The organism is Streptomyces sp. NBC_01268, assembly GCF_036240795.1.
GTDB lineage: Bacteria > Actinomycetota > Actinomycetes > Streptomycetales > Streptomycetaceae > Streptomyces.
Window position 1 is genome coordinate 7,212,755 of sequence record NZ_CP108454.1, and the last position, 112,167, is coordinate 7,324,921.

The following is a 112,167-nucleotide window of genomic DNA, read 5'->3' on the forward strand; positions in this document are numbered from 1 at the left end:
GCCGAGCACGACGGCATCGAGCTGAAGTTCACCATCCAGGAGTGGACCGGCATCGGGAAGAAGGTCACGGAGGCCATCAAGGGCTCCGGCGGACCCGACGTCATCGAGGTCGGCAACACCCAGGTCGCGCAGTACGCCGACACCGAGAAGCTCTACGACCTCACCCTGGAGTCGGTCCGCGACCTCGGCAGCCAGGACTGGCTCCCCGGTCTCGCCGAACCCGGCTCCATCGGCGGCGCCCAGTACGGCATCCCCTGGTACGCGGCCAACCGCATCGTCATCTACAACAAGGACCTCTTCGCGCAGGGCGGCGTCACCAAGCCGCCCGCCACCCGCGCCCAGTGGCTCGACGACACCGAGAAGCTCAACCGTGCCGACACCCAGGGCATCTACCTCGCGGGCCAGGACTGGTACACCCTGTCCGGCTTCATCTGGGACGAGGGCGGCGAACTCGCCGTCGACAAGGGCGGCCAGTGGACCGGCGCCCTCGACAGCGCCGCCGCCCTGCGGGGCATGGAGTTCTACAAGGACCTCCAGTCCCACGGCCAGGGCCCCAAGGACGCCGACGAGCAGAACCCGCCGCAGGCCGAGGTCTTCGCCACGGGCAAGGTCGCCCAGATCATCGCCACGCCCAGCGCCATCCCCGTCATCACCAAGGCCAACCCCGGCCTCAAGGACAAGCTGGGCTTCTTCCCGATACCGGGCAAGAAGGCGGGCCAGCCGTGCGCCGTCTTCACCGGCGGCTCCGACCTGATCATCCCGGAGAACGCCCCCGAGCGCGCCGCCGCCCTCGACGTCGTCAAGGCCCTGGCCGGCGAGAAGTGGCAGACCGACCTCGCCCGCGCGATGAACTACGTCCCCAACAAGGCCTCCCTGGCCTCCGCCGTCGAGGACCAGGAGGCCACCGCCACCATGGCCGTCGGCGCCGCCCGCGGCCGGGCCACCCCCAACTCCCCGCAGTGGGCCGACATCGAGGGCTCCAACCCCATCAAGCCGTACATGACGGCCGTCCTCCAGGGCGGCGACCCCCGGCAGGCCGCCAAGGACGCCTCCGAGCAGATCACGAGCGGTCTCGCGGAGTAGCCCGCCCGCCGAACAGCATTCAGCGCCTCCACACCAACCGGCCCCCGCACGGTCACGTCGAATCCAGCCGGTCACGGAAGAAACAAGGAGCCGGACCACCGCTCGCTCGGTCCGGCTCCCACCGTCCCTTCCGTATCGCCGGAGGAGCCCGACATGGCCGCAGTACCCGTCGCCCAGCACGTCGCCGCACCGGTCGTGGCCGTACCGGCCCAGCCGCAGCCGGGGGGCGAGCCACAGCCCCGCTACGTCGTCGGCCTCGCCCGCGACCAGGAGGACGTGCGCGCCGCCCAGCGGCTGCGCCACCAGGTCTTCGCGGGCGAGATGGGCGCCGTCCTGGACGGGCCGGAACCCGGCCTCGACAGTGACGCCTTCGACGCCTACTGCGACCACCTCCTCGTACGGGTCGAGGACACCGGCGAGGTCGTCGGCACCTACCGGGTGCTGCCGCCCGAGCGCGCCGCCGTCGCGGGCCGGCTCTACTCGGAGAGCGAGTTCGACCTCACCCGGCTCGCCCCCATCCGCCACGACCTGGTCGAGGTCGGGCGCTCCTGCGTCCACCCCGCCCACCGCAACGGCGCCGTCATCGCGCTCATCTGGGCCGGACTCGCCCGCTACATGACCCGCACCGGACACGAGTGGCTGGCCGGCTGCTGCTCCGTCCCGCTCGCCGACGGCGGCACCCTGGCCGCCGCCACCTGGGAGACCGTCAAGGCCAAGCACCTCGCGCCCGAGGAGTTCTGGGTCACCCCGCACCGCCTCTGGACCCCCGAGGGCGTCACCCCCGCGCAGGGCCGCACCGAGCTGCCCGCGCTGCTGCGCGGCTACCTCCGGCTCGGCGCCTGGGTGTGCGGCGCCCCCGCCCACGACCCCGACTTCGGCGTCGCCGACCTGTACGTCCTGCTGTCGCTGCGCCGCACCAACCCCCGCTACCTGCGCCACTTCCTCTCGCTCGCCCCGGTCCGGTGAGCGCCCCCACGGCACCCTCGCCGTGGCTCCCCACGGCGCCCTGCACCCCGGGCCGGTGCGCCGCCCATCCCGGGCCCGACGCACCGCGCGCGACGGCGGCCCGGGGTGCGCTCCGGCTCGCCACCGGACTCACGACCGTGCTCCTCGGCGTGCTGCTCGCCCCGCTCGCGGCCCCGCTCCCGCCCGCCTGGCGCCTGCTCCTGGTCCGCTGCTGGTGCCGGGCGGTGGTGCGCGCCTTCGGGGTGCGCATCCGGGTCCACGGCCGGGCCGTGCCCCCGGCCGGGCCGCTCCTGGTGGTGGCGAACCACGTCTCCTGGCTGGACGTCCCGCTGCTCGCCGCCGTCCTGCCCGGCCGGATGGTCGCCAAGCGCGAGGTGCGCGGCTGGCCCCTGCTCGGCCGCCTCGCCGCCTTCGGCGGCACCCTCTTCATCGACCGCGACCGGCTCAGGAGCCTGCCCGGCACCGTGGGCGCCATGAGCTGCGTCCTGGCGGGAGGCGGCCGGGTGGTCGTCTTCCCCGAGGGGTCGACATGGTGCGGACGGGGCGGCGGCGCCTTCCGGCCGGCGGCGTTCCAGGCCGCCGTGGACACGGGATCCGACGTCCAGCCCGTACGGATCGCCTACCGGCCCGTCGGCCCGGCGGCGTTCGTCGGGGACGACACCCTGGGGGCGTCCCTGTGGCGGATCGCGACGGCGCGGCGGCTCGTCGCCGACCTATGGATATCGGATCCCCTGTCCAGTACCCACCATCCGGACCGCCGGGCCCTCGCCCGTGCCGCCGAGACCGCCGTCCACCCCCACCGCCAGGTCCACCCGCACCGGCCCCGGCTCCTGCCGGCCGTCCCCCGTCAGCCGACCGTGGCCAGCGACAGCGCGAACCGTCCCTCCTCGTCCGTCCACCAGCGCGCCAGCGTCAGCCCCGCCTCGGCCAGCTCCTTGCGCACCCCCTCCTGACGGAACTTCGCCGACACCTCCGTGCGCAGCTCCTCACCCGCCTCGAACGGCACCACCAGATCCAGCTCGGGGATCTTCACCGTGAGCGCGTGGCGCGCCCGCAGCCGCATCTCGATCCACTCGTGCTCGCGGTCCCACAGCGCCACGTGCTCGAAGTCCTCCGGGTGGGCGTCCGCCCCCAGTTCCCGGCCGATGACCGCGAGCACGTTCTTGTTGAACGCGGCCGTCACCCCGGCCGCGTCGTCGTAGGCCGCGACCAGGGTCGCCTCGTCCTTCACCAGGTCGGTGCCGAGGAGCAGCGCGTCGCCGGGCGTCAGCATCGCCCGTACGGCGCGCAGGAACTCCCGCCGTTCCTCGGGCAGGAGATTGCCGATCGTGCCGCCGAGGAACGCCACCAGGCGCGGCCCCGGGGCGTCCGGCAGGTCGAGCCCGTGGGTGAAGTCGGCCACCAGGGCGTGCACCCGCAGCCCCGGCCGTTCGGCGAGCAGCGCCTCGCCCGCGCCCTTCAGCGCGGACTCGCTCACGTCCACCGGCACGTAGGCGTCGAGCGCGGGCAGCAGCGCGTCGATCAGATGGCGCGTCTTGTCGGAGGAGCCGGAACCGAGCTCCACCAGCGTCCGCGCCCCGGTCGCCGCCGCGATCTCCCCGGAGCGGGCGACGAGGATCTCCCGTTCGGCGCGCGTCGGGTAGTACTCGGGGAGCCGGGTGATCTCCTCGAACAGGTCACTGCCGCGGGCGTCGTAGAACCACTTCGGCGGCAGTTCCTTGGGGGTGCGGGTGAGGCCGTGCAGGACGTCGGCGCGCAGCGCGGCGCCCGTGGCGTCCTCGGCGAGGGTGCGGGTCAGTTGGAACGGGCTCACGGGGAGGGCTCCTTGAGCGGGGTGAGGACGACGCCGGACCGGGTCGCGGTGAGGACCGTGTGGTCCGGCACCGCGCTCCAGCGCGGGTCGTCGTCGTACGGTTCGGAGGCCACGACCGTGCGGTCGGGACCGGTGAGACAGCTGAGCGAGTTCCCCCAGGCCGTGGCCGTGATCGTCGATCCGTCGGTGAGCAGCAGGTTGAGCCGGGCCCCGGGGGCGGCCTCCGCCACCTCCCGTACGGTCTCGGCGACCGCCCGGTCGGGTGCGTCCCCGGCCCGCAGCCGGTGCAGCACGAGCGCCCACACGAGGGCCGAGTCGGTCCTCGCCTCCAGGGCGAGCAGTTCCGCGGCGGGCAGCGTCGCCGCCAGGGAGGTCAGGGACCCCGGCCAGCCCGGGACGGCCCCGTTGAGGCTGAACAGCCACCGGTCCGCGGCGAAGGGCGCGGCCGCGGCCTCGCCGTCCGCCCCCGGCAGGGTCGCGCCCCGTACGGCGGCGAGCAGCGCCCCGGTCCGGACCACGCGGGCCAGGTCGGCGAAGGAGGGATCGCCCCAGATCGGCACCGCCCGCCGGTAGCGGGCGGGCACCGGGTCGTCCTCGGCCCACCAGCCGACCCCGAAGCCGTCGGCGTTCACCACCCCGCTGGTCTGCGACCGCGGCTCCCAGGACTGGTGCTCCAGGGAGTGCGGCGGCCGCAGCAGCAGTTCGCCGAGCGCCACCGGTTCGCCGAGGAAGGCGAGGTGCCGGCACATCAGACCGGCTCCGCGTCGCGCGCGGTCCGGAAGCCGGAGAAGATCTGCCGCCGCACCGGCAGGTCCCAGTTGCGGAACGTGCCCCGGCAGGCCACCGGGTCGACGGCGAAGGACCCGCCCCGCAGCACCTTGTGCTCGGGCCCGAAGAACACCTCCGAGTACTCCTTGTACGGGAAGGCCCGGAAGCCCGGGTACGGCAGGAAGTCGCTCGCCGTCCACTCCCACACGTCGCCGATCAGCTGGCGCACCCCGAGCGGGGACGCCCCCTCGGGATAGCTCCCGGCGGGCGCCGGCCCCAGGTGCCGCTGCCCCAGATTGGCGTGTACGGGCTCGGGGTCGGCGTCCCCCCACGGATAGCGGCGCGAGCGGCCGGCCGCCGGGTCGTGACGGGCGGCCTTCTCCCACTCCGCCTCGGTGGGGAGCCTGCGGCCGGCCCAGCGGGCGTAGGCGTCCGCCTCGTACCAGCTGACGTGCAGCACCGGCTCCTCCTCGGGCACCGGTTCGGTCACGCCGAACCTGCGGCGCAGCCACCGCCCGCCGTCCTGGTACCAGAACAGCGGTGCCTCGACGGAGTGTTCGCGGATCTGCGCCCATCCCTCGGGCCGCCACCAGCGCTCCTCGCGGTACCCGCCGTCGGCCATGAACGCCTGGTAGGCGCCGTTGGTCACGGGGACGGTGTCGATGAAGAAGGCGGGGACGATCACGGTGTGCGCGGGCCGCTCGTTGTCCAGGGCCCATGGCTCGTCGGAGGTGCCCATCGTGAACGGGCCGCCCGGCACCAGCACCTCGCGCACCACGGGTCCCGAGGTGTGCGTCCGCGGCGGGGCGGGCGCGGAGAGCGCGGCCGGGCCCCTCCGCAGCTGATGGGTGATCAGCATGGTCTCGTCGTGCTGCTGTTCGTGCTGGGCGATCATCCCGAAGGCGAAGCCCGCGTCGACCAGCGGGCGGCCCTCCAGGCGGGTGGTGCCCAGGACGTCCAGGACCCGGCCGCGGACGTCCGCCGCGTACGCCCGGGCCTCCGCCGGGGCCAGCAGCGGCAGCGACGGCCGGGCGGCGCGCGGGTGCCGGAACGCGTCGTACAGCGGGTCGATCTCGGGCCGCAGGGCCTCCCGGCCGGCGACGGCCCGCCACAGCCACTGCTCCTCCTGGTTGCCGATGTGCGCCAGGTCCCACACCAGGGGCGACATCAACGGCGAGTGCTGTGCGGTGAGTTCGGAGTCCTCCACGCAGGAGGTGAGCAGCGCGGTCCGCTCCCGCGCCGTGGTCAGCGCCGTCACGGCCCGCAGCCGCAGCGCCTCCGTGTCCTGCCCGGTCATGACACCGCCTCCTGAAGCCCGTCGGCCGGGCAGCCGCCCGGCACCACGTACCGCTCGCGGAACGCTCCGACCGCGCCCACCACGCGGGATGACGCCCCGATCCGCGGCAGCGCCTCCACGGCCGCGTCGAACGAGGCCAGCGCGGCGGCGTGCAGCGCCGGGTCGGTGAGGCCGTTGCGGGCCGCCGCGAGCCAGAGCGGATTGCGCGGCGCGGGACCGCTCGCCGCGCGCGCCGCCAGCGGCAGCGTCGCCCGGTAGGCCGCCTCGGCGGCCTTCGGGTCCTCGAACAGCGCGGTGGTCACGGCCACCGGCACCATCCACCCGTCGGCGCCGGACTGCGCGTCGATCATCCGCAGCTCCAGATGCCCGCGCGGCCGCACCGGCGGGAAGAGGGTGGTGACGTGGTAGCGCAGATCGTCCATCACGGGCGGACGCGGCTCGCCCGTGCGCAGCCACTCCCGGAAGGTCAGCCCCTCCGGCACCGCCCACGGTCCCTCCGGCGTCCGCACGCACAGCACGGGGGTGTCCAGGACGTGCGCCGCCCACTCGGCCCGCGGCTCGCCGTCGGCCGGCGGGGCGAGGGCCCGTGCCGGGTCGAGATCGGCCCACAGCAGCTGCCGGGTGGAGCGCCAGCCCGTCCTGCGGCCCCCGTGCACGGGGGAGTTGGCGAAGGCGGCCACCAGCACCGGTCCCAGCAGATGGGCCAGTTCCCAGCGCCGCCGGTAGCCGAGCGGCCCCGGGCCCTCCACCCCGGCGTCCAGGCAGACCTGCACCGAGGCGGACTCGCACATCATGGCCCGGCCCGAGGGCCCGGTCCTGCCGAGGGCGATCTCCATCGCGTCGTACCGCGGCTCGTGCAGCACGCGCGCGCGGGGCGCGTGCCACGGGTCGACGCCGTAGCCGCTGAGCCCGAGCCCGAGCGGGGCGAGCGCCCCGCGCACCGCCTTCAGGTCGGCGGCGAGCGAGTCCAGGCACTCCATGAGGGAGGCGGCGGGCGCCGAGCTGAGCTCCAGCTGCCCGCCGGGTTCGAAGGTGAGGGCCGAGACCAGCGGCAGGGCCCGTACGGTGTCGATGGCCGCCGCCAGCCGGGGCGGCGGGACGGGCAGCCGGGGGTCACGCAGATCGTGGACGAGCCACTCCAGCTCGGCCCCGACCGTGCGGGGCGGTCCGGTCTTGAAGCAGATACATCGCAGCAGGTCCTCGGCTTCCGCCTCGCTGAGCGAGGAACCGCCCCGGGGTATGCCGCTCGTCGGCGACGTGGGCATCGTTGCACCTCCTGGGAAAGCGCTGATTCCACCTAAAGCCACCTCCGGTGGGTGTGCAAGAGCGCCTCCCGCGGCGTGGCCGGTAAAACCCGTTGCCGCCCGGAACGCGGGTCGATCATGCTTTCGGGCCATGAGCGCACGACTTCGGGCCCTCGCCCACGAGACCGAGGAGATCGTGGCGGCCGGCCGCTACACGGCACCGGACGGCCGGACCGTCTCCCTCGCCGAGGAGCTGGCGGCGGCCCTGGCCGGAACCAGCCTCCACGGCCCCGGACCCGTCCCCGTCACCCCCGGAACCGGCCGTACGACCCTGATCGAGGTCACCGGCGAGAGCAGCCTCGTCGCCGCCCGGCGGATGACCCGCGCGGACGCCACCGCCCCCGTCGCGGTCCTCAACTTCGCCTCCGCCCGCAACCCCGGCGGCGGCTACCTCAACGGCGCCCAGGCCCAGGAGGAGGCCCTGTGCCGCTCCTCCGCCCTGTACGCCACCCTGCTGCGCGCCCCCGCCTACTACGAGCACCACCGCGCGGAGCGCGACCCCTTCTACACCGATCGGGTCATCCACTCACCCGGCGTGCCCGTCTTCCGCACCGACCGCGGCGTCCTGCTCACCGAACCCTTCACCGTCGGCTTCCTCACCTCGCCCGCGCCGAACGCCGGAGTCGTCCGCCGCCAGAGTCCCGAGCGCGCCGGCCGCCTCCCCGCGGCGCTCGCCGCCCGGGCCGAACGGGTCCTGGAGACCGCCGCCGCCCACGGCTACCGCAGGCTGGTGCTGGGCGCCTGGGGCTGCGGCGTCTTCCAGAACGACCCCGTCGACGTCGCCGGTGCCTTCAAGGAGTTGATCACCCGCGACGGGCGGTTCGCCGGCCACTTCGACGAGATCGTCTTCGGCATCCTCGACCGGAGCCGGGACCGCGCCACCCTGGACGCGTTCCGCCGGACCTTCGGTCAGGACCAGCCGTAACGCTCGATCAGCCGCTCCACCACACGGTCGAAGCGCGGCCGGTCCAGCGCGCACGCCTCGCGCCGCATGCCCGAGTCGCGTACCCGCAGCACCCGGTCCAGATCCACCCAGGACTCGCGCCGCTCCGCGTCCCACGACCCCGCGCCGATCGGCACCCACTCGCGGTCGTGGTCGTGCCGCTTGCTCGACAGCTGCACGGCCAGCAGCGTCCCCGCCTCCTCCCGTGCCACCACCAGCACCGGGCGGTCCTTGCCGCGCCCGTCGTTCTCCTCGTACGGCACCCAGGTCCACACGATCTCCCCGGGATCGGGATCGCCGTCGTGGTCGGGCGCGTAGGAGGTGCGGACCGCCCCGATGGAGTAGGGGTCGGCCTCGGTCGTGGAGTACAGGGGAGTCGTCATCCCCCGCACGCTAGCGCCTGAACGGCCCAGCACGTCGCGCGTGTCGCGCGGAGGATCCGCAGGCTCGTGGCCATGCGCCTCGCCCTCCTCACCGCCGCCGTCCTGCTGCTGCCCCTCGCCCCGGCCACCGCGGCCGCGGACGGGTCCGCCGACGCCGACACGCCGCCCGCCCGCCGCACCGTCTCCGGCTGGCTCCCGTACTGGGACCAGGAGGCCGCCTACCTCCAGGCCCTGCGCCACGCCGACCAGCTCCACACCGTCAGCCCCTTCTGGTACGAGGCCAAGGCCGACGGCACCGTCACGGACCACCCCGGCGCGGGGGAGCGGCTCATCGTCGACGGACTGCACCGCGCCGGGATCAAGGTCGTGCCCACCGTCATGGAGTCCATGCCCGAGGGAGCCCTCGCCGCCCTCGTCACCGACCCCGCCCGGCGCGCCGCCCACGCGGACGCCCTCCTCGCCACCGCCGCCAAGGGCGCCTACGACGGACTCGACCTCGACTACGAGACCATCGCCACCACCGGCGACGCCACGTACCCGGCCGTACGCGACGGGTACGCGGCCCTCGTCACCGACGTGTGCGCCCGGCTGCGCGCCCGCGCCAAGAGCTGTGTCGTCACCCTCATGCCGAAGACCGCCGTCAGCGGCCGTGTCTGGGACTACGCCGCCCTCGGCAGGGCGGCCGACCGGATCCGGATCATGGGCTACAACCTGCACTGGGCGGGCGGCGCGCCCGGCCCCCTCGCGAGCACCGCCTGGTACGACGAGGTGCTGCGCACCGCCACGGCCCTCGTCCCCGCCGAGCGCCTCGAACTCGCCCTGCCCGCCTACGGCTGGGACTGGGCCACCCACGCCGACGGCACCCGCGCCGGGAAGACCGCGCACGTCACCTGGAAGGAGGCCGAGGCCCTGCGGCGCGCCAAGCACGCCCCGTACCGGTGGGATCCCACCTCCAGCACCCCGTACTTCACCTACCAGGACGGCGCGCACACCCGTCACGTCTGGTACCAGGACGCCCGCGGCGTCTTGGGCCACCTGCCCGTCCTGCGCCGCCACGGCGTCACCCACACCGCCCTGTGGGCCCTCGGATTCGAGGACCCCGCACTCTGGCCCGTGCTCGCTCAGGGGACCCCGGTCGCCTGACATGCGGCTTTCGTGCCCCCATGCGAGTCTGGGAGGAAGATTCACGACGGGAGGCACGATCGTGGGCAAGAAACAGACCCGGGTCAACAAGGGCGCTCGTACGGGCGGCCACGAGCATCGGACGGCGGCCGCGGAGAAGGAGAGCCCGCGCTCGGCGGCGTCCGACGCGCCACGCCCGATCCTCGACACCCCGTCCCACCGCAAGGAACGCAAGTTCGGGCACAACTGATAGGTGCGTGTACACGTCAGGGGCGGAGCGTGGATGATGGTCCCCCGTTCACGCTCGTCCCAGGGGGGAACATGCGCACCACCCGTCTCGTCGCGGCGCTCGCCGGAGCTCTGCTCGTCGCAGGCCTCACCGCCTGCACGGCGTCCCCCGCACCGGACGCGGGCCCCGAGACGCCCACCCCGGGAATCACCGACCCCCCACAGGCCGCCAAGGGCTCCATGCCCGACCTCATCGGCGGCAGCGTCGCCGGAGCGATGGCCCAGCTGTCGGGGTCGATGCTCGTCGAGGACGTCTCCGGCAAGGGACGGACCGTGCCCATGAACGCCGAGGGCTGGAAGATCTGCACCCAGGAGCCCGGGCCCGGCGCCGCCCTCGACGGGACGCGGATCCACCTCGGCGCCGTCAAGAAGGACGAGAACTGCTGACGACGCCGCACCCCACGCACACGGGGCCCGGCACCGCACAGGTGCTGCCGGGCCCCGTCGCCGTCGGACGCCCCCAGGGCGGGTCCGGACCCGCCCCAGGGCGGGTCCGGAGAGTCCCGCAGGACCTTCGGACAGACGGCGCTACGCTCCGGACGCGGCCCCGTCCCCGTCGCCGACCGTGATCTCCTCCGAACGCGGCGCGGGTACCGCGTCCGCCGGCCCCGCTGCCCCGCCGCCGCTCCCGGCCGCGTCCGGGCCCATGGTGGCGAGCAGCCTGCGGGCGACCCCGAGACCCGTCCCGCCCATGGTCAGGGCCTTGGCGAACATGTCCGCCATGCCGTCCGCACCGTTCAGCAGCACCATCTGATCCACGTTGCCGAACGCCGAAGCGCCCGCCTCCACGATCTCCGGCCACCGCTCGGCCAGTTGCTGCGCGACCACCGCCTCCTGGTTCTCGGCGAGCGCCGCCGCCCGCGCCTTGATCGCCTCGGCCTCCGCGAGACCCTTCGCCCGCGTCGCCTCGGCCACCGCCAGACCCTTCGCGTGCGCCGCCGCGGCCTCCGCCTCACCCGTCACCCGGGTGGCCGTCGCCGTCGCCGCGCTCGCCAGCTCGGTCTCCTTCGCGTCGGCCTCGGCCGCCGAGATCCGCGCGTCCCGCTCGGCCGCGGCCAGCGTCCGCTTCTCGTACGCCAGGGCGTCCGCCGGCTTGCGCACGTCCGTCTGCAGCTGTTGCTCCGTACGGTGCGACTCCAGTTCGGCGACCCGGGTCTCCTGGACCACGACCTCCTGACGCGCCGCCGCGTCGGCCAGCGGACCGGCCTGACGGGCCTTCGCCGACGCCTGGTCGCGCTCGGCCTGGTAGCCCGCCTGGAGGATCTCGCTGTCCCTGGTCGCCTCCGACATGCGCGCCGCGGCCTGCTGCTCCGCCTCGGTCGCCCGCCGGTTGGCCTCGGCCTGCGCGATCCGCGCGTCCCGCTGGACCGCGGCCGCGTGCGGCGCCGCCAGGTTCTTGATGTACCCGGTCGGATCCTCGATCTCGTGGATCTGCAGCGAGTCCACGATCAGACCCAGCTTCTCCATCTCCGTGCCACAGGCCGAACGCGCCTGTCCGGTCAGCTTCTCCCGGTCACGGATCATGTCCTCCACCGTCAACCCGCCGACGATGGCGCGGAGATGACCGGCGAAGACGATGTGCACCCGCTCGGACATCAGCTTCTGCTGGTCGAGGAAACGCCGGGCGGCGTTGGCGATCGACACGAAGTCGTCGCCCACCTTGAAGATCACCACACCCCGCACCTTCAGCGGGATGCCCTGGTGCGTGACGCACTCCACCGAGAGCTGGGTCTCGTTGAGGTCGAGCGAGAGCTTCCGCACCGCCTGGACTCCCGGCATCACCAGCGTGCCGCGTCCGGTGACGATCCGGAACCCCATGCCTTCGCCGAGCCCCTCCATCTTGTGGTTGGAACCGGAGATGATCAACGCCTCGTTGGGCTCAGCGACGCGCCACATCATTTTGAACAGAGCGATCAGAACGGCCAGCGCGCCGACGACGGCGCCCGCCAGGATCCCGAGGCTCATGGGCAGGTCCCCCTTCACCGGAGCCGTGCGGTTCCGGTGAAGGGAGTGTGCGCCCGGTGCGACCGCCGATCAATGGATCGGTCAACTGCCGTACGCGGCTGTGACATAGACGGTGCGCGGCGGTAGATGTTCCACGACCGTCACGACGGTTCCGGTCTCGATCCGCTCCGCGGGGGAGGCCGGATAGGCGAGGAAATGCTCGGCACCACCCCGGATGCGGACGATCACCTCACCGACGAGGCCGGGTCCGACAGTGCCGGTCACCCGGCCGAGCAGTCCCACCATCGAAGCGTCGTCCATGCACAGACGGTACGTCAGATCCATCCGTCCAGGGCGGACATGAACCCGTCGAAGTCGTCCCGCTGGATCGTGTGGCCCGCCCCGGCCACGGTGCGGACGTGGAAGCCGCGCTCCTGGAAGACCCGGGCCCGCTCCGGGGAGACCAGCATGCTCGGGTCGGCCAGCATCAGCAGCGAGGGCACCACCGGGTGCCCCGGCGCCAGGTCCTTGCCGGCGAACGGGCTCAGACCGTGCGCCGAGCGCTCGTCCCAGAGGCGTACGGAATCGAGCTCGATGTCCAGGTCCTCCTCGGCCCAGCGCGGGTTGAACTCCCTCACGTGCTCCCGGGTCAGCGACTTGGCCTGGGTGAACAGCTCGGCCCGGAAGCCGCTGCGGCCCGACGGCAGGTACCAGGCCGGGTCCACGTACACGGCCCGGCGCGGGGCGAGCCGCTCCACCGCGGTCGCCAGGGTGAGGCCGCCGAGCGAGTGGCCGATCGCCAACTCGGCCCCGGCGGGCAGGGTTTCGACCAGGTCGTCGGCGTAGTCCTGCGGCCCGTACCCCGAGGGCCCGCCGGCCCGCCCGCTGGCACCGTGGCCGCGCAGGTCGACGGCCACCACCCGGTAGCCGCGCTCGGCGAGCGCGGGTCCGACCCGCCGCCAGGTGCGGTGGTCGGCCATGATCCCGTGGACCAGGAGCGCGACGCGCTCGCCGGTTCCCCACGTGGTGGTGTGCAACTGCACGGCGGTGCCTCTCTGCGGGGTGCGCGGGCGGTGTCTAGCGCACGGTACGGATCGGGCGCACGGCGAGTGCGCCGAGCACCGACAGTACGGCGGCGACGATGAAGAGCGCGGTGTATCCGCCACTGAGCGAGACGATCAGCGAGGCGACGAAGGGCGCCACGATCTGCGGACCGGCGTTCGCGACGTTCAGCACACCCATGTCGCGGGCGGCGTCCTCGGCCTTGGGCAGCACCATCGTCACCAGGGCGGTGTCCACGGCCATGTAGCAGCCGAAGCCGAGGCCGTTGACGACGGAGAAGGCGAGCATCGCGGTCCAGCCGGCCGAGACGGCCGGGATGACCAGGGCGACGGCGGCCAGCGCCGCCGAGGCGCCGACGAACAGCTTGCGCCGGTCGTAGCGGTCGGACAGCCAGCCGCCGAGCACCGTGGAGACCACCATGGCGACCGAGTTGAGCGGCATCAGGACGGCCACGGCCTCCTCGGCGCTGAGCCCGGCCGGCAGGTCGGTGTGGTCCTTGAGGATGTAGAGCTGGAAACCGGCGACGGCGAAGTAGCCGAGGACGAGCAGGGCCCGTCCGATGAACGCCCAGCGGAAGTCGTGGTCCTTCAGCGCGCTGCCGAACGCCGCCACCTGCTCCTTGACCGGCAGCGGCGCCTTGGCCGGCATGCGCTCCTCGCGCGCGCAGGAGGTGAACAGGACGGCGGTCAGGGCGACGATCGCGCCGAACACGAGGTAGCCGGTGCGGTAGTTCTCCGAGAAGGCGGCACCGACCAGGGCGCCGATGGTGGATCCGATCGGCAGGCCGAGACCGACGGCGGCCGAGGCCTTGCCGCGCGAGGCGAGCGGCACGCGGTCGGGCACCACGGAGGTGAGGGCGGCCTGGTAGATGTTCATCACGGCCTGGCCGAGACACCAGGCGATCATCACCAGCAGGATCGTGTGCACGCTGCCGAGCAGCAGCATCACCGGCACGGCGAGCAGACCGCCCGCGAGGATCCACGGGTTGCGGCGCCCCGAGCGGTCGGAGAGCGCGCCCGCCACCGGGTTGAAGATCGTCGCGAAGATCGCGGAGACACCCGAGACCAGCCCGAAGTTGGCCACCTTCGACGCCGGGTCGATGTCCTCGATCTGGAGCGCGAGGAGCATGCCGGGGACGCCGATGTAGAGCGCGTACATCGCGGTGTTGCCGGTCAGCAGAAGGGGGAGCAGCCCGCGCGTGGGCCGGGGGGAGCCGGGGGAGGCGGCGCCTGCGGTGCCGGTGTCCGGAGAGGTTCCGGGGGAGGAAAGGGCCACGATGCCCTCCTGAGGTGAAGACGCCCGTGCGGGGCGGGAGCGGAAGGGGGAGAGGGGGGTGACACGCTGGTGGTTACACGTGTCAGTGACGCGTGTAACCCCTGTGTAGCACTCGAATCCGGCCATCCGCCAGACCTGAGTCCGGATCGTTCTGGAAAGATGCCGAAGCGATGAGCCAGTCACCCAAGCAGTCCGCCGGACGCACCGTCCCCACCAGCGCCGATGTCGCGCGGCTGGCGGGCGTCTCCCGGGCCACCGTCAGCTACGTCCTGAACAACACCGCGGCCGTACGGATCAGCGAGCCCACCCGCCGCAAGGTCCGCGAGGCGGCCGAGGAACTCGGCTACGTCCCGCACGCCGCCGCCCGCAGCCTGCGGGCCGGGCACAGCCGGATGGTCCTGCTGCCCACCGCCCACGTCCCGATCGGCCCGCTGTACAGCCGCTTCTTCAACGAGCTCCAGTGGGCGCTGCGCCGCCTCGACTACACCGTCGTCCAGTACGGCAGCGTGGGCCTCGACCCGGACGAGGCCGCCCGCGCCTGGGCCGAGCTGCGCCCGGTCGCCGTCGTCTCGCTCGGCGAGGTGGAGCTCACCCCGCAGGGCGTCGACCTGCTCAAGCGCTCCGGCGCCAAGGCCGTGATCACCGTCGGCCCGCAGCGGGTCGAGGGCACCCACGCGCTCGTCATGGACCAGTCCCAGGTCGGTCGGGCCGCCGCCGCCCACCTCGTCGAGCGCGGCTGCCGGACCATCGGCGTCGTGATGCCCGAGGAGCCGGGCCTGGAGATGTTCTCCGTGCCGCGCTTCGAGGGCGTACGGAGCGTGGCGGAGGCGGCGGGCGCGGAGGTCGTGCCGCTGCCGCTCCGCTACGAGGAGGAGCCGGCCGGAGCCCTCGCCGCCCGCTGGCGCGAGCTGCGTCTCGACGGCGTGTTCGCCTACAACGACGAGTACGCCATGCTGCTGATGCGCGCGCTCCAGGACGCCGGGATCGCGATCCCCGGGGAGACCGCCGTGGTCGGCTCGGACGACCTGGTCCTCGGCCGGCTGCTGCGCCCGCGCCTGAGCACGGTCCACATCGACATGGTCCTGGGGCGCGAGCTCGCCGAGCTCGTCGACCGGGTGGTCCGCGACCCGGAGTCGGCGCCGGAGCGGCAGGAGATGCTGGACGCCCGGGTGGTGCGGCGGGAGTCGAGCTGAGGGGCGGGGTGCGGGCTCCCGGCGGCTCCCGGCGGCGCCGGACGGCCGGGCGGCTTAGCGTCGGTTCATGAGCACTCACCCGAAGCGTTTCGAGATCCTGCTGGTGTCCTCCCACGTGGAGGACCGCGGCAGCGCCTCCGTGGAGGACAGTGCCGTCCGCTCGGCGGTCGTCGAGGCGACCGGGCGCACCGGGGAGACGGGCTACCCGATCTACGAGGGCCACGGCCTGGTCGCGGACATCGATCCCGAGACGCGCACGGTGGAGGCGCTGCTCGTCGACGGCAGGGAGCTCGACTACGGTCTGACGGCGCTGATCAGGGGGCCGGGTACGGCCTGAGGGGGCGTTGACAGGAGCCGTGGACGGGCGGAGACTCGGGCCCGCGGGGACGAAGAAAACTTCACCAGGCGAACGCCGGGTGGTCTCCCCGCGCCGTTGTCCGTACGCGAAGGTCACGTGGGAGAGAAACCGATGAGCATCCGCGACGTCTACATCGTCGACGCCGTCCGCACCCCGATCGGCAAGTTCGGCGGTGCCCTCTCCTCCGTCCGCCCGGACGACCTCGCCGCCCACGTCGTCAAGGCGCTCGTGGAGCGCACCCCGGACCTGGACCCGGCCCGCATCGACGACGTGTACTTCGGCGACGCCAACGGCGCGGGCGAGGACAACCGCGACGTGGCCCGGATGGCCGTCCTGCTCGCCGGACTGCCCACCTCGGTGCCCGGCGTGACCGTCAACCGGCTGTGCGGCTCCGGTCTGGAAGCCGTCATCCAGGCCGCCCGCGCCGTCGCCCTGGGCGATGCCTCCGTCGCCATCGCGGGCGGCGTCGAGTCCATGTCGCGCGCCCCCTGGGTGCTGCAGAAGCCCGAGCGCGCCTTCCCGGCCGGCCACCAGCAGCTGCACTCCACGACCCTCGGCTGGCGCATGACCAACCCGAGGATGCCCGCCGAGTGGACCGTCGCCCTCGGAGAGGGCGCAGAACTCGTCGCCGACAAGCACGCCCTCACCCGCGAGGCCCAGGACGCCTTCGCGCTCGCCAGCCACCAGAAGGCGGCCGAGGCCTGGGCCAAGGGCCTGTACGACGGCGAGGTCGTCCCGTACCCGGGCGCCGAGCTCGTACGGGACGAGTGCATCCGCGACAACACGTCGCCGGAGGCGCTGGCCCGGCTCAAGCCCTCGTTCCGCCCCGACGGCGGCACGGTCACCGCGGGCAACGCCTCCCCGCTCAACGACGGCGCCGCCGCCCTGCTCCTCGTCGACGAGGAGGGGCTGCGGGCGACCGGCCGCGAACCGCTCGCGCGCATCCGCGCCTCCGCCGTCACCGGCATCGAGCCGCAGCTCTTCGGGCTCGGCCCCGTGGAGGCCGTGCGCAAGGCGCTCGACAAGGCGGGCCGCGGCTTCGGGGACCTCACCACGTTCGAGCTGAACGAGGCCTTCGCCGCCCAGTCCCTCGGCTGCCTCGCCGAATGGCCGGAACTCGACCCCGCCGTGGTCAACCCGCGCGGCGGCGCCATCGCCATCGGTCACCCGCTGGGCGCCTCCGGCGCGCGCCTCGCCGGCGCCGTCGCCCACCAGCTCGCCGCGGCCGGCTCCGGCACCGGCCTCGCCGCGCTGTGCATCGGCGTCGGCCAGGGCCTCGCGCTCGTCCTGGAGCGCTGACCCCCGCGCCACGGCACGCGAAAGGGGGTGGGCCGGAGACCCTCCGGACCACCCCTCACCGCACGCGGGTCACTGCCCCTGCTGCGCCTGCGCCTCCGCGATGGACTTGCGCACCTCGTCCATGTCCAGACCGCGTGCCTGGCCGATGACGTCCTCCAGGGCGGCCTCCGGCAGCGCGCCGGGCTGGGCGAAGACGGCGACCTTGTCGCGGACGATCATCAGCGTCGGGATCGAGCGGATCTCGAAGGCCGCCGCGAGCTCCTGCTGGGCCTCGGTGTCCACCTTCGCGAACACGAGGTCCTCGTGCCGCTGGGAGGCCGCCTCGAAGACCGGCCCGAACTGACGGCACGGGCCGCACCAGGAAGCCCAGAAGTCGATGAGAACGAACTCGTTCTCGCTCACGATCTGGTCGAAGTTGTCCTTGGTGAGCTCGACAGTGCTCATGCTTCCTACCTCTCCGGGGCCGGCGTCCTTGGCGCGCCTTCCTCACGGTCCCCTCGGGACCCGCCCCGCACAACGGCGTATCGAGCCGCGCTATTCCACGCACCTGCCCGGCAGACTGTCTGTCATGACACGAACGGCGCGCAACGAGCACGAGCACGAGTACGACGTGGTGGTCCTGGGAGCGGGGCCGGTCGGCGAGAACGTGGTGGACCGGGTGCGTGCCGCCGGGCTCAGCGCCGCGGTCGTGGAGGCCGAACTGGTCGGCGGCGAGTGCTCGTACTGGGCCTGCATGCCCAGCAAGGCGCTGCTCAGGCCCGCCATCGCCCGTTCGGAGGCCCGCAGGGTGCCCGGACTGCGCGGTCACGCCTACGGCCCGCTCGACGCCCGCGACGTCCTCGCCCACCGGGACGCCGTCGTCGGCGACTGGAAGGACGACGGCCAGGTGGCGTGGGTGGAGTCCACCGGCGCCCGCCTCTTCCGGGGCCACGGCCGGCTCCTCGGACCCCGCCGGGTCGTGGTGGAGGGCCCCGAGGGCGACCGCCATGTGCTCGCCGCGCGGCACGCCGTCGCGGTGTGCACCGGCAGCCGCGCCGTCCTGCCCGACCTGCCCGGACTTCACGGGGCCGGGCCCTGGACGAGCCGCGAGGCGACCAGCTCGTCGCAGGTTCCCGGGCGGCTCGTGGTGGTCGGCGGTGGTGTGGTCGGCGTGGAGATGGCGACGGCCTGGCAGGCCCTCGGCTCGCGCGTGACGCTGCTCGTACGGGGCGGGGGAGTGCTGCCGAGGATGGAACCGTTCGTCGGCGAGCACGTCGTCACCGCCCTCGCCGAACGCGGCGCCGACGTCCGTACGGGTGTCACCGTCGCCGCGGTCGTGCGGGACGGGCGCACCGGCCCCGTCAGCGTCGTCCTGGAGGGCGGCGACCGGGTCGAGGGCGACGAGGTGCTGTTCGCGACCGGCCGCCGGCCGCGGACCGAGGACATCGGCCTGGAGACGGTCGGACTGGAGCCGGGGGCCTGGCTCCCGGTGGACGACAGCCTGCGCGTGGCGGGCCACGACTGGCTGTACGCCGTGGGGGACGTCAACCACCGGGCGCTGATGACCCACCAGGGCAAGTACCAGGCGAGGATCGCGGGGGCCGCCATCGCGGCCCGGGCGGCGGGTACCGGCGCCCTGGACACCGCCGCCTGGGGCCCGCACGCCGCGACCGCCGATCACACGGCCGTCCCCCAGGTGGTGTTCACCGACCCCGAGGCGGCCTCCGTGGGCCTCACCCTCGCCGCCGCCGAGGCGGCCGGACACCGGGCGCGCGCCGTGGACGTCGACATGGCGTCGGTCGCCGGGGCCGGTCTGTACGCCCCGGGCTACCGGGGGCACGCGCGCCTGGTCGTCGACCTGGACCGCGAGACCGTCCTCGGTGCCGCCTTCGTCGGCCAGGGCATCGGTGAACTCCTCCACGCGGCCACCGTCGCCGTCACCGGCGAGGTCCCGATCGGGCGCCTCTGGCACGCGGTACCCGCCTACCCGACCCTCAGCGAGATCTGGCTCAGGCTCCTGGAGGCGTACCGGGACGGGGCGGACACGCCGTGAGCGGCGGGGAGCGCGTCAACGCGTACGACGCCTCCTGCGCGGACTGCGGCGGGCCGGTCCCCGCGGGCGCCGGCCTGCTGCGGCACGGGGCCAGGGGCTGGGAGGTCTTCCACCCCGGACACGCCCCGGAGCCGGGGCCGCCGCCACGCGGCACCCATCCGGGGTGGCACCGGCGACGGCTGTGGGCCTTGGACATCGGATCCACCGGCCACCGGCCGGGTGTCGACCGGATCCGGTCGGCGGCCCTGCGGGGCAGCGACGGGACGGCGCACGACTGGATCCTGGACATCGGATCCGACATCCAGGATCCGACCGCCGCGCTCCCCGACACCCACGCCGACGCCCTCCCCGGCACCGTCGTCGACGCCCTTCCCGAGCCCCTCCCCCCACCGCTCGCCCTGGAGGAGCTCGCCACCCTCCTCACCGCCCACCTCACCGCCGGGGAACTGCTCGTCGTCTGGTTCGCCCCGCACGTCCTGAGCACCCTGCACGCCGAGCTCCTCCGCCACGGCCTGCCCCCGCTCGTCGAGCGGCTGCCCGCCGGGGTGGCGCCCGTGTGCGACCCCCTGGTCCTCGACCGGCACGCCGACCGCTACCGTCCCGGCAGCCGGTCGCTGCGGGCGGTCGCCGAGTGGTACGGCGTCCCGCACGCCACGCCGGGCGATCCGGCCTCGGACGCCGCGGCGAGCCTGCTCGTGGCCCAGGCCGTCGCGGCCTGCCATCCGCCGCTGGCCCGGCTCTCCCGGCCGGCCCTGCACACCGAGCAGGTCATCTGGTACGCGGAGCAGACGAGCCGTCATCCCGACGCGCTCGCCTGGCCGTTCACCCCGGTCGAGCCGCTGCCCTGGCAACCCGCGCCGGAAGACTGAGCTCAGGCGGGCGGGATCAGCAGCGCGGCCGCCGCGCGGGCGGCGTCCAGGGCGGGCCGGGAGTCCCGGCCCGACTCCTGGCCGAGGACCACGCGGGTGCTCAACCCGTCCAGCAGGGCGAGGAGTTCGGAGGCCCGGGCGGGCGCGTCCAGCGGGGCGTAGTGGGACCGTTCGACGCCCTTGACGAGCAGCGCCTCCAGATCCTCCTGCCAGCCCCGGTCCAGTTCGCGCTGGGCCTCGCCCAGCTCGGCGTTGGCCGGGGTGCGGGCCCACAGCTCGATCCAGAGCGTCCAGCGCGGGTCGCGCGGTCCGCGCGGCAGGTAGAGCCGCAGGAAGAGGTCGAGCCGGCGCGGCACCGGGATCCGGCGGGCGAGCAGGAGGCGCCGCTCCTCGGCCAGGGCGGCCTCGCTCCAGCGCAGCGCGGCGAGCAGGAGCAGGTCCTTGCTGCCGAAGTAGTACAGGATGTGGCCGCCGCTGGTGCCGAGGCGCTCGGCCAGCGCGGACATGGTGAGCGCGGCCAGCCCGTCCTCGGCGATGGCGGTCATGGCCTCCTCCAGCATCCGCTCCCGCGTGATGCTGCCGTCCCGCCGCCGTCCCGCCCGCGCTGCGCCTGCCACCGCTCCCGGCCCCGTTTCCGTTCGCTCGTCCTCGTGCCGTCCGGCACGTCCCTGCGGGGTCGACCCTAACTGCTTTCCGCCGGGGTCTTGACGTGGCCGGAACTCATCGCACATCTTGAATGCCATTCAAAGAGTTAGAACGCCATTCAAGAAGCGGTGTCCCTAACCGGACACGACAGGACACGACAGGAGCACGCTGTGCCCGGACACGAGACGCCGCCCGTGACAGCGGGCCGGGACGAGGTCTTCCAGGTCGAGGAACACGGCATCGACCCCATCCCCGACACCGAACGCCACGGCGGGGCCAAGGACCTCTTCTGGCTCTGGTTCGGCTCGAACCTCACCTTCACCTACGTCATCAACGGCGCCCTCGCCGTCGCCTTCGGTCTCTCCTTCTGGCAGGCCACCGCCGTCGTCGTGCTCGGCGGACTCTCCTTCTTCGCCATCAGCGCCGCCGGCCTCAGCGGGGTGCGCACCGGCACGGCCACGCTCGTCATCTCCCGCGCCGCCTTCGGCGTCCGCGGCAACTGGCCCGCCGGACTGCTCAACTGGGTCGTCAGCATCGGCTACACGATCGTCAACACCGTCGTCGGCACCCTCGCCCTCGAGGCCTTCCTCGCCGACCTCGGCTGGAGCGGCGGCCCGCTCCCGCGCGCCCTCGCGCTCGCCGTCACCCTCGCCCTGACCTTCGCCGTCGCCCTGTGGGGGCACGCCACCGTCCAGTGGGCCGAACGCTGGATGGCCTACGTCCTCGCCGTCGGCTTCGGCGTCCTCATCGCCCTCGTCCTGCCCGGCACCGACACCACCGCCCCCGCCGCCGGGCCCGGCGCGTCCGGCTGGAGCCTGGCCCTCGTCGTCATGTTCGCGGGCCCCTTCTCGTACGTCCCGATGCCCGCCGACTACACCCGCTACCTGCCGCGCACCACCTCCCTCAAGGCGCTCACCTGGAGCGGCGGCCTCGGCGGTCTGCTCTCCTCCGTGGCGCTCGGCGTCGCGGGCGTCGCCGCCGCGACCCAGGCCGACATGACCGACGCGGTCGCCGGTACGGAGGGTCTGCTGCCCGGGTGGTTCCAGCCGGTCTTCCTCGCGCTGGTCCTCGGCGGCTCCGTCACCAACTCGATCATCACGCTCTACTCCTCCAGCCTGAACCTCCAGGTCCTCGGCATCCCCTGGACCCGTGCCCGCGCGATCCTCGTCAGCGCGGGCGTGACCGCCGCGGGCTCGCTCGGCGCGCTGTTCCTCGTCGACTTCACCACCTCGCTGCTCTCCTTCCTCTCCCTCCTGATCATCGTGTTCGCCCCCTGGGGCGGCGTCTTCCTCGCCGACATGGTGCTGCGGCGCTGCACGTACGACGCCCAGGCCCTGCACCACGCGGGAGACGGCCCCTACCGGTACCGGTCCGGCTGGCACCCGGCCGGTCTGGTCGCGCTCCTCGCCGGAATGCTGTTCGCGGCGCTGACCTGCGACTCCGAGCTGTGGACCGGCCCTCTCGTCGCCCCGCTGGGCGGCGCCGACCTCACCCTGCTCGGCTCGGTCGTCTCGGCCCTCGTCTACGTCCTCCTGGCCCGCCGCACCGTGCGGCCCGTCGCGGCCTGACCCGGCCGCCCCCGAGCCGAGCCCCGCCCGACCCCCCTCCCCTCAAGGGAACCCGACCCCCCTCCCCTCAAGGGAACCCGACCCCCCTCCCCTCAAGAGAAGAAGACCCCGAATGAACCGCCCCGCCCCCGCCGACCTCCTCCTCACCCGCGCCCGCGTCCACACCGTCGACCCCGCGCGGCCCGAGGCCCAGGCCCTCGCCGTCCGGGACGGCCGGATCGTGTGGGTCGGCAGCGACGCCGAGGCCGGCGCCTGGGCCGGCCCGCACACCCGCGTCCTCGACGCGGGCGGCCGGCTCGTCCTGCCCGGCTTCGTCGACGCCCACAACCACGTGCGCCTCGGCTCCGACGACGCCTGCGTCCAGCTGGCCGGCGCCCGTGACCTCGACGCCGTGCACGCCCGTATCCGCGCCTGGCACGCGGCGCACCCCGACGCGTCCTGGATCGAGGCCGAGGCCTTCGACTACTCCGTGATCCCCGACGGACGGATGCCCACCGCCGTCGACCTGGACCCCGCGACCGGCGACACCCCCGCGCTCGTCCTCAGCTACGACGTCCACACCGCCTGGCTCAACACCGCCGCCCTGCGCCGCCTCGGCGTCCGCGCGGGCCACACCGAGCTGCCGTTCGGCACCGCCGTGACCGATCCGGCCACCGGCGAACCCACCGGATTCGTCAAGGACTTCGCCGTCAAGGGCCTCTCCCGCGACGGACACCGCGCCCTGCGCGAGCTCGGGGTCCCGTGGGCCTCGCCGGACCGGCAGTACGGGCGCCTCGCCAAGAGCCTGGACGACGCCGCCCGTTACGGCATCACCACGGTCGTCGAACCCCAGAACTCCCTCGACGACCTCGCCCTCTTCCAGCGCGCCCGCACCGAGGGCCGGCTCCGTTCCCGGATCGTCGCCGCGCTCTTCCACCCGCGCGGCACCACCGAGGCGGACCTCGACGCGTTCGAGGCGGCGGCCGAGGAGTTCGCCGACGACCGGCTGCGCGTCGGGCCGCTGAAGCTGTACATCGACGACGTCGTCGAGCCCCGTACCGCCGCCCTCCTCGAACCGTACGCGGGCTGCGGCCACCACCGGGGCGACACCTTCTACCCGCCCGAGGAGTTCGCCGAGCTCCTCACGCGCCTCGACGCGCGCGGCTTCCAGTGCTTCGTGCACGCCACCGGCGACCGGGGCATCCGTACCGTGCTCGACGCCGTCGAGCGGGCCCGCGCCGTCAACGGGCCCCGCGACGCCCGCCACCAGATCGTGCACGTCGAATGCCTCGACCCCGCCGACACCCCGCGCTTCGCCGCCCTCGGCGTCACCGCCTGCATGCAGCCCCGGCACGCCGCCCCCGACATCGCGGGCCCCGGTCAGGACTGGGCCGAGAACATCGGCCCCGAGCGCTGGCACAAGGCCTGGCCGCTGCGCAGCCTGCACCGCGCGGGCGCGCTGCTCGCCCTGTCCAGCGACTGGAACGTCGCCGAGATGGACCCCATGATCGGCATCCACGCCGCCGTCACCCGCCGCCCGCCCGGCGGCGGCGAGGCCTGGACCGCCGGGGAGGCGATCGACGTCGCCACCGCCGTCGAGGGCTACACGATGGGCTCGGCGCGCGCCAACTTCCTGGAGCACGAGCGCGGTTCGCTGACCGTCGGCAAGCTGGCCGACTTCGTCGTCCTGTCCCGGGACATCCTCCGCGTCGACCCCGACGCCATCCCCGGAACGGTCGCGGAGACGGTCGTCGTGGGCGGGGAGGTCGTGCACAGCCTCGGCTAGGTCGTGTTTTAGAACTCGCTGACCTGCTTGGTTGGCCGTCCGGGGAAGTCGCGGGCGGCCATCCAGATGGTGAGGTCGCGGGCGATGTTGCTGATGCTGGTCGCCGTGGTGACCTCGTGCTCGTCGCGGGAGGTGTCACGGCGGACGATCTCGTAACCGCCTTCATCGAGGACGGCCACGGAGGCGAACCAGACGGGGTCGTCCTCGTCGGGCTGGACGACGACGAAGGTGTTGTCGGAGTTGTTGAGGTCGCTGATCATCATGAACAGCGCGTCCTCGGAGGGGTCGTCGATGCGGTCGCCGTTCTCGCTGTCGGCGCCGTAGTACTGAGCCCCCATCGCTGTCTCTCCCTCACCCTGTCGATCCTGGTCGCGGTCAGCATTGCATGAGGAACCGACAGCTCAGACCGGTCATAACCATTCGCCGATCGCGGCGATCAGGACGGTGGCTTCGAAGCGGACGGCGAGTTTGTCGAACCTGGTGGCGACCGCACGGTTGCGCTTGAGCCGGTTGATCCCGCACTCGACCGCGTGCCGGGCCTTGTAGTCCTCGCGGTCGAACGCCGGAGGCCGCCCGCCGGCCTTCCCCCGCCGCTTGCGGTTGGCCACCTGGTCGGCAGGCTCGGGGATCGTGCACCGGATTCCCCGCTTTCGCAGGTAGGCCCGGTTGGCCTGGGACGAATACGCCTTGTCGCCCCGCACTCGCAGGGGACGGACACGGGGACGGCCCGGTCCGGTGCGGGGGACCCGGATGCCTTCCAGGACGGCGGCGAACTGAGGACTGTCACCACTCTGACCTGCGGTGACCAGTAGAGACAGCGGCCGCTGGCCTTGCTCGCAGGCCAGGTGGATCTTGGTGGTGAAGCCTCCCCGGGACCGGCCCAGGCCGTGGTCGTCGGGTTCGCTGCGGGTGCCGCCCGGCGGTTCCTTCTGGGCCTGTCCGTCGCGGCGGGCGCCTGCAGCGTGCTGATGGGCCCGGCAGATCGTGGAGTCGACGTTGACCTCCCACGTGATCAGCCCGCCCGCGTCCGCCCGGGCCTGCAGTCCGGTCAGCAATTCGGGCCAGGTGCCATCACGTTGCCAGCGGCGGAAGAGTCCGTAGACCGTTTGCCACGGCCCGTACTCCGACGGCAGATCCCGCCACGGAGCACCGGTACGAACCCGCCACCGGATCCCATCGATCAGCCTCCTCCGCCCCACCGCCGGCCTGCCCCGCATCGCGACCGGCAGCATCGGCTCGAGCACGGCCCACTGCTCGTCAGAAAGATCCCCTCGCCCCACACCGCGATCATCACGGCGCAGGGCGAACGGCGAAGCCCACTTCTAAAACACGGCCTAGCGCCTGTCGTCAAACTCCCGTCGTCGCCCGAAGGGCGGCCCCGCGCGGGAGTTTGACGACAGGCCCTAGGTCGGGTCCGACGCCTCCCGCCGGACCAGACCCTGGCGGGCAGGCCGGAGGAGGGTGTTGAGCCGGGCCGCCTGCCGGGTCAGGTGCTCGCGCTCGGCGAGGTCGGTGGCCCGGTGGGCCGCCTCCGCGTACAGGCGGGCCGCCGTCGTGAGGTCGCCGTCGCGCTCGTGGAGGTACGCGGCCACCGCGGAGTGGCGGGGGAGCGAGTCGTCCAGTTCCGCGAGGGCCGCGAGCCCGGCGCGCGGGCCGTCGGCCTCGCCCACCGCGACCGCGCGGTTGAGCCGGACGACCGGGCTGTCGGTGAGGCGTACGAGCTCGTCGTACCACTCGACGATCTGCACCCAGTCGGTCTCCCCGGCGGTGGGCGCGTCCGCGTGGAGCGCCGCGACGGCGGCCTGCGCCTGGAACTCGCCCAGCCGGTCGCGGGCGAGGGCCGCCTGCAGGATGTCGACGCCCTCGGCGATCAGCGCGGTGTCCCACCGGCCGCGGTCCTGCTCGGCGAGCGGCACCAGGCCGCCGTCGGGCGTCGTCCGGGCGGCCCGCCGGGCGTGGTGCAGCAGCATGAGGGCCAGCAGCCCTGCCACCTCAGGGTGGTCGATGCGGGCGGCGAGCTGCCGGGTGAGCCGGATGGCCTCGGCGGAGAGGTCGACGTCGCCGGAGTAGCCCTCGTTGAAGACCAGGTACAGGACGCGCAGCACGGTGGCGACGTCGCCCGGCCGGTCGAGGCGCACGCCGGAGACGGTGCGTTTGGCCCGGCTGATGCGCTGCGCCATCGTCGCCTCCGGCACCAGATAGGCCGCCGCGATCTGGCGGGTGGTGAGCCCGCCGACGGCGCGCAGCGTCAGCGCGACCGCCGACGCCGGGGTCAGCGACGGGTGCGCGCACAGGAAGTAGAGCCGCAGCGTGTCGTCCACCGCGGGCGCCGGACCCGGCGCCGGTTCCTCGGCGGCACGGTCCTCGCGCCGGCGCCGGGCGGCGTCGGCGCGGCTCGCGTCGAGGAACTTGCGCCAGGCCACGGTGACCAGCCAGCCCTTCGGGTCGCGCGGCCGGTCGCCCGCCACCCCGCCCCGGAGCGCCTCGACCAGGGCCTCCTGTACGGCGTCCTCGGCCGCCGCGAAGTCGGCTCCGCGGCGGACGAGGACACCGATCACGCTCGGGGTGAGGCTCCTGAGCAGGACCTCGTCCATGGGGGAGGTCACTCCGTGACGGTGGGAGGCGCGGTCAGGAAGGGGCGCACCTCCAGCCACTCGTGGATCGGCTCGCCGCCCGCCCCGGGGGCGGCGGACAGCTCCCCGGCCAGCTCGACGGCGCGCTCGTAATCGGCCACGTCGATGATCATCCAGCCGGCGATGAGGTCCTTCGTCTCCGCGAACGGGCCGTCGGTGACCGGCGGGCGCCCCTCCCCGTCGTAGCGGACCCAGGCGCCCTCGGGGGCGAGCGCCTGACCGTCGACGAACTCGCCGGTCTTCTCCAGCCGCGCCGCGAAGTCGTTCATGTACCGCACGTGGTCCGTGATCTCGTCCGGGGTCCACCGGGCCATCGGGACGTCGTTGACCGCGGCCGGGGCGCCTCGGTAGTGCTTCAGCAGCAGGTACTTGGCCATGATGTCTCTCCTCGGTCTCCTGCGACCCATAGTGGCCGCGTTCACCCCTGGGACGGAGCCGGACGCGCGATCTCGACATCGCCGCCGGATTTTCCTTCCACGGATGTCACGGCCGGGGTCCGCGCGCCGAAACGGTGGTGTCCGCCGCCGAGAACGGGGACGCCAAGGGTGTGCGAAACGGAATGGCGTGCTCGGATTTCAAGATCGTAAAGTTGCCGCCATGACCGAGAAGACGCCCTCCGAGTCCGCCGCCGTCGCTCCCTTCCCGCCCGTCCTGACCCGGCACGCCGAGGCCGAGACCTGCGCCGACCCGAGCAGCGTCATGACGCTGCTCGCCGACTCGCACCAGACGGCCGACGGCTTCACCAGCTACCGCTCCACCTTCGCCAAGGGGGCCGTGGGCGCGCCCGCGCACTTCCACACCAAGGCCACCGAGCTGTTCTTCGTCATCAGCGGCTCCCTCCAGGTCCTGGTCGACGAGGAGATCACCGTCCTGGGCGCCGGCGACTTCCTCGCCGTCCCGCCGCACACCCCGCACGCCTTCGCCGCCGCGCCGGGCTGCGAGGCCGACGTCCTGTTCGTCTTCACCCCGGGCATGGGCCGCTTCGACTACCTGCGCCTCCTCGGCCGGGTCATGCGCGGCGAGGCCGACTTCCAGGAGATCGCGGACTCGGCCGAGCGGTACGACAACCACTACGTCGACAGCCCGGTCTGGCGCGCCGCCCTGGAGGCCTCGGCCTGACGGCCCGGCCTGCCGGGGACGGCCTGACGGGCGCGGCTTCGATGGGCATCCCGCCCACCAGGGCTGACCCCCCGTCACCACCCGTGCACCCCGCGCCCGGTCGGGCGGACCGCCACCAGGACGCGGCCGGACCACCCGACCAGGTGAAGTGGGCCGAGTCCCCCACGTCGCGGAGTCCGCGTGCGGCAGGCTCACTCCACCATGGCTGCATCATGGCCACGGCGGGCCGCGCACACACCGGCTCGCCGCCGCTGCGCGCATGTGAAGGTGGACGCGATGACCGGCAGACGCAGGGTGCTCGCCAGGATGCTGACGATGTGTCTGATCCTGGGCGCGGGAGGGTGGTCGGGGCCCGGCGCGGCCGGCGCGGACCGCACACCGCCCGCACCGGTCCCCGTCGGACGGGGTGTCGCCGCCGACCAGACCACCGTCTCGCACGACGACTTCCGCACCGGCTGGGACCAGGACGAACCCGGCCTCGCCCCCGACCAGGTGTCCAGCTCCGACTTCGGCCAGCAGTTCTCGACCGCCGTCGACGGCCAGGTCTACGCGCAGCCCCTCGTCGTCGGCGACACCCTCGTCGTCGCCACCGAGAACAACAAGGTCTACGGACTCGACGCCGCCTCCGGGGCCGTTACGTGGACCCGCGACCTGGGCCCCGCGTGGCCCGCCGCCGCCATCAGCTGCGGCGACCTGGTGCCGAACATCGGCGTCACCTCGACCCCCGTGTACGACCCCACGAGCAACGCCCTCTACCTCACCTCCAAGGTGAACGACGGGGCCGACGACCAGCACCCCAACTGGTACGTGCACGCCGTCGACCCCGCGACCGGCGCCGAGCGCAGCGGCTGGCCCGTCAAGGTCGCCGGCTCGCCCTCCAACGACCCGGGGCGCGCCTTCAACCCGTACACCGCCGCACAGCGTCCCGGGCTGCTCCTCATGGGCGGCTCCGTCTACGCGGCCTTCGCCTCGCACTGCGACCACGGTCCGTACGTCGGTTACGTCCTCGGCGTCAACACCTCGACCCGCAAGACGACCCTGTGGGCCAGCGAGGACTCCTCCGCCAACGGCATGGCGGGCATCTGGATGAGCGGCGGCGGCCTCGTCTCCGACGGGCCCGGCCGGATCATCCTCAGCACCGGCAACGGCGTCACCCCCGCCCCCGGCCCCGGCGGCATGCCGCCCGGGCAGCTGTCGGAATCCGTCGTCCGGCTCGGCGTCAACAGCGACGGCACCCTGTCCGCGCAGGACTTCTTCAGCCCGTCCAACGCCAACCAGCTCGACCTCAACGACACCGACCTGGGCTCCGGCGGCCCCGTCGCCCTCCCCGGCACCCCCTTCGGCACCAGCAGCCACCCCAAACTGCTCGCGCAGATCGGCAAGGACGGCCGGCTCTTCCTCCTCGACCGCGACGACCTGGGCGGGCGCTCCCAAGGCCCCGGCGGCACCGACAAGGTCCTCGGCACCTTCGGACCGTACGAGGGCGTGTGGGGTCACCCGGGGGTGTACGGCGGACAGGGCGGCTACGTCTACACGATCGGCTCCCGCGGCCCGCTGCGCGCCTTCGCGTACGGCCTCACCGGCTCCGGCCAACCCGCGCTCACCAACACCGGGAGCAGCACGGAGAGCTTCGGCTACACCTCCGGCTCGCCCGTGATCACCTCCACCGGCACCAACCCCGGCTCCGCGCTCGTCTGGGCCATCCACGCGGACGGCTCCAACGGCGCCAACGGCCGGCTGCGCGCGTACGACGCCGTCCCCGTGAACGGCGCGCTGAAGCTGCGCTGGTCCGCGCCGATCGGGACCGCCGCCAAGTTCACGGTGCCCGCCACCGACGGCGGCCGGATCTACGTCGGCACCCGCGACGGGCACGTCCTCGCCTTCGGCCGCCCCGCCAACACCGCCCTCACCGCCGCCCCCGTCGACTTCGGCAAGGTCGCCGTCGGCTCGACCGGCGGCGCGACGGCGACGGTCACCGCCACCCGCGACGTGACCGTCAGCGCCGTCACCACCCCGTCCGGAGGCGCCTTCACCGCGAGCCCCACCGGGCTGCCCCGCACCCTGCACAACGGCGACACCTTCTCCGTGCCGGTGTCCTTCACGCCGACCGCGCCAGGACCGGACAGCTCGGTCCTCACCTTCGCCACCGACCTCGGCGACAGCGCCCTCGGCCTCACCGGATACGGCACCCGGCCCGGCCTCGTCGCCGCGCCGACGACGCTCGACTTCGGCACCGTGCCCACCACCACCGAGAAGTCCCTCGGCGTCACCTTCACCAACACCGGCACCCAGCCCGAGACGGTCTCCGCGACCGCCTCGCCCGGCGCCCCGTTCAGCGCCGCGGGCCTGCCGGCCGACGGCACCGTCGTCCAGCCCCAGCAGTCCGTCTCCGTCCAGGTCGCGTACGCCCCCACCAGCAGCGGCAACGACACCGGCACCCTCTCCGTGACCGGCCAGAACGGCACCGCGACCGTGGACCTCACGGGCAGCGCCGTCACCGGCGAGGCCCGCCTGACCATCACCCCCACCTCGACGGCGTTCGGGTCGGTGAAGGTCGGTCAGTCCGTGACCAAGACCTTCGACATCAGCAACACCGGCAACATCCCGCTCACCATCACCAAGGCCAAGCCGCCCGCCGCCCCCTTCCACGTCACCAACCCCCTCAGCGAGGGCCAGGTCCTCGGTCCCGAGGACGTCGTCCACCAGGCCGTCACCTTCTCGCCGACCTCCCTCGGCACCGTCCAGGCCGCCTACGCCCTCACCTCCGACGACGGACACGGCGCCCTGGACGAGAGCCTCTCCGGCACCGGAGCCGCCGGCAGCGGCGTCACCGTCCCCGGGCCCGACGCCGGCGGCTGGAAGCTCAACGGCAACGCCCTGATCTCCGGCGGCGACCTCCAGCTCACCCAGGCCACCCCCGGCCAGCGCGGCACCGCCGTGTGGCCCGTGCCCGTGCTCACCGACGGCCTCAAGGCCACCTTCACCACCGTCATCGGCGGCGGCGACGGCGCCGACGGACTCTCCTTCGCCCTCCTCGACCCGGCCAGGACCACCCCGGGCGCCCTGGGCGCCGGGGGCGGCGGACTCGGCTACTCCGGCCTGCCGGGCACGGCCGTCACCTTCGACACCTACGACAACGGCACGAACGACCCCTCGGCCAACTTCGTCGGCATCGCCACCTCGGGCAGCGGCGACGCCCTCACCTACGCCTCGACCACGACGAGCGTGCCCAACCTCCGCTCGGGCGGCCACACCGTGGACGTGGCGGTCACCGGACGCACCCTCACCGTCTCCGTCGACGGCACCCAGCGGCTCAGCACCAGCGTGGCCTCGCTGCCGCCCACCGCCTTCCTCGCCTTCACCGGATCCACCGGCGGCAGGACCGACATCCACGCCGTCCGCCGGGCCACGATCACCGCCCCGGCGTACGCGGTGCCGCCGCCCGGCCCCAACGGATGGACGTACAACAGCAGCGCCAAGCTGTCCGGCACCACCCTCGAACTCACCCCCGTCCAGACCTACCAGCGCGGCTCCGCCCTCCAGGCAACCGCCGTGCCCTCGGCCCAGCTGAAGGCCCGGTTCACCGCCACCATCGGCGGCGGCACCGGCGCCGACGGACTCGCGCTGCTCCTGCTCGACGCGAGCCGCGCCACCCCCAAGGCGCTGGCCGTCAACAGCGGCGGCAGCCTCGGCTTCGCCGGACTGCCGGGCGTCGCCGTCACGCTCGACACCTTCGACAACGGCGCCAACGACCCCTCGGCGAACTTCGTCGCGGTCGCCACCGGAGGCAGCGGCACCACCCTCACCTACGCGGCCACCGCGACGAACGTCCCCAACCTGCGCACCGGCAGCCACACCGTCGACGCCGTCGTCACCTCCACCGGCCGCCTCCAGGTGAGTGTCGACGGCGCCCGGGTCATCGACGTGGCCGTGACCCTCCCGAAGAACGTCCTCGTCGGCTTCAGCGGCACCACCGGCGGCCGCACCGACCGGCACGCCGTCACCGGCGTGCGGATCGGCTACTGAGCGGGGGGACGGGCGCCCGTCCCCCCGCACGGGCGGCGGTGGTCCTCAGTGGCCGTCGCCGCCCGACGTCACCGCCATCCGACGGGTGAACGACTTCCCGCCGTCCACCGACTCGTACACCCCGTCCCGGGTCGCCGCGAGGACCCGGCGCCCGTCCACGGCGGTCAGCGCCTGCGGCGCGCCGCCCGGCACGGTGGACACCCGGCTCCAGGTGGCGCCCGCGTCCGCGCTGCGCAGCAGCACCCCCTCGGGGTCGACGCCGAACAGTGCGTCCGGGGCGCCCCACGACACGTAGGCGACGAGCTGCCCGGAGAGCGGCCTGCCGAAGGTGCGCCCGCCGTCGGTGCTGCGGACCACGCCCCGCTCGGTGGTGGCGAGCACGGTGCCGGGGGTGGCGGGAGCGACGGCGATGTCCAGGACCTCCAACTCGGCGCGATCCTCCCAGGCGAGCCCGTCGCGGCTGACCCGCAGCCGCCCGTTGCTGCTGTCGTAGCCGTAGACGGTCGCGTCGGCGGAGGTGTCGAGGGAGTGGAAGTCGACCTCGCCGGCGAGCGACCTGGTGGTCCAGGAGGTGCCCTTGTCGGTGGAGGAGATCAGGCCGAGGTTCGACGGGCCGTCCGTGCCGGGGGCCGGGTGGCCGCTGGCGAGGAAAGAGCCCTCCGGGGTCACCGTGAACCCCATGAAATCGTCCTTCCGGTCACCTACCAGCGCGGGCCGCCCGTCGGCTCCGGGCGTGTAGACGCCCTCGTGGGTGGCGACGTACAGCTTGCCGCCGGCGGTACCGACGCCATGGATGTGGCTGAGCGCCGTGGAGGCGTCGGAGCCCGCCTCCGAGCCGGGCGCCTCGTCGGAGCCGCAGGCGGTCAGGGCGAGGGCGAGCGCCGTGGTGAGCGCGGCGGCGAGTGCGGCGCGGTGCTTCTTCATGTGTCTGTGGTCCCAGGGGTACGGGGGAGGGGCGGCCCCGCACCGGGGTGCGGGGCCGCCTGGGGAAGGGCAGAGGAGGGTGGGTTGGATCCAGGACTTCGGATCCAGGATCCTGGTCCTGTCTTTCGGATCCTGGATCCAACCCGGCTGAGCCGTTCGTCAGAGCCGTTCGTCAGAGCCGTTCGAGGATCTTCTTCAGCTGCGCGATCTCGGCGGCCTGGGTCCGGACCACGTCGTCGGCCACCTTCTTGGCCGCCGCGTCGCTGCCGTTCTTCTGCTCGGTCTTCGCCATCTCCACCGCACCCTCGTGGTGGGCGATCATCAGCTCGGCGAACTTGCGGTCGAAGGCCTTGCCCTTCGTGGCGGCGAGAGCCGTCATGTCCGCGTCGGACATCATCCCGGCCATGCCGTGGCCGCCACCGCTCATGCTCTCGGGCTTCCCCCAGGTCGAGAGCCAGCCCTTCATCTTGCGGATCTCGGGGTCCTGGGCCTTCTCGATCTCGCCGACCAGCTTCTTGATCTCGGCGTCCTCGGCACGCCCGTCGGCCAGCTCGGCCATCTTCAGGGCCTGCTCGTGGTGCGGGATCATCATCTGCGCGAACATCACGTCCGCGTCGTTGAAGGACCCGGCCGACGAGGACGCCGATGCGGAAGCGGACGTCTTCCCGCCGTGCTCCATGCCGCCCATGGCGTCGCCGGAGCCGGAGCCGGAGCCGGAGTCGGAGCCCGAGCAGGCGGCGAGCAGCAGTCCTGCCGCCGCGACGGCGCCGGTCATCGCCAGCTTGCGGGTCGTACGGGTCGTACGGGTCGTACGGGTCGTTCGGGTCGTGAAGGCACGCATGTGTGTCACACCTCGTGTGTGCTGTCGTTCGTTTCGTGGACGGGCCGTGCACGTCTGCGGGCGGCGCGAGGCGCCCGCGGTGGCGATACGGCCTAGATCCGCAGGATCGACAGCTGGGCGAGGTCGGGCGGGCGCGGCGGGGCGTTCGGGCCCAGGAAGGGCAGCAGCCGCGACAGCAGCGGGGCGATCCCGTCCGCGCGGCGGCCGAGGGCGGCCCTGAGGAGGGCGGCGAGCAGCCAGACGCCGAGGACGGCCACGCAGAGCGTGGTCATGTCCATCCCCATGCCGGAACCGTGGGTCGAGCCGTGGGTGGCGGCACGCGTGGACCCGTACGTGGCGTCATGCGTGGATCCGTACGCGGATCCGTACGTGGCCTCGCCCGCCGGCATCCCCGGGGAGGCGGTCTCGTGGTGCCGCGTCGCCCGCGTCGGCTCGGCCGGGGCGGCGACGTGCGGGACGGTCCCCGCCGTCGTGGTCATCGTGTCGTTCCCCGAGGACCCCTCCGGGTGCCCGACCGAGTGCATCACGAAGACGCCGAGCGCGAGCACGACGACGAGCAGCAGGTGCGCCAGGGCACCTCCCGCTCGTGTGGCGCTGCGTCCCGCCCGTCCCACGTGCACGTCTTCGACCTCCTGCCCCGACGATACCGAACGCGGGGGCGGATACCCCTCACGGGTACCCGGCGTGTCTTCGCGTGGCGACCCCGTGGCGACCCCGTGGCGCGTCTCTGCCAAGCCGGTGACACCGCCCGGCCCGTCGCCCGACCCTGAGCACGCAGCGCCCTGACACCCGCCCGTCCGCCGTGATCACGCCGGGAGGCACGTCATGTCGATCGTCGTCACCTTCGCCGGAAGGACCCCGCTGCCCACCGCGGGCTCCTGGTACCAGATCTGGTCGTACCGGGTGCAGCCGTCGGGCCCCGCCGACCTCCGCCCCGGGCAGCGGATCGCCCTCGCCCTCCCGGCCGACGTCGACCTGCGCGATCCGGCGCTCTTCCCCGGAGTGGCGGCCCTCGACGGCGCCTTCATCGAGGCGGACCCCGGCTCGGGCCACCAGTACGCGGGCCGGTCGGTGGCGGGGACCGGTGCGCTGACGCTCTCCTTCGTCGCGCCGCCGACCGAGTCGGACCGGGACCTGCTCCTGGTCACCCGCGGCCCCGGTCAGCCCTGGACGGTGACCCCGTTCGGCACCACCGCCGGCGGCCCCACGGGCCCGGTGCGGGTGCTGACCGCGCCGGTGCCGGGGCCGGTGCGCGTCGGGCGGCCGCCTTCCTCGGTGCGCCCGCGGGCCACCTCTGGCTCAGCCCCGGGGGCATGGTGGAGCTCGTCGAGACCACCACGCGCCGGACCCTGGTCGAGCGGACCGCGAGCCAGTCCGAGGAGACCACCCGCAAGTCCGAGGAGACCCTGACCGACCGGAACGACGTGGCCGACGCCGTCAAGGAGTCCCACGCCACCGACACGTAGCTGGCGCTGGCGTCGGCGTGGGAGACGCCGGCGAAGGAGCCGCCCGCGGAGACGGTCGCGCCGAGGGACACCAACCCGGACTTCGTCCAGTTCGTCTCCGCGAAGAACGGGCACGGCACCGACGCCAAGTTCCTGGTGAAGTACGTCATCCAGCGCCCCGACACCGGCCGCTTCCAGGTCCGCGCAGACAACGTGCACTTCGGCGGCACCGCGGTCATCACCTTCACCCTCCAGCTGCGCTGGGAGCCGCCCCCGGTGAACCCGGCCCAGGTGGCGTACGAGGCGGCGACGGCGCAGTACGGGAAGGACGTCGCCGCCCTCCAGCGCAAGGCGTACGCCGCCGCCGTGCGGGACAGGAGCACCCTGCTCAGCAAGGTCCGGCCGCGCCCCGCAGAGGACCTGCCCAAGGAGGAGCGGCACTCAGCTCATCCGGCAGATCTTCGACGTCGACGAGATGCTGTACTTCGCCTCGCCCGAGTTCTGGCGCCCCGGCGACCTCGCCGCACCCGCCGGACCGGACTCCCTCGGCCGCTACCCCGTGCCGCCCGCCCGCTGGGAGGGCGTCGCGGGCGACCCGCTCCCGACCGCCTACTCCCGCACCAGCTCCCACACGGCGCTATCCCTCGGCGGTGCAGCCGGGCACGGTGATCGCCACGGCGAACTCGACCCGTCCAGGACCTTCTCGAGCACCGGGAATGGACGGAGGCCAACGACGCCCCGTTGCTCAAGGGCGCCGCCGACCTCCGGTTCAAGGCATGAGCGCGACCGGCGCGCGGCCGGTCACTCCGGCAGCTCACCCGCCATCGCCGCGGCCAGCCGCAGATGCGGCGCGGCCTCCGCCGCCTTGCCCTGCCGCTCCAGCGTGCGGCCGAGCATCAGCCGGGCGTAGTGCTCGACCGGGTCGCGCTCCAGGACGGTCCGGAGCTCCTCCTCGGCACGGGAGAGCTGGGCGGAGTGGTAGTACGCACGGGCGAGCAGCAGTCGCTGGGCCGTCTGGTCCGGGTGTTCGGCGACCAGACCGCGCAGGATGCGTACGGCCGTCAGGTACTCCTTCGCCTCGAAGAACAGCTGCGCGCGGTCCCACCGCTCGCCCGCCGTCCCGAACTCGTAGTACGTCTCCTCGCTCACTGCTCCGGCTCTCTCTCCTGTGGGTGGAAATCCTGGGGTGGACGTCCCTGTGCCCGTACAACACCGCCCTGTGTTTGAACATTCCACCAATATTGCGGCGCGGGTCCACGCCGTACCGGGGACCTACGGCGCCCTGACAGGAATAGGTTGAACGCCATGAGCAATCTTGATCGCCAGGCCGCCCTCCAGGTCTGCGGCGGACGCGGATTCGTCGTCGCCGAGCCGGTACGGGAACTCCTCAGCCCCCGCCACGTCCAGCTCGGCGAATCGACCGAGGTGCGCCGCCTGCTCCCCAACCTCGGCCGCCGCATGGTCGGCGCCTGGTCCTTCGTCGACCACTACGGCCCCGACGACATCGCCGAGGAACCCGGCATGCAGGTTCCGCCCCACCCGCACATGGGGCTGCAGACCGTCAGCTGGCTGCACGAGGGCGAGGTCCTGCACCGCGACTCCACCGGCAGCCTGCAGGCCATCGGGCCGCGCGAACTGGGCCTGATGACCTCCGGCCGGGCGATCTCCCACTCCGAGGAGAGCCCCCGCCGGCACGCCCGCTACCTGCACGGCGCACAGCTCTGGGTCGCCCTCCCCGAGGCCCACCGGCACGTCGAACCCCACTTCCAGCACCACGCCGAACTCCCGCACGTCACGGCCCCCGGCCTCACCGCCACGGTGATCCTCGGCGAGCTCGCCGGCGCGGTCTCCCCGGGCACGGCGTACACCCCGATCACCGGCGCCGACCTGACCCTCACCGCCGGCGCCGAGGTCCGCCTCCCCCTGGAGCCGGACTTCGAGTACGCGGTCCTCGCCATGTCCGGCGAGGCCCACGTCGACGGCGTCCCCGTCCTCCCCGGCTCCATGCTCTACCTCGGCTGCGGCCGCAGCGAGCTCCCCCTGCGCGCCGAGTCCGACGCGGGCCTCATGCTCCTGGGCGGCGAGCCGTTCGAGGAGGAGATCGTGATGTGGTGGAACTTCGTCGGCCGCACCGACGAGGAGATCCGCCAGGCCCGCGAGGACTGGATGACCACCGGCCGCTTCGGCGAGGTCAAGGGCTACGACGGCGACCGCCTGGACGCCCCCGAGGTTCCGGCGACACCGCTGAAGGCACGGGGCCGGGTGCGCTGACCCGGGCTCTCCTTCGACTGGGCGGGGCGCGAGGGGGCGCTCGGTCATGCCTCCGACGTCCGGCGCGCCGACGGGAGGGGCGGGTTATCGCCCCTCCCGCTGACGGGACATCAGGCGCCTTGCCTACCCGGCGTCACCTGAGCGTCATGCGCGGGGCACCACCAGAATGTGAAGGGCTCGGAGGTCGTCTCGTTCTCCGTGGGATCCGACGGTGGAATCCGGCACCAGGGATACCTGGGACTTCTCCAGTGAAGCCTCCGACGAGTTCACGCTGTTGCGTGAGCGGCTGGCCAACCTCAGCGGGCAGGATGAATTCCTGATCGCGATTGGGTCAGAACAGGATGTGTCGGAGGCCTTCGGTTCAGCATCCGCATCCGACTGGGTGGTGCAGGTCGAAGTATCAGCCACCCGGATCAGGTTGAGTCATGCGTCCCGTGCGGATGCGTCCGGGCGGTCCGTCGTCTGGGTGCGGCCGGCGCTGCCCTTCGATCCGGCCGAAATCGAGCGCGTACGGCGTGAGATCACCTCCTACGAGCCTCAGGTGGTTGTCGTAGTGGGACGTGAAGGGTCCGCTGCCGATGACTCCCGATGGGCCCGAGCCATCGCCGACGGGTGGACGGAGCCCGGGGTCCTCGCGCTGACCAGCGACCTCGCCCATCAGCTGCCGACCATCGGTGAGCCGATCCCGTCTCCGGATGCCTCGGAGCCTCGCCACGTCAATACCGTGGTGCAGCGGATCGTCGACCGGGCGCCGATCACCACCGTCGTAAGCCTCGATGTCGACACCGCCTACGTTCTTGGAATCGGCATCGGGCCGCGCAGGCAGGACAGCCTCCTCGGCGAGGGTTCCTCGATTCCCCACGAGGTACTCGGCCGACGGGCGCGACGGGTCGATGTCTACCTCGAACACGTCGCCCCCCGGGGGGGCGTCCGTCCAGCACCGCCATCTGTACCTGCCCGACGACGGGCCGGCATTCACCTGTCCGACCGCGGACGCGCTCCCCGACTCCACCGCGTTCGGCCATGACCGGTGCAGCGCGGCCCATCAGGACCTGGCTGAGTTCGAGATCCCACCGCATACGCAGCCGGGGGCGCTCAGCTTCAATGTGCTGATCTACCTCGGGGTGGCGGTCGTGCACATTCAGCGTGTGGATCTGGACGTGGCGCAGGGCCCAGGAGCCGCTGCCCGCGTCACCTATCGGCTCCTGCATTCCTTCGACCGGCTGCCCGACCTCACCGATCGAACCGCGAGTGTGACCGAGGACGCTGAGCACCTGATCATCAACGGGATCGGAGCGCCGGGCGTACGGTCGGCGGGAAGGAACAGCGCCTTCGGGTTCAGAGCGAGCGACGGGCAGGGGAACGGCGCAGTGGTGCAGGCCCGCGAGGAACTCATCGCGAGGCACTTCACCACACGCAAAGGTGGATGGGCACCCCTCTATCCGGACGTCGACGTCCCGACGAACGAGTACCGTGATTCCCTGCTCCACGTGGCCGTCCTGGGTCGAACGCTCTTCAACCAGCTGTTCAACACGCCCGCCAGCCGGGAACTCGCCCCGATGCTGCAGCACGAGGCCCGGGCCCGCGGCAGGCCGCCGGTCGTACAGATCGCCCGAACCGTCCGGCATCCCTTCGTCATTCCCTGGCAGATCCTGTACGAACTGCCCCTGGAGCATCCAGAGGCGGGCACGGCGATGTGCCCGTCCGTCGACGAGTACGGTCCAGACGGCAACGGTGCTTGGCCCCCACCCGCCGCATGCCCCCATCTCGGTGAACACGAGAGAGCCCTGGCGGAACAACCCGGGCGGGCGTTCCTGTGCCCCTTCGGTTTCTGGGGCCTCGCGCACATCCTCGAGGTGCCGGAGCCCCCGCCGGGACAGCGGTCCCTTGATCACGTCATCACGTCATCACGACGTCCGCGGTCCATCCGACCATCGTGACCGGTGTCGGAACGCGGCTGGACGCGGACCTGGTCGACCGTCATCTGGAGCGCGTAGCCGCCCGGCCGGCCCGCCTCGCGACCACGAGGGACAGTCCATTGCGGCAGGCCGAGCAGCTGCGAGACGCGCTCGAACCGTCCGACATGGACATCGTCTACCTGCTCGGCCACTGCGAGAGCACGGGCCCCTTGGGGCGAACACAGGCCCTGGTCTTTCCCGACCGGACGCTGACCAGGGACGACATCGCGGTGTGGGCCCGCGACAAGTGGCCGAGAACCATGGGGAGGGCCGCCGGCCGCTCGTCCTCCTCAACGCCTGTTACACGGCGGAGGTCGTGGCATCGACCATGGCCGGATTCGTCACCAACTTCGTCGCTCCCTGCGGACGGTTCCATGTTCGCCTGGTACAGCATCGGACTGGTCATCGGGATGGCCGTGTACCTCGTCCTCCACCTCATCCTGAACGGCAAGGCCGGAACGGCGGTCGTCCTTGGGGGTGACGATCCTCAGAAGAGCTGACGGCTCAGGAGGTGCGACTCGGTCGCTCGCGTGTCCGCGTGCGGCCCTGGGCCCCTGGGCCGGCAGGGTTCCGCACGCGGACGAGAGTCGGACCGGTGTCGGGTCCCCTCCTACCAGGAGGACTTGACGACCCCTGGCAGGAAGCCGGCGTGGGCCGCCTCGCGTGTCCGTACGCGGGAGAGGCCGAACCTGCGCAGGTAGCCGCGGGGGCGGCCGTCCACGCTGTCGCGGTTGCGTACGCGCGTGGCGCTGGCGTCGCGTGGCTGGCGTCGCAACTCCGCGCGTGCGGCGTCCCGTTCGGCCGTCGTGGAGGACGGGCGGCGGATGACGTCCTTGAGTTCGGCCCGCCGGGCGGCGTACCGCTCGACGGTCTCCCTGCGCTGGTCGTTCTTCGCGATCCTGCTCCGCTTGGCCATCAGACCTTCCCGCCTCGTGCGCGGATGCGTGCCACGGCGGCCTCGATGCCGATCGCGTCCACCGTCCTGATCGCCCTGGCGCTGAGCGTCAGGCGGACGTGTCGGCCCTCGCCGGCCAGCCAGTAGCGCTTGCGCTGGACGTTCGGGTCGAAGCGACGCGAGGTGCGTCGGTGGGAGTGGGAGATGGTGTTGCCGAATCCCGTCTTGGCGCCGGTGAGTTGACAGTGGGCTGACATGGCTGCCGCCACCTTTCCTGCTGGCTCGGTGTGCTGCTCACGGTACGGTATTGGAAATGAAAACCGTTCCCATATACTACCGGGCATGGCACGCAACGAGATCCGCCCCGTCATCAAGCTCCGCTCCACGGCGGGCACCGGGTTCACCTACGTGACGCGCAAGAACCGGCGCAACGACCCCGACCGCCTGGTGCTCCGCAAGTACGACCCCGTGGTCGGCCGGCACGTCGACTTCCGCGAAGAGCGCTGACCCTCCCCGCCCGACCCGCGAACCCCGACCCCGACCCCGAAAGGTCCTGCCATGAAGCCCGGAATCCACCCCGCCTACGAGCCCGTCGTCTTCCGCGACCCCGCCTCCGGCACCGCTTTCCTCACCCGCTCCACGATGACCGGCGACAAGACCGTCGCATGGGAGGACGGCCACACCTACCCGGTCGTCGACGTCGAGATCTCCTCGGCGAGCCACCCCTTCTCCACGGGCACCGCCCGCGTCCTCGACACCGCCGGCCGCGTCGAGAAGTTCCAGCGCCGCTACGGAGCCCGTTGATGGACCGGGGACACCGGATGCCCGTCGTGATCGTCGCCGGGCTCCACGCCGACGCCCGCAAGGAAGTCGTCGAACGCCTCCTGCGGACCGTTCCGGGAAGCGTCGCGCTCCACCACGATCTCGCCCGAGCACCCGAGGGCACGGTGCTGCGCCTCGTCCGCGACGCCTCCGGCACCGTCTCCTGCGGCCACACCCCGCTGGTCAACGACTGTGCCTGCTGCGCGCTGCGCGAAGACCTCGTCCCGGAACTGGAACGGATGGCGGACGGCGGTCTGACCCGGCTCGCCGTGGTCGAGCTGTGGGACTCGGTCGAACCGAAGGGCATGGCGGAGGTCATCGCCGCCCACGGCGGCGCCCGCCTTGCCCTGACGAACGTGATCACCGCCGTGGACCCCGCGCTCGTCCTGCCCTGCCTGGGCAACGGCGACGACCTCGCCGAGGCCGGCCTGGCCGCCGCCCCCACCGACCGGCGGACCGTCGGCGACACCTGGGCCCGCCAACTGGAGTACGCGCCCGTCCTCGCCGTCGTCGCCAACGACCAGGCGGACGACGAGGACCACGCCCTCCTCGCACAGCTCCATCCCACCGCCCGGCGCGTCCCGGCCGGCTCCGGCGAGCTCGCCGAAGCCGCGTTCGCAGGCTTCGACGTCGAAGCCGCGGCAGCCGCCCAGCACCCCGCGTGCGCGCTCCTGCCCCAGGACGCCGACGAGGCAGGCGTCACCACCTACGTCTGGCGCCGCCACCGGCCGTTCCACCCGGAACGGCTCTACCAGGCGCTCGAGGACCTGTGCTGCGCCGCCGCCCGCAGCCGCGGCCGGTTCTGGCTCGCCGACCGTCCCGACGCCCTGCTCGCCTGGGACGCGGCAGGCGGAGCGCTGTGCGTGGAGAACGCCGGCCCATGGCTGGCGTCACTGCCCGACGCCGCCTGGGAGCTGGTGCCGCCCGTCCGCCGGGCGGCAGCCGCCCTCGACTGGCACCCCGAACACGGCGACTGCTGCCAGCACCTCGTCTTCACCTCGCCCGGCCTCGACCGCGAGGGGCTCGAAGCACTCCTCGAGTCCTGCCTGCTGACGGACGCCGAGTACCAGGCGGGGCGCGAGGCGTGGAAGCGGCTGCCCGCGGCCTTCGACTCCCTCCTCGACGCCGCCTGACCTCGTACGACCCCACTGACACGCTCATCCGAAGGAGCCCTCCCATGGCCCGAAGCGCCGACCCCCGCAAGCCCGTGACGTCCCGCCGCAACCCGCTCGACGCGGCCGGCGTCACGTACGTCGACTACAAGGACACCGACCTGCTCCGGAAGTTCGTCTCCGACCGCGGCAAGATCCGCAGCCGCCGCGTCACCCACGTGACCGCCCAGCAGCAGCGCGCCCTCGCCACCGCCATCAAGAACGCCCGGGAGACGGGCCTGTTGCCGTACGCCGGGCGCTGACCCCGTCCGCTCGCACCGTCGGCTGCTCCCGTTGCGGCCGACCTCGGCCGCAACGGGAGCAGCCGCACCGGCACCACCCGGGACGGCGGGCGGACGACGGCCGGGCGGCCTGTTCCGCGTCAAGAAGCCGTCAGGAGCGGGGTGTGCGGCGCAAGGAACGCGCCAGGACGGGCGGAAACGGGCCGGTCGGGGGCCGACGCTGAGCGGAGTTCGATCCGAAGGAGTTCCCCGGCCATGACCGCACCCACCACGTCGCCCGCCGAGAAGGCGGCCGATCCCGAGCCTCCCGATACCGGTGCGCGGCACAAGCTGACCGCCGTCACCGGACTCGCCGCGCTCTCGCTCGACGCGATGGCGTCCGTCGCGTCCTCGTCTTCGAGGCCGTCCACCGGGCGTACAGCCGGATCGGCGAGCGCCTGGGCGTCGGCCGGGTCCCCGAGCCCCCGCACCGCGAGCGCTCGCTCGTCCTCGTGCCGGTCTCCTCGCTGACCCGGCTCACCAGCGAGGCCCTCACCGCCGCCGTCTCGCTCGGCGACGAGGTCCGGGCGGTGACCGTGTGCCACCCGGACCCGGAGGACCGGGTGGCCACCGAGGCCCTGGAACGCGACTGGGCGCTGTGGAACCCGGGCGTACCCCTGGTCCGGCTCCCGGCCGAGCGGCGCGCGCTCGGCCGGCCCATCAGCGCGTACGTCCGCGAGCTGCGCGCGGCCGAGCCCGCCACCCGGGTGACCGTGCTGGTCCCCGAGGCGTAGCCGGAGCACCTCTGGCAGCGACTGCTGCAGAACCGGCGAGGCGCGGTCGTCGCCCACGCCGTCCGCCGGGACACCGATGCCGTGATCTGCCGGCTGAGGTTCCGGCTCGGTCCTCGCCGGCCGACGTGGACGCCGGGGCGGCGGTCCCGGTCAGGCCTCGGCCCCGGCAGGAACGTGCGGGTGGCAGGCGCGGACTCGCCCGTGGCGGCGACGGCGGACTCGTCGACGGAGGCGATCCTGGCCACGAGGGCGCCGTCCGCCGGGATCGGTTCTCTGCGCTCGGCCCTCGGTCCCGTGCGAGGTGGCCGGTGGCGCCGTCTTCTCAGCCCGCCGCCGTGAGGTCGCGGCTGAGGGAGTCGTGCAGGCGGGCGCTGGGTTCGTTGAGGCCGGTGATCCGCACGGTCTTGCCGCGCTGGGCGTAGCGGTGCTCGATCGCGTCGAGTGCCGCCACCGAGGAGGCGTCCCATATGTGGGCGGCCGAGAGGTCGATGACGACCTTGTCGGGGTCGCCGGCGTAGTCGAAGCGGCCGACGAGCTCGTTGGAGGAGGCGAAGAAGAGCTGGCCGGTGACCGCGTAGACGGCCTGGCCACCGTCGGGGTCGGTGACCGAGGTGACGTCCGCGAGGCGGGCGACGCGCCGGGCGAAGATGATCATCGCGGTGACGGAGCCCGTGACCACGCCCACGGCCAGGTTGTGGGTGGCGACCACGCACCCCACGGTGACGCACATGACGGTGATCTCGCCCGCCGGCATCCGCTTCAGCGTCCTGGGCGCGACGGAGTGCCAGTCGAAGGTCGCGAAGCAGACCATCACCATGACGGCGACCAGGGCGGCCATGGGGATGTCGGAGACGACGGGCCCGAAGACGATGCACAGCACCATCAGGAACACGCCGGAGAGGAAGGTGGACAGCCGGGTCCGCGCGCCGGAGACCTTCACGTTGATCATGGTCTGGCCGATCATGGCGCAGCCGCCCATACCGCCGAAGAAGCCCGTGACGATGTTCGCGACGCCCTGCCCGACGGCCTCGCGGGTCTTCGACGAGCGGGTGTCGGTGATCTCGTCGACCAGCTGCGCGGTCATCAGGGACTCCATCAGCCCGACGAGCGCCATGGCGAACGCGTACGGGGCGACGGTGGTCAGCGTGTCGAGCGTGAAGGGCACGTCGGGCAGTCCGGGGACCGGCAGCGAGGACGGGAGCGCGCCCTTGTCGCCGACGGTCGGCACGGCGATGCCCGCGGCGACGGTGATCACCGTGAGGATCACGATCGAGACCAGCGGGGCCGGGACCGCGGTGGTGATCCTCGGGAAGAGGACCATGAGTGCCAGACCGGCCGCGAACAGGGGGTACACGGCCCACGGAACGTTCCACAGCTGCGGCACCTGGGCCATGAACACCAGGATCGCGAGGGAGTTGACGAAACCGACCATCACCGAGCGCGGGATGAATCGCATCAGCCTGCCCACGCCCAGCGCGCCCAGCACGATCTGGAGGATCCCGGCCAGGATCACCGCCGCCACGAGGTACCCGAAGCCGTGCTGCCGGTTGAGCGGCGCGATGACCAGGGCCACCGCACCGGTGGCGGCGGAGATCATCGCCGGCCGGCCGCCGACGACGGCGATCGTGACCGCCATCGTGAAGGAGGCGAACAGGCCGATCGCCGGGTCCACGCCGGCGATGATCGAGAAGGAGATGGCCTCCGGTATCAGCGCCAGTGCGACCACGAGCCCGGCGAGCACCTCGGTGCGCAGCACCTTCGGCGAGAGCAGGCCCGGGCGGAAGGAGCGCGGCCTGGCGGGTACGGAAACAGCGGAGTCGGGCAAGGAGGGCAGACCTGTCGGGCGGGCACACCGCCGGCGGGCAGGCGAGCATACGGGAGAAGGAACGATCCTCCACGGTACCGGCGACGCGACCCGGCGGAACACGGCCCCCTGCGGGGCGGTCGGCCCGCGCCCTTCGCGACGTCGACGGCGGGCCCCCGGCCGACCGACGAGAACGAGCGAGGTGCTGCGGCAACGGTCGAGGGGGCTCGTCCTCGTGGGACGAAGGTCCCGTCTTTCGGAGGACTTCCGTCCGTGCGGAAAGCGCGTCGAGGCGCCATGTCCTCGCCGCACCAGGTCAGTTGGGAAGCGTGCGGGCGGGCACCACCCGAAAACACCACCAAAGGCAGCACTTAGCCTGAAAGGATGAATTTCCGTACCGAAATGAAGCGAGCCGTCACACCGCGGGCCGCTTTGCTCGTCGTGGGCGTCCTCGTCCTGCAACTGCTCTTCATCGCCTCGTACGTCGGTGCCCTGCACCACCCGAAGCCGAAGGACGTCCCCTTCGGCGTGGTGGCCCCCAGCACGGTGTCGGCCCAGCTCGTCGGAGAGCTGGAGAAGATGCCCGGTGAGCCGCTCGACGCGCGCGTCGTCGCCGACGAGGCCACCGCCCGTGAGCAGATAGCGCAGCGCGAGATCGACGGGGCCCTGGTCGTCGACCCGGCCGGCCGCACGGACACCCTGCTCGTCGCGTCCGGCGGCGGCTCCGCGCTCTCCACGGGCCTGGAGAAGATGATCACCAAGGTGGAGGCCGCCCAGAACCGGCAGGTGAACACGGTCGACGTGGCTCCGGTGGCGGCGGGGGACTTCAACGCGCTCACGGCGTTCTACCTGGTCGTCGGCTGGTGTGTCGGCGGCTACATCTGCGCCTCCATCCTGGCCGTCAGCAGCGGCTCCCGGCCGGACAACAAGCCCCGGGCGCTCATCCGGCTCGGCGCCCTCGCCGTGTCCGCGGTCCTCGGCGGACTGGGCGGCGCGATCATCGTCGGCCCCGTCCTGAACGCCCTGCCCGGCAGCATCGCCGCCCTGTGGGGCCTGGGCGCCCTCGTGGTCTTCGGTGTCGGCGCCCTCACGCTCGCCCTGGAGTCGATCTTCGGCATCGTCGGCATCGGCCTCGCGATCCTGCTCATCGTGGTGATGGGCAATCCGAGCGCGGGAGGCGCCTTCCCGCTGCCGATGCTGCCGCCGTTCTGGCAGGCGATCGGCCCCTTCCTGCCGCCCGGTGCGGGCACCTGGGCGGCGCGCTCGATCGCGTACTTCCAGGGCAACGCCCTCGGCTCGTCCCTGCTGGTCCTCGGCTTCTGGGCGGCCCTCGGATCCGCCGTCACCCTGGCGATGGCGCGGCCCCGCCGCCCCCGCGACACGGCGGCCGTCACGAGCTGACGGAAGCGGCACGGACGCGGCGAGGGTCCGGCACGCGGGACGTGCCGGACCCTCGCCGCGTCCGTGACCGGTCAGACCTGGTAGCGGTCCGGCGCGAACAGGTGCGGATGGGCGGCGACCCAGTCCGAGGTGCGGCGCAGGCCGTCCTCGAGGGAGACCCGGGGCTGCCAGCCGGCCCAGTCGCGGGCGCGCGTGTTGTCGGAGAGCAGGCGCTCGACCTCGCTGCCGGACGGGCGCAGCCGGGCACGGTCCACGACGACCTCCGCCGCTCGGCCCGAGGCCGTCACGAGCGCCCGCGCGAGGTCGCCGATGGAGATCTCGCGGCCGGTGCCGAGGTTCACCACGTGGCCGAGCGCACGGTCGCACTCCGCCACGGCCAGGAAGCCCTCCGCGGTGTCGGTGACGTAGGTGAAGTCACGCGTCGGGGTGAGCGAGCCCAGCTTGATCTCCCGTGCGCCCGCATGCAGCTGCGCCAGGATGGTGGGGATGACCGCGCGTGCGGACTGGCGCGGCCCGTACGTGTTGAACGGCCGCACCACCGTCACCGGCAGCTCGAAGGCGTGGTGGAAGGAGAGGGCCATCATGTCCGCGCCGATCTTCGACGCCGAGTACGGCGACTGCGGCTGCAGCGGGTGCGACTCCGCGATGGGGGCGGTGAGGGCGGTGCCGTACACCTCGCTCGTGGAGGTGTGGACGAGACGGCGCACGCCGTGGCGGCGGCACGCCTCGGCGATGTGCTCGGTGCCCGTCACGTTCGTCTGCACGTACGCGCCCGGCGACACGTAGCTGTACGGGATGCCGATCAGCGCCGCCAGGTGGAACACGGTGTCGCAGCCCGCGACGGCGTCGTCGACCCGGCCCGGGTCGCGGACGTCGCCCGCCCACATCTCCACCCGGTCGTCCTCCAGGTAGCGCGCCAGATGGCCCTTCTCCCCGTACGGCTTGTAGTGCACGAAGGCACGGACCCGGGCGCCCCGCTCCACGAGCAGGTCCACGAGCGTCGATCCGATGAAGCCCTCGGCGCCGGTGACGAGGACGGTACGGCCCTCCCAGACGGAGGGGGCGGGGATCGGGGTGCCGGTCATATGAGCTCCAGTGCGGTGGTGAGGGAACGGGGAAGCGGATGGCCGGCGAGGCGCAGCACCTCGGCGGCGAGCAGGTCGGCGGCGTGGGCGTGCGGCCCGGGCGCGGCGGCCCCGGCCATGGCGGACAGCCGGGCCGGTGCGTCGAGCAGCGGGGCGATCAGGGAGGCCAGCCGGTCCGCGGTGGTCTCCGCGTCCGGCAGCAGCAGTCCGGCCCCCGGATCGGTGAGGACCCGCGCGTTGTGCGTCTGGTGGTCGCCGGGGGCGTACGGGTAGGGCACGAGGACGGCCGGGACGCCGGTGGCGGCCAGCTCCGCGACCGTCGCGGAACCCGCCCGGCAGACCATCAGGTCGGCCGCCGCGTACACCTCGGCCATCGCGTCCAGGTACGGCACGGCCCGCGCGACGCGCTCCCCGCCGCCCGTGGTCAGCCGCAGCCGGGCGTCCGCCAGGGCGGCGGGCCCGGTCTTGACGACCAGGTGGACGTCGTCCCGGCCGCGCCACAGCTCGGCGAGGCCCAGCGCGGCCTCGGTGAGCCGCGCGGCGCCCAGGCTGCCCCCGTTGAAGACCACCAGCCGTCGCCCCTCGGGTACGCCGAGCCGCCGCCTGGCCTCGGCGCGGCGGGCCTCGCGCGCGCCGGAGCGGATCGGGAGGGCGGCCAGTCCGGCGATCCCGGCCGCGATCGGCATGCCGGTGGTCCGGGCGTTCTGCCCGCCGTGCAGATGGCTCCTGCTCACGTCGAACGCGACCGCGACGTGCGGGGTGACCCGGGCCGCGAACCGGTTGGCCCGGCCCGGCACCGCGTTGGACTCGTGGATCAGCGCGGGCAGCCCGGCGAACCGCGCGCCGAGCACGGCCGGGGCACTGGGATAGCCGCCCATGCCGACGACGACCTCCGCGCCCTGGGCGCGCAGGATCTCGCGGGCCTGCCCCGCGGACTTCAGCAGCGCCGCCGGCAACAGGAAGCGGCGGGCCCCGAGTCCGGGGTCGAACGGGATCATGTCGACGAGGTGCAGCGGGTATCCGGCGTCCGGGATCAGCCGGCCCTCCAGACCGCGCTCGGTCCCGATGAAGGAGACGGTGGCTCCGGGGGCCGCGCGGCGCAGGGCGTCGGCGAGGGCGAGACCCGGGTAGATGTGACCCCCGGTGCCGCCCGCGCCGATCACCACGGAGAGCGGCGGGCGGGTGCGTGGTGTGTCCATGGCCGCACTCTCACGGCTCGCCCTAAGAACGTTCTAAGAGCGGGTTCGCTCGGCTTTGGCATCATTCGGGACATGGAGCCGAAGGTGTACCGCGTGCTGGTGGTCGACGACGGGCCCGAGGTCCGGGCCGCCGTCGAGGATGGACTGACCGTCGAGGGGTACGAGGTGCGCGGCGCCCCCGACGGACTCGCCGCCCTGTCCGCGGTGGCCCTGTGGGAGCCGGACGCCGTCGTCCTCGACGTGATGATGCCGGGCATCGACGGCCTCGGCGTGTGCCGCCGGCTGCGCGCGGCCGGCGACCGCACGCCGATCCTGGTGCTCACCGCCCGGGACTCGGTCAGCGAGCGCATCGACGGCCTCGACGCGGGCGCCGACGACTACCTCGTCAAGCCCTTCGCCCTCGACGAACTCCTCGCGCGCGTCAGGGCGCTGCTCCGCCGCGCCGACCCCGCCCCCGCCGAGCAGGACGGTGGCCCGGAGCTCCTGGACTACGAGGACCTGGTCCTCGACCCCGGCACGCGGACCGGGCGCCGGGGCGAGCGATCCCTCGAGTTCAGCCGCACCGAGGCATCCCTTCTCGAACTGCTGCTGCGCCACCCCGGCCAGGTGCTGCCCCGCGAGCTCATCCTCGAACTCGTCTGGGGACGCGACTTCGGACCGGAGTCCAACTCCCTCGCCGTGTACGTCGGGTACCTGCGCCGCAAGCTGGAGGCGGGCGGCGAACCACGGCTCGTCCACACGGTCCACGGCGTCGGCTACCGGCTGGGACCGGCGTGACGGCGCGCCGCGGGGAGCCGGATGAGCCGTATGAGCCGGGCGAGCCGGGGGAGCCGGAGGACCGTGAGAAGGAAGGCGAGTCGGGGGCGCCTCGGGAGCCGGGGGAGCCGGATGAGCCGGGAGAGCCGGGAGAGCCGGGTGAGCTCCGAGTGCCGGGGGAACGTGGACAACCCGCCCCGGGCGGGGAGCCGGACGGCGGGGCGCGGCGCGGCGCGCCCGGCGGGGGGCACCGGAGCGGGGCGCGGTGGCGCCGCCGGCCGCTCCGTACCCGGATGGCGCTCGCCGCCACCGCGGCCGTCGCCGTCGTCGCCGTCGGCATGTGCGTGGCGGCCTTCCTCATCGTGCGGGCCCAGCTCAACCACCAGCTCGAACTGAACCTCACCCAGTACGCCCGGCTCGTCGCCCAGCGGAACCACGGGGTCGGGCCCGGCGTCATCTCCGGGGAGTGCCGCTTCCTGGCCGCGCCTGGCTGCGCCCAAGTGGTGCCCGCCGACCCGCGGAACGACCCGGCCGACCCGTACACCCTGCCGGTCACCGACACCGCCCGCGCCGTGGCGGCCGGGAAGCACGCGCCGTACTACTCCGAGATCACCGTGGCCGGACAGCCCACCCGGATGCTCACCACCGACTTCGCCCCCGGCCGCGCCCTCCAGGTCGCGACCCGGTCGGACACCGTGGAGCGCGGGGTGGACCAGGTCGCCCGGCTGCTGACCCTCACCTGCGCGATCGGCGTGGTGACGGCGGGCTTCCTCGGCTCCTGGGTCGCCCGCACCGGACTCGCCCCGGTCACCCGGCTGACCGCGACCGCCGAGCGCATCGCCGCCACCCGCGACCCCCGCCACCGGATCGGCCCGGCGTCGCCCGGGCCGCAGGGCGCCCCCGCGGACGAGATCACGCGCCTCGCGGCCAGCTTCGACGTCATGCTGGACGAGCTGGAGAAGTCGGTCATGGCGCGGCGCCGGCTGGTCGCCGACGCCTCGCACGAACTGCGCACCCCCTTGACCGCGCTGCGCACCAACGCCGAACTGCTCACCCGCGCGGACCGGCTGACCCCCCGACAGCGCGACCGGGCGGCGTCCGCCGTGCACCGCCTGCTGCGCGAGGTGAACCGTCTGGTCGCCGACCTCATCGAACTGGCCAGGGACGAGGAGCCCCGGCCGCTGCTCGAACGGGTCGCCCTGGCCCCGCTCCTCGAACACACGGTGTCCACGGCCCGCGACCACTGGCCCGGGGTCGCCTTCGAGGTGCGGGTCACGGCCGCACCGGTCGTGCCCGGCGTGCCGGCCCGCCTGACCAGGCTCGTCGGCAACCTCCTCGACAACGCGGCCAAGTTCAGCCCGCCCGGGCAGCCGGTCCAGGTCGGGCTCGACGCCCACGAGCTGACGGTGCGCGACCACGGGCCGGGCATCGCCGAGGAGGACCTGCCCTACGTCTTCGACCGCTTCTACCGGGCCACCACGGCCCGCGCCCTGCCCGGATCGGGCCTCGGCCTGGCCATGGCCCTCCAGATCGCCCGAGCCCACGGCGCCGAACTGACCGCGGAGCGGGCCCCGGGCGGCGGCGCCCTGTTCCGGCTGACGTTCCCCGGCCGACCCGGCTGACCCGGCTGACCCGGCTGACCCGGCTGACCTGACGGCGCGCTCAAGGGACCGCGCCGTTTGGCGACTTCCGGACAGGAGTGGGCGATTCCGTATCGGGGCGGTGAGGGCGGGCACAACAGCCGAGGGCACCTCGACATCCGCAGACGTGAGGAGCGCGTATGTCCACCTGGCCGTCGGCAGAAGAGCCGGTCTTCACCGCGGACTTCACCTCGCACGACCAATGGGTCGCGGGCCGCAGCTGGGCCTATCCGAACGGAGGCCCGGTCAACCCCGGCGACAACAAGCTGGACCACCTCGTCGACGACCCGGCGTACAGCCGTACGGGGCGCTTCCGCGCCACCCGGCGGCGCGACGGACTCTGGGACGCCGGACTGCTCACCACGGAGGGCAGCCGCGACGGCTTCGAGCTCCGCACGGGGGACACGCTCGAGGCCCGCGTCCGGCTCCCCGAGGAGATGGGCGCCTGGCCCGCGATCTGGACCTGGCGCGACGGCGGCCAGGAGGTCGACGTCTTCGAGTACCACCCCGACAACCCCGACCTCCTGGAACTGACCAACCACGTCCGCAACGCCAACCGCTACCACCGCTCCTCCGCCGTGCGGCCCGGCGCCTGGATCGCCCTGCGCGTCGAGTTCGGCGCGCGCTCCGTGACCTGGTCCCTCGACGGCGAGGAGATCTTCGACGACCGCCGGGGCGTCGGCCGCGGCTGGCACGCCTACCTGATCGTCAATCTCTCGGTCTGCGCGGGGCGCTACCACCCCGCCCCCGATGCCGGCACCACCGAGATGTCGTACGAGGTCAGCGACCTGCGGGTCTACCGCCGAGGGTGGTGAGCCCGGCGGATTGCCCGAACGGACGGCCGACGGTTCGAGGAGGACGCCTCCACGGGCGGGGGACCCCGGATCCGCCGCCGGGTCCAGGAGAGCGCCGCCCACGTCCGCCGCCGGGTGGTGGCGGACGTGGGCGTTTCCGGACGGTCGGATGTGGAGAGGGCCGCCATGTGCGCGGCCCTCTTTGTGTGGGGCGGCTCCATGCCCCGGTGTCGCCCCGCCCGCCTAGCGTGTGCTCACCCGGTGCCGGGACGGCATCGGGCCGCCGCGCTGAGGGCGCACGAGTGGGGAAGAGGCCGGGACATGGCCGGAAGACGGAGCCGGGGGCGGGGCTGGCGGGCGCGGGCCGCCCGGATCGTGGCGGTGGCGGGGGTCGTCACGGCGGCCCTCGTGGTGCCGCCCGCCACCGCCAGCGGGCAGGAGGCGGGTGCCACCGCCGGTGCGCGGACGGTGGGCGCCACCGCCGCCCCGCCCCCGTACCTCACCCTCCAGGCGAGCTACGGCGCGGGGACCGTCACCAACGGCTGGAACCGGGTCGAGCGCTACGCCGACACCACCGCCGGATTCCGGACCGAGGGCTTCCCGGCGGACGGCCGCGGCAACCAGGACGGAGTGCGCGTCACCTACTTCGGCGGCGCCACCCGGCCCTCCTCCGGCACCTTCCTCCTCTACTCCGCTCCCGGCTGGGACACCGGCAGCCGCACCACGCCCGTGCTCCTCGTGCACGGCGCGAACGACACCGCGGACCGCGCCTGGGCCAACCCCGGCGAGTCCGGCGGCTACGGCTGCGGCGCCGCGGCCTGCCCGTCCACCGGTCTCATGCAGTACCTCTCCGCGCGCGGCCACCGGGTCTTCGCCGTCGGCTTCGCGCACAAGCAGGGCGACAACCTCATGCAGGCGCAGGTCGTCGGCGACGCCATCGCCGTCATCAAGGCCCGGCTGGGCGTCGCCCAGGTGGACCTGGTCGGCTGGAGCAAGGGCGAGATGTCGACCCGGGCGTACGTGTCGTCCGTGAAGCCGAGCTGGGGACGCGCGTACGCCGGTGACGTACGCCGGCTCGTCACCGTCGGCGGCCCGAACGGCGGCTACGACTACCCCTACGCCCACGGCTGGGCCCACGACTTCTCCCTCTGGCCCGAGTGCGGCGGCAAGATCAACGCACCCTCCCCGCACTCCCACATGACCTGCTACGGCCTGTACACCGCCCACCCGGAGTTCTCGTTCACACCCTCCGGCGGCCAGGACAACTACCCCGGCCAGCGGCAGATGCTGGCCCGCTGGGACGGCGTGTACGGAGTCGACGGCGCCGCCCAGGACTGGTACACGACCTACTTCGGCGGCCAGGGCTTCTACACCGCGGGCGGCGGCATCCAGGCCGCCATCGACGCCGGGTCGCTCATCGCGCCGCTGCACAGCGCCGGCGTGCCCGCGTCCGTCACCACGTACCTGCTGGCCGGCGGGTCCGCCGACATCGTCGGCATCTTCAACGAGAACCGCGGCCCCAGCGACGGTGTCGTCTTCACCGCCAGCGCCCTCGACACCACCGGCATCCCCACGGTCGGCGGCAAGGCCACCGTCGCGAGCGCCAACCACCTCGAGCTGGGCTGGAACAGCTCGGCCGCCGCCCAGATCGCCACCTGGCTGTCCTGAAGGACCGACATGAACCCGCTCCGCACCCGCCGCGTCGCCACCGCCCGGCTGACCCAGCAGATCACCGAGGTCCGCGACGAGGGCGAGGTCGTCCTCTTCGTCCACGGCAACGTCTCCTCCTCCGCCTTCTGGCACACCACCCTGACCGCGCTGCCGGACCGCTACCGCCCCGTCGCCGTCGACCTGCGCGGCTTCGGAGGCACCGACCCGCTGCCCGTCGACGCCACCCGGGGCGTCCGGGACTACGCCGACGACCTCTCCGCGCTCCTGGAGGCGCTCGGTGTCGACCGGGCGCACCTGGTCGGCTGGTCCATGGGCGGCGGCGTCGCGATGCAGTTCCTCCGCGACCATCCGGCCGCGGTCCGCTCCCTGTCCCTGGTCAGTCCGGTCTCCCCGTACGGCTTCGGCGGCACGCGCGGCGTGGACGGCGTCCTCAACTCCGCCGACGGCGCCGGGTCGGGCGGCGGCACCGCCAACCCCGAGTTCGTGCGCCTGCTCGCCGAGGGCGACCGCGGCGAGGACTCCCCGCTCTCCCCGCGCTCCGTCCTCGCCACCTGCTACGTCAGGCCGCCGCTGCGCCCCGCGCACGAGGACGCGTACGTCGAGGCCATGCTCACCACCCGCACCGGCGACGACCACTATCCGGGCGACAGCAGGCCGTCCGCCGCCTGGCCCGGCATCGCGCCCGGCACCCGAGGGGTGCTCAACTGCCTCGCCCCGACCCACTTCCGCATCGACGACCTGCACCTGATCGGCCCCAAGCCGCCGATCCTGTGGATACGCGGCGAGGACGACGTCATCGTCGCCGACACCTCGATGTTCGACCTGGCGCACCTCGGCGCGGTCGGCGCCGTGCCGGGGTGGGACGGGACCCCGGCACAGCCGATGGTCGCGCAGACGCGGCACGTCCTCGACCGGTACGCGGCGGCGGGCGGGAAGGTGCGGGAGGTCGCCGTCGCCGACGCCGGGCACACGGTCCACCTGGAACGCCCCGAGGAGTTCGGCGCGGCGCTGCTCCAGGTCCTGACGGCATGACGGTGCGCACCACCCGGCAGGGCGCGGTCCGCGGCCGCGCCCTGCCCGACGGAGTGACCTCGTTCCTCGGCATCCCGTACGCGGCCCCGCCCTTCGGTGACCTGCGGCTGCGCGCACCGGCCCCGCCCGCGCCCTGGACGGGCGTCCGCGACGCCACGGCGTACGGCCCGACGCCGCCGCACGCCCCCTATGCGCCCCCGTTCGACGCCCTCATCCCGGACGACGTCACCGAGGGGGAGGAGTGCCTCAACCTCAACATCTGGACGCCGGCCCCGGAGCGGGGCGCCGGGCTGCCGGTGATGGTGTGGCTGCACGGCGGGGCGTTCACCAACGGGGCGGGTTCGGTGTCCGCGTACGACGGCGGCGCCTTCGCCCGCGACGGCGTCGTCTGCGTGACCCTCAACTACCGGCTGGGCGGCGACGGCTTCCTGCGCCTGCCCGGGCGCCCCGACAACCGCGGCCTGCTCGACCAGATCGCCGCCCTGCGCTGGATCCGGGAGAACATCGACTCGTTCGGCGGCGACCCCGAACGGGTGACCGTCTTCGGCGAGTCGGCCGGCGCCATGAGCATCGGTGTGCTCCTGACCCACCCCGCGGCCCGGGGCCTGTTCCGCAGGGCGATCCTCCAGTCCGGCGCCTGCCACCACTTCCTGCGCCCGGCCTCCGCCGATCTGGTCACGGCCCGGCTGGCGGCGAAGCTGGGCATCGACCCGACCCCGGAGGCCTTCGCCGCCGTCCCGCTGCCCGAACTCCTGCCCGCGCAGGCGGAGTTGCGTGGCGAGCTCAACGCCCGGCCCGACCCGGCGCTCTGGGGCGAGGCGGCGCTCAACATGATGCCGTTCGAGCCGGTGGCGCCCGGTCTCGCCCTCCCCGGACCCGACTGCGGGGTCGACCTGCTCATCGGCAGCAACCGCGAGGAGTACCGCCTCTTCCTCGTCCCGACCGGGCGCCTGGACCTCGTCCCCGCCGCCACCCTCGACGCCCTGGCCACGGCCTACGGACTCGACCCGGCCGAGGCCCTCCCCGTCTACGCGGCCGCCCGGCCCGGCGCCACGCCGGGCGAACTCCTCGACGCGGTGGCCACCGACTGGTTCTACCGCATGCCCGCCGTCCGGCTGGCCGAGGCCGTCCCGGGCTCGTACCTGTACGAGTTCTCCTGGCGCTCACCCCGCTTCGACGGGGCGCTCGGCTCCTGCCACGCCCTGGAACTCCCCTTCGTCTTCGACCGCCTCCACGACCCGGCCTACGCCCCCCTGCTGGGCGCCGACCCGCCGCAGGCGCTCGCGGACGCGGTGCACGGGGCGTGGGTCTCCTTCGCGCGGACGGGCGACCCCGGCTGGCAGTCGTACGAACCCGGGACCCGTACGACGATGGAGTTCACCATGTCGGGCCCCGCCCAGGTCAGCGATCCGCGGGCCCTCGAACGGAGGCTGTGGGACGGCGTGCGCTGACAGGAATGCGCCCCGTAGTGCGCGGCCGCACGCCCTCCTTGCGCGGTCGCGCCACAAGGTGGCACAACGCGGCCGTGCGCTCGCCGAATCAAGTGAATCCGGCGGTGTGTGTGTTGATACGACTAGGGCGTCGGGGCACGCTCCCTCCCAGCGGTTCTCACCCGTTGAGAGGGATGGGCATGACGACCCAAGTCACCGAGTCCGAGCTGGAAGCCCTGCTCCATGGCGCACTGCGCGCCAAGGGGGCGGGCGAGCGCTGGGCCACCGAGTCGAACGAGAGCTGGTGCCGGGTGGCGCCACGCTCCGGGACCGGGCCGGCCCAGGGCTGGAAGCTGCACGTGTCGGCGACGGCCGCATCCGCCCCGGCGGTGCTCGAGAAGGCCCTGGACGTCCTGCTCAAGGACGGCTCGGCGTTCAAGTTCGCCCGCTCCCTGGAGCAGGTGAGCGCCCTCAACACCCGTGCCACCCCCCGCGGGAGCTCGGGCAAGTTCATCACGGTCTACCCGGCCTCCGACGCCGACGCGGCCCGCCTCGCGCAGGACCTCCACACGGCGACCGAGGGGCTGGCCGGCCCCCGCATCCTGTCCGACCAGCCCTACGCCCCCGACAGCCTGGTGCACTACCGCTACGGCGCCTTCGTCGGGCGGCGGCGCCTCTCGGACGAAGGGCTGATGGTCTGGTACATCGAGGACCCCGACGGCAATCCCGTGGAGGACAAGCGGACCGGCCGGTACGAGCCGCCGGCGTGGGCGGTCAGCCCCTTCCCCGACTCCGTGCCCGTCGCACCGCCCAAGACCGAGGCGCCGCGGCGCCCCGTCCTGCTCGGCGGCCGGTTCTCGGTGCGGGAGGCGATCCGGCACACCAACAAGGGCGGCGTCTACAGAGGCACCGACGTCGAGACCGGCGCCCCGGTCGTGATCAAGGAGACCCGGCCCCACGTGGAGGCCGACGCCTCCGGCAACGACGTCCGCGACTGGCTGCGCACCGAGGCCCGCACCCTGGAGAAGCTCAAGGGCACGGGGCTCGCACCGGAGCCGCTCGCGATGTTCGAGCACGGTGGGCACCTGTTCCTGGCCCAGGAGGAAGTGCCGGGGATCCCGCTGCGCAACTGGGTCGCCGAGCACTTCCGCGACAGCGGCGCCACCCGCTACCGCACCGACGCGCTGGCCCAGGCCGGACGCCTGGTCGACCTCGTCGAGGCGGCCCACGCCCGCGGCTGCGTGCTGCGCGACTTCACCCCCGCCAACGTGATGGTCCGCCCCGACGGCGCCCTGCGCCTCATCGACCTGGAGCTCGCCGTCCTCGCCGACGACGTCGCCCTCCCGACCCGCGTGGGCACGCCCGGCTTCAGCCCTCCCGAGCGCCTGGTGGACGCGCCGGTCTCCCCGACCGGCGACTACTACAGCCTCGGCGCGACGCTCTGCTTCGTCCTGACCGGCAAGGTGCCGGCCCTGCTGGAGGAGAAGCCCGCCACCCGGCCCGCGGAGGACCGGCTCGACGAGTGGCTGCGCGCCTGCGCCGCTCCGCTGGACCTGCCGGACGGCCTGCGCACGATGATCCTCGGGCTGATGAAGGACGACCCCGCCGAGCGCTGGGACCCGGCCCGGGCGCGGGACGCGCTGCGCGGCCCGGAGCCGGCCCGTTCGGGTGTCCCTCGCACCGGCGCGGCCCGTACCGCCGCGACGGGCGCCGAGAACGAAGACACCGGCGCCGACACGGACGCCGATCCGATCGACATCGCCGTGGCCGGGATCGTGGAGCACCTCGTCGACTCCATGACGCCGGACGACGACCTGAGGCTGTGGCCCGTCTCCGTCAAGGCCGGGGAGACCGACGCCTGCATCGTGCAGCAGGGCGCGGCCGGGGTGCTGTCCGCCCTGACGCGCTACTTCGAGCTCACCGGCGACGCCCGCATGCCGGAGCTGATCGTCACGGCGGGCCGCTGGATCGCGGACCGCACCGACACCCGCTCCACACGGCCCGGCCTGCACTTCGGCGGCCGCGGCACGGCCTGGGCGCTGTACGACGCCGGCCGCGCGGTCGACGACCGGGCGCTCGTCGACCACGCCGTGGCCCTGGCCCTCGCGCCGCAGGAGTCGACGCCCAGTCACGACATCACCCACGGCTCGGCGGGCAGCGGACTGGCCGCCGTCCACCTGTGGCACCGCACCGGCGATCCACGCTTCGCCGAGCGGGTCGCCGACGCCGCCGACCGGCTGGCCGCCGCGGCCCGGCGCGAGCCGGCCGGAGCGAGCTGGCCGGTGCCCGCCGAGGCCGTGGTCGAGGAGGCCGGCAAGCGCTACCTGGGCTTCGCCCACGGCACCGCCGGCATCGGCTGCTTCCTCCTGGAGGCCTCCGCCGTCACCAAGAACCCGGAACACCGGGAACTGGCCCTGGCAGCCGGCGAGCTCCTCGCGACGCACGCCGTCACCGTCGGCGACGCCGCCCAGTGGCCGGCCCAGGCCACCGACGTGCCGACGGCACCGTACTGGTGCCACGGATCCGCGGGCATCGGCTCGTTCCTCGTCCGGCTGTGGCGGGCGACCGGCGACGAACGCTTCCGCGACCTCGCCCTCGGCGGCACCCGAGCCGTGGTGGAGCGCGCCTCCCGCGCCGCCCTCACCCAATGCCACGGACTGGCGGGCAACGGCGACTTCCTCCTCGACATGGCCGAGGCCACCGGCGACCCCGCCCACCGGGCGCGCGCCGAGGAACTGGCCCGCCTCATCGTCTCCGAACGGTCCCACCGCGGCAGCCACGTCGTCTTCCCCAACGAGTACGGGGACGTCTCGACGAGCTGGAGCGACGGATCGGCGGGAATCCTGGCGTTCCTCCTGAGGGTCCGCCACACAGAGCCCCGGCACTGGATGGTCCAGCAGCCGGTCTGAGCGGCAGGAGTCTCTGCCGCCACGTGTCACACAAGAGAAGGAGATTGTCATGGAGAACCAGGACCTCGAGCTGCTGGCCCACCTGCACGCCCTTCCGGAGACCGACCCGGTCGGCGTCGACGGCGACTCGTTCAGCGGAACGTGCGCCTGCGTCGGCCTGCTGACGCTCCTCAACACCATCTGTATCGGTATCAGCTGCGCGTAACACCGAAGCACCCCCCGGCCGGTGGTTGCCCCGAGGCAGCCGCCGGCCGGAGCGGGCTCCGGCACCGTGCGGACGACGAGGAAGAGGACGAGGACGAGACCCCATGCAGCCATCCGCAGGTGACGACGCACTCGCCGCAGCAGCCCTCCTGACCGCCGAGGTCACCGGTCCCCGCGCGGGGGAGCCACCGCACGAGGCCGGATTCGCGATCAGCACCCGCGGTCTGGTGAAGAGCTACCCGGGTCCGGACGGCACCGCCGTCGACGCGGTCCGCGGGCTCGACCTCGACGTGCGCCGGGGCGAGACCTTCGCCTTCCTCGGCCCCAACGGCGCCGGCAAGTCCACGACCATCGCCCTGCTGTGCGCCCTCGCCCGCCCCACCTCCGGTCACGCCACCGTGGCCGGCTTCGACGTGTCCACCCGGCCGCACGACGTGCGGCGCCAGGTCGGCATCCTCTTCCAGCACAGCGCCCTCGACCCGGACCTGACCGTCGAGCAGAACCTGCGCATCCACGCCCGCCTCTACGGGCTGCCCCGCCGCGACGTGCGCAGGCGGACGGCCGAGGTGCTCGAACCCGCCGGACTGACCGACCGGCGGCGCTTCCCCGTACGCGCCCTGTCGGGCGGCATGCGGCGACGCCTGGAGATCGCCCGCCAGCTGCTGCACTCCCCGAGCGTGCTGTTCCTGGACGAGCCGACGACCGGACTCGACCCGCACGCGCGCGCCGAGATCTGGGAGCACCTGCGGGCCCTGCGCGACCGGCTCGGCAGCACCCTCTTCGTCACCACCCACTACCTGGAGGAGGCGGAGAACTGCGACCGGATCGCGATCATCGACGGGGGCCGCCTGGTCGCGCAGGGCACGCCGCACGGGCTCAAGGCCGAGATCGGCGACGACCGGGTGGTGCTGCGCACCAGCGACGACGCGCGGGCGCGGAAGGTCGTCGCCCAGGCGGCGCCGCCGGACCGCCCCGTCACCGTGGACGCCGACGGCACGTGGCTGCGGGTGCCCGACGGCAGCGCGTGGATCCCGCGCCTGTGCGCCGCGCTGGAGGCGCACGGCATCGCCGTGCACGCCGCCTCCGCCACCCCGCCCACGCTCGACGACGTCTTCTTCCACCACACCGGCCGCAGCATCACCACCTCCGCCGCGATCGGAGGCGGCCGATGACCGCCCTCACCCTCCGGGCGCCCGAGGCCACGGAGCGGGCGCGCGCGCCCCGGCTGCGGCACGAGCTGCGCGCGATCCACGCCCTGGTCCACCGCGATCTGCTGCGCCTGGCCTGCCAGCGCTCCCACACCGCGCTGGTCCTGCTGCAGCCGGTGCTCTACCTCTTCGCCCTCGGCGGCGGGCTCGCCACCCTCATCCCCGCCGCCTCGCTGGGGACCGGCTACCAGACCTACCTCTTCCCCGGCATGCTGATGATGACGGTGCAGACCCCGGCCATCATGGTGGGCATCCGGCTGATCACCGACCGGCAGAGCGGATACCTGCGCGAGCTCCTGATGGCCCCCGTCAGCCGCTCCACGCTGCTGCTCGGCAGCTGCGCCGGCGGCACCCTCGTCGCCGCGGTACAGGGCGCGGTCCTGCTGAGCCTGGCCGGCGCGGTCGGCCTGCCCTACGACCCGCTCCTCCTGCTCCTCCTCCTCGGCGGCATGCTGCTCGCCTCCTTCGCGCTCACCAGCATGACCCTGGCGCTGTCGGTGACCCTGCGCAGCCCCGAGCTGTTCCACACCCTCCTCAGCCTGCTGATGATGCCGCTGCTGTTCCTCTCCGGCGCCTTCTTCCCGCTGGAGTCCATGCCGGGCTGGGCGCGCGGCCTGGCGACCGTCAATCCGCTCGCGTACGGGGTGGACCTGCTGCGCCGCTGCATCGCCCTGCGGGTCCCGGACCAGGCGGCCGCCGGCGGCATCGAATGGGCGGGCCGGCAGCCCCCGCTGCTCCTGGAGGCCGGGCTGCTCCTGGCCGTCGGATCCCTGGCCCTCCTCTGGGCCGCCCGCCGCTTCAGCCGCCCGGAGTGACCGGCACCGACTCCCCGCACGCCCCCGCGGCCCGCCCGACCGGCGGGCCGCGGGGGCGTGCGGGGGTAAAGCGCGGGAAAAGTCCTGGTCGGACCGCTGCGGTTCCCGCACGGAGTGTTTACGGCGTCTTATCGCGTTCTTAGCACCCTCAAGCGCCGTTCGATCATCCTGGAACAACGGATTCCGCAGTGGGAGGGGCATTGACCTGCGGTTCCGCCCGAGCTTCCATTCAGGCCGGGAGCCACGGACCCAACTGATCACCGGACGCCTCGGAGGCGATACCGCTCCCGTTTCAGAAACACCGCTCGCACCGATCGGAACCGCCTGATGACGGACACCCTCAGCGCACCGCACGCGTTGGCCCCCCAGACCGGCCCCGTGCCGCAGAAGCTCAAGCGCTCCATCGGTGTCGTGGGCGGCACCCTGCTCACGCTGTCGTGCGTGACGCCCGCCTCGACCCTCTTCGTGGTCGTCCCGGACCTGTTCGACGGCGTCGGCACGTACGCGGCCCTGACCATCGCCATCGGCTCGCTGCTCTGCATCGGCGTGGCGTTCTGCTACTCCGAGCTCGGCACCCTGATCCCGAGCGCGGGCGGCGAGTACGCCATCGTCTCCACCCTCGCGGGCCGCCTGGCCGGCTGGCTCGTGTTCGTGCTGTCCCTGCTGGTCGTGATGATCGTGCCCCCGGTCATCGCCATGGGGACCGCCGACTACCTCGCGCCCCTGGTGCACATCCCGGCCCCGCTGGCCGGTGCCGGCGTCATGGTCCTCGCGACCCTCGCCGGTCTGCTCGACCTGCGGGCCAACGCCTGGATCACGGGCATCTTCCTCGTCCTGGAGGTCGTCGCCGCCGGCCTCGTCGCGGTCCTCGGCTTCTCCCACTCCCAGCGGGGCGTCGGCGCCCTGGTCCACGGCCAGGTCGCGTCCGCCGGCGGCGGACACTCGCTCGTCACCGGCGCCATGGTCGTCTCCGGCCTCGCCATCGCCCTCTTCGTCACCCAGGGCTTCTCGACGGCCGTCTACCTCTCCGAGGAGCTGGAGAACCCGCGCCGCACCGTGGCCCGCACCGTGCTCGCCACGCTCGCCATCTCCACCGCGGTGATCCTGGTGCCCGTCGTCGCGATCACCCTCGGTGCCGGCGACCTGGAGACCCTGACCGGCGGCGACATCAGCGGCATGATCGCCGCCTGGTCCAACTCGGCCGTCGGCACCTTCATCAGCCTCTGCGTCGCGCTGGCGATCGTCAACGCCGGCATCGTCATGGTCATCCAGAACTCCCGCGTCCTGTTCGCCTCCGCCCGTGACAAGGCCTGGCCGGAGCCCGTCAACAACGCGCTGTCCCGGCTCGGCCGCTTCGGCTCCCCGTGGGTGGCCACCCTGGCCGTCGGCGTCCCGGGCGCGGCCCTGTGCTTCGTGAACCTCGACACCCTGTACGGCGTCACCGGCGTCTCCGTCACCGGGATGTACCTGCTGGTCGCGGTGGCCGCCCTGTTCAGCCGCCGCGGTGCGCACCGCGAGGTCGCGGCGTGGCGCATGCCGCTGTGGCCGGCCGTGCCGGTCCTGCTCATCGGCGTCCTCGCGTACGTGCTGTACATGCAGGACGCCAAGTACCTGGCGTGGACCGGCGGCATCACGGCCGCCGCCACCCTCTACTGGGCGCTGTACCTGCGGCCGCGCCGGGACACCCGCTGGCTGGTCAGCATCCCGGAGGACGAGCAGGCCTGACCCTCCGAGGCGTCCGGGGCCGGGACGGCGACAGCCGCCCCGGCCCTTCGGCGTCCCGGCCCGGTCAGCGCATCCCGGACCAGGTCCAGGCCGGTGGACGTGCCGGTCGCGGGGCCGGGCCCGGTGGCCCGGCCGGGCTCGGTCTTCGACGGCGCGGGATCGTCCGGCAGGCCCCGCGGATCACTCCGGACGACCCGTCCGGGCGCACGGGGCCCGACGGGTGGGGCGGGTGGGGCGGTGGCTCAATTCCGTACGCCCTCTTGTGGGTTGCCGCCGAGGTTCCAAGAATGCACATGACAACCGGAGGATCTTCGGTTGCATGTCATCAGAGGGGAACCCCCACATGAAGAAGCCTCTCGTCGGCGCCCTGCTCGCGCTGCTCCTGACCGGAGCGGCCGCGGTCCCGGCCATGGCGTCCGCGCCGCCGCAGGCTCCCGCGGCCAAGGACCGGGCCACGGCGGCCGTCGCCGTCGACTTCGCCGGCACGGTCGCGCTCAGCAACTGCTCCGGTTCGCTCGTCCGCATGCCGAGCTCCCAGCCGAACGACCCCGCGCTCGTCCTCTCCAACGGGCACTGTCTGGAGACCGGCATGCCGGGAGCCGGTGAGGTCGTCAAGGACGTGCGCTCCACCCGCTCGTTCTCGCTGCTCAACTCGGCCGGCACCAAGGTCGCGACGCTGCGCGCCAGCAAGATCGCGTACGGCACGATGACCGACACGGACATCTCGATCTACCAGGTGACCAAGACGTACGCGCAGATCCAGAGCCAGTACGGCATAGGCGCCCTCACCCTCAACGACGTCCGCCCGACGCAGGGTTCGTCGATCAAGGTGGTGTCCGGATACTGGAAGCGGATCTACAGCTGCAACATCGACGGCTTCGTCTACCGCATGAAGGAGGGCGACTGGACCTGGAAGGACTCGGTCCGCTACACCTCCTCCTGCAACACCATCGGCGGCACCTCCGGCTCGCCGGTCATCGACACGACCACCGGCAAGGTCGTCGCCGTCAACAACACGGGCAACGAGAGCGGTGAGCGCTGCACCGTGAACAACCCGTGCGAGATCGACGAGAGCGGCGTCGTGACCGTCCGCCAGGGCATCAACTACGCCCAGGAGACGTACACGATCGTCCCGTGCGTCGGCGCGGGCAACGTGATCGACCTGAACCGCCCGGGCTGCACCCTGCCGAAGCCGTAACGCCGCGACGCGCGTCGCGGACCGCCCGCCCGGTCACTCGGAGACCGGGCGGGCGGCGCGGGCGCGCCCGCGCTCAGCCGAACATCCACATGCGGGTGATCGTGCCCTGCAAGAGGGACTGCGCCGCCGCCGCACCGATCCCCGTCGAGCGGTCGGTGACCACCCAGATCCCCGCGTTGAACACGTACGAGCGGCCGGGGACCATGGTGAACTGGAGCTCCGGACCGGTCATCGGCCGGGGACCGTCGCCGCCCCTGCTCTCCTCGCCCGCGCTGATCCGTGAGCGCCACAGCTGGGTGCCGGCGCCGACGAGGAAGCGGCCGTCCTCGAACACGGTCAGCTCGAAGCCGCCCTCCGAGGTGGCGTTGCTGCCGACCCCGACCGTCTTCAGCGCGAAGGCGTACCGGCCGGGATTGAGCACGGCGTGCGGGAACTTCTGCCCCGGGTTCGTCGTCGGCAGGACCACTCCGAACCCGGCGTGCGCGGCGACGAGTCCGGAGACCCCGTCGGGCAGCGAGCCCGACCGGGCGTCCAGCCCCACCTCTCCCGTGGACCGGTTGAGGATCCGGTTGTGCGGGGGGAAGCCGGCGCCGTCGTGCCAGGCCCAGCTGAAGTCGTAGGGCGGGACGAACCCCACGGAACGCACGTCCGTCCGGATGTGGGGCGGGAAGTACGAGGCGCCGTCCTCCCGCAGCGCGTCCGACTCGCGCAGGTGCAGCACCTCGGTCGCGGCCAGCGCCTCCGCCGCCCGTGCGGCGGCCGCGTCCTGCTGGACGAGCCGCGTCAACGGCGCCTCCATCGCGTCCGTGAGCTCCGCCAGCTCGGCCTCGGCCGCGCGTTCCCGGGCGGTCCGCGCCAGGGAGTGCTCCACGAGGGAGGCCACCGAACGCTCCGCGTCCCGCCGGTCCGCTTCGGGCATGTCGTCGTGGAACGAGATCTGGAAATCTGTCGCACCAGCCATGATGTCGCGACTCTCTCGACTCGGAGATACGTCGATGGGGAGATCCGATCGGTCCGATCGCTCACCAGTCTGGGCGCGAGGGGCCCCGGCCGGGCGCTCGGCTACGCCGATCGGGTGAACCGTGCGCCCGGGCCGGCGCCGGTTCAGTGGCCGGCCAGGGCCCGCCGCAGCCCCACCCGGGCCAGTTCCCCCAAGGCCTCCGCCCGGTCACGGAAGCCGTGGGCGCCGTACGGTTCGAGCGAGGCCAGGGTCCGGGCCGCCTCGCGGAGCCCGAGCCGCAGCCGGGCCGAGGTGCCGTCGGCGGCGCGGAAGTCCGCCTCGTGGGCGTCGGCCCACAGGTCGGGGCCCGGGGCGTCGGCCAGGTCGCGGTGGGCGCGGACCTCCCGCCAGGTCCCGGACAGGTTCACCCGCGCCACGTAGTCGACGCCGTCGCCGTCGGACTCGACCCGGCCGTCCGCGAGCAGCACCCGGCCGCCCCACGGCCCGTGGTCGACGTGCCCGGCGAGCCGCGCGCCCGGCGAGGGGGTGCCGGCGGGCGGCAGCGGCAGCTCCACCGTCACGTCGAGGAAGAGCGGGGCGCCGGCCGCCTCGCCGCGCAGCCGCTCCCGGAAACGCACCCCGCGCACGGGCTCCCGCATCCTCGTGCACGAGGGGTCCTTCGGCACGCCCGACGGTGTCGCGGAGCCGAGGTACTCCCAGGCGTCCCGGTAGCCCATGGCCACCAGGGAGTCGGCGGAGATCCGGCCGGTCAGGAACTCCGGGTCGAGGGGGAGCGGATGGCGCGGCACGACGACATGGAGGGCGAACGGGCGGTGCGCCGCGGCGGCGGCGTCCAGCTCGGCGAAGAGCGCCCCGCCGGCGCTCATCTCGATCATGTGGACGTACTGTTCGAGGGGCCCGTCGCCCCAGTACGGCGTGTTCCCGATGCACCAGACGAGCCACACCTCGTCGGCCCCGCGCCGCAGGGCCTCCGTCAGGTTGGCGTCCTTGATCCACACCGCGTCGGTCCACACGCGCGGCCCACGGCGCAGCGGCGGGACGAACAGGGGCAGCGACATGCCCGCGGCCATCAGCTCCAGGTCGATCTCCGTGTGCGGCACGGCCACGCAGGTCTTGGTGACGAAATCGGCCACGTTGAACGTGCCCGCCACCGGCGAGGAGCGGATCGCCGCCACGTCGATGCCGAGCGCGGGCAGCACCTCGCGGACCATTCCGTCGGCGTCGCCGAGGGCGGGCAGCGCCCAGGGACCCTTGAGGTAGTCCACGAGGGGCAGCGCCGAGCTGAAGTCCCGCACGTTCAGCGCGGACCAGCGGCGCCCCATCTCCGTGGGGTCCTGGCCCGACAGCACCATGCCGGTGGTCATGATGCCGCCCGAGGTCCCGTCGACGTGGTCGAAGACGAGGCCGTGCTCGCGCAGCGCCCGCACCACGCCCGTCTGCCAGGCGACGCGCATCCCGCCGCCCGCGAGCACCAGCGACCGCCGGGTCACGGGTGCACCGCCGCCGCCGTCGCGAGGCGGCGCGCCATCAGCCAGCACAGCAGGGCGGTGGCCAGGTCGAAGAAGGCCACCAGGAGGGCGAGCGAACCGAAGAGGTCCCGGATCACCCCGACGCCCACCAGGGCGAAGGCGCCGAACTTCTGCAGTCCCGTCCAGAACAGCAGGTACGGGGGCGGGGCCGGGGTCAGCAGCGCCTGGACGAGCAGACCGCCCACGACCACCATGAACATGCCCACGGTGGCGAAGAGATGACGGCTGATCCGCGTCGAGTCCGACGACAGCAGGTCGAGCACCGGCCCCGGCGCGCACAACTGGACGAGGCCGGTCAGCACCGTCACCGCGCCGATCAGGAGGAGGACCACCCGCAGGAGGTCCCGCCGGACGTACGGCGGCAGCACGCTCATTCCAACGCTCCCAGCAGGTCGCCCTTGGCGACGATGTACCAGACGATCGCCGCCCAGGTGATCGTCGAGCCGACGAACCGGATGTCGTTGAGGCGCATCCAGCGCAGCAGCAGCGGCGTCAGCCCGGCCGGGCCGTCGAAGTCCCCCGCCCTGATCCGCTTGTTGATCGGGATGATGATCTGCTGCCCGACGTACGTGAGCAGCACGATGCCCGCCAGGCAGACCGCGGACAGCACGACGTACCACTCGCCCCACTCGCTCCACACCAGCACGATGCCGGAGACGAACATCAGGGGCACGACCACCGTGAAGAATGTGGTCGCGAGGGTGGTGGGGATGCCGAAGTGGTCGCCCACGTTCTGTGGCGTGAGGGACCGCCAGGTGGGATAGAGGAAGAACCTCAGCACCCACATCGTCCCCATGTACATCGTCGCGCCGAAGAGGAAGTACAGGGCGTTGACCAGCAGCAGGGCCTCTTTCACGGGTGCGCTCCCACGTCCAGGCGCGGTGGCGCGGGCCACTCCTGGGAGATCCCGAGCCCGACCACGCTGTCCAGCCCCTCCCCGAACGTCCGCCCCGGCTCCCCGCTCGAGAGGAACCAGCACTCGAAGTGGTCGTCGAGCACCCCCTGCGCCGACGGCAGGAACAGGGTGAACAGCGGATCGTCCGCGATGCCCAGGTCGTGCAGGGCCGCGACCTGCGGAGCGTCGCCGAGCACGAGCCGCGCGCGGGCCCGCCGGCCGACCGCGACGTCCGCCGCGCCGTCCAGGTAGACCGTCGACTTCATCAGCATCCCGCGGAACGCGCAGTAGTTGACGGCCGCCGCCTTCACCGGCAGAGCGGTCGCCGGCGGGCGCTCGATCTCGATGTACATCCCGAGCCGCCCGCCCACCTCGTACTGGCTGGAGATCGCCCTGTCGCTCACCTTGAAGTCGAGACTGGCCTGGTGCTTCGGCATCCCCCAGATGCCCTTGCCGCCCTTGACCGAGATCTCGCTGCTCACGGGCAGGTCCACCACGTACTGGCCGGTGCGGAAGGCGCCCCGCAGCAGGCCGGGCAGCAGCGGCGGGGCCGGCCGCGGACCGTGCGTGCAGGCCAGCGCGATGGAGAACTCGATGTAGCGGCCGATGTCCGTCCGCAGGTAGTCGACGACGGTGATGACGAGCAGCCCCTTGCCGCCGGGCAGCGTCACCGGGTGCAGCTCGTCGCCGGGCAGCAGCCGGGCCACCGCCTCCCGGTCGACGGGGAACCCGGCCATCAGGGCGGGCGTGTCGACCGAGTCGACGGGCAGTTCGAAGGGGATGCCGTCGACCAGCGAGTGCCGTCCGGCGAGCCGGCGCTGGCGGCGCGGCATCGGTGACGGCAGGGCCGAGAGCCCCAGCCGGGCGAGGTCCAGAATCCGGTTCATCGGGCGAGCTCCTCAAGGATCAGGGGATAGGTGTCGGTCGCCGCGCGGCGGCCCAGGAACACGTCGAGATGGCCGTAGCCGGGAAGTATGTGGAGCGTGTCGCGGCCCGGCCGGTGCGTGGTGAGGAAGTCGTACGTGCGCTGCTGGCTCTCGGCCAGGAAGCAGCGGTTGTCCTCGCCGGCGAACAGCGCGATCCGCGCGTCGGTCCGCGGCGCCCGCTCGGCGAAGGCCCGGGGCAGCCCCTCGATGCCCTCCGTCGACACCAGCTGCCCGGCACGGACGCACCGGTTCATCTGGGCGAAGAAGGTCAGCGGCACGTCGGCGAACTCGCCGCGGATCCAGTCGTGCGTCGCCTCGTCGAGATTCGCGTGCGACCACAGCGCCGGCCGGCCGCTGCCGTACGTGAAGCTGACCATGCGGCACACGGGGTTGCGGCACTCGCGGTGGATCGCGCACACGCCCCACACCGTCGCCCGGGACAGCGCGCCGACCGGCCGGTCGCCCCAGGCCGGCGAGATGATCGGCATCGGCCGGGCGAGGAGCGGCGAGAAGCGGGCCAGCTTGAAGCCGGAGAGGCGCGGGACGACGGGGTGCAGCGACACCGCGTTGCTGACCACCACCTCGACCTGGGGGAGCAGCCCGGCCGCCAGGGCCATCATGAACGACGTCGAGCCCTGGCAGTGGACCACGGCCCTGAGCCGGTCCGCGCCGGTCGCCGCGAGGACGTGCGCCACGGCGGCGGGATGGTCGTACGCGGCGGCCTGGTCCAGTGTCCAGGACATCGGTTCGAGGTCGATCGAGGCCCGCCAGTTCAGCATCCAGACGTCCCAGCCGGCGTCGATCAGCGCGTCCACGAAGGTGCGGCGCAGCGGCGGCCGGAAGAGCTCGGCCCGCACGCCCGCACCGTGCGCGAGAAGCACCGGCCCCCGCGTGGGCGGGCGCTTCCCCCGGACGTGCACCAGGGTCAGCGGACGCCCGTCGAGCGCGGTCAGCGGCAGCACCTCGGTGACGTGGTCACGGCGGGTCGTAGGAGCGGCCGGGACCGCGGGGCCGTCGGCGGGGGGTCTGCGGGTCATGGGGTCACGCTCCCCGGGAGATGACGAAGGGTTCCTCGATCAGCCGCACCGTCGGGGGGTGGACGGGCACCGGCCGTTTCGCGGGCACCAGGCGCCGCGCCGTCGGGGCGGCCGCCTCGGGCGCGTGGCGGGACCGGCCGCCCGTCGGGTCGTCGGCCAGCTCCCAGTCGTGGCAGACGGCGTCGAGGGTCAGCGGGTGGACGGTGAGGTCGCCGCCCGGGGCGATGTGCAGCCGCAGGAAGCCCTTGTGGTCCTCGATGGACTGGCCCGACATCTGCCACTCCGCCACCGGCCCGCCGCGCGCGGTCAGCACCCACAGCGCGAAGACGCCGGAGCCCACGACCGCGCCGACCCCGGCGGCGACGGCCAGGCAGACGAGGAGCACCGCCCAGCCGGACCAGGACGCGGGGAAGGGCAGGGCCATGGTGACGGCGAGGGCCGCCAGCGCGACCGCCACCTGCCCCAGCGAGGCGACCGCGGCGCGGGACGGCGGGGCCGCCCGCCGCCTCCGCAGCAGCCGGCCCAGGAACCCGAGCAGCAGCAGCCCGCCGGCCACGCCGAGACACACGGCGCCGAAGCCCCAGAAGGCGCCGATACCGGCCCCGCGCACCGCGTCGACGGGCCGCGTCACGCCCTTCGACAAGGCGAACAGGAAGCTGGACACCAGGAAGAGCCCGGCGTGCAGCCCCGCGACGAGCGAGGCGAAGCCCGTGTTGCGCCACGGCAGCCAGCGCCCCGACCAGGGCACCGCGATGCCCCGCGTGAGCCGGCGGGACTCGGCGGCGTCGGGGTAGGTGGTCGCCATCCGGGCGAACTCCACCGGCGGGTCGTCCCTGTCCCGCAGCCGCGACCCGTACGGCGGCAGCGGCAGCACCGGCGGCAGCCGGTGGGTCGCCGCCAGGTACGCGCCGCCGAGCCCGCAGGTCACCATCTGGCGCCGCCGCGGATCGGGGACCGGGGCGCCGGGGGCGCTGTCCGGGGTGGGGGGCGGCTCGTCCGGCAGCAGCTCCGCGTACCGGGCGTAGTGGTGGCGGTCGCCGGTCAGCCAGAGCCGTACGGTCGCGTGGGTGGGCCGCCGCTCGCCGGTGTCCCGGTCGACGTGCTGGCGGACGACGTTCCGGTCGAACCAGTGCAGGGAGTTGAAGGCGTCCACCCTCCGGCCCGCGCTCTGCAGCCAGGTCGGCTCGGTCGAGCAGACGATCACCCCGTCCCCCGGCAGCAGGTGCGCCGACAGGTTCTCCTGGAAGTAGCGCAGCTGGGGATCGTCGAAGTACGTGCCGAGCTGGCTGTCCAGGCCCACCAGCCACCAGCGCTCGGGCAGCCGCACGCAGAAGTAGCTGCGGGTCTGCCGGGTCTGCCAGCCGCCGATCGGGCGCTGCTGGGCGAACATGCGCAGGAAGGCGGTGAGCCCGTCGTACCAGTCGTGGTTCCCCGGCAGCGCGACCATCAGCGGCGGGTCCTGGGCCGTCGGCAGCGCGGCGCGGTAGGGACCCTTCATCCGGTCCTCGTACCCCTCCGCCGAAGCCGTCGGGTACACCTCGTCGCCGCCGAGCACGAGCAGCGAGCCCCGGGGGAGCCGCAGGGGTACGTCCCCGAGGGCGGCGCCGGCGCGGGGGCCTCCGGGGCCCGGGGCGTCGCCGCCGGGGGCGCCGGAGCCCGTCGGCGGGACCGGGAGCTCCTCCGCCGCCAGCGCCCACGCCACCGAGCTCGTGGCGTCGAAGCCGTCGCCGAGGTCGGCCACGAAGTCGAACCAGAGCTCCCGCGCCTCGGGCCTGCCCGGCGGGGCCTCCAGGAGCTCCCCGGCCAGCACCCCCTGGAACTCCCGCTTGTCCGCGTACCCGGCGAAGACCGCGGCGATCACCACCTTGACCGCCGTCCGCGCCAGCTCCGCGGGGGCCAGCCACCGCACCGGCTCCTGCGGGGTGAAACCGAGCGCGTCGGCGTGCGCGCGCAGCTCGCGCACCTTCACGGGGACTCCCCGGCCGCCGCGAAGTGCACCCCGTAGACACCCCACAGCTCACCCAGGAACAGGCGCCCGAAGCCCTCCATCGCCCGCGCGGGATGCGGACCGGAGGCCCGGAACGTCGTCAGCTGGCGTACGAAGTCGGCGGTGAGGATGACGAGGACGCCCGCGCCGAGCACCGGGGCGGCCGCGTCGCCGTCCTCCGGAACATGCCCGGCGAGCACCTGGACGTACAGGGTCGAGGTGTCGCCCCAGACGTCGAGCCCGGTCCCGTCGCGCACCTCCTTGTGCCCGACGAGCGTGAGCGGGTTCCCGCCCGGGTCGCGCAGGTGCAGCCGGTACAGCATCCGGCGCCGGGTGGGGTCGCCGTCGCGGGTGAACAGGTTGAACCAGCCCGCCTCCACGGGCAGTCGCCCGCCGAGGACCTCGCACTCGACATGGCCCACCGCCCCGGCCTCGTGCCGGGGGTCCGCGACGAACCGGTCCACGTCGTCCGCGGTGATGGTGAGCCGGAACATCATGTGCTGGCCGCGGGCCCGGCCGAGCTCCCGCCCCTCCCCGGGGTCGGTGACGTCGAGGGCGAGGTATCCCTTCATCTCCTCGGTGAAGGACAGACTGGTGGGCCGCTCCCCGCTGCCGTCGGAATCCGCTGCCGCGGCAGCCGACGACGCCGGCGTCGCGGTCGTCGTCGTGGGCCGCGGGCCCTGCGTCTCCAGGATGCGGCGGCAGGCACGGTCGGCGAACGCGGCGATCGTGAGCGACGGGTTCGCGCCCACCGGGCCCGGCAGGGCGGAGCCGTCGAGCACGTAGAGACCCGGATGCCCGAAGACCTCGCCGTACGCGTCGCAGACCCCCTCGCCGGGGTGGCGGCCCATCGGCGCCCCGCCGAGCGGATGCACGGTGATCACCCGGCGTGCCCACCACAGCGGGCTGTCGTGGAACGTGCCGCCGAGCGCCCCGGCCACGTCCGCCATGGTCGCGCGGACCCGCTCGAAGTAGGGGCGCGAGGTGCGCGTGGTCCAGTCGACGTCGAGGTTGCCCCGGCGCAGGCCCATCCGTCCGTCCGGGACGTCCCGGCCCATGCCGAGCAGCGGCAGCGCCGAGTCGGAGAACACCCCGGGCCCGAGCAGCTGCGCCAGCCGTCCGCTGATGTTGCTCCGGGGGCCGGATCCGAGGCCGAGCCGGGACCGTACCCGGTCGAGGCCGAAGCCCACGGTGCGGCGCACGCTGCCGGACACCTGAGCGGCCTCGGCGAGCCAGTCCACGAAGGCCGGGTAGCCGGCGTCCTCGACGTAGAAGCCGCGCCCGGTGGAGCCGTCCCCGTCGAGCTCGTCGCCGACCCGGATCGCGCTGGTGATCACGGGCCCGGTGCTGCTCGCCAGCCGCCGTGGCGCGGTGCCCGCGGCGCCGCCGGTGGCGTTCAGGACCAGGCCGAGCAGGTCGCCGTTGCCGCTGAAGCGGGTGCCGAGGGCCGGGCCGAGACCGGGCAGCGCGGAGCGGTTGCGCAGCAGCAGGAAGGTCGAGCCGAACGTGCCGGCCGCCAGCACCAGCCGCCCGCACCGGATGCGGCGCAGCGGCAGCCGGCTCGTGGCGGTGCGGTGCCCCTCGCGGGCCGGGTCGTGGACGACGTACCGCACCTCGTAGCCGCCGCCGGGCAGCGGGGCGAAGCCGCGCACCTCGCAGCGGGTGCGGATGTCGGCGCCGCGGTGGCGCGCGGCCGACAGATAGGTGTGGTCGAGGGTGTTCTTGGCGCCGAGGTTGCAGCCGATGTCGCATTCGCCGGTCAGCCGGCAGGTCTCCCGGGGCAGTCCGTAGAGGTTGCCGTACTCGGGCTCGGGGAGCGGGGCGCCCGGCACCGGCGGCCCGTCCGGCCGGGCGGCGAAGGAGACGGCGAGCGGCGGCCGCGACAGGTCCAGGCCGAGCGTGTCGGCGGCCTCCCGCAGGGCGGCGGTCTTCGGCGTGTCCGGGTACGGGTAGGGCGTGCCGCCGAGCATCCGCTCGACCCGCTCGTAGTGCGGATCGAGGTCGCCGCGGCCGATCGGCCAGTTCTCGTACCCGCCGCCGGGCACCGGCGACTCGTGGACGAACCACTTCTCGTCCTTGCGCAGCAGCACGTTGGCGTAGATCAGGGACCCGCCGCCGAGACCGCTGGAGACGACGCCTTCCAGTCCGCGGAAGGACCAGAGGTCGAACAGCCCGTGCAGGCCCTCGCTGGGGTCCCAGAAGTTGCGGGCCATGGCGGCGGGCGTGCGGGCGAAGCTCCCGGGAGGGTAGGGGCGGCCGCGCTCCAGGACCACGACGGACAGTCCGCCGTCGGCCAGCTGATGCGCGGCGACCGACCCGCCGAAGCCGGATCCGACGACGACGACGTCGACGCCGTCCACCTCGGTCTCGACTGCGGCATCGTCTGCGTGCCTCATCGGCGATCCCCTCACGGGCGACTCGGGACATTGCGTCCCGATTCGACGCTAGGGTTCCGCGCTCCACCGCACCAAGCGGACGGGGCGTCCGGGGGACGGACGTGGCGAACGCGTGACAGCACGAAGCTCCCGGCGGTACGGGTGACCTCGGTCGAGGACCCGTGCCGCCGGGAGCTTCGTCGCCGGAGGGCGGTGCGTCAGCTGGCGGTGCCGCGGCGGCCGCCCCTGCGGGCGGAGTCGCCACGGCCGCGGGCGGCGCCGGTGCCGCCGGTGGCCGAGCCGGCGGACGTGCCGCGGCCGGAGCCCGCGGGCGCACCGCGGCCGGCGCCGCGGGCACCGGCCCGGCGGTCGCCGCCCTGGCCGGCACCCTGACCGGTGCTCTGACCGCCGCCGGTGGCGGGGCGACGGCGACGGGACCGGGTGCCGGACTCGTCGGACGAGGCGGCGCCGGTCCGGGGGCCGCCCGTGGCGCGGGTCTTCGGGCCGTCGTTCGTGGCGTCCCCGGTCCTGCCGCCGGTCCTGCCGCCGCCGGTCCGGGTGCCGGTCCTCGGGGCGGACTTCCGGGCCGGGCGGGCCGCCTTCGGCGGCGTCGGCTGCGGGACCTCCAGGACGACGGGCACGCCGGAGGGCTCGCGGGCGCCGGTGATGTCCGTCAGCTGCGGGTCGCTCGACGTGACGCGGGTGGTCCGGGGGCGGATGCCGGCGTGCGTCATCAGCTGGGAGACCTCCCGCTTCTGCTCGGGCAGGACCAGCGTGACCACGCTGCCGGAGGTGCCGGCGCGCGCGGTGCGCCCGCCCCGGTGCAGGTAGTCCTTGTGGTCGGTCGGGGGGTCGACGTTCACCACGAGGTCGAGGTCGTCGATGTGTATGCCCCGGGCCGCGACGTTCGTGGCGACCAGGGCCGTGACCTGGCCGTTCTTGAACTGGTCCAGGGTGCGGGTCCGCTGGTTCTGCGAACGGCCGCCGTGCAGGGCCGCGGCGTGGACGCCGGCGGTGAGCAGCCGCTTGGCGAGCCGGTCGGCCGCCCGCTTGGTGTCGATGAACATGATGACCCGCCCGTCGCGCGCCGCGATGCGGGTGGTGACGGCCTTCTTGTCGGTCTCGTCCATGACGTGCAGCACGTGGTGTTCCATCGCGGTCACGGAGGCCGCGGACGGGTCCGTGGAGTGCACGACGGGGTCGTGCAGGAAGCGCTGGACCAGGCGGTCGATGTTGCCGTCCAGGGTCGCCGAGAACAGCATGTGCTGGCCGCCGGGCCGCACCTGCTGGATCAGCCGGGTGATCTGCGGCAGGAAGCCCATGTCGGTCATCTGGTCGGCCTCGTCGAGGACCGTGATGCGCACGTCGTCCAGGACGCAGTCGCCGCGCTCGACGAGATCGTTGAGCCGCCCGGGGGTCGCCACGAGGACCTCGGCGCCGCGCCGCAGCGCGTTGGCCTGCTTGGTCACGGACAGGCCGCCGACCACGGTGGTCAGCCGGAGGTTGACCGCGGTGGCGTACGGGGTCAGCGAGTCCGTCACCTGCTGGGCGAGCTCACGGGTGGGCACCATCACCAGGGCGAGGGGGGCCTTCGGCTCGGCCCGCTGACCGGCGGTGCGGGCGAGCAGCGCGAGACCGAACGCGAGGGTCTTGCCCGAGCCGGTACGGCCACGGCCCAGGAGGTCACGGCCGGCGAGCGAGTCGGGCAGCGTGGCGGCCTGGATGGGGAACGGCGCGGTCACACCCTGCGCGGTGAGCGTCTTCAGCAGCCCGGCGGGCATGTCGAGGGCGGCGAAGTCGTCGACGGGAGGGAGTGCGGGGGTCGTGCTTTCCGGCAGGCGGAACTCCCTCGGCGGCGCCGCGGAGGTTTGGGGCGACTTGGCGCGCCGGTTCGGCTTCTGGGCCTTGCGGGACATGCGGGGGGACTACCTTCCTGGAAAACAGCGCAAAACCGGGGTCCGCACCGAATCGGTGCGGACCCCGGTGAGCAGATATCGACCGGCGCGATTAGGCGGGGACGATGTTCTCCGCCTGCGGGCCCTTCTGGCCCTGCGTGACGTCGAAGGAGACCCGCTGGCCCTCCTGCAGCTCACGGAAGCCCTGGGTGGCGATGTTCGAGTAGTGGGCGAAGACGTCCGGGCCGCCGCCGTCCTGCTCGATGAAGCCGAAGCCCTTTTCCGAGTTGAACCACTTCACGGTTCCCTGTGCCATGACTTTCTCCTTCTGTAGGCAGAGGCCCCATCCGGAGATGCCGGAAAACAAAATGCGCCCGAAGAGAAGAGAAGTATTCCCGTCAGACGCCAAGTTCATGGGTACCACAACTGCAACGCGTTGAGCCTAACACACTCAGCGCCTCGATGGGGCCGATCGGTGCGTCGGCCCCATGATCGACCGCGTCGCCGGGCGCGGTGCCGATCATGGGGCTGACCATGGGGAACGCTGTGGGGAGGCACCCCGCGAGCCTGGTAGATTGATCTCCGTCGCCGCAGGGAACACTCGCGGTCGACGACACACCCGTCCGGGTGGCGGAATGGCAGACGCGCTAGCTTGAGGTGCTAGTGCCCTTTATCGGGCGTGGGGGTTCAAGTCCCCCCTCGGACACCAGATCAGCATCATCGCCGCGCGGCGGTGGACCGGGAATTGTCCCGGCCCACCGCCGCGCGGCGTTTCGCATGCCGCCGACGTTGTTCGGGGCCCCCTTCGGACCCCCGCGCCGCCGACCACGTGGAGGGGCGCCGCGGCGGACGGTCACCCGGTCGGGGCCGACCGCTCCCAGGCCGTCATGAGCCCGTCCAGCCACGCGGGCGGCAGCTCGGCCGCGTCCCACTCCGCCCGCAGCGGTGCGGGGTCCCCGAGCAGGCGCTCCAGGACGGCGAGGCTGGTGGGGGAGTGGACGAGGGAGTACCGGCCGTGGATCGCGATGGCGCTGCCGGGGCCGTAATCCTCGAAGAGGCGCTCGAGACGGGTGCGGTGGAGCGTGGTGAACTCCGTGATCCGCCCGGGGTATCCGGCCCGCTGCCGGGAGGTGAGCGTCGCCAGGACGGCCTTGAGGACCTGGTCGGTGGCCTCGGGGTCGAGGTCGGACACGTCGGTGAACGACAGGTACAGCGGCAGGACCGCGACCTTGACCCGCTCCAGTTCCATCCGGCCGACGAGCGGCCGGTCGTCCGCGGTGCGGTCCGGCACCCCGGCGGCGACGGCCTGCCGCAGGGCCTGCTCGGCGATCCCGCCGAGGCCGTCGGCGGCGGCCCGGGCGCCGTCGAGCCAGCCGGAGCCGTAGCGCTCGTCCGCGCCGCGCGGGGCCGTGTGCGCCAGCCCGTCGACCTCCTGGTGGGCGAGGGCGAGGGCGCCGGCCTCGACCAGACCGATCAGCTCCTCCGCGTCGCCGGAGTAGACCCCGGCCCGGGCCAGGAGATTGACGAGCGTGGTGCGGGCGTTGAGCACGCTGGCCGCGTCCAACTGCTGCTGTCCTCCGGCGTCGGCGTTCATGGGTCCTCCTCGTCGCATGGGGCAGCGTCGTGAGCGTACGCGGAACGATCAGACTTCCGGTGTACGCCCCCGGTCACGGGTCCGACCGTGGGTTGACGTGGGCGCGCGGCCCGCCGACGTAGCGTCGTCCCCATGCTCACACCCACCCGGGCGGCCGCGACCGCCCTCCTCGCCTGCGCCCTCGCCTTACCCGCGACGGTGCTGCCCGCCCATGCCGCGTCGCCCCGCACCACGGGCGCGTCCTCCGCCACCGCGCCGCGGCCGGTCCACGAGCCCGCCGCCGTCCCGGCGCCCGCCCCGCTCGAACTGCCCGCGCCCACCGGCACGGAGCGGGTCGGAAGCACTGTCCTGCACCTCGTCGACCGCTCCCGCAAGGACCCCTGGGTGCCCACGGCCGACGGCCGGGAGCTCATGGTGACCCTGCACTACCCCGCGGCCCGCCGCTCGCACGGCGCCCCGGCCCCGTACGCGACCGAGGCGGAGGCCCGGCTGCTCCTGGCGGGCGTCGAGGTCGAGGACCCGGCGGCGGCGCGGGCGCTGGCCGGGATGGACGCGTACAGCGAGACCGGCGTACGGCCCGCGCCGGGCCGGCACCCGCTGGTGCTGCTCTCGCCCGGCTTCGGCGTGCCGCGCTTCACCCTCACCAACCTCGCCGTGGACCTGGCCTCGCGCGGTTACGTCGTGGCCTCCGTCGACCACGCCTACGAGACCTCCGGCACCGCCGTGCCCGACGGACGGATCCTCACCTGCGTGGCCTGCAAGGCCCTCGACGAGGGCGGGGTGCACGGCAGCGTCGTCACCGCCGCGCGCGCGGCGGACATGCGCTTCCTCCTCGACCGGCTGACCGGCCCGCGGCCCGTGTGGAAGGACGCGGCGGCGATCGACCGGAGCAGGATCGGGATGGCCGGCCACTCCATCGGCGGGGCCAGTGCCGCCACGGCGATGCTCCTGGACCGGCGGATCGACGCGGGCGTCAACATGGACGGCTCGTTCTGGGACACCCTGCCCGCGCAGGGGCTCGGCGGGCGTCCGTTCCTGATGCTCGGCACGGACGACGACATGCACCGGCCGGGCGGCGAGGACGCCACCTGGGACGCCACCTGGCCGGTCCTCGGCGGCTGGAAGCGCTGGCTGACGGTGGCCGGCGCCGACCACTTCAGCTTCTCCGACGGGCCGGTGCTCCAGCGCCACTTCGGACTGCCCGCGGGAGACATCCCGGCCGATCGGGCACTCGCCGTCACCCGCGCGTACGTGGGGGCCTTCTTCGACCGGCACCTGCGGGGCGTGCCCCAGCCGCTCCTCGCGGGGCCGAGCCCGCTGCACCCCGAGGTGAGGTTCCAGCGGCCGTGAGCGCGTGAGCCGGTGACCCCGTGCGCCCGACGGGCGCACGAGTGAGTCCGGGGGCGGACCCCCGTGCCGCTCCCGGACTTCCGCGCCGCCCGGCTCAGCCGCCGAGCGCGGCCCCGTTCGGGACGACGACCCCGTAGAGGTCCCCGATGGTCGCGAGCGCGCTCCGGTGGAGCTGCTCGGCCGTCACCTCGCCGACGGCGGTGGCCAGCGGCCGGGTGGCGCAGGCGTCGGCGACGACGGTGGGGCGGTCGCCGCGCAGGAAGGCTGCGGCGGTCGTGAAGGCGACGCACATGTGGGTCATGAACCCGGCGACGACGAGGTCCTTGGTGCCTGCGGCGTCGAGGTGCTCGGCCAGGTCGGTGCCTACGAAGGCGTCCGGCACGGTCTTCACGACGACGGTCTCGCCCTCGACGGGGGCCACCCGGGGGTGGATCTGCCCGATCTCGGTCCGGATGTCGTACGGGGTGCCCTCGCCGCCGTCGTTGACGACGTGGACGACCTTCGCGCCGGCCGCCCGGGCCCGGGCCAGCAGCCCGGCGGCGGAGTCGAGGGCGGCCTCCCACCCGTCCAGCTCCATCACGCCGCGCGTGTAGGTGTTCTGGTAGTCGATCAGGAGCAGCGTGGCACCGGCCGGCGAGGCGGGAGTGTCGTCGAAGCCGTTGAGGTCACGCAGGGTGGTGGCAGACATGGGTGTGCTCTTTCCGGAGGGCATAGGAGTGGGAACGGGGTCCGGGCGAGGGCCCGGTGCCGTGTCTCCACGCTACGAACCCGCTCCGATGGCGGCAATGTCATGCGACTTGCAGATCCGGACATCGGCTCGGGGTTCCGTTGTTAGCTACTTAGCCAAAGTGCTAAAAAGATCTCCGTGACCGAACCACCGAGCGAGTCCCCGCGCGGTCCGGACGACGACGCGGGCGTGTTCCGCGCCCTCGCCGACCCCACCCGGCGTCAGATCCTCGAAGACCTCCGTGCCGGCGGCGAGCTCGCCGCCGGCGAGATCGCGAGCCGCTTCGCCATCAGCGCCCCCTCCATCTCCCGCCACCTCGGCGTGCTCAAGGGCGCCGGGCTCGTCGCGGAGCGGCGGGACGGCAACCGGATCCTCTACACCCTGGTCGAGGACCGGCTGGCCGCGAGCGTGGGGCGCTTCCTCAGCGCCGTGTGCCCGGAGCAGATCGTCCTGCGCCACACCAAGTGGCGCGGCGGCACGGGCCGCGACGCCCGCGAACAGGAGAAGAACGCATGAGACCCCCGCGCCTCGCCTCCGTCATCGAACGGCGCCTCCTCGTCAACTACCGGGTCGCCCCGGAAGCCGTCGCCCCCCTGCTCCCGGCCCCGCTGCGCCCGCAGCTCGTGCGCGGCCACGCCGTCGCGGGGATCTGCCTGCTGCGGCTCGGCTCGGTGCGGCCCGCCTGGGCCCCCGCCGCCGTCGGGCTGCGCAGCGAGAACGCGGCCCACCGCATCGCCGTCGAGTGGGACGGCCCGGACGGCGTCGAGACCGGCGTCTACATCCCGCGCCGCGACACCGGCTCCCGGATCAACCGCTGGGCCGGCGGCCGGGTGTTCCCGGGCGAGCACGGACACGCCGACTTCGAGGTGCGGGAGACCGCCGACACCCTGCGCGTGGCCTACACGTCGCGCGACGGGGAGACCGGTGTCGACGTCACCGCCCGGGTCACCGAACGGCTGGAGGGCAGCGAGCTGTTCGCCGGCCTCGACGAGGCCTCCGCCTTCTTCCGTACGGGCAGCAAGGGCTGGTCGGAGACCCGCTCCGGTTGCTCGCTCGACGGCATGCAGCTCCACACGGACGCCTGGCGCGTCGAACCGGGCCGCGTCACCGCGGCCCGGTCCCGTTACTTCGACGACCCCGCCCGCTTCCCGGCGGGCAGCGCGACCCTGGACTCCGTCCTGGTCATGCGTGACGTCCCGGTGCGCTGGCGGGCGCTGCCCGAGATGCCCGTCCGCACGTCCGCCGGTCGGCCGCTAGGACACGCGGCCTGACGACCCGTCGCCGACCGGGTCGAGCCGTTCCTCCCTCGGGGGCGTCCCGGGGGAGGGTGCGGCGACGGTCTCCGCGTCCGGCCCGCGCCGGGACAGGCGGCCCAGCCGGGTGGCCAGGGGCTCGGTGTACCGGGCGGTCAGCGGGCCCAGGACGACGAGGATGAGGACGTACGCGGTCGCGAGCGGTCCGAGGGAGGGCTCGATGCCCGCGGACACGGCGAGCCCCGCGATGACGATCGAGAACTCCCCGCGTGCCACCAGCGTGCCGCCCGCCCGCCACCGCCCCTTGGCGGATATCCCGGCCCGGCGGGCCGCCCAGTAGCCCGTCGCGATCTTCGTGGCGGCGGTGACCAGGGCCAGCGCGAGCGCGGGGAGCAGGACCGGCGGGATGCTCGCCGGGTCGGTGTGCAGCCCGAAGAAGACGAAGAAGACCGCGGCGAACAGGTCGCGCAGCGGGCTCAGCAGGTGGTGGGCGCCCTCGGCGGCCTCGCCGGACAGCGCGATGCCGACCAGGAACGCGCCGACGGCGGCGGACACCTGCAGCTGCTGGGCCACCCCCGCGACCAGCAGGGTGAGTCCGAGCACCACGAGGAGCAGCTTCTCGGGGTCGTCGCTGGAGACGAAGCGGGAGATCAGGCGCCCGTAGCGGAGCGCGAGGAAGAGCACGAGCCCGGCGACGCCCAGCGCCACGGCCAGGGTGACGCTGCCGGCGGCGAGGCCGACCCCGGCGAGGAGGGCCGTGACGATCGGCAGGTAGACGGCCATCGCCAGGTCCTCCAGGACCAGGATGCTCAGGACCACCGGGGTCTCCCGGTTGCCGAGCCGGCCGAGGTCGCCCAGGACCTTGGCGATGACGCCGGAGGACGAGATCCAGGTGACACCGGCCAGGACGACGGCGGCCACCGGGCCCCAGCCGAGCAGCAGGGCCGCCACCGCACCGGGCAGGGCGTTGAAGGCGGCGTCCACGAGACCGGCCGGGTACTGGGTCTTGAGGTTGGTGACCAGGTCGGTCGCCGTGTACTCCAGGCCCAGCATCAGCAGCAGCAGGATGACGCCGATCTCGGCGCCGATGGCCACGAACTCCTCGCTCGCACCGAGCGGGAGCAGCCCGCCCTCACCGAAGGCCAGGCCGGCCAGGAGGTAGAGGGGGATGGGGGAGAACTTCAGGCGTCCGGCCAGCCGGCCCAGCAGGCCGAGGCCGAGGATGATCGCACCGAACTCGATGAGGAAGACGGCGGACGAGTGCATGGATCACTCCCTTCCGAGTATCAGGGCGGCGGCGTCGACGCCTTCGCGGGTGCCGATGACGATGAGGGTGTCGCCCCCGGCGAGCCGGAAGTCGGGTCCGGGGGAGGGCACGGCGTCCGCCCGGCGCAGCACCGCCACGATCGAGACGCCGGTCTCGGTGCGCGTGCGGGTCTCACCGAGGTGGCGGCCGCTCCAGTGGGAGGCGGCGGACAGTTCGATCCGTTCGGCCACCAGGCCCAGGTCCGTGGTGGAGAGCAGGCTGGGACTGTGGTGGGACGGCATCAGCGCGTCGATCAGCGCCTCCGACTCTCCGGCGGTCAGCCGTACCGACAAGGAGCATTCGTCGGGATCGTCGCTCCGGTACGCGTTGAGCACCCGGCTCCCGTCGCGGCCCGCGACCACCGACAGGCGGCGGTCCTCGCGCGTGGTGAGGTCGTAGCGGACCCCGATTCCGGGCAGGGGCGTACGACTCATGCGTGCAGCGGGCACGACGGCTCTCCTCGGCGGACGGGCAGCGTGAACGGAGGCGCCCCACGGCGGAGGGCGTCTTGGCAAATACTTTACCCAGGCAACAAAGTGGTGGATTCGCCGGGATAGCGGAAGATCGCGAAGGGAACGGGACGAACCGGCGGACCGGCCGCGTCAGCGCGGGTCCGTGAGCAACTCCGCGAACCGGTCCGCGAGGACCATCAGACCGTCGAGCTCCGGCCCGCCGCGCGCCCTCCGCAGGCCGTGCCTGCGCCCCCAGAACGCCGTCTGCACCACCTGCAACTGCGCCCAGCGCCGCACCCGGTCGCGATCGAGCCCGGCGGCCTCCGCGTACCCGGCCAGGACCCGGAAGGCGGCGGCGCGCGGGTCGTCCGCGGCCGCGAGGCGCGGGGCGTGCGTCTTCAGGAACGTGCCGCCGTCGTAGGCGGGATCCCCCGCGTACCCCTTGGGGTCGACCGCGAGCCACGGCTCGCGCTCCGCCCGCAGGACGTTCCCCGCGTGCAGGTCGCCGTGGACGAGGGTGTCCGGCTGGACCCGTCCCAGCTCCCGTACGGTGGCCAGGGCGGCGTCCACGGCCCGGCGCGGCATCGTGTGGGCCAGCTCGCCGGCGTCCCGCCGCAGCTGCTCCTCCCAGGCGTCCGCCCGCTCGCTCAGCCGGGGCAGTCCGGGCGGCGCGGGCACGGCGAGCCGGCGCCCGAGCCCGCCCGCGAACCGTGCCACCTCGTCACCGTCCGGGAGCGCGGCCAGAGTCGACGTCCCGGCCCGCTCCAGGAGCATCGCGAACCGCTCGTCGTCCCGCGCGTACAGCCGGACCGCCCCCCGGCCGCCCCACACGGCGAAGGCGTCCGGCTCGTGCACGTTGCCCGGGTGCGGGAAGGACACCTTGAGCACGGCCGGCTCCCCGGAACGGCGCCGTACGGGCACGATCACGCCGACGCCCCCGTGCAGCACCGCGCCGTCCGGGACGCAGTCCCAGTGCGCCAGCAAGTCGGCGACCAGCAGCGGCAGCCGGTCCGTCCACGCCGCGCCCGGCCCGCCCTCGCGGGCGACGGTGCTCCGCACGAACTCCTCGGGAACCACGATCATTCCGGCACCCTACGCGCGAGAACGCGGGGGACCGGCCTTGCACCCGTACCGGAGCCATGATCGGATGTGCCTTCTTTCGGACGATCATGACACTTGGGGGCAGTGAATGACCGGAAACAACGGGCACATGGACAGACGTTCCGTCATGCGCGGCGTGGCGACCATGGGCGTCGGCGCCGCCGCCGGGGCCGTGACGATGGGCGGCACCCCGGCGTACGCCGCCGGTGCGGGCGACGACCCGTACAGCGTCGACGTCATCAGCAAGGGCGCCGACCCGACCGGCGCCACGCCCAGCGACGCCGCCTTCCGCGCGGCCGCCGCCGAGGTGCTCGCCTCGTTCCAGCCCGGCGCGATCTCGGGGGCGATCCCCAAGAAGGTGCTGGTGATCCCGCCCGGCAACTACCTGCTGACCCAGCCCGACTCGCTGTTGCCCGGCATCGACGGCAAGGGCAACGGCGGCATCGTCGACGGCCTGTCGATCACCGGGTACGGCAAGCGGCTCTCCCGGATCGTGTACGCGCCCACCACCGACGACACCACCCTGTGGACCAACTACCGGCGCTACAAGAACATCCGGATCTCCGGGCTCACCTTCACCAGCAACAACCCCACCTCCAGCTTCTGCTACGCCTACTCCACCGACGGCGGCTACGGCGTGCAGGACACCTGGTACACGGACGTGGAGTGGCGCGGCAGCTGGAAGCGCGGCATCGGGCTCGACGGACCCGTCGACTCGCCCGACCACACGCTGCCCGAGTCCGACCTCAACAGCGAGATGGGCTGGGACCACTGCCAGATCGGCGGCAGCTACTCCGAGGCCTTCCTGGTCATGGGGATGAAGCCGACGGCCACGCAGCAGGACCAGTTCCTCAACTTCTGGTTCCGCGAGTGCAAGGTCGAGTTCAAGTCCGGGGTGTTCGTGAAGAACAACCGCGGCGGCTCGATGAACTTCATCGGCGGCTCCTACATCCTCACCGACGGCGCCGCGGCCGGCACCTTCTTCCAGCTCGGCTCCGAGGCCACCACCCGCGCCGACTCCGTCGCGCGCCTGTACGTCCAGGGCGTCCGCTTCGAGCTGCACAACGCCAACCAGAAGGTCATCGACTCCCGCTGGCACAAGGGCACCATCACCTTCGTGTCCTGTGACGACACGGCCGTCAGCCACCAGTCGTGGACGGACGGGGCCGTGGCGCACACCTACGCCTTCAACGCCATCGGGAACAGCGGCCCCATGGTCCGCTACACCGACTGCGCCCTGATGGGCTCCCACCAGGTGGCGACCGGGAGCACGCCGACCACCGCGGGCAAGGTGCTCTACGACGGCTGCCGCTTCATCGACATGACCAAGGCGATCGGCAACGACGACACCAGCTTCCTCCGCTGGACCGGAACGGCGGCGCCCCGCCACGAGATCCGCGACTGTCTCGTCGGCGCCGGCTACACGGCCGACGTGAAGTACCCCGCCTGACCCGTGGGGGCCGCGGCCGGGCGCCGCGGCCCCCACGTCGTACGCTGCCGTGCGTACCAGTGTCGGGCGGAGGGAAGATCCTGCTCATGGGGCGTCAGAAGCGGTCGTACATAGCGGGATCCGTGGTGGCGGCGCTGCTCGCCGTCGCGGGTTGCACGGGCCAGGGCGGCGGCACCGCGCCCGGGGACGCCAAGGGGAGGCCCACGGCGCCCGCCCCGCGGACCCCGTCCGACAACGGCAAGGGCACCACCGAGGGCACCCTCCCCGGCGTCCCGACCGCCGCCCAGGCCCGCGCCCGGCTCGCCCGCCTGAAGGTCGCGGCCCAGGGCTCGATGACCGGCTACAGCCGTGACCGCTTCCCGCACTGGGCCGAACAGGGCGACGACTGCAACACCCGCGAGACCGTCCTCGCCCGCGACGGCCGCGACGTACGCCGCGACGCCGAGTGCCGTGCCGTCTCCGGCACGTGGACCAGCGTCTACGACGGCAGGACCTTCACCAAGGCCTCGGGCCTGGACATCGACCACACCGTGCCCCTGGCCAACGCCTGGCGCTCCGGAGCCGACGCCTGGACCCAGGAGAAGCGCAAGGCCTTCGCCAACGACCTCACCCGCCCCCAGCTCATCGCCGTCTCCGCGGTCTCCAACCGTTCCAAGGGCGACCAGGGCCCCGACGAGTGGCAGCCGCCCGCGCGGAGCTACTGGTGCGCGTACGCCCGCTCCTGGACCGCGGTGAAGTCCTCCTACGCCCTCACGGTGACCAAGGCGGAGAAGGCCATGCTCGGAACCATGCTGGACACCTGCCGGGGCTGACCCTGCGAACCGGCGGGCGGCCAGACGGCCGTCCGCGCCCCGGCCGCTCCTCGGCCGTGCGCCGGCCGCGCGTCTCAGGGGCCACCCACGCCCGGCGCAGTGCGTACGCCGGCGCCCCTCGCCGCCGTGCCGCCGTGCCGCCGTGCCGCCGTGCCGCCGTGCCGCCGTGCCGCCGTGCCGTCGGTCGGCCGGCGGCACCATGGGTCCCACTCTTCCGCCCGGGCCCCGAAACACCACCATTCCCCTCGCCCGCACCCCCACCTTTCGCGGGGGACGCGCGGCCGAATTATGGGGTCGGAGCTCCCATGTGCCCTCCGTACGGATCGCGTTGACTTGCGCATGTCGCTCGGCGCCGAACGGCAACGGAACACCAGCACAGTGCGCCTCCCGCGCACTCGACACGGAGGAGACGACATGAGCGTCCTCAAGCTCCAGAACCTGCAGCCCCGCACCACCGCCAGCAAGGCCGTCTCCGTGAGCCTCACCAGCTCCGGCTCGGACTGCTGCAAGAACGACCCGCAGTAATCACCCGAACGACCGCCACGGTCCGGGTGGGGACGCCCCACGCCCCCACCCGGACCGTGGCGCAGCCGCCCCGCCGCTGCCGTCGGCGGCGGCACCTCACGGAGGAGACGACATGAGCGTCCTCAAGCTCCAGAACCTGCAGCCCCGCACCGTCATCGGCAGGGTCGTCGGCGGGAGCTACACCAGCTCCGCCTCGGACTGCTGCAACCGGGACCCTCAGTAATCACCTGCACGGCCGGCACGGTCGGGGTGGGGGCGACCCGCGCCCCCACCCGGACCGTGGCGCACTCGCCCTGCCGCTGCCGTCGGCGGCACCTCGACGACCACAGAGGCTGACATGCGCGACCAACGATGGGTCCACCGGTTCCTCTTCGCCTGGAACGACACCCTGTTCTTCGATCCGCTCGACGTGTACTACAAGCCGAGGAAGGACCACTTCCTGGCCGACCTCGACGAGCGCACGCGGGCGCGTTTCGTCCGCAGCGGCATCTGGTGGAGCCATCGGCACAACCCCGACCTCCCGAAGCAGGGATGGAAGATCCACGTGTCCTCCAACCACCGTCAGGTGAGGGAGATCGCGGCCACGGTGATCGGCCATCTGGTCGGCAGGGAGATCGACTTCAAGATCGCGCTCGACCTCAACGTCTTCGAGATGCTCAACTCCAAGGCGATGTCCAGGGGGAGCGGCGGCAAGCTGCTCACCGTCTACCCGCGCGACGAGGACGAGTTCAGGACGTGCCTCGCCGACCTGGCCCGCCTGCTGGAGGGGGCCGAGGGCGCGTACGTGCTGTCCGATGTGCGCTATCGCGACAGCAAGGCGCTGTACTTCCGGTACGGCCAGCTCCTCTCCACCCACACCGTCGACATCCTGGGCCGCAAGATCCCGCACATCCTGGGACCCGACGGGAAGCCCGAGACGGACGGCCGGCGGCCGGGGGACACCCACCCCTGGTGGGTGCCGTGGCCGTTCGCCGACTGGAAGCCCGCCGAGGAGGCCGAGGGGGAGGGCCTTCTCGGCGGCCGCTTCCGAGTGACCGGCGCCCTCCAGTTCTCCAACAGCGGTGGTGTGTACACGGCCGAGGACACCCTGGACGGCGACCGGCAGGTCGTCCTCAAGGAGGCCCGGCCGCACACCAACCTCAACCCGCGCCTCGACTACGACGCCGTCGACGTCCTCGGCCGCGAGTGGATGTTCCTCAACCGGCTGGCCGACGTCGAGGCCTACCCGGACCCGATCGCCCGCTTCCGGCACTGGGAACACCACTACATCGCCGAGGAGTTCATCGACCGCACCGACATCCGCTCGGTGCTGCTCGAACACAACCCGCTCGCCCGCCCCGGCTTCGCGGCCGAGCGCTCACGGGAGTTCCTGCGGATCTTCATCACCGTCTTCCGCGGCCTCGCCCGCGCGATCGACGCCGCCCACCAGCACGGCGTCGTCCTGGGCGACTTCACCCCCGCCAACCTGCTCATCGACCCCGAGACGTACGACGTGACCATCGTCGACCTGGAGGCCTGCCGCCTCGTCGACGGCTCCGGCGCCACGGGCGAGACCGGCGACGGGGGCCTCACCCGGCCCGTCGAGCTCTACACCCCCGGCTTCAGCCTCTCCCGGGGCGGCTTCAAGCCCGCAGGCATCGAGGGCGACCTCTACTCCCTGGCCTCCACCATGGCGTACTTCGTCTTCCCCATCGCCGCCATGTCCTACCTGCGCGAGGACGTCCTCGACACGTACCACGTCTTCTTCGACGGCCTGGGCTGGCCCGAGCAGGTCCACCGGCTGGTCACCGACCTCGCCGCCACCCGGATCGGCCTCGCCGACGTCGTGGAGGTCCTCGACGCACAGGAGGCCGAGCTGCTCGCCCAGGTCAGGACCGAGCGGCCGCGCCCCGAGATCGAGGCGACCGGACTGCGGGCCACGGAGGCCGGCGTCGCCGCCTTCGTCGAGGCCGCCGCCGACACCGACCGCGCCACCCTCTTCCCCGTCGACCCGTTCGCACACGTCACCAACCCGCTCAGCCTCGGCTTCGGCGCGAGCGGCGTGCTCTGGTCCCTGCAGGCCTCCGGCGTCCCCGTACGCCCCGAATGGCACGACTGGCTGCGCCAGCAGCTCACCCGGATCGACCTGGAGGCCTACCCGGACGGCCTGATGAGCGGCCTCGCCGGCATCGCCTGGGCCGCCGAGTCGCTCGGCATGCGCCGCCAGGCCAGGGAACTCCTCGGCCACGCCAACCGGCGCGCCCTGGAGACCGCGGACCACACCTTCTACTACGGCCTGTCCGGCATCGGCATGACCAACCTGCGCTTCTACGTGCGCGGCGGCGACCCCCGCGACCTCGCCGCGGCGAAGGACTGCGCCCGGGTGCTCCTCGACACCGTCCACCGGGACGGCCGGCACGCCTACTGGCTCAACGACTTCTCGGAGGAGGGCCCGCTGACCGGGCTCGGCTTCGGCCAGGCCGGCGTGGCCATGTTCCTCCTGCGCATGCACCAGGTCACCGGCGAAGAGCACTACCGCGACCTCGGCCGCGACGCCCTCGCCTGGGAGATGGCCCACGCCAAACCCCTGGACGACACCGACCTGATCATGTTCGAGCACGAAGGGACCATGGAGCCCTACATCGAGGTGGGCTCCGCGGGCGTGGCGCAGGTGCTGCTGCGCTACGGCGACCTCGACTCGGCGCGGACCGTGCTGCGCGCCCTCGACGTCGGCCACTCCGTGCTCCCCGGCTACTCCTTCGGCATGAGCGGCATCGCCGACGCCCTCCTGGACGCCGCCGAGATCACCGGCGACGCCTCCTACCGGGAGACCGCCCTGCGCCAGCTCGACTTCCTCCGCAAGGTGTTCCTCTTCGAGCCCGCCGCCCACTTCGAGGTCCCGAGCCGCGCCGGCGTCACCCCGCTCGGCGTCCCCGGCGAAGGTCTGCTGCGCTGCTCCACCGACTACCTCACCGGCTCCGCCGGCGTGCTGCGGGTGCTGCACCGCGCCAACCACGGCGGCATGGCCGACTTCCTCCTCGACGAGCTCGACGGGACGGAACGGTGAAGCAGATCTGGCGCACCCTGCGCGGCCACCACCGCCCCTTCACCGGCATCCTCGTCGCCGAGGCCCTGTTCGGCGGGACCGAGGCCCTGCTGCACCCGCTGCTCCTGAAGGCCCTGTTCGACCAGGCGATCCTCACCGCCGACTTCCGCAGGTTCCTCTTCCTCGGCGGCTGCTACCTGGTCCTCGGCCTCACCCTCAACCTCTCCGGTTACGGGATCGGCCTCTGGCGCAAGCGGTTCGAGAACGCCTTCGTCCTCGGCCTGGAGACGGAGCTCCTCGGCCGGACCCTCGGCCTCGACGGCCGGCAGATGTCGCAGAAGGGCAACGCCTCCTACGTCAGCCGCATCCACAACGACGTCCGCGAGGGCGTGCTGCCGGCCGTCGACGTCTGCATCCGCATCGCCCGCCAGGCCTGCGCCTCGGTCGTCTTCCTGGGCGTGCTGCTCTACCTCTCCTGGCAGGCCAGCCTCATCCTGCTGGTGATCATCCCGCCGCTGGTCCTGGTCAGCAACGACCTGGCCCGGCGGATCGAGAAGAACACCGACCCCGAGCGTGAGGCCGAGGCGCGCTACGTCAACACCCTCACCCGGACCCTCGAAGCCTTCCACGCCCTGCGCGGGCTGCGCTCGCTCCTGCCCGGGGCCCGCGCCGCCAACCAGGACGCCCTGAACGGCTTCCTCGGCATCACCTACGCCAACTACCGCCTCGCGCAGCGCCAGCGGACCCTCAGTGACCTGGTGATGAACCTGTCGGACACGGCGTCGATGGTCATCGGAGCCTTCTTCGTCTTCAGCGGCCGGATGTCCTTCGGCAGCTTCCTCGCCTTCGTGAACTCGCTGTGGCGGGCCGTCAACGGCATCTTCGACCTCGTCAACATGATCCCGCAGACCCGCCGCAACACCGCGGTCCTCAAACGGATCGAGGCCCTGCGCGAGTCCGGCAGCGCCCCCTACCACGACGAGGGCAACCTGGTCCTGGTCCGCGGCGCCAGCGTCCGCTACGGGAAGGCCGACGACGACGGAGCGGGGGCCGGGGACGGTGAGGGCGCCGACGGGACCGTCGACGCGGTGGACCTCGACAAGCGGTCCGAGGCCGACAAGGCCGTCGCCATCCCCGACTTCGGACTCCGGCCCGGCGAGCGGGTGCTCCTCCGCGGCCCCAACGGCTGCGGCAAGACCACCCTGCTGCACATCGTCGCCGGCACCCTCGCCCCCGACAGCGGCACGGTCACCCTGCCGCCCCGGGTCGCGAGCCTGACCTCGCCGGTCCAGCTGCCCCCGCTGCCGGTGCGCGACCTCGTCACCGACCCGCGGCTGCGCACCGCCATGGGCCTGGACGGCCTCGCCGACCAGCTCCCCTCGGAGCTGTCCTCGGGTCAGCGCCAGCGGCTCGGCGTCGCGGCGCTGCTCGGCGAGGAAGCCGACGTGTACCTCGCCGACGAGCCCTTCGCGAACCTCGACGACGCGGGCCGCGCCCTGGTCCTGCGGATGCTGCGGGAACGCACCGAGGGGCGGGCCCTGCTCGTCGTGCACCACGGCGACGAGGACCTCGACAACGCCTTCGACCGGGTGGTGAACCTGGCCGTGGCCGCGGTCCCGGGCAGTGTCGGGACCGCGGCCTGACGGGGCCGTCACACGGCCGGACCGGCCACCAGCTCGCGCGCGGCCGAAGCGAAGGCCGCCCGGGTCGGGTGGCCGGTCTTCTGCAGGAGGCTGGACACGTGCTTCTCGACCGTGCGGGGCGAGATGTGCAGCCGCCCGGCGATGTCCCGGTTGCCGAACCGCTCCGCGAGGAGCCGCGCCACCTCGAACTCCCGCACCGTGATCCCGCACCGGCGCAGCCCCGGCGGCACCCGGTCGGCACCCGAACGCCGCTGGCGGACCGGGGCGCCCATGCCGCGCAGCAGCGACCGGCAGGCGCCCGCGGGCGCGGGCAGGCCCGCGCCGTGGAAGAACTCCTCGGCCTCGCGCAGCCACTCCACCGGGGCGCCCCAGCCGTCCTCGTACGCCGAGCGGGCGACCAGCCGCAGACACAGGTGGCGGGCCACCGGGTACGGCGCCGCCGCGTCGAGCGCCGCCGTCGCGGCGGCCGTCGCCTCGGCGGTCCGGCCCTCCCGGCCGAGCAGCACCGCGTGCGCCAGGCCGACGAACGGGCGGTTCCAGCGGGCGCCGGCCGCGCTCGCCGCCACGACCCCCGCGTGGTGCCGCCGGCCCATCCGGCCCGCGAGCACCCCGAGCAGCAGGACGATCCCGTGCCGGCCGAACTCGCCGGTCGCCGGATTCTCCGCGTCGTACGCGAGGGCCTGCGCGAAGTCCCGCTCGACGCCCTCGTGGTCCTCCTCCAGCAGCGAGCAGAACCCCCGGGCGAGCCCGTACGCCACCGGCCGCACGCCCGGGGCGGCGTCGACCAGCGGGGCGAGGCGTCTCAGGGCCTCGCCCATCTCGGCCCGCCGGCCCTGGTGGGCCCAGCGCACCGCGTCGACCAGCCGCCACCTTGACAACGCCCGGCCCAGACCGAGCCGGGTCGCCTCCGCGATCCCCTCGTCGACCAGCTCCCCGGCGGAGTCGAACGCGCCGCGCCGCACCCGGTCGAGCGCCAGCTCCAGCCCCGCCTCGTGCGCCGTCGGCAGCAGCCCCGCCCGCAGGGCCTCGGTCCGCGCCCGCTCCACCGGGGCCGTACGCCCGTCGCGGCGCGCCTCGACGCGGGCCAGGCCGAGTTCGGCCGACAGCCGGACGCCCGGCAGGCGGTGCGCCTCGGCGAGGGAGCGGGCCTCCTCCAACCGGGCCACCGCGGCCGTCTCGTCCTCCTCCCGGACCAGCCGGGCCAGCGCCAGCAGCGCCCGGCCGGCCACCTCGGGCAGTCCCGCGCGGTGCGCCGCGTCGACGGCCCGCCGGGCGGACTCCTCGGCGGTGCGCAGGCGTTCGGGGGCGAGGCGGGCGGGCTCCACCAGCGCCGCCGCGAGCTCCACCCGGGCGACGGCCGCCGCGTCGTCCAGTCCGACGAGGAGGCGCCGGGCCAGGTCGAGCCTGCGGAGGCCCTCGACGGGCCGTCCGGCCTGCACCTGGATCTCGGCGAGCCGGGCGTGCAGGCCCGCCCGCAGCGACGGGGGCACGGTGGGCCCCGGCTCCCAGGGGCGGTCCGCGCCCTCGTCCGGGAGCCCCGAGACCGGGGCGGCGGGCAGCCGGTCCAGCCGTCCGGAACTGCCGACGGCGTCCAGGAGGCGGGCGAGGACCGCCGCGTGTAGTTCCGGCGCGGTGTCGGGGTCGGACAGGCGGTGGGCGCGGGCCAGCAGGTCGAGCGCGCGGTCGGGGGCGCCCTCGGCGGTCGCCCGGCGGGCCGCCTCGGTGAAGCCGCGGACGGCCTTGGCGGTGTCGCCCGCGCGTTCGTGGAGCTCGGCGGCGCGGGTGCACCAGGTGCCGGGCAGCCGCGGGTGCAGCGCGGTGAGGGCATCGGCGGCCCGGCGGGCGAGCGCCGGGTGTTCGACGGGGCCGAGGGAGTCGCGTAACGCCTCGGCGGCCAGCGGGTAGCGGAAGGCGTACCAGTCCGTGCCGGGGCCGTCCGGAACGACGAGGGAGGCGGCGGTCGCGGCGCGCAGCAGGCCGGTCAGCTCGGCCTCGTCGCAGCGCGCGGCGTGCCGCAGCACGGGCAGCGGGAAGCGGGGCCCGAGCAGGGCCGCGAGGTTCAGGAACTCCTCGCCGCGCGGGCCGAGCCGGGCGGCCCGCAGCCGCAGGTTCTGCGCGACCCCGCCGAGGCCGTGCACCAGTTCCTTGACCACGAAGGGGAGGCCGGCGCCGCCGGTGGCCGCGCGCTGCACGATCGCGGGGCTGACCTCCTCGGGGGCGATGCCCAGTTCGGAGGCGACGAGCCGGCGGACCGCGGAGCGCCCGAGGGGCGCCAGGTCGATGACCGTGGCGACGCCGTCCTGGCGGGCGCGGGCGGCGAGGGCCACGGCCCCGCAGGGCCCGCGCTCGGCGGTGAGCAGCAGGACGGCCGGGAGGTGTCCGAGGTTGTCGAGGAGGTACTCGACGACGGCGAGGGTGCCCGGGTCGGCCTCGTGCAGGTCGTCGAGGACGAGCAGGCAGCCCCGGCCCCGGCCGGCGGCGGCGATCAGCCGCAGCACCTCCTCGGCGACCATCAGCGGCGACACCGCGGCCTCCTCGGCGCCGTGCGGGTCGGAGAGCAGCCGGGGCAGCGGGCCGTAGCCGTCCGGTTCCTCCGTGCCGGGCAGGGGTTCGGCGCGGGAGAGGGCGAGCAGCGCCTCCACCAGTGGCCGGTACGGGACGGCCGGGCCCACCGAGCCGGCGCGGCCCCGGGCGGTGGCCATCCCCGCGTCCCGGGCGGCCGCGACCGCCTCGGCGGCGAGCCGGGTCTTGCCGACGCCGGGCTCGCCGGTGACCATCACCGTCCCGCCCCGGCCCGACCGCGCGTCCGCGAGCGCGTCCGCGATCCGTCCCGTCTCGGTGCCCCGGCCCACGAGTTGCCCCCCGGGTCGGGGGACATGGTCCTGGGCCGGGGCGGTACAGGCGTAGGGAGTCGTCATCTGCCTCTCCAAGTGGGGTGGGGAAGAGGGAGGTCGGCGCCGTGGCGATGACCGCGTGCGCCGGGCATGACGATAGGAAGGGGGCAGGTGCCCCCTGCAGCCGTCCGTTTGGGGGGCTTGCGGGGGCTCCGTACGTGGTCAGACCCCCTCGATGCGGTCCTCGCGGACCCGCACGGCGAGGTCGATCTTCGTGTACGCCGGACGGCCCGCCTGCTGGTATTTGGCCTTGACCCGGTCCAGGTAGTCCTTGGCGGTGTGCACGGTGATCCCGGCCCGCCGCGCGGCCGACTTGAGGGTCATCCCGGAGGCGTAATCGAGCAGAATCTGACGTTCTCTCGGGGACAGCCGGGGTCTTTCGGGGCTGGTGTCGTGCGCGCAGGCGAAGGCGAGCTCGGGGGAGTGGGCCCCGTGCCCGGCCACCACGTCCCGGATCGCGGCGACGAGCGTCGGCAGGTCGTTGTCCTTCGTGAGGTAGCCGTCGGCGCCCGCCCGTACCGCCTCGATGACCCGGGGGCGGTCCGGGACGGTGCTGATGACCAGCACCCGGCTCCCGGAGCGCAGCACCCGACCGATGTTGTCGGCGGGCGCGGAGCCGTCCCGGAGCAGCAGGTCCAGGAGGACGATGTCGGGCGGGCCGGGGAGGCCCGCGAGCAGCTCCCCGACGGTCGCCGCCACGGCCACGACGCGCAGTTCGGGCACCTGGCCCAGCCAGGAGCGCATGCCGTCGAGGAGCATCCGGTCGTCGTCGACGACGCCGACGGTGATCAGGCCGGCCATCTCAGCTCCACTCGGACGCCCTCGCCGGGCGCCGTGTCGACGGTGGCGCGGCCGCCGACCTCCGCCATCCGGTCGCGCACCGAGCGGCGCAGGCCGAGGCCGGACACCTCGTGGTCCGGGTCGAAGCCGGGGCCCCGGTCGACGACGGTGACGACCGCCCCGCCGGGCTCACCGGCCCCGTCGGGGTCGCCGGCGTAGCCGGTCGCGGTGACGTAGGCGTGGCCGGTGCCGGCGTGCCGCCGTACGTTGTTGAGCGCCTCGCGCGTGGCGTCGGCGAACGCGGCGGCGACCTCGGGCGGCACCTGGGGCAGCTCGTGGTACTGGGCGGTGACCCGCAGCCGCAGGCTCTCGGCGGAGCTGACGGCCTCTTCGAGGGCGGCGCCCATCTCCGGGTGGGGTTCCTCGTCGGCGGTCTGCTGGATCAGCCGGCGCAGGTACGCGGCCTCCTTGGCGCACCGCTCCCGCACCTCGGGCGCGTTGGCGTCGATGCCGCCGGCCGCGAGGGTGGTGAGAGTGGCGAGAACCGTGTCATGCAGCGCCCGGTGGTGCTGGAGGCGCTCCGCGTACCGCGCCTTCTGGGACTCGGCGGCGAGCGCGCGGGCGTTGGCCTCGTCGAGCATGCGTCCCTGCCGGCGCAGGTACCACCAGAAGACCCAGGTCATCACGGCCGAGGAGAGCAGCGAGTTGACGTGCCCGCCGAGGACGGCGCGGCTGGCGCCCACCAGGTGGTAGCCGACCAGGTGGGTGACGACGAGCAGGACGAGCGCCGCGAGGGCCTGGAGCCGGGGGAGCGCGACGGACACCACGCCGCTGGCCGATCCGCCGAGCAGCATGGCCCAGCCGAGCGCGGGGGTCTCCCGCACGCCGCCCCACGCGTAGAGCGCGAAGGGCAGGAGACACCCGGTGACCAGCACGTCCGCCCAGACGTGGCGGAGGTCGAACCAGCCCCGGGCGAGCGCCGCTCCGAACAGGAGGAGGCTCAGCCCGAGGGCGGCCGCCAGCCCCAGGTACTGCACGGGGTGGCCCTGCCGGTGCTGGGAGACCGCGAGGAGCCCGACCGTGAGATGGCTCGCCCGGTACAGGAGCGTGGCCAGAATGAGAAAGGACTGCGCGCGGTGGAGTCCGGATCCCGCCACGGTCGACTGCCGTAACGCCCGTAATCGTTCCATCGCCAAGGACCCCACCGGCAAGACCACGCCCTCCCCGCCCGCAACCGTCGTCTTCGCCCCGCATTCTGCCTGAGTGGGAACCGGCCGACAGGGCGTCTGCCAGCCGTTTTGTGGGCGGTGTGAAGGCGGTGTGCGGGTGCTGTGCGATGCCGCCGGAGCGCGGCTCTACCCGGGGGTAACCCACGCTCTCCGAGGGCTTGTTGGCCATGGCGTGTCCGTGGTTACCTCGGGTAAGCCCCATCGTCTCCCCTCCCTCCGTCCCGGAAGCAGGAACCCCCATGCCCACCCTTCGCCCACCCCGCTCCCCCCGCGCCCGTGGCCGTTTCGGTACGGCCCTCGCCGCGGCGCTCGCCCTGCTCGCGGCCGTCGGCGGCACCGGCGCCGCCGCCCCGCCGGAGCAGCGGAGCGCGGAGGCCCTGCGCGAGGTCATGTTCGTCGGCAACAACTGGGACGGCACCGCCGATGTCATCGCCTCCCGTGGCGACTTCGCGCGGGTCGGCCGGGTGAACGTGATCCCGGACCGCGAGGAGCGGATGCGCGAGATCTACCTCAACCCGGTGAAGCTGGCCTACTTCCTCGGGGTGCGCAGCGGCCCGGGCGAGGGTCACGACCAGTTCGTCGACGACATGTACGCCACCCCCGACGGCTCCGCCATGGTGGTCTCACGGCCCAGCTTCGCCGACGTCGTCTCCCTCGACCTGCGCACCGGAAAGATCAACTGGCGTTTCCCGGTGGCCGGTTACCGCTCCGACCACATGGCCGTCTCGCCCGACGGCACCCGGGTCGCGGTCTCCGCCTCCACCGCCAACACGGTGCACGTCCTCGACGTCGTCACCGGCCGCCAGGTCGGCTCCTTCACCACCGGCGACAAGCCCCACGAGAACGTCTTCACCTCCGACGGGCTGCTGTGGAACATGTCCATCGGCGAGGTCACCACCGCGCTCGACGCCCCCTGGCTCGACTGGACCAAGGGCGACCGGAAGATCACCGTCGTCGACGCGGCCACCTTCGAGACCGTCCGGGTCATCGACATGCGCGAACGCCTGGACGCCTTCGGGCGCGGCGACCTCTCCGACGCGGTACGGCCGCTCGTCTTCACCCCCGACGAGAAGAAGCTCTACTTCCAGGTCTCCTTCTACAACGGCTTCCTGGAGTACGACCTCGCCACCGACCGCATCACCCGCGCCAAGGTCCTTCCCGCCAACCCGGCCACCGACCCGGACCGCACCACCTGGGTCAACGACTCGCGCCACCACGGCCTCTCGATCAGCCCCGACGGCAGCAAGCTGTGCGTGGCCGGGACGATGGACGACTACGCGACCGTCGTCGACCGGGCCACCCTCCAGGAGGGCCCCCTCGTCGAGGCCAGCAAGCCGTACTGGGCGACCGTGAGCGGCGACGGCAGGTCCTGCGTGATCTCCGAGAGCGGTGCCGACCGGGTCACCGCCATCGACTTCGCCACCGGGCGGCGGGTGGCCACCGTGGCCGTCGGCGACCACCCCCAGCGGGTCCGGCTCGCCCGCGTCCCCGCCGACTGGACCGGCCCCGCCGCACGCTGAGGCCGCGCGACGAGGACGACGAGAAGGGGCCCGCCGGATCGGATCCGGCGGGCCCCTTCCGTTGCCGCACGCTCCCGGTCTAGGACCGGCTGACCGTCAGCTCGTAGAGCGAGTAGCCCCACTGGGTGCCGCGGGTGACCCCGTGGACCCGCACGTAGCGTGCCGGCTGCGAGTCGAACTCCGCCGTGTCGTAGCCGCCGTCACCGGCGTCCGTGGACCAGGCGCTCTTCCAGTCGGTGCCGTCCTCCGACAGCTCGATCCGGTAGCCGCGGGCGTAGGCGGTCTCCCAGTCGAGCGTGACCCGGCCGACCCGGCGCACCTCGCCGAGGTCCACCTGCAGCCACTGGTCGTCCGACCACTCGCTGGCCCAGCGGGTGCCGGTGTCGCCGTCGACGGAGAGGCCGGGCGAGTAGTTCACGAACGGGTTCCACCACTGGGTGGTGGAGGCCGAGGCGGGCCGCCCCGCCGCCAGGTTGACGCCGAGCTCGTGCTTCTCGGTCGCCTTCCAGGTGGTCAGGTACGACTCCGCACCGTGCGACAGCTCGTCGACGACCCCCGGGCCGCCGGGGGTGAGCCGGATCTGCTCGACCCAGTCCGGCACCAGACCGTTGTGCGCCGCGCCGTCGGTGTTGAGGTCCCAGGTGCGCTCCCCGGTGACCTGCCGGTCGAGCACCGAACCGCCGTCGAAGCTGCGGAAGGGGTACTTCACCGCGTTCGGGGCGTCCGCGCCGACCGGGCCCGGCCAGCCGCCGACCCCGTTCATGTCGGTGCCGTAGCCCAGGCCGACGCCGTACTTCTTGCGCAGCGCGGCCTTCTGCGCGGCCTCACCGATGAAGCCCGGGGCGTTGTGCATGTACTCGGCGACGAAGCCGCCGAGGCGGTAGACCCGCTCGGTCCAGTCCAGGTCCATCCAGCTGTGGCTGGAGATGACGCCCGGGTACTCCTCGGCCTCCAGCATGTCCAGGGCGCGCCCGGCGGCCTTGACGCTCATGTGGTCGAGCTCCAGCATCATGCCGCGCTGCATCATGCCCTTGAGGGCGTGCTCCCCGAGCCGGGTCAGACCGCGGGTGTTGCACTTGGCGTCCGAGGCGTACGAGGGGACGCTCACCCCGGCCGGCAGCTTCTCGGCCATCGCGGCGGGCGCCACCAGGCCGATCGGGTTGTCCTGCTGCGGACCCGCGCACTTCTCGGTGGTCCAGAACGTGCCGGTGGACAGGAACTGGCCGATGTTCACCGCCACACCCGTGGTGCCGCTGTCGAAGCGCACACCGCACAGGGCGTTGTCGAACTTGTGGCAGAGGAACATGCTGCGCACGCCGAGCCCGTAGAGCTCGTCGAGCCCCTTGTCGATGTCCGCCTTGCCGCACTGCGCGACGTCGAGGATCTGCTTGCAGCCGAAGGGCTCCGAGGTCTCCACGCCGAGCACGACCGCCAGCTTGCCCTGCTCGATCACCGAGCGGGCCTGCGCGGCGTCCAGGACGATGCGGAACCAGCCCTTGCCGGGACCGCCGTACATCTTGTCGATGTAGTCCTGCATCTCGTAGGACTTGCGGGCCTCCAGGCGGATCGCGTCCATCTCGTCGCAGCCGCGGTCGCGGGGCAGCAGCGAGCAGATCAGTCCGTTGGTGACCAGGTCGTTGACGAGCACGCGCTGGCCACCGCGCCAGGCCCGCTCGACCCACGCGTAGTAGTTCTGCTGGTGGCTCAGCGAGTTGTTGGCGGGCCAGTCCTTGAAGGTGGGCCAGCCGACCGGGTCGTGCTTGCCGTTGTCACCGCCCGTGAGGTGCTCGAACAGGGCGCCGGAGCCGTCCGGGTAGTGCTCCGGACAGTCCTTGAGCGCGTCGGCGGCGCCCGCCTCCGAGAAGGTCTGGCCGCAGATCATGCGGCCGCCGAAGCCCTCGTTGGACATGAGGTGGTTGTGCGCGTCGATGAAGCCGCGCACCTTGCCCTGGGCGTCGGTGCCCTTGAAGGGGGTGCCCGTGACGTTGATCTGGGAGTCGGGGGCGGGCCGCGCGGTGGGTTCCCACCACGAACCGGCGTCGGCCGCGGGGACCGGCCCCGCACCGAAGACGACGGTGGCCAGGGCTATGAAGAGCGAGACGAGGGCGAACCGCCCGCCCCTTCTACGCGTTGTTGGTCGATTCATGGTCAGCGATGCCTTCGGTCATGGGGGTGATGCCGGGCTGGGGGCGCCGCCGGGTGTTTCTTGCGGTAACAGCGGCTGGGCCCGAGGATCGCGAGGATCGCCGAGTGAGTCAAGAGTCCGGGTCAAATGACCTGTTGATGATCCGTCAACCTCCGATCAGGGTCACCAACTGGTCGGCGGTCGCGTCGAGCAGAGCCGCCGCGGTCCGCTCGTCGCCCAGGACCAGGTACTGCAGGGTCAGCCCGTCGATCATCGCCGCCAGCAGATGCGCGAGCAGGGCCATCGGCACCCGCGGCTCGACCTCGCACACCGCGCAGACCTGTTCGAGCAAGGTGGTCCCGGAGGCCACGTACTGCTCGTACTGGGCCCGCGCCAGATGCTCGAACCCCTCCTCGCGCAGGGCGTGCTGGGTGAGCTCGTACGTCAGCATGTGCTCGGCCGGGTGGGCCGTCACGTGGTCCCAGTACGTGCCGAGCGCGCCCCGGACCGTCTCGCGCAGGGTCGCCCTCGGCTCGACCTTCGCCATCACATGGGCGACGTAGGTGTCGGTGATCGACTCGATCGCCGCCTCCAGGAGGGCCTGCTTGGACTCGAAGCAGTAGTGGAAGACGCTCAGCGAGACGCCCGCCTCGGCGCAGATCGACCGGGTCGTCGTCCGGGCCACGCCGTCCCTGGCCATCGCCCGCACCGCCGCCTCGACCAGCTGCCGGCGCCGTTCGGCCGACGGCATCCGCGCCATGGTTCCTCCTCGTATCGGCTCCACCGGGGCCGACAGGGTAACCGCACCGCCTGGGGATCTCAGGCGCGCCACCAGGGCTCGCGGATCACGTCGCCCTCGTCCCCGGCGTCCCCGGCGCAGTTGATCCCGTTGACGACGCCGCCGTCCGCGACGTCCCAGCCGACCACGCCCTCGCCCTCGCGCTCGAACTCGATCAGCCGGATGCGGGAGGAGCCGGAGCCGGTGTCGACGTCGCACCGCACGGTGCCGGCCCAGGACCGCCCGTCCAGCGCCGCCGCGAGGGCGAGCAGGGGCAGGGCGACCAGGGTGAGGAGGAGGCCCGCGCCCCACACCACGTCGGCCGTCCGGTGCAGCGGGCCCGCGGCGCGGGTGCGCCGACGGCCGCCCGCGTACCGGCCGGTGCGGTGGTCGAGCAGGACGCCGAGGCGCAGGGCGTAGGAGACCGCGCCCGCCGTCAGGGCCCACGCCCAGCCGTTGAGCGACCCGATCACGAGCGCGAGGGCGCCGGGAACGATCGCCGCGGCGGCCGCCGTCGCCGCGAAGCCCCGGCCGGGGTGGGCCGGTCCGCGGCCGTGCTCGCCGAGGTACAGGTAGCAGGCCCGGGCGGCGGCCACCCCGAGCACGGTGGACAGCAGCGGCTCGAAGAGGAACATGCCGCTCATGACGTCGAGCCAGTTCTTCGGGCCCATGGTGTCCAGCGCCTCGCGGGCCGCCTCGCCGCCGCCGAGCGTCCAGGACAACTTCAGTACGGGGACGGCGAACAGGGCCGCCACCAGCATCATGCGCGCCGCGCCGGACCGCTCGCCCTCACTCACGCGCAGAGCCTAGGGGCCGCCGGGCGACCGGGGCTCCACCGACACCTTCGTGAACCGGAAGGAACTCACAGGTGCACAGGGGTTGTCAGTGCAATTTCACATTACTATGTTACAGCTCACATGGTGACGGTACTCCGTCAAGTCCCGCGTGAGCCAGGGACTTTCAAGCCGTGTGCCCCCACGTTCCCGTCCCGACTTGGAGTCCCCAGGTGAACCAGCACAAAGCCGTGCGATCCACCCTCCTCGCCACCGCCGTCGCGGTGACCCTCGTCGCCTCCGCCGGCCAGGCCGTCGGCCAGGTGGCCCCCGAGCGCCCGGCGACCGCGCCGTCCGCGTCCTCCGTGCCCGCGGCGTTCGCCGCCGGCCCGGTCGCCGGCGCGAACCCCTTCGACGAGGTCGAGCACCTCGCCGACGCCAAGCCCGGCAAGCCCGCCCCGGCCCCCGCCCCGGGCGGCGGCACCGAGGCCCGCGTCCCGGGCCCCGCGAAGAGCACCGCGAAGGCGGCGAAGCAGTCGGCGGCCGCCCGCACCGCCGAGGCCCCCACCCTCGCGTCCGGCGTCCCCTGCACCCTCGACGGCATCACCGGCCTGTCGCCGGAGCAGTTCGCGGACTTCCTCGCCGACAAGGCCGTCACGGCCGACGTCTGCCTGCGCGGCCTCATCTGGAGGTGGGACGCCCGCCTGGTCCCCGTCATGTCCGACGCGCACGTCCAGGCCGTCTCCCGCCGGATCTCGGCTCTCTCCGCCACGCACGACGGCACCAACTCCTCCAACCTGGAGGAGATGTTCACCTACCTCCACGCGGTCGTGTACCACGACTTCTCGCGCACCGAGATCGACGTGACCGACGCCCCCACCGTCGACGCGATGCGCCGCGCGATAGCCGACTTCGGCAACGCCGCCCGCACCTTCGACGTCACCCCCTCCAACGCCCGCACCCTGCGCGAGGCCCTCTACACGGGCAGCGGCCCCGGGCTGCGCCAGCACCAGCTCGGCCTCATCACCCGGGTGCTCGCCACCATGGACGCCTCGCACACCGCGACCAACAAGGACGCCGGCTGGGCGGGCGCCGCCCTCGCCGGCCTCTCGACCAACTACCTGGGCGTCTACCCGGGCAACAAGGACGCCGCCTTCCAGGCCGCGGCGAAGGCGGACCCCGCCTACCGCGCCGCCTTCAGGGCCTTCGCCGGCTACGGCCACCTCAAGGGCACGACCAACGCCTGGGTGGTCCGCGACGCGCTCAGCGAGTACGGCCGCTTCGGCCAGATCGACGGCCTGCAGGGCGCCATCGCCGCCGACCTCGGCACCGTACTGGGCACCGTCCAGTCCACCTTCGGCCTCAGCGTGCAGTGGGGATCGGTCGTCTCCTGGCTGAACTTCTACAACGCCTGCGCGCCGTACGGCGTCTGCAAGTCCGACATCGAGAAGAAGCTCTTCCCCAACACCTTCACGTACGACAACGGCGGCATCAAGGTCCGCACCGCCCTGGACCGGGCCACCGTCGACCAGCTCTACTACGCGAGCAAGCAGGTCAAGTCGCAGTTCCACCGCGTGCTCGGCACCGAACAGCCGCTCGCCGGCGACACCAACAGCACCCTCAACATCGTGCTCTACGCCTCGCGCTTCGACTACGAGGTCTACCACCCGGTCCTGACCGGCTACAACACCAGCAACGGCGGCATCTACATCGAGAACGGCGCCACCTTCTACACGTACCAGCGCCGCGTCCCCGAGGACTCCAGCCTCACCCTGGAAGAGCTCTTCCGGCACGAGTACACCCACTACCTCAACGGCCGCTGGGCGGTCCCCGGCACCTTCGGCCAGGGCCCCTGGTACCAGAACGACCGCACCACGGCCATGGACGAGGGCACCGCGGAGTTCTTCGACGGCGCCACCCGCGACAACGGCATCGCGGTCCGCAAGTCCCTGGTGCGCGGCATCATCAACGACACCGCCGGCGGCGGCCCGCGCATGAGCGTCAACCAGCTCCTGCACGCCACCTACGACGGCGACGGCTTCCGCTTCTACAACTACGCGGGCACGTTCTTCGAGTTCCTGTGGACCGAGCGCCCGACCCTGCTGCGCGAGATGTACACCAGCCTGCGCGCCAACGACGTGGCCGGCTACGACGCCTGGCGCAACCGGATGGGCACCGACCCGGGCCTGCAGGCCGCGTACGACCGCTTCCTGGACACCCAGATCGCCCAGGTCGACAAGTTGTACGTGCCGAACACCACCTTCACGCCCAACGAGCAGCTGCGCGACGCGACGGCCGCGGCGGTCCGCTCCGCGTTCTCCACGGCCACGTACAACAACCCCGACTGCGTGGAGAACGGCGACCCCGGCAAGAAGCGCTTCGTCTGTACGGGCCGGATCACCGCCAACCTGAAGGACGCCAACAACCAGGACCAGGTCTTCAAGGACATGTCCGAGACGGTCGACTACTTCATCCTCGACCGCGCCGGCACGGCCTCGAACAACCTGGCCGACATGAACTGCTCCTTCGGGACGGTGGACATCTGGCCCTCCCGGGTCGCGGGCACGTCCAGCTTCACCTGCGAGGGCCCGCTCCGCGGGTGAGGTCCCACCGATCCGTGCCCAGGCCCCTGAGGGGTCTGGGCACCGTCTGAAGAATGTGACATATTACTGTCGTGCCCAAGAGACACTCCCTGGATGCCGTGATCATCGGTGCCGGCGTCGTCGGAGCCGCCTGCGCTTTCTACGCGGCCCGCTCCGGCCTCTCCGTCGCCGTCGTCGACCGCGGTCCCGTCGCGGGCGGCACCACCGGTGCCGGGGAAGGAAACCTGCTCGTCTCCGACAAGGAGGCGGGTCCCGAGCTCGACCTCGCGCTGCTGTCCACAAGACTGTGGCGCGAGCTGGCCGGCGAACTGCCGGACACCGAGTACGAGCCCAAGGGCGGTCTCGTCGTGGCGCCCGACGAGACCACCCTGAAGGCCCTCCGCGGCTACGCGGAGGGCCAACGGGCCGCCGGTGTCGAGAACACCGAGGTGACCGCCGACCGGCTCCACGACCTCGAACCCCATCTGGCCCCCGGCCTCGCCGGCGCCTTCCACTACCCGCAGGACGCCCAGGTCCAGCCCGCCTTGGCGGCCGCGCGCCTCCTGGCGGCCTCGGGAGCCGAGGTCCACCTGGGCGAACAGGTGACGGAGATCCTCACCGACGCCACCGGAGCGGTCCGCGGCGTCCGCACCCCGCGCCGTGAACTCCTCGCCCCCGCCGTGGTGAACGCGGCGGGCACCTGGGGCGGCGAGATCGCCCGGCTCGCGGGCACGCACCTCCCCGTGCTGCCCCGCCGCGGCTTCGTCCTCGTCACCGAGCCGCTGCCCCGCGTGGTCCGCCACAAGGTCTACGCGGCCGACTACGTGGCCGACGTGGCGAGCGACTCCGCGTCCCTGCAGTCCTCCGCGGTCGTCGAGGGAACCCCCTCGGGCCCGGTCCTGATCGGCGCCACCCGGGAACGCGTGGGCTTCGACCGCTCGCTCTCCACGGAGGCCCTGCGCCGCCTCGCGGCCCAGGCTCAGGCGCTCTTCCCGGTCCTGGCCGAGGTGGACGTCCAGCGCGTCTACCACGGCTTCCGCCCCTACCTCCCCGACCACCTGCCCGCCGTCGGCGCCGACCCGCGGGTCCCGGGCCTGCACCACGCGTGCGGCCACGAGGGCGCGGGCATCGGCCTGGCCCCCGGCACGGGTGCGATCGTCGCGGCACGGCTCGCGGGCACGGAACCGCCGATGGACCCGGCCCCGTTCCGTCCGGACCGGGACTTCGGCGAGGAGACAGAGGCATGAGGCGACCCACCCACGGAGCACCCCGATGACCACCCCGCGCGACCTGGTGGGCGGCACGCCCACCGCCACGCACACCGTCACCTTCGACGGACGCGAACTCCCCGTACAGTCCGGCCAGTCCATCGCCGCGGTCCTCTGGGCCGCGGGCATCCTGGCCTGGCGCACCACCCGCGAGAACGGGGCGCCGAGAGGCGCCTTCTGCGGGATCGGCCAGTGCTTCGACTGCCTGGTCACCGTCAACGGGCGCCCCAACCAGCGGGCCTGCCTGGTCCCGGCGAGCCCGGGCGACACGATCACCACCCAGGAGGGAACCGGCCGTGCCGAACTCGGCTGCTGATCTCGCGATCGTCGGCGCGGGCCCCGCGGGGCTGGCCGCCGCCGTGACCGCCGCCGACCTGGGCCTGTCCGTGGTCCTCCTGGACGCGGGGCGAAGCCCCGGCGGCCAGTACTACCGCAGCCCCGCCCCCGAGCTGGGCGCCGAGCGCCCGCAGGCCCTGCACCACGACTGGCAGGCCTTCGCCTCCCGTGAGGAGCGCCTGCGCGCGGCCGGCCGGATCGACCACCACCCGGAGTCGCACGTCTGGGCCGTCCTGCCGAACGGCCAGGGCTGGACGCTGCACGCCCGCAGGAGCGACGAGACACCCACCACCGTCCACGCGAGCACCGTCCTGCTCGCCACCGGCGCGTACGAACGCCAACTCCCCTTCCCCGGCTGGACCCTGCCCGGCGTGGTCGGAGCCGGAGGGGCCCAGGCGATGCTGAAGAGCGGCCTGGTGCTCCCCGGCCGGCGGGTCGTCGTGGCGGGCAGCGGCCCGCTGCTGCTCGCCGTCGCGGCCACCCTCGCCGCCGCCGGTGCCCGTGTCCCCGCGGTGGTCGAGGCCGCCGCGTACGGCGGGTACGCCCGCAGCACCGGCACGCTCCTGCGCAACCCGGCGAAGCTGATCGAGGGCGCCCGCTACGGCGCGGCGCTGGCCCGGCACCACGTGCGTCCGCTCACCCGGCACGCCGTGGTCGAGGCGCACGGCACGGACCGGGTCGAGGCCGTGACGGTCGCCCGGCTGGACCGCGACTGGCGGCCCGTCCCGGGGACCGCCCGCCGGATCCCGTGCGACGCGCTGGCGGTGGGCCACGGCCTGGTCCCCGAACTGTCCCTGGCCACCAGCCTCGGCTGCGCCACCAGGACGGCGACCGACGGCACCGTCGCGCTGGCGCTCTCGGCGGACCAGCGCACCTCGGTCCCCGGCATCTGGGCGGCGGGCGAGACGGGCGGCATCGGCGGTGCCCAACTCGCCCTGACGGAAGGCGAACTGGCCGCTCACGCGATCGCGGTGAGCCTCGGCCGGGCACCGCGGCGCGAGGCCACGGCACGCATCCGCCGCACCCGGAACCGCCTGCGCGCCTTCGCGGACGCGATGGGCGCGGCGCACCGTCCCGGCGAGGGCTGGACGGCCTGGGTCGGGGAGGACACGGACGTGTGCCGCTGCGAGGAGGTGCGGGCGGGCCGGATCCGGGAGGCGGTCGAGGAGCTGGGCGCCCGTGACCCCCGTACGGTCAAGCTGCTGACCAGAGCCGGCATGGGCTGGTGCCAGGGCCGGATGTGCGGCCCGGCGGTGGCAGCGCTCTGCGGCGCGGGCGCGACCCCGGACCGCAGGCCGCTCGCGTGCCCGGTCCCGCTCCGGCATCTGGCCGAACTCCCCTCGGACGACGCCTGATCTCGTGCGGCGGGCCTCTTGTGGCCGCCGCACACCACTCAGTAAAATGTCACACACTACAAAGGAGCCTTCCATGTCTGACAGCACCACCACCACCGGCACCTGGACCCCCGCCCGCCCCTGGCGCGGCATCATGGTCGCCACCGCCCTGCCCCTGCGCGAGGACCGCTCCGTCGACTTCGACGCCTACGCGGACCACGTCCGCTGGCTCGTCGACAACGGTTGCGACGGTGTGGTTCCCAACGGCTCCCTGGGCGAGTACCAGACGCTGACCGACGAGGAGCGGGCCCGCGTCGTCCGCACCGCCGTCGAGGCCGCCGGTGACGGTGCCAGGGTGATGCCGGGCGTCGCCGCTTACGGCAGCGCCGAGTCGCGCCGCTGGGCCGAGCAGGCCGCCGAGGCGGGCGCCGGTTCGGTCCTGCTGCTGCCCCCGAACGCCTTCCGCGCCGACGAGGACGCCGTCCGGGCCCACTACGCGGACGTGGCGAAGGCCGGACTGCCGATCGTCGCGTACAACAACCCGATCGACACCAAGGTCGACCTGACCCCGCGCCTGCTCGCCCGGCTGCACGCCGACGGGAACATCGTGGCCGTCAAGGAGTTCAGCGGGGACGTGCGCCGCGCGTACGAGATCGCCGAACTGGCCCCGGAGCTCGACCTGCTGATCGGCGCGGACGACGTGCTCCTGGAGCTGGCCCTGGCCGGTGCCGTGGGCTGGATCGCCGGCTACCCGAACGCGTTCCCCGCCTCCTGCTCCGCGCTCTACCACGCCGCCGTCGCGGGCGACCTGAGCACCGCGCTGCCCCTCTACAAGTCCCTGCACTCGCTGCTCCGCTGGGACTCCAAGACCGAGTTCGTCCAGGCCATCAAGTTGTCGATGGACCTGGCCGGCCGTCCCGGCGGCGCCACCCGTCCGCCGCGCCACCCGCTGACGGGTGAGACCCTGACGGCCGTACGCTCCGCCACCGAGAAGGCCCTGGCCGAGGGCCACCACTGACAGCCGGCCGTACCGACGCCCACCAGCGACCGAGGGGAACCATGCGCACCAGTCACGTCTACCACGCGGTCAACTCGCACACCGAGGGCATGCCGACCCGCGTGATCACCGGGGGAGTGGGGGTGATCCCCGGCGCCACCATGGCGGAGAAGCGGGTCCACTTCATCGAGAACCTGGACCACCTGCGCACGCTGCTGATGTTCGAGCCGCGCGGGCACTCCGCGATGAGCGGCGCCATCCTCCAGCCGCCCACCCGCCCCGACGCGGACTACGGAGTCCTGTTCATCGAGGTCTCCGGACTGCTGCCGATGTGCGGCCACGGCACCATCGGGGTCGCCACGGTCCTGGTCGAGACCGGCATGGTCCCGGTCAGCGAGCCGGTGACCACCGTCCGGCTCGACACGCCGGCGGGACTGGTCAGCGTGGACGTCAAGGTCGAGGACGGCGCCGCCCGCTCCGTCACCCTGACCAACGTCCCCGCCTTCAGCGCCGGCCTCGACCTCAAGGCCGAGGTCCCCGGCTACGGCACGGTCACCTACGACCTCGCGTACGGCGGCAACTTCTACGCCTTCGTGGAGCTCGACTCGATCGGCCTGCCCTTCGACCGGGCCCGCAAGGACGACCTGCTCGCCTTCGGTCTGTCCCTCATGGACACGATCAACGCGGGCCCGGACCGCCCGGTCCACCCGGAGGACCCGCGGCAGAGCGGCGTCAAGCACGTCTACCTGGCCGCCCCCGGCTCGGACGGGCGCCGCTCGAAGCACGCCATGGCGATCCACCCCGGCTGGTTCGACCGCTCCCCGTGCGGCACGGGCACCAGCGCGCGGATGGCCCAGCTGCACGCCCGCGGACTGCTCGGCCCGGACCAGGACTTCGTCAACGAGTCCTTCATCGGGACCGAGTTCATCGGCCGGATCGTCGGCGAGACCACGATCGCCGGACTCCCCGCCATCGTGCCCACCGTCACCGGCCGGGCCTGGATCACCGGCACCGGTCAGTACTTCCTCGACCCGACCGACCCCTTCCCGGCGGGATTCCTGCTGTGAGCTCCACGGAGGTGCGGACCACCGACTACCACACGGCCGGCGAACCCTTCCGGATCGTCGACCTCGCCGCCGCCGGCCTGCCGCCGCTGCCCGGCGACACCGTCGCCGAACGCCGGGCGACGCTCCTCGGCCCGGCCGGCAACGGCACGGCGCCCCGGCCCGGCCAGCTGGACGGCCTGCGCCGGCTGCTCGTCCAGGAACCGCGCGGCCACGCCGGCATGTACGGCGGCTTCGTCGTGCCCCCGGACGACGACGGGGCGCACCTCGGCGTCCTGTTCTGGCACAAGGACGGCTACTCGACCGCCTGCGGCCACGGCACGATGGCGCTCGGCGCCTGGGCCGTGGACTCCGGTCTGGTCGCCGCCCCGGAGGACGGACGGGACGTCGAGGTGCGGATCGACGTCCCGTCAGGACGGGTCACCGCGACCGTCCACCGCGCGGGCGGCCGCACCACCGGTGTCACCTTCCGCAACGTCCCGGCCCGCGTGACCGGCCGGGGCGTCCCGGTGGCCACGAGCCGCGGCACGGTCCAGGCCGACCTCGCGCACGCCGGCGCCTGCTACGCCTCGGTCGCCGCCCGCGACCTCGGCCTGCGCGTCGACCGCGCCGACCTGACCGAGCTCGTGGCCGTGGGCCGGGAGGTCCGGGCGGCCCTCGCCGGTCACCCGGCCACCCGGCATCCGGACGACCCCCTGCTGTCCGGGGTGTACGGCGTGATCCTCTACGAGGACCTCCCCGACACCCCGGCCGGCCCGCGCCAGCGGAACGTCACCGTCTTCGCCGACGGCCAGATCGACCGCTCGCCCTGCGGCTCCGGCACCTCCACCAGGATCGCCCTCCTCGCCGACGAGGGACGCCTGAAGGAGGGCGACACGCTGACCCACGAATCCGTCGTGGACACCGTGTTCACCGGCCGGATCGCGCCCGGCGGGGAGACGCCGGACGGCCTGGTCACCACGGTGACCGGCACCGCCCACCGCACGGGCGAGCACCTCTTCACGCTCGACCCGTACGACGCCCTGGGCTCGGGGTTCCCGCTGTGACGGGCGCCCCGCTCTGGGTCGACGCCCCGGCCGTGGCACGGCTGCTCTCCCCGGCCGGTGGCGTCGACGCGCTGGCCGGGGTGCTCGGCGAGGGCCTCGACCCGGAGTCCTGCCCGCAGCGGAGCGCGCTGCCGGTGCCCGGCGGTGAACTGCTGCTGATGCCCGCGGCCTCCGGTGCCTGGGCCGGTGTGAAGGTCGCCGGTGTGGCACCCGGCAACGCGGCCCTCGGGCTGCCCCGGATCACCGGCAGCTACCTCCTCCTCGACGGCGCCACGCTCCGCCCGGTCGCCCTGCTCGACGGCGCCGCGCTCACCTCCCTGCGCACCCCGGCGGTCTCCGCCCTGGCGGTCCGTCACCTCACCCCGGCGGACGAACCGCTGCGCCTGGTGCTCTTCGGCTCGGGCCCGCAGGCCTTCGCCCACCTCGACGCGGTGCTCGCGGTGCGGGAGCTCGCCGAGACGGTGGTCGTCGCCCGCAACCCGGAGGGTGCCCACCGGCTGGCCGGGTACGCCGAGCGGCTCGGCGTGCCGAAGACCCGTACCGGCACGCCGGAGGACGTGGCGGGGGCGGACCTCGTGGTGTGCTGCACCACGGCCCGCGAACCGCTCTTCGACGGGAGCCTGGTCCCGCCGGGCGCCACCGTCGTCGCCGTCGGCTCGCACGAGCCGGACGCCCGTGAGGTCGACACCGCCCTGGTCCGTCGGGCCGAGGTGTACGTCGAGTCGCGGTCGGCGGCGCTGCGCGAGGCCGGGGACCTGCTGATCCCCGAGGCCGAGGGCGCGGTCGGGCCGGGGCACATCACCGGCACGCTCGCCGACCTGGCCGCCGGTCGCACCCCGGCGGATCCCCGGGTGCCGCGCCTCTTCAAGAGCGTCGGCATGGCCTGGGAGGATCTGGCGGTGGCGGTGGCGGTGTACCGGGCCGCCCTCGCGGAAGGACGGGAAGCTCCGGAAGGGTACGGAGGGTCCGGCAGCGAAACGTGACATTGTACGCTGTCCTCCTGCGAGTTCTCGGAGGAAGAGCGTGGGTGACCTGAAGCAGCACAGTCTCATCAAGGCCCAGGAAAGGCTGCGCGACCAGGTCGGTCACGCGCTCAGGGCCGCGTTGATAGCGGGCGAACTACGGCCGGGAAGCGTCTACTCGGCCCCCGGCCTGGCCGCCGAACTCGGCGTCTCGGCCACACCGGTGCGCGAGGCCATGCTCGACCTCGCCCGCGAGGGCCTGGTCGAGCCGGTCCGCAACAAGGGATTCCGGATCACGGAGGTCAGCGAGCGCGAACTCGACCAGTGCACCGAGCTGCGCATGCTGATCGAGGTCCCGACGATCGGCCGGGTCACCGAACTGGCCACGCCCGAGCAGCTGGAGGCGTTGCGGCCGCTCGCCCAGGAGATCGTCACCAACGCCCGTGACCACAACCTCATCGGCTACCTGGAGGCGGACCGGCTCTTCCACCTCACGCTGCTCGGCCTGGCGGGGAACGACCGCCTCGTCGAGACCGTCGGGGACCTGCGCAAGCGCTCCCGTCTGTACGGGCTCACCGGCCTCGACGAGGCCGGCAAGCTGGTCTCCTCGGCCGAGGAGCACGTCGAGCTGCTCGACCTGATGATCGCCGGGGACGTGAAGGGCGCCGAGGCCTGCATGCACCGGCACCTGGGCCATGTGCGCTCGCTGTGGGCCGAGGCCCGCGACGAGCCGGTCGAGCGTCCCGCCGGGCGGCTGGGCCAGGTCCGCAAGGGCTGAGCGGCCGCCGAGGGGCGGCCGGGCGACCGGAGCCAGGCGCCCGGAGGGGTCAGCGCATGCTCTGGCCGTACACGTGGTCGACGGGCATGCGCATCAGCACCCGCCCGTCGGCCACCATCGCCGCCCGGTACTCGTCCCAGTCGGGGTGCTCGCCGGCGGCCAGCCGGTAGTACTCCACGAGGGCCTCGACCTCCGGCCCGTGCGGGTCGGTGCCGGGGCCGGTGAGCGTCACCGTGCCCTCGGCGGTCGCCCAGGACCGCCCGTCGTCGCTGGTGACCTCCAGGGCCGCGCGCGGGTCGCGGCGCAGGTTCGCCGTCTTGGCGCGGCCCTCCGTCATCGACACGTACAGCGTCTCCGTCGCCGGGTCGTAGGAGGGCATGACGGGGGAGAGCTGGGGGCGGCCGTCGGCCTTGAGGGTGGCGAGGACACCGAGCCGGCTCTTCGCGAGCAGCTCACGGGCGTCGAAGCGGGAGGTCGTCATGCCCGTTCCAAGTCCCGTGCGGGCCCCTTTGTTCCCGCCCGTCAGGCCTTCTTCACGACGCTGGACCTGAGCTGCATCGGGCCGAAGCCGTCGACCTCGCAGTCGATGTCGTGCCCGTCGACGCCGTCCACGAGCCGGATGTTGCGGACCTTGGTGCCGGCCTTGATGCCGCTCGGGCTGCCCTTGACCACCGGCCAGGGCGAAAGCGAGCAATCACCCGACCTCCGCGCGTCGCGACCAGGCGCCCGCACCGGCCAGCGCCACGGCGGCGCTGGCCAGACCGAGCGCCGCGCCACCGGCCACGTCGCCGGGGTAGTGGACGCCCGTGTGGACGCGCGAGTACCCGACGGTCCAGGCCAGCAGGGTCAGCGGGACGGCGGCCGGGGGAAAGACCACGCCCACCGCCGTGGCGAACGCGACCGCCGACGC

Annotated in this window: 104 protein-coding genes, 1 tRNA gene and 2 pseudogenes (2 of these 107 only partly in view); 59 read left to right on the forward strand and 48 right to left on the reverse strand. The window is 73.4% G+C overall.

The features are described 5' to 3' along the window. The 3 genes from OG309_RS32460 to OG309_RS32470 all read left to right on the forward strand — a co-directional run. Positions 1–1,083 carry the 3' portion of an extracellular solute-binding protein gene (locus OG309_RS32460; RefSeq protein ID WP_329426356.1) on the forward strand. The gene continues 165 nt to the left of window position 1, outside the view, so 1,083 of the gene's 1,248 nt are visible here — the last part of the coding sequence; its start codon lies beyond the left edge, outside the window; the stop codon is at positions 1,081–1,083. 153 nt (positions 1,084–1,236) lie between these two features. After that, positions 1,237–2,049 carry a GNAT family N-acetyltransferase gene (locus OG309_RS32465; protein ID WP_329426358.1) on the forward strand — a complete coding sequence of 271 codons (813 nt, stop codon included), beginning with the start codon at positions 1,237–1,239 and terminating at the stop codon, positions 2,047–2,049. Next, the gene (locus OG309_RS32470) at positions 2,046–3,002 is read left to right on the forward strand and encodes a lysophospholipid acyltransferase family protein (RefSeq protein ID WP_329426359.1); all 957 of its coding nucleotides are present in this window, start codon (positions 2,046–2,048) and stop codon (positions 3,000–3,002) included. Before OG309_RS32465 ends, OG309_RS32470 begins: the two co-directional genes overlap by 4 nt. Here OG309_RS32470 and egtD read toward each other — a convergent pair. Genes egtD through egtA form a run of 4 tightly spaced genes read right to left on the reverse strand, consistent with a single transcriptional unit; the run spans position 2,897 to position 7,192 of the window. Beyond that, positions 2,897–3,862, reverse strand: a complete 966-nt coding sequence (gene egtD / locus OG309_RS32475) for an L-histidine N(alpha)-methyltransferase (RefSeq protein WP_329426361.1) — start codon at positions 3,860–3,862, stop codon at positions 2,897–2,899. The genes OG309_RS32470 and egtD overlap by 106 nt on opposite strands. Then, a complete protein-coding gene (egtC, locus tag OG309_RS32480) occupies positions 3,859–4,611 on the reverse strand; it encodes an ergothioneine biosynthesis protein EgtC (RefSeq protein ID WP_329426363.1) in 753 nt (250 codons plus the stop codon). Before egtC ends, egtD begins: the two co-directional genes overlap by 4 nt. Continuing rightward, on the reverse strand, positions 4,611–5,927 hold the full coding sequence (gene egtB / locus OG309_RS32485) for an ergothioneine biosynthesis protein EgtB (protein ID WP_329426365.1): 1,317 nt from the start codon (positions 5,925–5,927) through the stop codon (positions 4,611–4,613). Before egtB ends, egtC begins: the two co-directional genes overlap by 1 nt. Continuing rightward, a complete protein-coding gene (egtA, locus tag OG309_RS32490; RefSeq protein ID WP_329426367.1) occupies positions 5,924–7,192 on the reverse strand; it encodes an ergothioneine biosynthesis glutamate--cysteine ligase EgtA in 1,269 nt (422 codons plus the stop codon). Before egtA ends, egtB begins: the two co-directional genes overlap by 4 nt. Before the next feature lie 130 nt (positions 7,193–7,322). Between egtA and OG309_RS32495 the strand changes: the two genes are divergently transcribed. Next, the gene (locus OG309_RS32495) at positions 7,323–8,156 is read left to right on the forward strand and encodes a TIGR02452 family protein (protein WP_329426369.1); all 834 of its coding nucleotides are present in this window, start codon (positions 7,323–7,325) and stop codon (positions 8,154–8,156) included. On the opposite strand, the gene OG309_RS32500 is transcribed toward OG309_RS32495, so the two are convergent. Next, positions 8,141–8,557, reverse strand: coding sequence for a type II toxin-antitoxin system PemK/MazF family toxin (locus OG309_RS32500; RefSeq protein ID WP_329426371.1), 417 nt, complete (start codon positions 8,555–8,557; stop codon positions 8,141–8,143). The genes OG309_RS32495 and OG309_RS32500 overlap by 16 nt on opposite strands. A gap of 72 nt (positions 8,558–8,629) precedes the next feature. Here OG309_RS32500 and OG309_RS32505 point away from each other — a divergent pair, with 72 nt between their 5' ends. The 3 genes from OG309_RS32505 (at position 8,630) to OG309_RS32515 (ending at position 10,354) form a co-directional block, all read left to right on the forward strand. Further along, complete coding sequence (locus OG309_RS32505) at positions 8,630–9,700, forward strand: glycosyl hydrolase family 18 protein (RefSeq protein WP_329426373.1); 1,071 nt, start codon at positions 8,630–8,632, stop codon at positions 9,698–9,700. A gap of 61 nt (positions 9,701–9,761) precedes the next feature. Beyond that, positions 9,762–9,929 carry a hypothetical protein gene (locus OG309_RS32510; protein WP_329426375.1) on the forward strand — a complete coding sequence of 56 codons (168 nt, stop codon included), beginning with the start codon at positions 9,762–9,764 and terminating at the stop codon, positions 9,927–9,929. 71 nt (positions 9,930–10,000) lie between these two features. Beyond that, positions 10,001–10,354 (forward strand): hypothetical protein, encoded by a 354-nt coding sequence (locus OG309_RS32515; protein ID WP_329426377.1) that lies wholly within the window; start codon positions 10,001–10,003, stop codon positions 10,352–10,354. A gap of 141 nt (positions 10,355–10,495) precedes the next feature. On the opposite strand, the gene OG309_RS32520 is transcribed toward OG309_RS32515, so the two are convergent. The 4 genes from OG309_RS32520 to OG309_RS32535 all read right to left on the reverse strand — a co-directional run bounded on the left by OG309_RS32520 (position 10,496) and on the right by OG309_RS32535 (position 14,248). Next, positions 10,496–11,932, reverse strand: a complete 1,437-nt coding sequence (locus tag OG309_RS32520; protein WP_329426378.1) for a flotillin family protein — start codon at positions 11,930–11,932, stop codon at positions 10,496–10,498. Positions 11,933–12,013: 81 nt separating this feature from the next. Beyond that, positions 12,014–12,232 (reverse strand): hypothetical protein, encoded by a 219-nt coding sequence (locus tag OG309_RS32525; RefSeq protein WP_329426380.1) that lies wholly within the window; start codon positions 12,230–12,232, stop codon positions 12,014–12,016. 14 nt (positions 12,233–12,246) lie between these two features. Then, positions 12,247–12,954 carry an alpha/beta fold hydrolase gene (locus OG309_RS32530; protein WP_329426382.1) on the reverse strand — a complete coding sequence of 236 codons (708 nt, stop codon included), beginning with the start codon at positions 12,952–12,954 and terminating at the stop codon, positions 12,247–12,249. A gap of 34 nt (positions 12,955–12,988) precedes the next feature. After that, on the reverse strand, positions 12,989–14,248 hold the full coding sequence (locus tag OG309_RS32535) for an MFS transporter (protein ID WP_329426384.1): 1,260 nt from the start codon (positions 14,246–14,248) through the stop codon (positions 12,989–12,991). 170 nt (positions 14,249–14,418) lie between these two features. Here OG309_RS32535 and OG309_RS32540 point away from each other — a divergent pair, with 170 nt between their 5' ends. The 3 genes from OG309_RS32540 to OG309_RS32550 all read left to right on the forward strand — a co-directional run bounded on the left by OG309_RS32540 (position 14,419) and on the right by OG309_RS32550 (position 17,098). Continuing rightward, entirely contained in the window at positions 14,419–15,441 is a 1,023-nt protein-coding gene (locus OG309_RS32540; RefSeq protein ID WP_329426385.1) for a LacI family DNA-binding transcriptional regulator, read from the forward strand. 67 nt (positions 15,442–15,508) lie between these two features. Beyond that, positions 15,509–15,778: a hypothetical protein gene (locus tag OG309_RS32545; protein WP_329426387.1), complete on the forward strand. Its 270-nt coding sequence runs from the start codon at positions 15,509–15,511 to the stop codon at positions 15,776–15,778. 132 nt (positions 15,779–15,910) lie between these two features. After that, positions 15,911–17,098, forward strand: coding sequence for a thiolase family protein (locus OG309_RS32550; protein ID WP_329426389.1), 1,188 nt, complete (start codon positions 15,911–15,913; stop codon positions 17,096–17,098). A gap of 69 nt (positions 17,099–17,167) precedes the next feature. On the opposite strand, the gene trxA is transcribed toward OG309_RS32550, so the two are convergent. Next, complete coding sequence (gene trxA, locus OG309_RS32555) at positions 17,168–17,542, reverse strand: thioredoxin (RefSeq protein ID WP_329426391.1); 375 nt, start codon at positions 17,540–17,542, stop codon at positions 17,168–17,170. A 124-nt stretch (positions 17,543–17,666) separates the two neighbouring features. Here trxA and OG309_RS32560 point away from each other — a divergent pair, with 124 nt between their 5' ends. Beyond that, positions 17,667–19,130 (forward strand): dihydrolipoyl dehydrogenase family protein, encoded by a 1,464-nt coding sequence (locus tag OG309_RS32560; RefSeq protein ID WP_329426393.1) that lies wholly within the window; start codon positions 17,667–17,669, stop codon positions 19,128–19,130. Then, positions 19,127–19,999 carry a 3'-5' exonuclease gene (locus OG309_RS32565; RefSeq protein WP_329426395.1) on the forward strand — a complete coding sequence of 291 codons (873 nt, stop codon included), beginning with the start codon at positions 19,127–19,129 and terminating at the stop codon, positions 19,997–19,999. The genes OG309_RS32560 and OG309_RS32565 overlap by 4 nt, the downstream gene beginning before the upstream one ends. Before the next feature lie 2 nt (positions 20,000–20,001). On the opposite strand, the gene OG309_RS32570 is transcribed toward OG309_RS32565, so the two are convergent. Continuing rightward, positions 20,002–20,559 carry a TetR/AcrR family transcriptional regulator gene (locus OG309_RS32570; protein WP_402546677.1) on the reverse strand — a complete coding sequence of 186 codons (558 nt, stop codon included), beginning with the start codon at positions 20,557–20,559 and terminating at the stop codon, positions 20,002–20,004. 255 nt (positions 20,560–20,814) lie between these two features. Between OG309_RS32570 and OG309_RS32575 the strand changes: the two genes are divergently transcribed. Both OG309_RS32575 and OG309_RS32580 read left to right on the forward strand, forming a co-directional pair. After that, positions 20,815–22,212, forward strand: coding sequence for a purine-cytosine permease family protein (locus OG309_RS32575; protein ID WP_329426399.1), 1,398 nt, complete (start codon positions 20,815–20,817; stop codon positions 22,210–22,212). A 112-nt stretch (positions 22,213–22,324) separates the two neighbouring features. Continuing rightward, positions 22,325–23,977, forward strand: coding sequence for an amidohydrolase (locus OG309_RS32580; protein WP_329426400.1), 1,653 nt, complete (start codon positions 22,325–22,327; stop codon positions 23,975–23,977). 8 nt (positions 23,978–23,985) lie between these two features. Here OG309_RS32580 and OG309_RS32585 read toward each other — a convergent pair whose 3' ends face one another. The 4 genes from OG309_RS32585 to OG309_RS32600 form a co-directional block, all read right to left on the reverse strand. Next, entirely contained in the window at positions 23,986–24,315 is a 330-nt protein-coding gene (locus OG309_RS32585; protein WP_329425335.1) for a hypothetical protein, read from the reverse strand. 72 nt (positions 24,316–24,387) lie between these two features. After that, entirely contained in the window at positions 24,388–25,209 is an 822-nt protein-coding gene (locus OG309_RS32590) for an IS5 family transposase (RefSeq protein WP_443067645.1), read from the reverse strand. Between the two features lie 171 nt (positions 25,210–25,380). After that, a complete protein-coding gene (locus OG309_RS32595; protein WP_329428658.1) occupies positions 25,381–26,571 on the reverse strand; it encodes an RNA polymerase sigma factor in 1,191 nt (396 codons plus the stop codon). Positions 26,572–26,579: 8 nt separating this feature from the next. Next, positions 26,580–26,987 carry a YciI family protein gene (locus OG309_RS32600; protein ID WP_329426402.1) on the reverse strand — a complete coding sequence of 136 codons (408 nt, stop codon included), beginning with the start codon at positions 26,985–26,987 and terminating at the stop codon, positions 26,580–26,582. A 220-nt stretch (positions 26,988–27,207) separates the two neighbouring features. Here OG309_RS32600 and OG309_RS32605 point away from each other — a divergent pair, with 220 nt between their 5' ends. Further along, positions 27,208–27,729 carry a cupin domain-containing protein gene (locus OG309_RS32605; protein WP_329426404.1) on the forward strand — a complete coding sequence of 174 codons (522 nt, stop codon included), beginning with the start codon at positions 27,208–27,210 and terminating at the stop codon, positions 27,727–27,729. A 276-nt stretch (positions 27,730–28,005) separates the two neighbouring features. Then, positions 28,006–31,755: a choice-of-anchor D domain-containing protein gene (locus tag OG309_RS32610; RefSeq protein ID WP_329426406.1), complete on the forward strand. Its 3,750-nt coding sequence runs from the start codon at positions 28,006–28,008 to the stop codon at positions 31,753–31,755. A gap of 45 nt (positions 31,756–31,800) precedes the next feature. Here OG309_RS32610 and OG309_RS32615 read toward each other — a convergent pair whose 3' ends face one another. The 3 genes from OG309_RS32615 to OG309_RS32625 all read right to left on the reverse strand — a co-directional run bounded on the left by OG309_RS32615 (position 31,801) and on the right by OG309_RS32625 (position 34,140). Further along, positions 31,801–32,679, reverse strand: coding sequence for a F510_1955 family glycosylhydrolase (locus OG309_RS32615; protein ID WP_329426408.1), 879 nt, complete (start codon positions 32,677–32,679; stop codon positions 31,801–31,803). Positions 32,680–32,851: 172 nt separating this feature from the next. Then, positions 32,852–33,520 (reverse strand): DUF305 domain-containing protein, encoded by a 669-nt coding sequence (locus tag OG309_RS32620; protein ID WP_329426410.1) that lies wholly within the window; start codon positions 33,518–33,520, stop codon positions 32,852–32,854. 92 nt (positions 33,521–33,612) lie between these two features. Continuing rightward, complete coding sequence (locus OG309_RS32625) at positions 33,613–34,140, reverse strand: hypothetical protein (RefSeq protein ID WP_329426412.1); 528 nt, start codon at positions 34,138–34,140, stop codon at positions 33,613–33,615. A 205-nt stretch (positions 34,141–34,345) separates the two neighbouring features. Here OG309_RS32625 and OG309_RS32630 point away from each other — a divergent pair, with 205 nt between their 5' ends. After that, entirely contained in the window at positions 34,346–34,930 is a 585-nt protein-coding gene (locus tag OG309_RS32630; protein WP_329426414.1) for a hypothetical protein, read from the forward strand. 836 nt (positions 34,931–35,766) lie between these two features. Here the strand turns inward: OG309_RS32630 and OG309_RS32635 are convergent. Then, positions 35,767–36,114 carry a tetratricopeptide repeat protein gene (locus OG309_RS32635; protein ID WP_329426416.1) on the reverse strand — a complete coding sequence of 116 codons (348 nt, stop codon included), beginning with the start codon at positions 36,112–36,114 and terminating at the stop codon, positions 35,767–35,769. A 156-nt stretch (positions 36,115–36,270) separates the two neighbouring features. On the opposite strand from OG309_RS32635, the gene OG309_RS32640 reads away from it, so the two are divergent. The 4 genes from OG309_RS32640 to OG309_RS32655 all read left to right on the forward strand — a co-directional run bounded on the left by OG309_RS32640 (position 36,271) and on the right by OG309_RS32655 (position 39,694). After that, entirely contained in the window at positions 36,271–37,236 is a 966-nt protein-coding gene (locus OG309_RS32640) for a pirin family protein (RefSeq protein WP_329426418.1), read from the forward strand. Between the two features lie 211 nt (positions 37,237–37,447). After that, on the forward strand, positions 37,448–38,263 hold the full coding sequence (locus OG309_RS32645; protein WP_329426419.1) for a hypothetical protein: 816 nt from the start codon (positions 37,448–37,450) through the stop codon (positions 38,261–38,263). A gap of 79 nt (positions 38,264–38,342) precedes the next feature. Further along, entirely contained in the window at positions 38,343–39,176 is an 834-nt protein-coding gene (locus OG309_RS32650; protein WP_329426421.1) for a hypothetical protein, read from the forward strand. After that, entirely contained in the window at positions 39,173–39,694 is a 522-nt protein-coding gene (locus OG309_RS32655; RefSeq protein ID WP_329426423.1) for a hypothetical protein, read from the forward strand. The genes OG309_RS32650 and OG309_RS32655 overlap by 4 nt, the downstream gene beginning before the upstream one ends. 110 nt (positions 39,695–39,804) lie before the next feature. Here OG309_RS32655 and rpsN read toward each other — a convergent pair whose 3' ends face one another. Together rpsN and rpmB are read right to left on the reverse strand one after the other, a co-directional pair. Further along, the gene (gene rpsN / locus OG309_RS32660) at positions 39,805–40,110 is read right to left on the reverse strand and encodes a 30S ribosomal protein S14 (protein WP_329426425.1); all 306 of its coding nucleotides are present in this window, start codon (positions 40,108–40,110) and stop codon (positions 39,805–39,807) included. Beyond that, on the reverse strand, positions 40,110–40,346 hold the full coding sequence (rpmB, locus tag OG309_RS32665; protein WP_329426427.1) for a 50S ribosomal protein L28: 237 nt from the start codon (positions 40,344–40,346) through the stop codon (positions 40,110–40,112). Before rpmB ends, rpsN begins: the two co-directional genes overlap by 1 nt. An 85-nt stretch (positions 40,347–40,431) precedes the next feature. On the opposite strand from rpmB, the gene rpmG reads away from it, so the two are divergent. The 5 genes and pseudogenes from rpmG to OG309_RS32690 form a co-directional block, all read left to right on the forward strand. After that, positions 40,432–40,596 (forward strand): 50S ribosomal protein L33, encoded by a 165-nt coding sequence (gene rpmG, locus OG309_RS32670; RefSeq protein ID WP_099198435.1) that lies wholly within the window; start codon positions 40,432–40,434, stop codon positions 40,594–40,596. A gap of 51 nt (positions 40,597–40,647) precedes the next feature. Beyond that, entirely contained in the window at positions 40,648–40,893 is a 246-nt protein-coding gene (locus tag OG309_RS32675; protein WP_329426433.1) for a type B 50S ribosomal protein L31, read from the forward strand. Continuing rightward, the gene (locus tag OG309_RS32680) at positions 40,893–42,044 is read left to right on the forward strand and encodes a CobW family GTP-binding protein (protein WP_329426435.1); all 1,152 of its coding nucleotides are present in this window, start codon (positions 40,893–40,895) and stop codon (positions 42,042–42,044) included. Before OG309_RS32675 ends, OG309_RS32680 begins: the two co-directional genes overlap by 1 nt. Positions 42,045–42,088: 44 nt before the next feature. Beyond that, a complete protein-coding gene (rpsR, locus tag OG309_RS32685; protein WP_329426437.1) occupies positions 42,089–42,325 on the forward strand; it encodes a 30S ribosomal protein S18 in 237 nt (78 codons plus the stop codon). Between the two features lie 365 nt (positions 42,326–42,690). Continuing rightward, positions 42,691–43,185, forward strand: a pseudogene (locus OG309_RS32690) (amino acid permease); the annotation flags it as partial. Positions 43,186–43,399: 214 nt separating this feature from the next. Here the strand turns inward: OG309_RS32690 and OG309_RS32695 are convergent. Next, entirely contained in the window at positions 43,400–44,902 is a 1,503-nt protein-coding gene (locus OG309_RS32695; protein ID WP_329426439.1) for a SulP family inorganic anion transporter, read from the reverse strand. A gap of 381 nt (positions 44,903–45,283) precedes the next feature. Here OG309_RS32695 and OG309_RS32700 point away from each other — a divergent pair, with 381 nt between their 5' ends. Then, positions 45,284–46,282 carry a DUF3533 domain-containing protein gene (locus tag OG309_RS32700; protein WP_402546673.1) on the forward strand — a complete coding sequence of 333 codons (999 nt, stop codon included), beginning with the start codon at positions 45,284–45,286 and terminating at the stop codon, positions 46,280–46,282. Between the two features lie 71 nt (positions 46,283–46,353). Here the strand turns inward: OG309_RS32700 and OG309_RS32705 are convergent, their stop codons facing one another. Then, complete coding sequence (locus OG309_RS32705; protein ID WP_329426443.1) at positions 46,354–47,367, reverse strand: SDR family NAD(P)-dependent oxidoreductase; 1,014 nt, start codon at positions 47,365–47,367, stop codon at positions 46,354–46,356. Beyond that, on the reverse strand, positions 47,364–48,566 hold the full coding sequence (locus OG309_RS32710) for a UDP-N-acetylglucosamine--N-acetylmuramyl-(pentapeptide) pyrophosphoryl-undecaprenol N-acetylglucosamine transferase (RefSeq protein ID WP_329426445.1): 1,203 nt from the start codon (positions 48,564–48,566) through the stop codon (positions 47,364–47,366). Before OG309_RS32710 ends, OG309_RS32705 begins: the two co-directional genes overlap by 4 nt. 72 nt (positions 48,567–48,638) lie before the next feature. On the opposite strand from OG309_RS32710, the gene OG309_RS32715 reads away from it, so the two are divergent. The 12 genes from OG309_RS32715 to OG309_RS32770 all read left to right on the forward strand — a co-directional run bounded on the left by OG309_RS32715 (position 48,639) and on the right by OG309_RS32770 (position 63,948). Beyond that, on the forward strand, positions 48,639–49,343 hold the full coding sequence (locus OG309_RS32715; RefSeq protein WP_329426447.1) for a response regulator transcription factor: 705 nt from the start codon (positions 48,639–48,641) through the stop codon (positions 49,341–49,343). Positions 49,344–49,615: 272 nt separating this feature from the next. Next, entirely contained in the window at positions 49,616–50,944 is a 1,329-nt protein-coding gene (locus OG309_RS32720) for a HAMP domain-containing sensor histidine kinase (RefSeq protein WP_329426448.1), read from the forward strand. A gap of 158 nt (positions 50,945–51,102) precedes the next feature. Beyond that, on the forward strand, positions 51,103–51,777 hold the full coding sequence (locus tag OG309_RS32725; RefSeq protein WP_329426450.1) for a beta-glucanase: 675 nt from the start codon (positions 51,103–51,105) through the stop codon (positions 51,775–51,777). Between the two features lie 300 nt (positions 51,778–52,077). Further along, positions 52,078–53,424, forward strand: coding sequence for an esterase/lipase family protein (locus OG309_RS32730; protein WP_329426451.1), 1,347 nt, complete (start codon positions 52,078–52,080; stop codon positions 53,422–53,424). 9 nt (positions 53,425–53,433) lie between these two features. Then, on the forward strand, positions 53,434–54,459 hold the full coding sequence (locus tag OG309_RS32735) for an alpha/beta hydrolase (protein WP_329426453.1): 1,026 nt from the start codon (positions 53,434–53,436) through the stop codon (positions 54,457–54,459). Further along, entirely contained in the window at positions 54,456–55,910 is a 1,455-nt protein-coding gene (locus OG309_RS32740) for a carboxylesterase/lipase family protein (RefSeq protein WP_329426455.1), read from the forward strand. Before OG309_RS32735 ends, OG309_RS32740 begins: the two co-directional genes overlap by 4 nt. Positions 55,911–56,089: 179 nt before the next feature. After that, the gene (lanL, locus tag OG309_RS32745; protein ID WP_329426456.1) at positions 56,090–58,798 is read left to right on the forward strand and encodes a class IV lanthionine synthetase LanL; all 2,709 of its coding nucleotides are present in this window, start codon (positions 56,090–56,092) and stop codon (positions 58,796–58,798) included. A 49-nt stretch (positions 58,799–58,847) separates the two neighbouring features. Further along, positions 58,848–59,003, forward strand: coding sequence for a VenA family class IV lanthipeptide (locus OG309_RS32750; RefSeq protein WP_165962041.1), 156 nt, complete (start codon positions 58,848–58,850; stop codon positions 59,001–59,003). Positions 59,004–59,106: 103 nt separating this feature from the next. Next, on the forward strand, positions 59,107–60,174 hold the full coding sequence (locus OG309_RS32755) for an ABC transporter ATP-binding protein (protein ID WP_329426459.1): 1,068 nt from the start codon (positions 59,107–59,109) through the stop codon (positions 60,172–60,174). Next, on the forward strand, positions 60,171–61,025 hold the full coding sequence (locus tag OG309_RS32760) for an ABC transporter permease (protein ID WP_329426462.1): 855 nt from the start codon (positions 60,171–60,173) through the stop codon (positions 61,023–61,025). The genes OG309_RS32755 and OG309_RS32760 overlap by 4 nt, the downstream gene beginning before the upstream one ends. 327 nt (positions 61,026–61,352) lie before the next feature. Beyond that, on the forward strand, positions 61,353–62,750 hold the full coding sequence (locus OG309_RS32765; protein ID WP_329426464.1) for an APC family permease: 1,398 nt from the start codon (positions 61,353–61,355) through the stop codon (positions 62,748–62,750). 343 nt (positions 62,751–63,093) lie between these two features. Beyond that, complete coding sequence (locus tag OG309_RS32770; RefSeq protein WP_329426466.1) at positions 63,094–63,948, forward strand: S1 family peptidase; 855 nt, start codon at positions 63,094–63,096, stop codon at positions 63,946–63,948. Positions 63,949–64,021: 73 nt separating this feature from the next. Here the strand turns inward: OG309_RS32770 and OG309_RS32775 are convergent, their stop codons facing one another. From OG309_RS32775 to OG309_RS32820, 10 genes are all read right to left on the reverse strand, one after another. Beyond that, a complete protein-coding gene (locus OG309_RS32775; protein WP_329426468.1) occupies positions 64,022–64,909 on the reverse strand; it encodes a hypothetical protein in 888 nt (295 codons plus the stop codon). 143 nt (positions 64,910–65,052) lie between these two features. Continuing rightward, positions 65,053–66,399 carry a patatin-like phospholipase family protein gene (locus tag OG309_RS32780; protein ID WP_329426469.1) on the reverse strand — a complete coding sequence of 449 codons (1,347 nt, stop codon included), beginning with the start codon at positions 66,397–66,399 and terminating at the stop codon, positions 65,053–65,055. Further along, a complete protein-coding gene (locus OG309_RS32785; protein WP_329426471.1) occupies positions 66,396–66,812 on the reverse strand; it encodes a hypothetical protein in 417 nt (138 codons plus the stop codon). Before OG309_RS32785 ends, OG309_RS32780 begins: the two co-directional genes overlap by 4 nt. Further along, positions 66,809–67,294, reverse strand: coding sequence for a hypothetical protein (locus tag OG309_RS32790; protein ID WP_329426472.1), 486 nt, complete (start codon positions 67,292–67,294; stop codon positions 66,809–66,811). Before OG309_RS32790 ends, OG309_RS32785 begins: the two co-directional genes overlap by 4 nt. Further along, positions 67,291–68,220, reverse strand: coding sequence for an acetoacetate decarboxylase family protein (locus tag OG309_RS32795; protein ID WP_329426474.1), 930 nt, complete (start codon positions 68,218–68,220; stop codon positions 67,291–67,293). The genes OG309_RS32790 and OG309_RS32795 overlap by 4 nt, the downstream gene beginning before the upstream one ends. Beyond that, positions 68,217–69,296 carry an esterase/lipase family protein gene (locus OG309_RS32800; RefSeq protein ID WP_329426476.1) on the reverse strand — a complete coding sequence of 360 codons (1,080 nt, stop codon included), beginning with the start codon at positions 69,294–69,296 and terminating at the stop codon, positions 68,217–68,219. The genes OG309_RS32795 and OG309_RS32800 overlap by 4 nt, the downstream gene beginning before the upstream one ends. Before the next feature lie 4 nt (positions 69,297–69,300). Beyond that, positions 69,301–71,265 carry a metallophosphoesterase family protein gene (locus OG309_RS32805; protein ID WP_329426478.1) on the reverse strand — a complete coding sequence of 655 codons (1,965 nt, stop codon included), beginning with the start codon at positions 71,263–71,265 and terminating at the stop codon, positions 69,301–69,303. Further along, complete coding sequence (locus tag OG309_RS32810; protein ID WP_329426480.1) at positions 71,262–73,679, reverse strand: GMC oxidoreductase; 2,418 nt, start codon at positions 73,677–73,679, stop codon at positions 71,262–71,264. The genes OG309_RS32805 and OG309_RS32810 overlap by 4 nt, the downstream gene beginning before the upstream one ends. Positions 73,680–73,876: 197 nt before the next feature. Then, on the reverse strand, positions 73,877–75,574 hold the full coding sequence (locus OG309_RS32815) for a DEAD/DEAH box helicase (RefSeq protein WP_329426482.1): 1,698 nt from the start codon (positions 75,572–75,574) through the stop codon (positions 73,877–73,879). Between the two features lie 91 nt (positions 75,575–75,665). Then, positions 75,666–75,869, reverse strand: coding sequence for a cold-shock protein (locus tag OG309_RS32820; RefSeq protein ID WP_007502648.1), 204 nt, complete (start codon positions 75,867–75,869; stop codon positions 75,666–75,668). Positions 75,870–76,174: 305 nt separating this feature from the next. Here OG309_RS32820 and OG309_RS32825 point away from each other — a divergent pair. Then, a tRNA-Leu gene (locus OG309_RS32825) sits at positions 76,175–76,262 on the forward strand. Between the two features lie 144 nt (positions 76,263–76,406). Here OG309_RS32825 and OG309_RS32830 read toward each other — a convergent pair. Next, positions 76,407–77,147, reverse strand: a complete 741-nt coding sequence (locus OG309_RS32830; protein WP_329426484.1) for a hypothetical protein — start codon at positions 77,145–77,147, stop codon at positions 76,407–76,409. Positions 77,148–77,279: 132 nt separating this feature from the next. Here OG309_RS32830 and OG309_RS32835 point away from each other — a divergent pair, with 132 nt between their 5' ends. Next, positions 77,280–78,497 carry an alpha/beta hydrolase family protein gene (locus tag OG309_RS32835; protein WP_329426485.1) on the forward strand — a complete coding sequence of 406 codons (1,218 nt, stop codon included), beginning with the start codon at positions 77,280–77,282 and terminating at the stop codon, positions 78,495–78,497. Between the two features lie 94 nt (positions 78,498–78,591). Here OG309_RS32835 and OG309_RS32840 read toward each other — a convergent pair whose 3' ends face one another. Then, entirely contained in the window at positions 78,592–79,185 is a 594-nt protein-coding gene (locus OG309_RS32840) for a cysteine hydrolase family protein (protein WP_329426487.1), read from the reverse strand. 177 nt (positions 79,186–79,362) lie between these two features. Here OG309_RS32840 and OG309_RS32845 point away from each other — a divergent pair, with 177 nt between their 5' ends. Then, entirely contained in the window at positions 79,363–79,740 is a 378-nt protein-coding gene (locus OG309_RS32845) for a metalloregulator ArsR/SmtB family transcription factor (RefSeq protein ID WP_329426488.1), read from the forward strand. Further along, positions 79,737–80,495 (forward strand): DUF2071 domain-containing protein, encoded by a 759-nt coding sequence (locus OG309_RS32850; RefSeq protein ID WP_329426489.1) that lies wholly within the window; start codon positions 79,737–79,739, stop codon positions 80,493–80,495. Before OG309_RS32845 ends, OG309_RS32850 begins: the two co-directional genes overlap by 4 nt. On the opposite strand, the gene OG309_RS32855 is transcribed toward OG309_RS32850, so the two are convergent. The 3 genes from OG309_RS32855 to OG309_RS32865 form a co-directional block, all read right to left on the reverse strand. After that, on the reverse strand, positions 80,478–81,743 hold the full coding sequence (locus OG309_RS32855; protein ID WP_329426491.1) for a cation:proton antiporter: 1,266 nt from the start codon (positions 81,741–81,743) through the stop codon (positions 80,478–80,480). The genes OG309_RS32850 and OG309_RS32855 overlap by 18 nt on opposite strands. 3 nt (positions 81,744–81,746) lie before the next feature. After that, the gene (locus OG309_RS32860; RefSeq protein ID WP_329426492.1) at positions 81,747–82,217 is read right to left on the reverse strand and encodes a cation:proton antiporter regulatory subunit; all 471 of its coding nucleotides are present in this window, start codon (positions 82,215–82,217) and stop codon (positions 81,747–81,749) included. 168 nt (positions 82,218–82,385) lie between these two features. Next, positions 82,386–83,318 (reverse strand): aminoglycoside phosphotransferase family protein, encoded by a 933-nt coding sequence (locus tag OG309_RS32865; protein WP_329426493.1) that lies wholly within the window; start codon positions 83,316–83,318, stop codon positions 82,386–82,388. 127 nt (positions 83,319–83,445) lie between these two features. On the opposite strand from OG309_RS32865, the gene OG309_RS32870 reads away from it, so the two are divergent. From OG309_RS32870 to OG309_RS32895, 6 genes are all read left to right on the forward strand, one after another. Next, positions 83,446–84,786 (forward strand): hypothetical protein, encoded by a 1,341-nt coding sequence (locus OG309_RS32870; RefSeq protein ID WP_329426495.1) that lies wholly within the window; start codon positions 83,446–83,448, stop codon positions 84,784–84,786. 86 nt (positions 84,787–84,872) lie between these two features. Next, positions 84,873–85,598, forward strand: a complete 726-nt coding sequence (locus OG309_RS32875) for an HNH endonuclease family protein (RefSeq protein ID WP_329426496.1) — start codon at positions 84,873–84,875, stop codon at positions 85,596–85,598. 414 nt (positions 85,599–86,012) lie between these two features. Continuing rightward, the gene (locus OG309_RS32880) at positions 86,013–86,123 is read left to right on the forward strand and encodes a class III lanthipeptide (RefSeq protein ID WP_329426498.1); all 111 of its coding nucleotides are present in this window, start codon (positions 86,013–86,015) and stop codon (positions 86,121–86,123) included. Positions 86,124–86,235: 112 nt separating this feature from the next. Beyond that, the gene (locus tag OG309_RS32885; RefSeq protein WP_329426499.1) at positions 86,236–86,346 is read left to right on the forward strand and encodes a class III lanthipeptide; all 111 of its coding nucleotides are present in this window, start codon (positions 86,236–86,238) and stop codon (positions 86,344–86,346) included. 114 nt (positions 86,347–86,460) lie between these two features. Continuing rightward, positions 86,461–89,169: a class III lanthionine synthetase LanKC gene (gene lanKC, locus OG309_RS32890; RefSeq protein ID WP_329426500.1), complete on the forward strand. Its 2,709-nt coding sequence runs from the start codon at positions 86,461–86,463 to the stop codon at positions 89,167–89,169. After that, positions 89,166–90,791, forward strand: coding sequence for an ABC transporter ATP-binding protein (locus OG309_RS32895; protein ID WP_329426502.1), 1,626 nt, complete (start codon positions 89,166–89,168; stop codon positions 90,789–90,791). The genes lanKC and OG309_RS32895 overlap by 4 nt, the downstream gene beginning before the upstream one ends. 8 nt (positions 90,792–90,799) lie before the next feature. Here the strand turns inward: OG309_RS32895 and OG309_RS32900 are convergent, their stop codons facing one another. The 3 genes from OG309_RS32900 to OG309_RS32910 form a co-directional block, all read right to left on the reverse strand. Further along, complete coding sequence (locus tag OG309_RS32900; protein ID WP_329426504.1) at positions 90,800–93,709, reverse strand: helix-turn-helix transcriptional regulator; 2,910 nt, start codon at positions 93,707–93,709, stop codon at positions 90,800–90,802. Between the two features lie 138 nt (positions 93,710–93,847). Further along, positions 93,848–94,486, reverse strand: coding sequence for a response regulator transcription factor (locus OG309_RS32905; protein WP_329426506.1), 639 nt, complete (start codon positions 94,484–94,486; stop codon positions 93,848–93,850). Then, entirely contained in the window at positions 94,474–95,622 is a 1,149-nt protein-coding gene (locus OG309_RS32910) for a sensor histidine kinase (RefSeq protein ID WP_329426508.1), read from the reverse strand. The genes OG309_RS32905 and OG309_RS32910 overlap by 13 nt, the downstream gene beginning before the upstream one ends. A gap of 311 nt (positions 95,623–95,933) precedes the next feature. On the opposite strand from OG309_RS32910, the gene OG309_RS32915 reads away from it, so the two are divergent. Beyond that, complete coding sequence (locus OG309_RS32915; RefSeq protein WP_329426510.1) at positions 95,934–97,214, forward strand: YncE family protein; 1,281 nt, start codon at positions 95,934–95,936, stop codon at positions 97,212–97,214. A 79-nt stretch (positions 97,215–97,293) separates the two neighbouring features. On the opposite strand, the gene OG309_RS32920 is transcribed toward OG309_RS32915, so the two are convergent. From OG309_RS32920 to OG309_RS32930, 3 genes are all read right to left on the reverse strand, one after another. After that, positions 97,294–99,360 (reverse strand): galactose-binding domain-containing protein, encoded by a 2,067-nt coding sequence (locus OG309_RS32920; protein WP_329426512.1) that lies wholly within the window; start codon positions 99,358–99,360, stop codon positions 97,294–97,296. Positions 99,361–99,505: 145 nt separating this feature from the next. Further along, complete coding sequence (locus tag OG309_RS32925) at positions 99,506–100,099, reverse strand: TetR/AcrR family transcriptional regulator (RefSeq protein WP_329426514.1); 594 nt, start codon at positions 100,097–100,099, stop codon at positions 99,506–99,508. A gap of 59 nt (positions 100,100–100,158) precedes the next feature. Then, positions 100,159–100,914, reverse strand: coding sequence for a hypothetical protein (locus OG309_RS32930; protein WP_329426515.1), 756 nt, complete (start codon positions 100,912–100,914; stop codon positions 100,159–100,161). 209 nt (positions 100,915–101,123) lie between these two features. Between OG309_RS32930 and OG309_RS32935 the strand changes: the two genes are divergently transcribed. The 9 genes from OG309_RS32935 (at position 101,124) to OG309_RS32975 (ending at position 111,257) form a co-directional block, all read left to right on the forward strand. Continuing rightward, positions 101,124–103,493 (forward strand): collagenase, encoded by a 2,370-nt coding sequence (locus OG309_RS32935; protein ID WP_329426517.1) that lies wholly within the window; start codon positions 101,124–101,126, stop codon positions 103,491–103,493. A 71-nt stretch (positions 103,494–103,564) separates the two neighbouring features. Next, positions 103,565–104,719, forward strand: coding sequence for an NAD(P)/FAD-dependent oxidoreductase (locus tag OG309_RS32940; RefSeq protein ID WP_329426519.1), 1,155 nt, complete (start codon positions 103,565–103,567; stop codon positions 104,717–104,719). 25 nt (positions 104,720–104,744) lie between these two features. Then, positions 104,745–105,056, forward strand: a complete 312-nt coding sequence (locus OG309_RS32945) for a (2Fe-2S)-binding protein (protein ID WP_329426521.1) — start codon at positions 104,745–104,747, stop codon at positions 105,054–105,056. Beyond that, positions 105,037–106,431, forward strand: coding sequence for an FAD/NAD(P)-dependent oxidoreductase (locus tag OG309_RS32950; protein WP_329426523.1), 1,395 nt, complete (start codon positions 105,037–105,039; stop codon positions 106,429–106,431). The genes OG309_RS32945 and OG309_RS32950 overlap by 20 nt, the downstream gene beginning before the upstream one ends. A gap of 73 nt (positions 106,432–106,504) precedes the next feature. Next, on the forward strand, positions 106,505–107,428 hold the full coding sequence (locus OG309_RS32955; RefSeq protein WP_329426525.1) for a dihydrodipicolinate synthase family protein: 924 nt from the start codon (positions 106,505–106,507) through the stop codon (positions 107,426–107,428). Between the two features lie 41 nt (positions 107,429–107,469). Beyond that, positions 107,470–108,474 carry a proline racemase family protein gene (locus OG309_RS32960; protein WP_329426527.1) on the forward strand — a complete coding sequence of 335 codons (1,005 nt, stop codon included), beginning with the start codon at positions 107,470–107,472 and terminating at the stop codon, positions 108,472–108,474. Next, entirely contained in the window at positions 108,471–109,517 is a 1,047-nt protein-coding gene (locus tag OG309_RS32965; RefSeq protein WP_329426529.1) for a proline racemase family protein, read from the forward strand. The genes OG309_RS32960 and OG309_RS32965 overlap by 4 nt, the downstream gene beginning before the upstream one ends. Then, entirely contained in the window at positions 109,514–110,500 is a 987-nt protein-coding gene (locus tag OG309_RS32970) for an ornithine cyclodeaminase family protein (protein WP_329426530.1), read from the forward strand. The genes OG309_RS32965 and OG309_RS32970 overlap by 4 nt, the downstream gene beginning before the upstream one ends. Before the next feature lie 40 nt (positions 110,501–110,540). Further along, positions 110,541–111,257, forward strand: coding sequence for a GntR family transcriptional regulator (locus tag OG309_RS32975; protein WP_329426531.1), 717 nt, complete (start codon positions 110,541–110,543; stop codon positions 111,255–111,257). A gap of 49 nt (positions 111,258–111,306) precedes the next feature. On the opposite strand, the gene OG309_RS32980 is transcribed toward OG309_RS32975, so the two are convergent. The 3 genes and pseudogenes from OG309_RS32980 to OG309_RS32990 all read right to left on the reverse strand — a co-directional run. Then, positions 111,307–111,738 carry a PPOX class F420-dependent oxidoreductase gene (locus OG309_RS32980; protein ID WP_329426533.1) on the reverse strand — a complete coding sequence of 144 codons (432 nt, stop codon included), beginning with the start codon at positions 111,736–111,738 and terminating at the stop codon, positions 111,307–111,309. 41 nt (positions 111,739–111,779) lie between these two features. Further along, positions 111,780–111,926: pseudogene (locus OG309_RS32985) on the reverse strand (PhnA domain-containing protein); the annotation flags it as partial. A 25-nt stretch (positions 111,927–111,951) separates the two neighbouring features. Further along, a protein-coding gene (locus OG309_RS32990) for a phosphatase PAP2 family protein (protein WP_329428660.1) crosses the window boundary here: on the reverse strand, positions 111,952–112,167 show its 3' end. Its footprint extends 381 nt past the window's final position; only the last 216 of its 597 coding nucleotides appear in the window; its start codon lies beyond the right edge, outside the window — the gene reads right to left on this strand; it ends in the stop codon at positions 111,952–111,954.

Excerpts from the sequence above, each read along its gene's own strand:
- OG309_RS32855 (WP_329426491.1), bottom strand. The coding sequence starts at position 81,743 with ATGCACTCGTCCGCCGTCTTCCTCATCGAGTTCGGTGCGATCATCCTC.
- OG309_RS32900 (WP_329426504.1), bottom strand. The coding sequence starts at position 93,709 with ATGACGACTCCCTACGCCTGTACCGCCCCGGCCCAGGACCATGTCCCC.
- egtA (WP_329426367.1), bottom strand. The coding sequence starts at position 7,192 with ATGCCCACGTCGCCGACGAGCGGCATACCCCGGGGCGGTTCCTCGCTC.
- OG309_RS32730 (WP_329426451.1), top strand. The coding sequence starts at position 52,078 with ATGGCCGGAAGACGGAGCCGGGGGCGGGGCTGGCGGGCGCGGGCCGCC.
- OG309_RS32610 (WP_329426406.1), top strand. The coding sequence starts at position 28,006 with ATGACCGGCAGACGCAGGGTGCTCGCCAGGATGCTGACGATGTGTCTG.
- OG309_RS32505 (WP_329426373.1), top strand. The coding sequence starts at position 8,630 with ATGCGCCTCGCCCTCCTCACCGCCGCCGTCCTGCTGCTGCCCCTCGCC.
- OG309_RS32830 (WP_329426484.1), bottom strand. The coding sequence starts at position 77,147 with ATGAACGCCGACGCCGGAGGACAGCAGCAGTTGGACGCGGCCAGCGTG.
- OG309_RS32640 (WP_329426418.1), top strand. The coding sequence starts at position 36,271 with ATGAGCAATCTTGATCGCCAGGCCGCCCTCCAGGTCTGCGGCGGACGC.
- OG309_RS32815 (WP_329426482.1), bottom strand. The coding sequence starts at position 75,574 with ATGTCCCGCAAGGCCCAGAAGCCGAACCGGCGCGCCAAGTCGCCCCAA.
- OG309_RS32750 (WP_165962041.1), top strand. The coding sequence starts at position 58,848 with ATGGAGAACCAGGACCTCGAGCTGCTGGCCCACCTGCACGCCCTTCCG.
- OG309_RS32775 (WP_329426468.1), bottom strand. The coding sequence starts at position 64,909 with ATGGCTGGTGCGACAGATTTCCAGATCTCGTTCCACGACGACATGCCC.
- OG309_RS32720 (WP_329426448.1), top strand. The coding sequence starts at position 49,616 with ATGGCGCTCGCCGCCACCGCGGCCGTCGCCGTCGTCGCCGTCGGCATG.
- OG309_RS32870 (WP_329426495.1), top strand. The coding sequence starts at position 83,446 with ATGGACAGACGTTCCGTCATGCGCGGCGTGGCGACCATGGGCGTCGGC.
- OG309_RS32615 (WP_329426408.1), bottom strand. The coding sequence starts at position 32,679 with ATGAAGAAGCACCGCGCCGCACTCGCCGCCGCGCTCACCACGGCGCTC.
- OG309_RS32500 (WP_329426371.1), bottom strand. The coding sequence starts at position 8,557 with ATGACGACTCCCCTGTACTCCACGACCGAGGCCGACCCCTACTCCATC.
- OG309_RS32540 (WP_329426385.1), top strand. The coding sequence starts at position 14,419 with ATGAGCCAGTCACCCAAGCAGTCCGCCGGACGCACCGTCCCCACCAGC.
- egtB (WP_329426365.1), bottom strand. The coding sequence starts at position 5,927 with ATGACCGGGCAGGACACGGAGGCGCTGCGGCTGCGGGCCGTGACGGCG.
- OG309_RS32545 (WP_329426387.1), top strand. The coding sequence starts at position 15,509 with ATGAGCACTCACCCGAAGCGTTTCGAGATCCTGCTGGTGTCCTCCCAC.
- OG309_RS32865 (WP_329426493.1), bottom strand. The coding sequence starts at position 83,318 with ATGATCGTGGTTCCCGAGGAGTTCGTGCGGAGCACCGTCGCCCGCGAG.
- OG309_RS32675 (WP_329426433.1), top strand. The coding sequence starts at position 40,648 with ATGAAGCCCGGAATCCACCCCGCCTACGAGCCCGTCGTCTTCCGCGAC.
- OG309_RS32735 (WP_329426453.1), top strand. The coding sequence starts at position 53,434 with ATGAACCCGCTCCGCACCCGCCGCGTCGCCACCGCCCGGCTGACCCAG.
- OG309_RS32795 (WP_329426474.1), bottom strand. The coding sequence starts at position 68,220 with ATGAACCGGATTCTGGACCTCGCCCGGCTGGGGCTCTCGGCCCTGCCG.
- OG309_RS32785 (WP_329426471.1), bottom strand. The coding sequence starts at position 66,812 with ATGAGCGTGCTGCCGCCGTACGTCCGGCGGGACCTCCTGCGGGTGGTC.
- OG309_RS32580 (WP_329426400.1), top strand. The coding sequence starts at position 22,325 with ATGAACCGCCCCGCCCCCGCCGACCTCCTCCTCACCCGCGCCCGCGTC.
- OG309_RS32955 (WP_329426525.1), top strand. The coding sequence starts at position 106,505 with ATGTCTGACAGCACCACCACCACCGGCACCTGGACCCCCGCCCGCCCC.
- OG309_RS32525 (WP_329426380.1), bottom strand. The coding sequence starts at position 12,232 with ATGGACGACGCTTCGATGGTGGGACTGCTCGGCCGGGTGACCGGCACT.
- OG309_RS32465 (WP_329426358.1), top strand. The coding sequence starts at position 1,237 with ATGGCCGCAGTACCCGTCGCCCAGCACGTCGCCGCACCGGTCGTGGCC.
- OG309_RS32710 (WP_329426445.1), bottom strand. The coding sequence starts at position 48,566 with ATGGACACACCACGCACCCGCCCGCCGCTCTCCGTGGTGATCGGCGCG.
- OG309_RS32885 (WP_329426499.1), top strand. The coding sequence starts at position 86,236 with ATGAGCGTCCTCAAGCTCCAGAACCTGCAGCCCCGCACCGTCATCGGC.
- OG309_RS32700 (WP_402546673.1), top strand. The coding sequence starts at position 45,284 with ATGAAGCGAGCCGTCACACCGCGGGCCGCTTTGCTCGTCGTGGGCGTC.
- OG309_RS32725 (WP_329426450.1), top strand. The coding sequence starts at position 51,103 with ATGTCCACCTGGCCGTCGGCAGAAGAGCCGGTCTTCACCGCGGACTTC.
- OG309_RS32740 (WP_329426455.1), top strand. The coding sequence starts at position 54,456 with ATGACGGTGCGCACCACCCGGCAGGGCGCGGTCCGCGGCCGCGCCCTG.
- OG309_RS32520 (WP_329426378.1), bottom strand. The coding sequence starts at position 11,932 with ATGAGCCTCGGGATCCTGGCGGGCGCCGTCGTCGGCGCGCTGGCCGTT.
- rpsR (WP_329426437.1), top strand. The coding sequence starts at position 42,089 with ATGGCCCGAAGCGCCGACCCCCGCAAGCCCGTGACGTCCCGCCGCAAC.
- OG309_RS32875 (WP_329426496.1), top strand. The coding sequence starts at position 84,873 with ATGGGGCGTCAGAAGCGGTCGTACATAGCGGGATCCGTGGTGGCGGCG.
- OG309_RS32810 (WP_329426480.1), bottom strand. The coding sequence starts at position 73,679 with ATGAGGCACGCAGACGATGCCGCAGTCGAGACCGAGGTGGACGGCGTC.
- OG309_RS32760 (WP_329426462.1), top strand. The coding sequence starts at position 60,171 with ATGACCGCCCTCACCCTCCGGGCGCCCGAGGCCACGGAGCGGGCGCGC.
- OG309_RS32705 (WP_329426443.1), bottom strand. The coding sequence starts at position 47,367 with ATGACCGGCACCCCGATCCCCGCCCCCTCCGTCTGGGAGGGCCGTACC.
- OG309_RS32850 (WP_329426489.1), top strand. The coding sequence starts at position 79,737 with ATGAGACCCCCGCGCCTCGCCTCCGTCATCGAACGGCGCCTCCTCGTC.
- OG309_RS32755 (WP_329426459.1), top strand. The coding sequence starts at position 59,107 with ATGCAGCCATCCGCAGGTGACGACGCACTCGCCGCAGCAGCCCTCCTG.
- OG309_RS32765 (WP_329426464.1), top strand. The coding sequence starts at position 61,353 with ATGACGGACACCCTCAGCGCACCGCACGCGTTGGCCCCCCAGACCGGC.
- OG309_RS32800 (WP_329426476.1), bottom strand. The coding sequence starts at position 69,296 with ATGACCCGCAGACCCCCCGCCGACGGCCCCGCGGTCCCGGCCGCTCCT.
- OG309_RS32880 (WP_329426498.1), top strand. The coding sequence starts at position 86,013 with ATGAGCGTCCTCAAGCTCCAGAACCTGCAGCCCCGCACCACCGCCAGC.
- OG309_RS32600 (WP_329426402.1), bottom strand. The coding sequence starts at position 26,987 with ATGGCCAAGTACCTGCTGCTGAAGCACTACCGAGGCGCCCCGGCCGCG.
- OG309_RS32550 (WP_329426389.1), top strand. The coding sequence starts at position 15,911 with ATGAGCATCCGCGACGTCTACATCGTCGACGCCGTCCGCACCCCGATC.
- OG309_RS32835 (WP_329426485.1), top strand. The coding sequence starts at position 77,280 with ATGCTCACACCCACCCGGGCGGCCGCGACCGCCCTCCTCGCCTGCGCC.
- OG309_RS32945 (WP_329426521.1), top strand. The coding sequence starts at position 104,745 with ATGACCACCCCGCGCGACCTGGTGGGCGGCACGCCCACCGCCACGCAC.
- OG309_RS32925 (WP_329426514.1), bottom strand. The coding sequence starts at position 100,099 with ATGGCGCGGATGCCGTCGGCCGAACGGCGCCGGCAGCTGGTCGAGGCG.
- OG309_RS32915 (WP_329426510.1), top strand. The coding sequence starts at position 95,934 with ATGCCCACCCTTCGCCCACCCCGCTCCCCCCGCGCCCGTGGCCGTTTC.
- OG309_RS32630 (WP_329426414.1), top strand. The coding sequence starts at position 34,346 with ATGTCGATCGTCGTCACCTTCGCCGGAAGGACCCCGCTGCCCACCGCG.
- lanKC (WP_329426500.1), top strand. The coding sequence starts at position 86,461 with ATGCGCGACCAACGATGGGTCCACCGGTTCCTCTTCGCCTGGAACGAC.
- OG309_RS32905 (WP_329426506.1), bottom strand. The coding sequence starts at position 94,486 with ATGGCCGGCCTGATCACCGTCGGCGTCGTCGACGACGACCGGATGCTC.
- lanL (WP_329426456.1), top strand. The coding sequence starts at position 56,090 with ATGACGACCCAAGTCACCGAGTCCGAGCTGGAAGCCCTGCTCCATGGC.
- OG309_RS32560 (WP_329426393.1), top strand. The coding sequence starts at position 17,667 with ATGACACGAACGGCGCGCAACGAGCACGAGCACGAGTACGACGTGGTG.
- OG309_RS32860 (WP_329426492.1), bottom strand. The coding sequence starts at position 82,217 with ATGAGTCGTACGCCCCTGCCCGGAATCGGGGTCCGCTACGACCTCACC.
- OG309_RS32605 (WP_329426404.1), top strand. The coding sequence starts at position 27,208 with ATGACCGAGAAGACGCCCTCCGAGTCCGCCGCCGTCGCTCCCTTCCCG.
- OG309_RS32980 (WP_329426533.1), bottom strand. The coding sequence starts at position 111,738 with ATGACGACCTCCCGCTTCGACGCCCGTGAGCTGCTCGCGAAGAGCCGG.
- rpmG (WP_099198435.1), top strand. The coding sequence starts at position 40,432 with ATGGCACGCAACGAGATCCGCCCCGTCATCAAGCTCCGCTCCACGGCG.
- rpmB (WP_329426427.1), bottom strand. The coding sequence starts at position 40,346 with ATGTCAGCCCACTGTCAACTCACCGGCGCCAAGACGGGATTCGGCAAC.
- OG309_RS32920 (WP_329426512.1), bottom strand. The coding sequence starts at position 99,360 with ATGAATCGACCAACAACGCGTAGAAGGGGCGGGCGGTTCGCCCTCGTC.
- OG309_RS32680 (WP_329426435.1), top strand. The coding sequence starts at position 40,893 with ATGGACCGGGGACACCGGATGCCCGTCGTGATCGTCGCCGGGCTCCAC.
- OG309_RS32585 (WP_329425335.1), bottom strand. The coding sequence starts at position 24,315 with ATGGGGGCTCAGTACTACGGCGCCGACAGCGAGAACGGCGACCGCATC.
- OG309_RS32570 (WP_402546677.1), bottom strand. The coding sequence starts at position 20,559 with ATGCTGGAGGAGGCCATGACCGCCATCGCCGAGGACGGGCTGGCCGCG.
- trxA (WP_329426391.1), bottom strand. The coding sequence starts at position 17,542 with ATGAGCACTGTCGAGCTCACCAAGGACAACTTCGACCAGATCGTGAGC.
- OG309_RS32590 (WP_443067645.1), bottom strand. The coding sequence starts at position 25,209 with ATGCTGCCGGTCGCGATGCGGGGCAGGCCGGCGGTGGGGCGGAGGAGG.
- OG309_RS32770 (WP_329426466.1), top strand. The coding sequence starts at position 63,094 with ATGAAGAAGCCTCTCGTCGGCGCCCTGCTCGCGCTGCTCCTGACCGGA.
- OG309_RS32515 (WP_329426377.1), top strand. The coding sequence starts at position 10,001 with ATGCGCACCACCCGTCTCGTCGCGGCGCTCGCCGGAGCTCTGCTCGTC.
- egtC (WP_329426363.1), bottom strand. The coding sequence starts at position 4,611 with ATGTGCCGGCACCTCGCCTTCCTCGGCGAACCGGTGGCGCTCGGCGAA.
- OG309_RS32620 (WP_329426410.1), bottom strand. The coding sequence starts at position 33,520 with ATGCGTGCCTTCACGACCCGAACGACCCGTACGACCCGTACGACCCGT.
- OG309_RS32715 (WP_329426447.1), top strand. The coding sequence starts at position 48,639 with ATGGAGCCGAAGGTGTACCGCGTGCTGGTGGTCGACGACGGGCCCGAG.
- OG309_RS32495 (WP_329426369.1), top strand. The coding sequence starts at position 7,323 with ATGAGCGCACGACTTCGGGCCCTCGCCCACGAGACCGAGGAGATCGTG.
- OG309_RS32840 (WP_329426487.1), bottom strand. The coding sequence starts at position 79,185 with ATGTCTGCCACCACCCTGCGTGACCTCAACGGCTTCGACGACACTCCC.
- rpsN (WP_329426425.1), bottom strand. The coding sequence starts at position 40,110 with ATGGCCAAGCGGAGCAGGATCGCGAAGAACGACCAGCGCAGGGAGACC.
- OG309_RS32820 (WP_007502648.1), bottom strand. The coding sequence starts at position 75,869 with ATGGCACAGGGAACCGTGAAGTGGTTCAACTCGGAAAAGGGCTTCGGC.
- OG309_RS32960 (WP_329426527.1), top strand. The coding sequence starts at position 107,470 with ATGCGCACCAGTCACGTCTACCACGCGGTCAACTCGCACACCGAGGGC.
- OG309_RS32595 (WP_329428658.1), bottom strand. The coding sequence starts at position 26,571 with ATGGACGAGGTCCTGCTCAGGAGCCTCACCCCGAGCGTGATCGGTGTC.